Annotated in this window: 105 protein-coding genes, 4 tRNA genes and 1 pseudogene (1 of these 110 cut by a window edge); 40 read left to right on the top strand and 70 right to left on the bottom strand. The window is 73.4% G+C overall.

The features are described 5' to 3' along the window. A protein-coding gene (locus E4P39_RS16760) for a DinB family protein (RefSeq protein ID WP_135137703.1) crosses the window boundary here: on the top strand, nucleotides 1-385 show its 3' portion. The gene continues 200 nt to the left of window position 1, outside the view; 385 of the gene's 585 nt are visible here — the last part of the coding sequence; its start codon lies off the left edge, out of view; its stop codon occupies nucleotides 383-385. Nucleotides 386-939: 554 nt separating this feature from the next. Beyond that, the gene (locus E4P39_RS16755) at nucleotides 940-1,497 is read left to right on the top strand and encodes a dihydrofolate reductase family protein (RefSeq protein WP_135137702.1); all 558 of its coding nucleotides are present in this window, start codon (nucleotides 940-942) and stop codon (nucleotides 1,495-1,497) included. Nucleotides 1,498-1,565: 68 nt separating this feature from the next. Here the strand turns inward: E4P39_RS16755 and E4P39_RS16750 are convergent. From E4P39_RS16750 to E4P39_RS16640, 23 genes are all read right to left on the bottom strand, one after another. Next, nucleotides 1,566-1,639 (bottom strand) — tRNA-Leu (locus E4P39_RS16750). A 73-nt stretch (nucleotides 1,640-1,712) separates the two neighbouring features. Continuing rightward, nucleotides 1,713-2,480, bottom strand: a complete 768-nt coding sequence (locus E4P39_RS16745) for a uracil-DNA glycosylase (RefSeq protein ID WP_135137701.1) — start codon at nucleotides 2,478-2,480, stop codon at nucleotides 1,713-1,715. Between the two features lie 4 nt (nucleotides 2,481-2,484). Continuing rightward, nucleotides 2,485-3,435 carry a Ppx/GppA phosphatase family protein gene (locus E4P39_RS16740; protein WP_135137700.1) on the bottom strand — a complete coding sequence of 317 codons (951 nt, stop codon included), beginning with the start codon at nucleotides 3,433-3,435 and terminating at the stop codon, nucleotides 2,485-2,487. After that, complete coding sequence (locus tag E4P39_RS16735) at nucleotides 3,432-3,929, bottom strand: DUF501 domain-containing protein (RefSeq protein WP_135137699.1); 498 nt, start codon at nucleotides 3,927-3,929, stop codon at nucleotides 3,432-3,434. Before E4P39_RS16735 ends, E4P39_RS16740 begins: the two co-directional genes overlap by 4 nt. Beyond that, complete coding sequence (locus E4P39_RS16730; RefSeq protein ID WP_135137698.1) at nucleotides 3,926-4,507, bottom strand: septum formation initiator family protein; 582 nt, start codon at nucleotides 4,505-4,507, stop codon at nucleotides 3,926-3,928. Before E4P39_RS16730 ends, E4P39_RS16735 begins: the two co-directional genes overlap by 4 nt. 10 nt (nucleotides 4,508-4,517) lie before the next feature. Next, nucleotides 4,518-5,795: a phosphopyruvate hydratase gene (gene eno / locus E4P39_RS16725; protein WP_135137697.1), complete on the bottom strand. Its 1,278-nt coding sequence runs from the start codon at nucleotides 5,793-5,795 to the stop codon at nucleotides 4,518-4,520. A gap of 144 nt (nucleotides 5,796-5,939) precedes the next feature. Further along, complete coding sequence (locus E4P39_RS16720; RefSeq protein WP_245159901.1) at nucleotides 5,940-6,893, bottom strand: MazG family protein; 954 nt, start codon at nucleotides 6,891-6,893, stop codon at nucleotides 5,940-5,942. Beyond that, a complete protein-coding gene (locus E4P39_RS16715; RefSeq protein ID WP_135137695.1) occupies nucleotides 6,877-7,884 on the bottom strand; it encodes a peptidylprolyl isomerase in 1,008 nt (335 codons plus the stop codon). The genes E4P39_RS16720 and E4P39_RS16715 overlap by 17 nt, the downstream gene beginning before the upstream one ends. 81 nt (nucleotides 7,885-7,965) lie before the next feature. Next, nucleotides 7,966-11,508 (bottom strand): transcription-repair coupling factor, encoded by a 3,543-nt coding sequence (mfd, locus tag E4P39_RS16710; RefSeq protein WP_209306575.1) that lies wholly within the window; start codon nucleotides 11,506-11,508, stop codon nucleotides 7,966-7,968. A 67-nt stretch (nucleotides 11,509-11,575) separates the two neighbouring features. Further along, a complete protein-coding gene (locus E4P39_RS16705) occupies nucleotides 11,576-12,802 on the bottom strand; it encodes a hypothetical protein (RefSeq protein WP_135137694.1) in 1,227 nt (408 codons plus the stop codon). A gap of 302 nt (nucleotides 12,803-13,104) precedes the next feature. After that, entirely contained in the window at nucleotides 13,105-14,661 is a 1,557-nt protein-coding gene (locus E4P39_RS16700; protein ID WP_135137693.1) for a right-handed parallel beta-helix repeat-containing protein, read from the bottom strand. Continuing rightward, the gene (locus E4P39_RS16695) at nucleotides 14,661-15,305 is read right to left on the bottom strand and encodes a hypothetical protein (protein WP_135137692.1); all 645 of its coding nucleotides are present in this window, start codon (nucleotides 15,303-15,305) and stop codon (nucleotides 14,661-14,663) included. Before E4P39_RS16695 ends, E4P39_RS16700 begins: the two co-directional genes overlap by 1 nt. Before the next feature lie 2 nt (nucleotides 15,306-15,307). After that, nucleotides 15,308-16,696 (bottom strand): polysaccharide biosynthesis tyrosine autokinase, encoded by a 1,389-nt coding sequence (locus tag E4P39_RS16690; protein ID WP_167761907.1) that lies wholly within the window; start codon nucleotides 16,694-16,696, stop codon nucleotides 15,308-15,310. Between the two features lie 265 nt (nucleotides 16,697-16,961). Continuing rightward, complete coding sequence (locus tag E4P39_RS16685) at nucleotides 16,962-18,197, bottom strand: hypothetical protein (RefSeq protein WP_135137690.1); 1,236 nt, start codon at nucleotides 18,195-18,197, stop codon at nucleotides 16,962-16,964. Nucleotides 18,198-18,258: 61 nt separating this feature from the next. Beyond that, nucleotides 18,259-19,374, bottom strand: coding sequence for a glycosyltransferase (locus E4P39_RS16680; RefSeq protein ID WP_135137689.1), 1,116 nt, complete (start codon nucleotides 19,372-19,374; stop codon nucleotides 18,259-18,261). Between the two features lie 12 nt (nucleotides 19,375-19,386). After that, nucleotides 19,387-20,211, bottom strand: coding sequence for a WecB/TagA/CpsF family glycosyltransferase (locus E4P39_RS16675; protein ID WP_135137688.1), 825 nt, complete (start codon nucleotides 20,209-20,211; stop codon nucleotides 19,387-19,389). A gap of 553 nt (nucleotides 20,212-20,764) precedes the next feature. Next, a complete protein-coding gene (locus tag E4P39_RS22995; protein WP_135137687.1) occupies nucleotides 20,765-22,267 on the bottom strand; it encodes a sugar transferase in 1,503 nt (500 codons plus the stop codon). 194 nt (nucleotides 22,268-22,461) lie between these two features. After that, nucleotides 22,462-24,225, bottom strand: coding sequence for a sugar transferase (locus tag E4P39_RS16665; protein WP_245159900.1), 1,764 nt, complete (start codon nucleotides 24,223-24,225; stop codon nucleotides 22,462-22,464). Nucleotides 24,226-24,389: 164 nt separating this feature from the next. Then, nucleotides 24,390-24,977, bottom strand: a complete 588-nt coding sequence (gene pth / locus E4P39_RS16660) for an aminoacyl-tRNA hydrolase (protein WP_135137686.1) — start codon at nucleotides 24,975-24,977, stop codon at nucleotides 24,390-24,392. A 73-nt stretch (nucleotides 24,978-25,050) separates the two neighbouring features. Continuing rightward, a complete protein-coding gene (locus E4P39_RS16655; RefSeq protein ID WP_135137685.1) occupies nucleotides 25,051-25,743 on the bottom strand; it encodes a 50S ribosomal protein L25/general stress protein Ctc in 693 nt (230 codons plus the stop codon). A 360-nt stretch (nucleotides 25,744-26,103) separates the two neighbouring features. Next, nucleotides 26,104-27,084, bottom strand: a complete 981-nt coding sequence (locus E4P39_RS16650; RefSeq protein ID WP_135137684.1) for a ribose-phosphate diphosphokinase — start codon at nucleotides 27,082-27,084, stop codon at nucleotides 26,104-26,106. Between the two features lie 12 nt (nucleotides 27,085-27,096). After that, nucleotides 27,097-28,605: a bifunctional UDP-N-acetylglucosamine diphosphorylase/glucosamine-1-phosphate N-acetyltransferase GlmU gene (gene glmU, locus E4P39_RS16645; protein WP_245159899.1), complete on the bottom strand. Its 1,509-nt coding sequence runs from the start codon at nucleotides 28,603-28,605 to the stop codon at nucleotides 27,097-27,099. A gap of 32 nt (nucleotides 28,606-28,637) precedes the next feature. Next, nucleotides 28,638-28,710 (bottom strand) — tRNA-Gln (locus tag E4P39_RS16640). Between the two features lie 232 nt (nucleotides 28,711-28,942). Here E4P39_RS16640 and E4P39_RS16635 point away from each other — a divergent pair. Both E4P39_RS16635 and E4P39_RS16630 read left to right on the top strand, forming a co-directional pair. Continuing rightward, complete coding sequence (locus tag E4P39_RS16635; RefSeq protein WP_135137683.1) at nucleotides 28,943-29,929, top strand: acyl-CoA desaturase; 987 nt, start codon at nucleotides 28,943-28,945, stop codon at nucleotides 29,927-29,929. 75 nt (nucleotides 29,930-30,004) lie between these two features. Beyond that, nucleotides 30,005-30,652, top strand: coding sequence for a TetR/AcrR family transcriptional regulator (locus E4P39_RS16630; RefSeq protein WP_245159898.1), 648 nt, complete (start codon nucleotides 30,005-30,007; stop codon nucleotides 30,650-30,652). Nucleotides 30,653-30,656: 4 nt separating this feature from the next. Here the strand turns inward: E4P39_RS16630 and E4P39_RS16625 are convergent, their stop codons facing one another. From E4P39_RS16625 to E4P39_RS16590, 8 genes are all read right to left on the bottom strand, one after another. Further along, nucleotides 30,657-31,592 carry a 4-(cytidine 5'-diphospho)-2-C-methyl-D-erythritol kinase gene (locus tag E4P39_RS16625; RefSeq protein ID WP_135137682.1) on the bottom strand — a complete coding sequence of 312 codons (936 nt, stop codon included), beginning with the start codon at nucleotides 31,590-31,592 and terminating at the stop codon, nucleotides 30,657-30,659. Beyond that, a complete protein-coding gene (rsmA, locus tag E4P39_RS16620; protein ID WP_245159897.1) occupies nucleotides 31,589-32,317 on the bottom strand; it encodes a 16S rRNA (adenine(1518)-N(6)/adenine(1519)-N(6))-dimethyltransferase RsmA in 729 nt (242 codons plus the stop codon). The genes E4P39_RS16625 and rsmA overlap by 4 nt, the downstream gene beginning before the upstream one ends. 148 nt (nucleotides 32,318-32,465) lie before the next feature. Next, the gene (locus E4P39_RS16615; protein ID WP_135137680.1) at nucleotides 32,466-33,557 is read right to left on the bottom strand and encodes a resuscitation-promoting factor; all 1,092 of its coding nucleotides are present in this window, start codon (nucleotides 33,555-33,557) and stop codon (nucleotides 32,466-32,468) included. Nucleotides 33,558-34,007: 450 nt separating this feature from the next. Further along, nucleotides 34,008-34,844: a hypothetical protein gene (locus E4P39_RS16610; RefSeq protein ID WP_245159896.1), complete on the bottom strand. Its 837-nt coding sequence runs from the start codon at nucleotides 34,842-34,844 to the stop codon at nucleotides 34,008-34,010. Between the two features lie 325 nt (nucleotides 34,845-35,169). Then, nucleotides 35,170-36,066, bottom strand: a complete 897-nt coding sequence (locus E4P39_RS16605; RefSeq protein ID WP_135137679.1) for a TatD family hydrolase — start codon at nucleotides 36,064-36,066, stop codon at nucleotides 35,170-35,172. After that, on the bottom strand, nucleotides 36,063-37,862 hold the full coding sequence (metG, locus tag E4P39_RS16600) for a methionine--tRNA ligase (protein ID WP_135137678.1): 1,800 nt from the start codon (nucleotides 37,860-37,862) through the stop codon (nucleotides 36,063-36,065). The genes E4P39_RS16605 and metG overlap by 4 nt, the downstream gene beginning before the upstream one ends. Nucleotides 37,863-37,920: 58 nt before the next feature. Next, complete coding sequence (locus tag E4P39_RS16595) at nucleotides 37,921-38,598, bottom strand: hypothetical protein (RefSeq protein ID WP_135137677.1); 678 nt, start codon at nucleotides 38,596-38,598, stop codon at nucleotides 37,921-37,923. Between the two features lie 71 nt (nucleotides 38,599-38,669). Then, nucleotides 38,670-40,202: an amino acid permease gene (locus tag E4P39_RS16590; RefSeq protein WP_135137676.1), complete on the bottom strand. Its 1,533-nt coding sequence runs from the start codon at nucleotides 40,200-40,202 to the stop codon at nucleotides 38,670-38,672. A 95-nt stretch (nucleotides 40,203-40,297) separates the two neighbouring features. Here E4P39_RS16590 and corA point away from each other — a divergent pair, with 95 nt between their 5' ends. Beyond that, the gene (corA, locus tag E4P39_RS16585) at nucleotides 40,298-41,431 is read left to right on the top strand and encodes a magnesium/cobalt transporter CorA (RefSeq protein ID WP_135137675.1); all 1,134 of its coding nucleotides are present in this window, start codon (nucleotides 40,298-40,300) and stop codon (nucleotides 41,429-41,431) included. Between the two features lie 83 nt (nucleotides 41,432-41,514). On the opposite strand, the gene rsmI is transcribed toward corA, so the two are convergent. Continuing rightward, nucleotides 41,515-42,354 carry a 16S rRNA (cytidine(1402)-2'-O)-methyltransferase gene (gene rsmI, locus E4P39_RS16580; protein ID WP_135137674.1) on the bottom strand — a complete coding sequence of 280 codons (840 nt, stop codon included), beginning with the start codon at nucleotides 42,352-42,354 and terminating at the stop codon, nucleotides 41,515-41,517. A 53-nt stretch (nucleotides 42,355-42,407) separates the two neighbouring features. Between rsmI and E4P39_RS16575 the strand changes: the two genes are divergently transcribed. After that, nucleotides 42,408-43,931: a phospholipid carrier-dependent glycosyltransferase gene (locus E4P39_RS16575; RefSeq protein WP_135137673.1), complete on the top strand. Its 1,524-nt coding sequence runs from the start codon at nucleotides 42,408-42,410 to the stop codon at nucleotides 43,929-43,931. Nucleotides 43,932-43,953: 22 nt separating this feature from the next. Next, nucleotides 43,954-44,736 (top strand): enoyl-CoA hydratase-related protein, encoded by a 783-nt coding sequence (locus tag E4P39_RS16570; RefSeq protein WP_135137672.1) that lies wholly within the window; start codon nucleotides 43,954-43,956, stop codon nucleotides 44,734-44,736. 2 nt (nucleotides 44,737-44,738) lie between these two features. Here the strand turns inward: E4P39_RS16570 and E4P39_RS16565 are convergent, their stop codons facing one another. The 5 genes from E4P39_RS16565 to glp form a co-directional block, all read right to left on the bottom strand. Continuing rightward, nucleotides 44,739-44,972 (bottom strand): hypothetical protein, encoded by a 234-nt coding sequence (locus E4P39_RS16565; RefSeq protein WP_135137671.1) that lies wholly within the window; start codon nucleotides 44,970-44,972, stop codon nucleotides 44,739-44,741. Nucleotides 44,973-45,310: 338 nt separating this feature from the next. Further along, nucleotides 45,311-45,384: transfer RNA gene (locus E4P39_RS16560), tRNA-Ala, on the bottom strand. Between the two features lie 80 nt (nucleotides 45,385-45,464). Next, nucleotides 45,465-46,151, bottom strand: coding sequence for a hypothetical protein (locus tag E4P39_RS16555; RefSeq protein ID WP_245159895.1), 687 nt, complete (start codon nucleotides 46,149-46,151; stop codon nucleotides 45,465-45,467). Nucleotides 46,152-46,317: 166 nt separating this feature from the next. Next, nucleotides 46,318-46,884: a GNAT family protein gene (locus E4P39_RS16550; RefSeq protein ID WP_245159894.1), complete on the bottom strand. Its 567-nt coding sequence runs from the start codon at nucleotides 46,882-46,884 to the stop codon at nucleotides 46,318-46,320. Between the two features lie 52 nt (nucleotides 46,885-46,936). Beyond that, nucleotides 46,937-48,382: a gephyrin-like molybdotransferase Glp gene (gene glp, locus E4P39_RS16545; RefSeq protein ID WP_209306574.1), complete on the bottom strand. Its 1,446-nt coding sequence runs from the start codon at nucleotides 48,380-48,382 to the stop codon at nucleotides 46,937-46,939. Nucleotides 48,383-48,581: 199 nt separating this feature from the next. Here glp and E4P39_RS16540 point away from each other — a divergent pair, with 199 nt between their 5' ends. From E4P39_RS16540 to E4P39_RS16530, 3 genes are all read left to right on the top strand, one after another. Then, a complete protein-coding gene (locus E4P39_RS16540; RefSeq protein ID WP_135137668.1) occupies nucleotides 48,582-49,175 on the top strand; it encodes a 5-formyltetrahydrofolate cyclo-ligase in 594 nt (197 codons plus the stop codon). Between the two features lie 74 nt (nucleotides 49,176-49,249). Further along, nucleotides 49,250-50,512, top strand: coding sequence for a CaiB/BaiF CoA-transferase family protein (locus E4P39_RS16535; RefSeq protein WP_135137667.1), 1,263 nt, complete (start codon nucleotides 49,250-49,252; stop codon nucleotides 50,510-50,512). Beyond that, entirely contained in the window at nucleotides 50,509-52,050 is a 1,542-nt protein-coding gene (locus E4P39_RS16530; protein WP_135137666.1) for a carboxyl transferase domain-containing protein, read from the top strand. Before E4P39_RS16535 ends, E4P39_RS16530 begins: the two co-directional genes overlap by 4 nt. Nucleotides 52,051-52,167: 117 nt before the next feature. Here E4P39_RS16530 and E4P39_RS16525 read toward each other — a convergent pair whose 3' ends face one another. The 7 genes from E4P39_RS16525 to E4P39_RS16500 all read right to left on the bottom strand — a co-directional run bounded on the left by E4P39_RS16525 (nucleotide 52,168) and on the right by E4P39_RS16500 (nucleotide 56,683). Then, a complete protein-coding gene (locus E4P39_RS16525) occupies nucleotides 52,168-53,199 on the bottom strand; it encodes an LLM class flavin-dependent oxidoreductase (protein ID WP_135137665.1) in 1,032 nt (343 codons plus the stop codon). A gap of 38 nt (nucleotides 53,200-53,237) precedes the next feature. After that, nucleotides 53,238-53,738, bottom strand: coding sequence for a MarR family transcriptional regulator (locus E4P39_RS16520; RefSeq protein WP_135137664.1), 501 nt, complete (start codon nucleotides 53,736-53,738; stop codon nucleotides 53,238-53,240). A gap of 71 nt (nucleotides 53,739-53,809) precedes the next feature. Further along, nucleotides 53,810-54,640 (bottom strand): DUF2182 domain-containing protein, encoded by an 831-nt coding sequence (locus E4P39_RS16515; RefSeq protein WP_135137663.1) that lies wholly within the window; start codon nucleotides 54,638-54,640, stop codon nucleotides 53,810-53,812. 4 nt (nucleotides 54,641-54,644) lie between these two features. Further along, the gene (locus E4P39_RS16510; RefSeq protein WP_135137662.1) at nucleotides 54,645-55,247 is read right to left on the bottom strand and encodes a DUF1326 domain-containing protein; all 603 of its coding nucleotides are present in this window, start codon (nucleotides 55,245-55,247) and stop codon (nucleotides 54,645-54,647) included. A 147-nt stretch (nucleotides 55,248-55,394) separates the two neighbouring features. Continuing rightward, nucleotides 55,395-55,691 carry a hypothetical protein gene (locus E4P39_RS16505; RefSeq protein WP_135137661.1) on the bottom strand — a complete coding sequence of 99 codons (297 nt, stop codon included), beginning with the start codon at nucleotides 55,689-55,691 and terminating at the stop codon, nucleotides 55,395-55,397. 109 nt (nucleotides 55,692-55,800) lie between these two features. Then, on the bottom strand, nucleotides 55,801-56,046 hold the full coding sequence (locus E4P39_RS23320; RefSeq protein ID WP_348633822.1) for a hypothetical protein: 246 nt from the start codon (nucleotides 56,044-56,046) through the stop codon (nucleotides 55,801-55,803). Beyond that, a complete protein-coding gene (locus E4P39_RS16500) occupies nucleotides 55,970-56,683 on the bottom strand; it encodes a helix-turn-helix transcriptional regulator (protein ID WP_348633821.1) in 714 nt (237 codons plus the stop codon). The genes E4P39_RS23320 and E4P39_RS16500 overlap by 77 nt, the downstream gene beginning before the upstream one ends. Nucleotides 56,684-56,865: 182 nt before the next feature. On the opposite strand from E4P39_RS16500, the gene E4P39_RS16495 reads away from it, so the two are divergent. From E4P39_RS16495 to E4P39_RS16475, 5 genes are all read left to right on the top strand, one after another. Further along, on the top strand, nucleotides 56,866-57,732 hold the full coding sequence (locus E4P39_RS16495) for an SDR family oxidoreductase (protein ID WP_135137660.1): 867 nt from the start codon (nucleotides 56,866-56,868) through the stop codon (nucleotides 57,730-57,732). 246 nt (nucleotides 57,733-57,978) lie between these two features. Beyond that, the gene (locus E4P39_RS16490) at nucleotides 57,979-58,332 is read left to right on the top strand and encodes an FmdB family zinc ribbon protein (RefSeq protein ID WP_135137659.1); all 354 of its coding nucleotides are present in this window, start codon (nucleotides 57,979-57,981) and stop codon (nucleotides 58,330-58,332) included. 97 nt (nucleotides 58,333-58,429) lie between these two features. Beyond that, on the top strand, nucleotides 58,430-59,059 hold the full coding sequence (gene cpaB / locus E4P39_RS16485; RefSeq protein WP_135137658.1) for a Flp pilus assembly protein CpaB: 630 nt from the start codon (nucleotides 58,430-58,432) through the stop codon (nucleotides 59,057-59,059). A gap of 48 nt (nucleotides 59,060-59,107) precedes the next feature. Then, on the top strand, nucleotides 59,108-59,593 hold the full coding sequence (mscL, locus tag E4P39_RS16480) for a large conductance mechanosensitive channel protein MscL (RefSeq protein WP_245159893.1): 486 nt from the start codon (nucleotides 59,108-59,110) through the stop codon (nucleotides 59,591-59,593). Between the two features lie 131 nt (nucleotides 59,594-59,724). Further along, nucleotides 59,725-60,150, top strand: coding sequence for an ester cyclase (locus tag E4P39_RS16475; protein WP_135137657.1), 426 nt, complete (start codon nucleotides 59,725-59,727; stop codon nucleotides 60,148-60,150). Between the two features lie 48 nt (nucleotides 60,151-60,198). Here the strand turns inward: E4P39_RS16475 and E4P39_RS16470 are convergent, their stop codons facing one another. Then, on the bottom strand, nucleotides 60,199-60,888 hold the full coding sequence (locus tag E4P39_RS16470; protein WP_135137656.1) for a YbaK/EbsC family protein: 690 nt from the start codon (nucleotides 60,886-60,888) through the stop codon (nucleotides 60,199-60,201). Between the two features lie 166 nt (nucleotides 60,889-61,054). Between E4P39_RS16470 and E4P39_RS16465 the strand changes: the two genes are divergently transcribed. Both E4P39_RS16465 and E4P39_RS16460 read left to right on the top strand, forming a co-directional pair. Continuing rightward, nucleotides 61,055-61,411 (top strand): VOC family protein, encoded by a 357-nt coding sequence (locus E4P39_RS16465; protein WP_135137655.1) that lies wholly within the window; start codon nucleotides 61,055-61,057, stop codon nucleotides 61,409-61,411. Continuing rightward, nucleotides 61,408-61,830: a PaaI family thioesterase gene (locus E4P39_RS16460; RefSeq protein ID WP_135137654.1), complete on the top strand. Its 423-nt coding sequence runs from the start codon at nucleotides 61,408-61,410 to the stop codon at nucleotides 61,828-61,830. The genes E4P39_RS16465 and E4P39_RS16460 overlap by 4 nt, the downstream gene beginning before the upstream one ends. Here the strand turns inward: E4P39_RS16460 and E4P39_RS16455 are convergent. Genes E4P39_RS16455 through E4P39_RS16445 form a run of 3 tightly spaced genes read right to left on the bottom strand, consistent with a single transcriptional unit; the run spans nucleotide 61,788 to nucleotide 63,991 of the window. Further along, the gene (locus tag E4P39_RS16455) at nucleotides 61,788-62,747 is read right to left on the bottom strand and encodes an MSMEG_6728 family protein (protein ID WP_135137653.1); all 960 of its coding nucleotides are present in this window, start codon (nucleotides 62,745-62,747) and stop codon (nucleotides 61,788-61,790) included. The two genes, E4P39_RS16460 and E4P39_RS16455, sit on opposite strands and share 43 nt — an antisense overlap. A 39-nt stretch (nucleotides 62,748-62,786) precedes the next feature. Next, nucleotides 62,787-63,092, bottom strand: a complete 306-nt coding sequence (locus tag E4P39_RS16450) for a biopolymer transporter Tol (RefSeq protein ID WP_135137652.1) — start codon at nucleotides 63,090-63,092, stop codon at nucleotides 62,787-62,789. Then, nucleotides 63,089-63,991 carry an NAD-dependent protein deacetylase gene (locus tag E4P39_RS16445; RefSeq protein WP_245159892.1) on the bottom strand — a complete coding sequence of 301 codons (903 nt, stop codon included), beginning with the start codon at nucleotides 63,989-63,991 and terminating at the stop codon, nucleotides 63,089-63,091. The genes E4P39_RS16450 and E4P39_RS16445 overlap by 4 nt, the downstream gene beginning before the upstream one ends. A 140-nt stretch (nucleotides 63,992-64,131) precedes the next feature. Between E4P39_RS16445 and E4P39_RS16440 the strand changes: the two genes are divergently transcribed. Beyond that, on the top strand, nucleotides 64,132-65,034 hold the full coding sequence (locus E4P39_RS16440) for an alpha/beta hydrolase (protein ID WP_209306573.1): 903 nt from the start codon (nucleotides 64,132-64,134) through the stop codon (nucleotides 65,032-65,034). Here the strand turns inward: E4P39_RS16440 and E4P39_RS16435 are convergent. From E4P39_RS16435 to E4P39_RS16420, 4 genes are all read right to left on the bottom strand, one after another. Further along, on the bottom strand, nucleotides 64,970-65,341 hold the full coding sequence (locus tag E4P39_RS16435; protein WP_135137651.1) for a hypothetical protein: 372 nt from the start codon (nucleotides 65,339-65,341) through the stop codon (nucleotides 64,970-64,972). The genes E4P39_RS16440 and E4P39_RS16435 overlap by 65 nt on opposite strands. Before the next feature lie 41 nt (nucleotides 65,342-65,382). Then, nucleotides 65,383-65,793, bottom strand: coding sequence for a hypothetical protein (locus E4P39_RS16430; protein WP_135137650.1), 411 nt, complete (start codon nucleotides 65,791-65,793; stop codon nucleotides 65,383-65,385). Nucleotides 65,794-65,852: 59 nt separating this feature from the next. Next, on the bottom strand, nucleotides 65,853-66,422 hold the full coding sequence (locus E4P39_RS16425; RefSeq protein ID WP_135137649.1) for a DinB family protein: 570 nt from the start codon (nucleotides 66,420-66,422) through the stop codon (nucleotides 65,853-65,855). Between the two features lie 75 nt (nucleotides 66,423-66,497). Continuing rightward, nucleotides 66,498-66,573 (bottom strand) — tRNA-Arg (locus tag E4P39_RS16420). 148 nt (nucleotides 66,574-66,721) lie between these two features. Here E4P39_RS16420 and E4P39_RS16415 point away from each other — a divergent pair. The 4 genes from E4P39_RS16415 (at nucleotide 66,722) to E4P39_RS16400 (ending at nucleotide 70,261) form a co-directional block, all read left to right on the top strand. After that, nucleotides 66,722-67,042, top strand: coding sequence for a GNAT family N-acetyltransferase (locus tag E4P39_RS16415; RefSeq protein WP_135137648.1), 321 nt, complete (start codon nucleotides 66,722-66,724; stop codon nucleotides 67,040-67,042). Between the two features lie 71 nt (nucleotides 67,043-67,113). Continuing rightward, nucleotides 67,114-67,923: a DNA-formamidopyrimidine glycosylase family protein gene (locus E4P39_RS16410; protein ID WP_135137647.1), complete on the top strand. Its 810-nt coding sequence runs from the start codon at nucleotides 67,114-67,116 to the stop codon at nucleotides 67,921-67,923. A gap of 63 nt (nucleotides 67,924-67,986) precedes the next feature. Continuing rightward, on the top strand, nucleotides 67,987-68,799 hold the full coding sequence (locus tag E4P39_RS16405; protein ID WP_135137646.1) for a hypothetical protein: 813 nt from the start codon (nucleotides 67,987-67,989) through the stop codon (nucleotides 68,797-68,799). Nucleotides 68,800-68,851: 52 nt separating this feature from the next. Further along, nucleotides 68,852-70,261 (top strand): FAD-dependent oxidoreductase, encoded by a 1,410-nt coding sequence (locus E4P39_RS16400; protein ID WP_135137729.1) that lies wholly within the window; start codon nucleotides 68,852-68,854, stop codon nucleotides 70,259-70,261. 39 nt (nucleotides 70,262-70,300) lie between these two features. Here E4P39_RS16400 and ppc read toward each other — a convergent pair whose 3' ends face one another. From ppc to E4P39_RS16375, 5 genes are all read right to left on the bottom strand, one after another. Beyond that, nucleotides 70,301-73,120, bottom strand: a complete 2,820-nt coding sequence (gene ppc, locus E4P39_RS16395; protein WP_135137645.1) for a phosphoenolpyruvate carboxylase — start codon at nucleotides 73,118-73,120, stop codon at nucleotides 70,301-70,303. Nucleotides 73,121-73,177: 57 nt separating this feature from the next. Next, nucleotides 73,178-74,095, bottom strand: a complete 918-nt coding sequence (locus E4P39_RS16390; protein WP_245159891.1) for a UDP-N-acetylglucosamine-peptide N-acetylglucosaminyltransferase — start codon at nucleotides 74,093-74,095, stop codon at nucleotides 73,178-73,180. A 26-nt stretch (nucleotides 74,096-74,121) separates the two neighbouring features. After that, nucleotides 74,122-75,102, bottom strand: a complete 981-nt coding sequence (locus tag E4P39_RS16385) for a TIGR03557 family F420-dependent LLM class oxidoreductase (protein ID WP_135137644.1) — start codon at nucleotides 75,100-75,102, stop codon at nucleotides 74,122-74,124. Nucleotides 75,103-75,230: 128 nt separating this feature from the next. Next, nucleotides 75,231-76,415, bottom strand: coding sequence for an ABC transporter permease (locus E4P39_RS16380; RefSeq protein WP_245159890.1), 1,185 nt, complete (start codon nucleotides 76,413-76,415; stop codon nucleotides 75,231-75,233). A 73-nt stretch (nucleotides 76,416-76,488) separates the two neighbouring features. Further along, the gene (locus E4P39_RS16375; RefSeq protein WP_135137643.1) at nucleotides 76,489-77,397 is read right to left on the bottom strand and encodes an ATP-binding cassette domain-containing protein; all 909 of its coding nucleotides are present in this window, start codon (nucleotides 77,395-77,397) and stop codon (nucleotides 76,489-76,491) included. An 89-nt stretch (nucleotides 77,398-77,486) separates the two neighbouring features. Between E4P39_RS16375 and E4P39_RS16370 the strand changes: the two genes are divergently transcribed. The 7 genes from E4P39_RS16370 (at nucleotide 77,487) to E4P39_RS16340 (ending at nucleotide 89,341) form a co-directional block, all read left to right on the top strand. Continuing rightward, nucleotides 77,487-77,855, top strand: a complete 369-nt coding sequence (locus tag E4P39_RS16370; protein ID WP_280790869.1) for a uracil-DNA glycosylase family protein — start codon at nucleotides 77,487-77,489, stop codon at nucleotides 77,853-77,855. A gap of 195 nt (nucleotides 77,856-78,050) precedes the next feature. Further along, nucleotides 78,051-79,544: an ATP-binding protein gene (locus E4P39_RS16365; RefSeq protein ID WP_167761905.1), complete on the top strand. Its 1,494-nt coding sequence runs from the start codon at nucleotides 78,051-78,053 to the stop codon at nucleotides 79,542-79,544. Then, nucleotides 79,541-83,053 carry a tetratricopeptide repeat protein gene (locus tag E4P39_RS16360; protein ID WP_135137641.1) on the top strand — a complete coding sequence of 1,171 codons (3,513 nt, stop codon included), beginning with the start codon at nucleotides 79,541-79,543 and terminating at the stop codon, nucleotides 83,051-83,053. The genes E4P39_RS16365 and E4P39_RS16360 overlap by 4 nt, the downstream gene beginning before the upstream one ends. Next, entirely contained in the window at nucleotides 83,050-86,550 is a 3,501-nt protein-coding gene (locus tag E4P39_RS16355) for a tetratricopeptide repeat protein (protein ID WP_135137640.1), read from the top strand. Before E4P39_RS16360 ends, E4P39_RS16355 begins: the two co-directional genes overlap by 4 nt. A 7-nt stretch (nucleotides 86,551-86,557) precedes the next feature. Next, nucleotides 86,558-88,024 (top strand): hypothetical protein, encoded by a 1,467-nt coding sequence (locus tag E4P39_RS16350; protein WP_135137639.1) that lies wholly within the window; start codon nucleotides 86,558-86,560, stop codon nucleotides 88,022-88,024. A gap of 160 nt (nucleotides 88,025-88,184) precedes the next feature. After that, the gene (locus E4P39_RS16345) at nucleotides 88,185-88,856 is read left to right on the top strand and encodes a UdgX family uracil-DNA binding protein (protein WP_135137638.1); all 672 of its coding nucleotides are present in this window, start codon (nucleotides 88,185-88,187) and stop codon (nucleotides 88,854-88,856) included. A gap of 41 nt (nucleotides 88,857-88,897) precedes the next feature. After that, nucleotides 88,898-89,341, top strand: a complete 444-nt coding sequence (locus E4P39_RS16340) for an organic hydroperoxide resistance protein (RefSeq protein WP_135137637.1) — start codon at nucleotides 88,898-88,900, stop codon at nucleotides 89,339-89,341. A 39-nt stretch (nucleotides 89,342-89,380) separates the two neighbouring features. On the opposite strand, the gene E4P39_RS16335 is transcribed toward E4P39_RS16340, so the two are convergent. After that, nucleotides 89,381-90,763: an MFS transporter gene (locus tag E4P39_RS16335; protein ID WP_135137636.1), complete on the bottom strand. Its 1,383-nt coding sequence runs from the start codon at nucleotides 90,761-90,763 to the stop codon at nucleotides 89,381-89,383. A gap of 49 nt (nucleotides 90,764-90,812) precedes the next feature. Then, nucleotides 90,813-91,460 (bottom strand): pyridoxamine 5'-phosphate oxidase, encoded by a 648-nt coding sequence (pdxH, locus tag E4P39_RS16330; RefSeq protein ID WP_245159889.1) that lies wholly within the window; start codon nucleotides 91,458-91,460, stop codon nucleotides 90,813-90,815. 169 nt (nucleotides 91,461-91,629) lie between these two features. Between pdxH and E4P39_RS16325 the strand changes: the two genes are divergently transcribed. From E4P39_RS16325 to E4P39_RS16315, 3 genes are all read left to right on the top strand, one after another. Continuing rightward, on the top strand, nucleotides 91,630-92,760 hold the full coding sequence (locus E4P39_RS16325) for a citrate synthase 2 (RefSeq protein WP_135137635.1): 1,131 nt from the start codon (nucleotides 91,630-91,632) through the stop codon (nucleotides 92,758-92,760). A gap of 111 nt (nucleotides 92,761-92,871) precedes the next feature. Next, nucleotides 92,872-93,987, top strand: a complete 1,116-nt coding sequence (gene serC, locus E4P39_RS16320; RefSeq protein ID WP_135137634.1) for a phosphoserine transaminase — start codon at nucleotides 92,872-92,874, stop codon at nucleotides 93,985-93,987. A 133-nt stretch (nucleotides 93,988-94,120) separates the two neighbouring features. Continuing rightward, complete coding sequence (locus E4P39_RS16315; protein WP_245159888.1) at nucleotides 94,121-96,835, top strand: ATP-binding protein; 2,715 nt, start codon at nucleotides 94,121-94,123, stop codon at nucleotides 96,833-96,835. A 201-nt stretch (nucleotides 96,836-97,036) separates the two neighbouring features. Here E4P39_RS16315 and E4P39_RS16310 read toward each other — a convergent pair whose 3' ends face one another. From E4P39_RS16310 to E4P39_RS16295, 4 genes are all read right to left on the bottom strand, one after another. Further along, complete coding sequence (locus tag E4P39_RS16310; protein WP_135137633.1) at nucleotides 97,037-97,438, bottom strand: hypothetical protein; 402 nt, start codon at nucleotides 97,436-97,438, stop codon at nucleotides 97,037-97,039. Then, the gene (locus E4P39_RS16305; RefSeq protein WP_135137632.1) at nucleotides 97,438-98,142 is read right to left on the bottom strand and encodes a hypothetical protein; all 705 of its coding nucleotides are present in this window, start codon (nucleotides 98,140-98,142) and stop codon (nucleotides 97,438-97,440) included. The genes E4P39_RS16310 and E4P39_RS16305 overlap by 1 nt, the downstream gene beginning before the upstream one ends. 224 nt (nucleotides 98,143-98,366) lie before the next feature. After that, nucleotides 98,367-99,830 carry a circularly permuted type 2 ATP-grasp protein gene (locus E4P39_RS16300; RefSeq protein ID WP_135137631.1) on the bottom strand — a complete coding sequence of 488 codons (1,464 nt, stop codon included), beginning with the start codon at nucleotides 99,828-99,830 and terminating at the stop codon, nucleotides 98,367-98,369. Further along, the gene (locus tag E4P39_RS16295; RefSeq protein WP_135137630.1) at nucleotides 99,827-101,674 is read right to left on the bottom strand and encodes an alpha/beta fold hydrolase; all 1,848 of its coding nucleotides are present in this window, start codon (nucleotides 101,672-101,674) and stop codon (nucleotides 99,827-99,829) included. Before E4P39_RS16295 ends, E4P39_RS16300 begins: the two co-directional genes overlap by 4 nt. Before the next feature lie 230 nt (nucleotides 101,675-101,904). Between E4P39_RS16295 and sepH the strand changes: the two genes are divergently transcribed. Further along, entirely contained in the window at nucleotides 101,905-102,885 is a 981-nt protein-coding gene (sepH, locus tag E4P39_RS16290; protein WP_135137629.1) for a septation protein SepH, read from the top strand. 41 nt (nucleotides 102,886-102,926) lie between these two features. After that, the gene (locus E4P39_RS16285; RefSeq protein WP_135137628.1) at nucleotides 102,927-103,400 is read left to right on the top strand and encodes a general stress protein; all 474 of its coding nucleotides are present in this window, start codon (nucleotides 102,927-102,929) and stop codon (nucleotides 103,398-103,400) included. A 33-nt stretch (nucleotides 103,401-103,433) separates the two neighbouring features. Here E4P39_RS16285 and E4P39_RS16280 read toward each other — a convergent pair whose 3' ends face one another. Continuing rightward, on the bottom strand, nucleotides 103,434-104,240 hold the full coding sequence (locus E4P39_RS16280) for an RNA methyltransferase (protein ID WP_245159887.1): 807 nt from the start codon (nucleotides 104,238-104,240) through the stop codon (nucleotides 103,434-103,436). Between the two features lie 206 nt (nucleotides 104,241-104,446). On the opposite strand from E4P39_RS16280, the gene E4P39_RS16275 reads away from it, so the two are divergent. From E4P39_RS16275 to E4P39_RS16265, 3 genes are read left to right on the top strand one after another with little or no spacing between them, the layout of a single operon-like run. Beyond that, a complete protein-coding gene (locus E4P39_RS16275; RefSeq protein WP_135137626.1) occupies nucleotides 104,447-105,169 on the top strand; it encodes an ABC transporter ATP-binding protein in 723 nt (240 codons plus the stop codon). Then, nucleotides 105,166-105,966, top strand: a complete 801-nt coding sequence (locus tag E4P39_RS16270; protein WP_209306572.1) for an ABC transporter permease — start codon at nucleotides 105,166-105,168, stop codon at nucleotides 105,964-105,966. The genes E4P39_RS16275 and E4P39_RS16270 overlap by 4 nt, the downstream gene beginning before the upstream one ends. Before the next feature lie 59 nt (nucleotides 105,967-106,025). Continuing rightward, nucleotides 106,026-106,577: a TetR family transcriptional regulator gene (locus E4P39_RS16265; RefSeq protein ID WP_135137625.1), complete on the top strand. Its 552-nt coding sequence runs from the start codon at nucleotides 106,026-106,028 to the stop codon at nucleotides 106,575-106,577. On the opposite strand, the gene E4P39_RS16260 is transcribed toward E4P39_RS16265, so the two are convergent. Further along, nucleotides 106,574-107,425, bottom strand: coding sequence for a thioesterase family protein (locus E4P39_RS16260; RefSeq protein ID WP_245159886.1), 852 nt, complete (start codon nucleotides 107,423-107,425; stop codon nucleotides 106,574-106,576). The genes E4P39_RS16265 and E4P39_RS16260 overlap by 4 nt on opposite strands. Between E4P39_RS16260 and E4P39_RS16255 the strand changes: the two genes are divergently transcribed. Then, nucleotides 107,424-108,392, top strand: coding sequence for an aldo/keto reductase (locus E4P39_RS16255; RefSeq protein WP_135137624.1), 969 nt, complete (start codon nucleotides 107,424-107,426; stop codon nucleotides 108,390-108,392). The two genes, E4P39_RS16260 and E4P39_RS16255, sit on opposite strands and share 2 nt — an antisense overlap. 71 nt (nucleotides 108,393-108,463) lie before the next feature. Here E4P39_RS16255 and thpR read toward each other — a convergent pair whose 3' ends face one another. From thpR to E4P39_RS16230, 5 genes are all read right to left on the bottom strand, one after another. Continuing rightward, nucleotides 108,464-109,033, bottom strand: a complete 570-nt coding sequence (thpR, locus tag E4P39_RS16250) for an RNA 2',3'-cyclic phosphodiesterase (protein ID WP_135137722.1) — start codon at nucleotides 109,031-109,033, stop codon at nucleotides 108,464-108,466. Further along, nucleotides 109,030-109,425, bottom strand: coding sequence for a hypothetical protein (locus E4P39_RS16245; protein WP_135137623.1), 396 nt, complete (start codon nucleotides 109,423-109,425; stop codon nucleotides 109,030-109,032). Before E4P39_RS16245 ends, thpR begins: the two co-directional genes overlap by 4 nt. Nucleotides 109,426-109,535: 110 nt before the next feature. Continuing rightward, complete coding sequence (locus tag E4P39_RS16240; protein ID WP_135137622.1) at nucleotides 109,536-110,876, bottom strand: MFS transporter; 1,341 nt, start codon at nucleotides 110,874-110,876, stop codon at nucleotides 109,536-109,538. Between the two features lie 101 nt (nucleotides 110,877-110,977). Next, nucleotides 110,978-111,412 carry a MarR family transcriptional regulator gene (locus tag E4P39_RS16235; protein ID WP_209306571.1) on the bottom strand — a complete coding sequence of 145 codons (435 nt, stop codon included), beginning with the start codon at nucleotides 111,410-111,412 and terminating at the stop codon, nucleotides 110,978-110,980. Nucleotides 111,413-111,452: 40 nt separating this feature from the next. Then, nucleotides 111,453-113,021 carry an NCS2 family permease gene (locus E4P39_RS16230; RefSeq protein WP_135137621.1) on the bottom strand — a complete coding sequence of 523 codons (1,569 nt, stop codon included), beginning with the start codon at nucleotides 113,019-113,021 and terminating at the stop codon, nucleotides 111,453-111,455. A gap of 160 nt (nucleotides 113,022-113,181) precedes the next feature. Between E4P39_RS16230 and E4P39_RS16225 the strand changes: the two genes are divergently transcribed. Beyond that, entirely contained in the window at nucleotides 113,182-113,427 is a 246-nt protein-coding gene (locus E4P39_RS16225; RefSeq protein ID WP_135137620.1) for a DUF2530 domain-containing protein, read from the top strand. A gap of 222 nt (nucleotides 113,428-113,649) precedes the next feature. Further along, nucleotides 113,650-113,953 (top strand): annotated as a pseudogene (locus tag E4P39_RS16220) (DUF222 domain-containing protein); the annotation flags it as partial.

Raw genomic sequence — 113,953 nt, 5'->3', positions numbered from 1 at the left:
CCTGATGGGCCGGCTGCCGGCGCCGGTGGGCCGCGGCTGGGCCGCGCTGCTGAACTCCGCCACCCGGCCCTTCCACGCCGTCAACTACTGGGGGTCGGTGGCCGGCGCACGGGTGTTCAACCACACCCGGATGGGCCCGCTCGCCGACCGCACCATCGCCGTCCTGCAGCGGCGCCTCACAGAAGAGTCCGAGGCGGCGCTGCACCGCGGCATGCCGTTCCCGTCCGGCTGGGACCCGTACTTCGGGTTCCTGACGCTGGCCGAGGTGTACCGGTACCCGACCCGGCACTTCGAGCACCACTACCGTCAGCTCACCCTCCCCGACCCAGGTCCGCGGCCGGGCGCTGACGAGCCGCCCGACCTCCCGGGCCGGAGCGACCGGTGAGAGCACCGGCCGCCCAGGTGCTGATCGCGCTGCTCGCTGGGGTGAGGCGCCCCGACCACCACGCCCGCGCTGCTCGACCGGAGTGCAGAGCTGCCTCTTGGCAGCGACCGCAGGCCCGCAGCTGGACCCGGGACGGTGGCCCCGCCGCTCCGGCAACAGCGCGGCGGGTGGCTACGGGACCCGTTCACCCCGGTGGCACCGCTTGCCCGAGGCCGGACGTCACCGTGGTGCCACCGGACCGGCCGCGTGAGCTGGCGGATCTTCCTTAGGTGGGTCAGCCGCAGCGACAACGGCGCGATCAGCAGCGGGGTCGATGTCGACTGCCAGCTCGAGGAGTGGCTCGTCGGCTGCCCGAGGCGTCCGGCGCCCTGGTGCCAGACGCGAGGACGCGCACGTGGCCCGCGCCGGAGGGCGCTTCGGTGGTGGGCGGTTCGACCCACCTCTCAAGAGATCCCGGCGGCTCGACCGGCTGGTCGATGAGTTCCGGGCCTGCATGCGGTCCCAGGCTCCAGGACCTGCCGGGAGACTGACGCGCCCGTTCGCGAAGGAGACGCATGGCCAAGCTGATCTACTCGATGATCACCTCGCTGGACGGCTACGCCGAGGCGGCGGAGGGCGACCTCGGTTACGGAGCCGAGGACGAGGAGGTGCACACCTTCATCGGCGACGTCTTCCGCCCGGTCGGCACGTTCCTCTACGGCCGACGGATGTACGAGACGATGGTCTTCTGGGAGACCGCGCACACCGAGCCCGACGCGCCTCCGTACATCGTGCAGTACGCCCGGGACTGGCAGGCCGCGGAGAAGATCGTGTACTCCACGACGCTGGAGTCGATGTCCAGCGCGAGGACCAGGATCGAGCGGACCTTCGACCCGGACGCGGTGCGCAAGCTCAAGGCCGAGGCTGATCACGACCTCAGCGTCGACGGCCCGAACCTCGCCGCCCAGGCGATCGCCGCGGGCCTGGTGGACGAGTACCACCTCTTCATGACGACCAGCGTGGTCGGTGGCGGCAAGCGATTCTTCCCCGACGGCGTCCGCCTCGATCTGGAGCTGGTCGAGGAGCGCGCCTTCGACAGCGGTCTGATCTACGCGCGCTACCGGACCCGCTGAGCCGGCACCTGTCGTCGGCCGGTCGGCAGCGATCGCGCGGGCAAGTGGAGACGGTGAGCTGCTGAACGTGCCCCCGGTCGGGTTCGAACCGACGCTGGGACCCTTTTAAGGGGTCTGCCTCTGCCGATTGGGCTACGGGGGCGCGCTGGGCACGGTATCCGGGCAGCCGGGTGGACGGCGGCCGCCCTGCCGCGACCGGGCTCCGTCCCCCCGGCTCAGCCGTCGGCCGCGGCGACCTCGGTGGCGCGGGCGAGGACGGCGTCGAGCATCGGCTCGGTCAACTTCCCCGTGAAGGTGTTCTGCTGGCTCACGTGGTAACTGCCGAGCACGGTCAGCGGGCCGAGCGTTCCGGTCAGCTCCACCTCCACCCCGTGCCCGAAGACCGGCCGGGGCCTCGGGACGGCGTAGCCCGCGGCGGCCAGCACCGGCCACAGCGCCGTCCAGCCGAAGCCGCCGAGCACGACGATCACCCGCAGCCTCGGCAGCAGCGCCAGCTCGCGGGCCAGCCAGGGCGAGCAGGTGTCCCGCTCGGCCGGGGTGGGTGCATTGGCGGGGGGCGCGCACCGCACCGCGGCGGCGATCCGGACGTCGGTGAGCTCGAGCCCGTCCCCGAGATGGGTCGACACGGGCTGGTTGGCCAGGCCGGCCCGCCAGAGCGCGGCGAAGATCCAGTCCCCGCTGCGGTCGCCGGTGAAGACCCGGCCGGTGCGGTTCCCGCCGTGGGCGGCCGGGGCGAGGCCGACGACGGCGATGCGGGCATCGGCGGGCCCCAGGCCGGGAACGGGCCGCCCCCAGTAGTCCCACTCGCGGAACGACGCGCGCTTGACGCGCGCGACCTCCTCGCGCCAGGCGACCAGGCGCGGGCAGGCGCGGCAGCCGGACACGCAGGCGTCCAGCACCGCCAGGTCCGGAACGCCCCGGGCGGTGCGGGCGACACCCGCTGCCGTGCGGGTGACCGGGAAGCCGTCGGGATCGAGCGCCAACGGATCAGCCGCGAGCCAGCCGGAGGGCGATGCCGTCCAGGATGTCGTGCTCGCTGACGACCACCTCGGGCAGCGCGAACTCGTCCATCAGCACCCGGAGGATCAGCGCCCCGGCGCCGATGACGTCGACCCGCCCCGGATGCATGACCGCCATCGCGGCGCGGGTGGCGCGGGTCGCGGCCAGCAGGTCGGCGGTCACCGCGCGGACGTCGGCCACCGGGATCCGGGAGCCGTGGATGGCGTCGGCGTCGTAGGCGGGCAGCCGCAGGGCCAGCGCGGCGACCGTGGTGACCGACCCGGCCAGGCCGACCAGGCTGGCCGCTGCCTCCACCGGCACCTCCGCGCGCACCTCGGCGAGGGCGGCGCGGATGTCGTCCTCGGCCCGCCGGACCTCGCCGGCGGTCGGCGGATCGCCGTGCAGATGCCGCTCGGTCAGTCGCACGCAGCCGACGTCGACCGAGCGGGCGGCCCGGACCCCGGCGGCGTCCCCCAGTACGAACTCCGTCGACCCGCCGCCGATGTCGACGACCAGGAACGGCGGGGACGGCGGCGGATTGCCGTGCGCCGCGGCGGCCGCGGCGAGCGAGGCCGTGGCGCCGAGGAAGGACAGCTCGGCCTCTTCCCGGCCGGTGATGACGTCCGGGGTCTGCCCCAGCGTGCCGACCACCATGTCCTCGAAGTCCTGGCGGTTGGCGGCGTCGCGGGTGGCGCTCGTGGCGGCCATCCGGATCCCGGTGGCGCCGAGGTCCCGCGCCTGGTCGGCGTACTCGGCGAGCACCTTCCGCGTGCGCTCGATCGCCTGCGGCGCGAGCCGGCCGGTGGCGTCGACGCGCTCGCCCAGCCGCACGACCTCCATGCGGCGCAGCAGGTCGGTGTGCGCGCCGGAAGGGGGGACGTCGGCGATCAGCAGCCGGATGGAGTTGGTCCCGCAGTCGATCGCGGCGACCCGTGTCATGCCCGCTCCGGCTGCGCGCAGGGCCCGGCCGCCCACCACTCCCCCATCCCGGCGACCGCCCGGTCGCCGATCGGGTTGACGCCGGGGCCGGCGGCGAGCGCGTGCCCGGCCAGCGCGTGCAGGCACTTGACCCGGTCGGGCATGCCGCCGGCGGTGCTGCGGGTGGGCAGCACGTCGCGGGCGTCGCGGGCGGCCAGGTAGGCCTCGTGCGCCGCGCGGTAACCGGCGGCCAGCTCCGGATCGGTGGCCAGCTCGTCCTGCCACTCGCGCATCAGCCCGGCGGATTCCAGACGGCTGGCGGCGGCCGACGCCCGGGGGCAGGTCAGGTAGTACAGCGTGGGGAACGGCGTCCCGTCCTCGAGCCGGGGCGAGGTCTCCACCACGTCGGGCTGACCGCACGGGCAGCGGTGCGCGACCCCGACCAGCGCCCGCGGGGGCCGGCCGAGCTGGCGGCCGACGACCTCGCGCTCGGCCGCACTGACCGGTTCGCTCATTCCGCCGGCTCGGCGGCGGGTCCGCCGTCCGCCACCGCGAGCGACTCCATCAGCCCCTCGTACCAGGGCAGCGGCTCGTCGGCGGTGGCCGCCTCGGCCAGCGTGCCCGCGTCGCCTTCCACGGCCTCGCCGTCGACGACCACGATCAGCCGGTCGCCCGGCAGGACGTAGGTCAGCCGATCGCGGGCCTGCCGCTCCGCGTACATGGGGTCGGCCTGCCGCCCGAGCTGCGTCTGCAGCTCCTCGGCGCGCTCGTCCAGCGCACGGCCCTCGGCGGCCAGGCGCACCAGCTCGGCCCGGCCGGCCAGGTACTGCCGCACGGGACCGGCCAGGGTCAGCGCCAGGAGCAGGACCAGCGCGCCCAGGAGCACCGCCCGGCCCGTGAAGAGCGGACGACGGCGCGCGGCCGCCGCGGGACGCCCGGCGCGCCGTCCCGAGGTCCGCGAGCCGGGACGCCGCGGAGCCCCGCTGCCCGTCCCCGTCCGCACCGGCCGGGTGGAGTGGACCCGCGGCGCGCGACCGGTGTGGCGGCGGGCGTCGGCCGAGGTGCCGCTCCGCCGGCCCCGAACGCTGCTCATCCGCGGGCGCTCATCCGGCCAGCCGGGGGAAGGCCGCCGCGCCCGCGTACCGGGCGGCGTCGTCCAGCTCCTCCTCGATGCGCAGCAGCTGGTTGTACTTGGCCACGCGCTCGCTCCGCGCCGGGGCGCCGGTCTTGATCTGGCCGCAGTCGGTGGCGACGGCGAGGTCGGCGATCGTCGTGTCCTCGGTCTCGCCGGAACGGTGGCTCATCATGCAGCGGTAACCGCTGCGGTGCGCCAGGTTCACCGCGTCCAGCGTCTCGGTGAGCGTGCCGATCTGGTTGACCTTGACCAGCAGCGCGTTGGCCGCGCCCCGGGCGATGCCGTCGGCGAGGCGGGTCGGGTTGGTGACGAACAGGTCGTCGCCGACGATCTGCACGCGGTCGCCGAGGGCGTCGGTGAGGGCGATCCAGCCGTCCCAGTCCTCCTCGGACAGCGGGTCCTCGATCGAGACGATCGGGAAGGAGTCGACCAGCTCGGTGTAGTACGCGGTCATCTCCTCGGCCGACAGCTTCTTGCCCTCGAAGGCGTAGGCGCCGTCGCTGTGGAACTCGGTCGCCGCGACGTCGAGCGCGAACGCGATGTCGCTGCCCACGGAGTAGCCGGTCTTCTCGACCGCGCGGACGATCAGGTCCAGCGCGGCGCGGTTGCTCGACAGGCTCGGCGCGAAGCCACCCTCGTCGCCGAGCCCGGTGGCCAGGCCGTCCTTCTTCAGGACCGCCTTGAGCGCGTGGTAGGTCTCGGTGCCCATGGCCAGCGCCTCGGCGAAGGTCGCGGCGCCGATCGGGGCGATCATGAACTCCTGGACGTCGACGTTGCTGTCGGCGTGGGCGCCACCGTTGAGGATGTTCATCATCGGCACCGGCAGCAGGTGCGCCGAGGGCCCGCCGACGTAGCGGAAGAGCGGCAGACCGGAGGAGTCGGCGGCCGCGCGGGCCACGGCCAGCGAGACGCCGAGGATCGCGTTGGCGCCGAGACGCGACTTGTCCGGCGTCCCGTCGAGGTCGATCAGCCGCTGGTCGATCATCCGCTGCTCGCTGGCGTCGTAGCCGACCAGCTCCGGGCCGATGACGTCGAGGACGCCGTCGACCGCCTTGGTCACGCCCTTGCCGCCGTACCGGTCCCCGCCGTCGCGGAGTTCCACCGCCTCGAAGGCACCCGTGGAGGCGCCGCTGGGCACCGCCGCGCGGGCGATCGTCCCGTCGTCGAGGGCGACCTCGACCTCCACGGTGGGGTTTCCGCGCGAGTCGAGGATCTCCCGCGCGCCTACGGCGTCGATGCTGGCCACGGGGGCAGCCTAACCAGCCCAACGGGCGGGCCGCGCCTGCCTCGCCCGCCCCGTCCGCGCTTTCGGTACCGAGAGCCCGGGACCCCTTCCCCGCTTCCGGTACCGAAGGCGGGGAGCCCGGGCTCCGCTTTCGGTACCGAAAGCTCAGGGGGGCGGGGTGCCGGTGCCCGCGTGGGCGGCGGCGTCCAGTTCTCCGGCGTAGCGGCGGACCGCCTCGCGGAGGGCGTCCTCCAGGTCCCAGCCGCGCTGCTCGGCGGCGGTGACGACCGACAGCATCCGCTCCCCCAGCTCCTCCGGGCTGGTCGCGGTCAGCTCCGCGGCCACCGGCGTCGGCAGCCCGGCCCGGCCCGCGCGCCGCACCAGCGCCGCACCCCAGGCGGCTGCGGGCTGGGATCGGGAGACGCCCTCGGTCGGCGAGCGGCGCTGCTTCTCCGCCTGCTTGATCTCCTCCCAGCCCGCTTCGACCTGCGCGACGTCCATGGCTCTCCCACCCACCCCGACCGCGTTCCCGAACACGTGCGGATGCCGGCGGACCAGCTTGTCGACCAGGTCCCGGGCGACGTCGTCGACGTCGAACCGCCGCTCGGGCGCTGCCTCGGCGGCCACGCGGGAGTGGAAGACCACCTGCAGGAGGACGTCGCCGAGTTCCTCGCGCATGGCGACGGCGTCGTCGTCGACGATCGCGTCGTAGGCCTCGTGCGCCTCCTCGAGCAGATAGCCGCGCAACGAGGCGTGCGTCTGCTCCGCGTCCCACGGGCAGCCGCCCGGGGAGCGCAGCCGGTCCATCACGGCGACGACGTCGAGCAGCCGGCTGCCGGGTGGCTCGGCCGCTCCGTCGACGACCTCCGCGCCCGCGGGCACCTCGTCGTGCGCGGCGAGCACGACCACGTCCCCGGTCAGGGCGCCGGCGTCGTGGACCGAGGCGACGTCCCATCCGTCGGCGCGTAGCGCCTCCGCGGTCTCGGCGGCCCCGGGCAGTGCGGCCAGCGGCCGTCCGCCGGACAGCGCCCGCCAGCCCGCCGGGCTCAGCAGGCCCGGCAGGCGCGAGCTGACGGTGACGACGAGGGCGACGGGCACCGGGTCAGTTCCCGGGAGCACCCGCGCCGGCGGGCTCCTCCCCGCCGCCCTCCCCGAGGATCTCCACGACACCACCGGTCCCCGGTACGAGCTGCCCCTTCTCGAGGACGCCGTAGCGCGGGTTCACCGTGACCCCGAGGTCCTCCCGGACGGCCTGGACCAGTTTCCCGCCGGCCGCGGCGGCCGCGCTGAACGCCTCCTCCTCGAGGTCGGTCCGCACGTCCTCGAAGGGCGGGTAGACGGGCCCCTCCACGAAGACGACGGCCACGCCGGCCTCGGTGGGGATGGAGAAACCGGTGTTCGGCTGGGTGGCGGCGATCTGCTGGGCCAGCTCGGGCGGGAGCTCGGAGGGGGAGCTGGCCTCCAGCGCCGGCAGCGTCATCTGACCCTGGTACTGCGCGGCCACGGCGGGATAGGCGGCGGGATCCGCGGCGAGCTGGGCGAGGACGGCGGTGGCGGTCGGCTCGTCGGGGACCGTGATGTAGCCGAACGAGACCTCGGCGAGCTCCTCGCGCACCTCCGCGTACCGGTCCTGCAGGTCCGCCTCGGTCGGTGCCTCCCACTCGCCCTCGGACTCGGCGATCTCCTTGCTCACCAGCTGCTGGCGCACGTTCTCGAAGACGTCGGCCCGGCCGAGGCCCCGCTGGGTGGCGAGCTGGCTGTACTCGCGGTCCTCGTCCCGCCCGGCGAGCAGGACCTCGAGGCGGCGCCGCACGTCGTCGTCGTCGACCTGCACCCCGTAGCGCTCCGCGGCGGCGTCGTGCACCTCCCCCTGCACCAGCAGGGAGAGCACCTGCCGTCTGAACTCGTCCCCCTGCGCCGCGGCGAAGTCCGCGAGCTCGGGGTTCTCCAGCCGGCGGGCGACGGCGTTCTCCAGCTCGGTCACCGACACCTGCTCGTCGCCGACGTACGCGGCGACGTTGGGCGAGGTCCGGCAGGCGGTCAGCCCGGAGACCGCGACGGTCAGGACGAACCCGGACAGGAGCACCCGGGCGGCGCGACGCTTCAACACGCCCGCGAGACTCCCACACGCGCGGTGACCCACGACGCAGGGGCGCGGCCGACCCAGGGGCCGAAAGCGCGACGATGGCCCCTACGAGGCGGCGGCAACCGGCTGCTCGATCACCGCGCGCAGGACCGAGTGCAGGTTCTCGAGCAGGGCGACGTCCCGGAGCGGCGTGCGCCGGTCCGCGCCGACCGGCACCTTGAGCACGATCGTCTCCACGGCGGCCTTGTACGAGGCGCCGTCGGCGAGCCGCGCCAGCCGCATCTGCTGCGACTCCCGCAGCGCCACCGGGCCGACGCGGATCGCGCGGCCCTGCAGCGACACGTCGGTGACGCCGAGCGCGCGCATCGCGGCCCGGAACCGGGCCACCGCCAGCAGGTTGAGCACCGGGGCCGGCGGGGCGCCGTAGCGGTCGGTGAGCTCGTCGAGCACCGCCTGCGCCTGGTCGTCGTCGTGGACCGAGGCGACCTTGCGGTAGGCCTCCATCCGCAGGCGCTCCCCCGGGATGTAGTCGTGCGGCAGGTGCGCGTCCACGGGCAGGTCGACGCGGACGTCGGCCGGCTCGACCGCCGGCGCCTCCCCGGTGGCCTGCGAGCGGTAGTCGGCGACCGCCTCGCCGACCAGCCGGACGTAGAGGTCGAAGCCGACCCCGGCGATGTGCCCGGACTGCTCGCCCCCGAGCAGGTTGCCCGAGCCGCGGATCTCGAGGTCCTTCATCGCCACGGCCATGCCGGCACCGAGGTCGGTGTTGTGCGCGATCGTGGTCAGCCGGTCGACCGACGTCTCGGTCAGCGGCCGCGTGGGGTCGTAGGTGAAGTACGCGTAGGCCCGCTCCCGGCCCCGGCCGACCCGGCCCCGGATCTGGTGCAGCTGGGAGAGCCCGAAGGTGTCCGCGCGGTCGACGATCAGGGTGTTGGCGTTCGGGATGTCCAGGCCCGACTCCACGATCGTCGTCGCGACCAGGACGTCGTACTCCTTCTCCCAGAAGCCGACCATGATCCGCTCGAGCTCGTGCTCCTTCATCTGCCCGTGGCCGACGGCGACGCGCGCCTCCGGCACGAGGTTCCGGATCTTCGCGGCCGCCTTGTCGATGGACTGCACCCGGTTGTGGATGACGAAGACCTGCCCGTCGCGCAGCAGCTCGCGCCGGATCGCCGCGGCCATCTGCTTGTCCTCCCACGCGCCGACGTAGGTCAGCACCGGGTGCCGCTCCTCGGGCGGGGTGAGGATCGTCGACATCTCGCGGATGCCGGTCAGGCTCATCTCCAGCGTGCGCGGGATCGGGGTGGCCGACATCGACAGCACGTCGACCGCCGTCCGCATCGACTTCAGGTACTCTTTGTGCTCGACGCCGAACCGCTGCTCCTCGTCGACGATCACCAGCCCGAGGTCCTTGAACCGGGTGGTCGGCTGCAGCAGCCGGTGGGTGCCGACGAGCACGTCGATCTCCCCCGCGGCGAGCTTGCGGACGACCTCGTCGCTCTCGGTCTTCGACTGGAACCGCGACAGGACGCCGACGGTCACCGGGAACTGGGCGAAGCGCTCGGAGAAGGTCTTGAAGTGCTGGTTGGCCAGCAGCGTCGTCGGCACCAGGACGGCGACCTGCTTGCCGTCCTGCACGGCCTTGAACGCCGCCCGGATCGCGATCTCGGTCTTCCCGTAGCCGACGTCCCCGCAGATGATCCGGTCCATCGGGACCGGCAGCATCATGTCGGCCTTGACCTCGTCGATCGCGCCGAGCTGGTCGGGCGTCTCCTGGAACGGGAACGCGTCCTCGAGCTCGCGCTGCCAGACCGTGTCGGGCCCATACGCGTGCCCCTTGCTCGCCATCCGCGCCGAGTAGAGCCGGATCAGCTCGGCGGCGATCTGCTTGACCGCCTTGCGCGCCTTGCTCTTCGTGTTCTTCCAGTCGGCGCCGCCGAGCTTCGACAGCGCCGGGGCCTCGCCGCCGACGTAGCGGGTCAGCTGGTCGAGGGCGTCGGTGGGGACGAAGAGCCGGTCCGGCGGCTGATTCCTTCGCGACGGGGCGTACTCGACGATCAGGTAGTCGCGCTGTCCGCCGTTGACCGTCCGGCTGATCATCTCCAGATAGCGGCCGATGCCGTGCTGCTCGTGCACGACGAGGTCCCCCGGCTGCAGCTGCACCAGGTCGACGGCGTTGCGCCGGCGCGCGGGCATCTTGGCCGCGTCGCGCATGTTCGTGCCGCGCTGCCCGGTGAGGTCGTGCTCGGTCAGCAGGGCGAGCCCGACGCCGGGGAACGCGAACCCGGATTCCAGGCCGCCCTGGGTGACGTGCGCCAGACCGGCGTCCGGCGTGCCGGCGATGTCGGGCACGAGGCGCACGCCGAGGTCGGCCTCGGCGAACTGATCGGCGGCGCGCTGCGCGGGGCCGGGCCCGGCGAAGGTCACGACCACCCGCCAGCCGTCGCGGGACCAGGTGCGTACCTGGTCGATGGCGCGGGGGACGTCGCCGGAGAAGCGGTCGACCGTCGTCGCGTCGAGGGTGACGTGGTCGTCGTCGTCCTCGGCCCGGACGGTGAAGCTGCCCGTCGTCCACCAGGGCAGCCCCCGCATCCGCGCGGCGGTCTCGACCTCGGCCAGGTCCCGGAAGGACGACGCCCCGAGATCGATCGGCGCCTGCCCGGCCTCCGCCGCCGTGGACCAGGACGCGGCGAGGAACTCCTCGGCGGTGCGCACCAGGTCGGCGGCCCGGCTGCGCACCCGCTCGGGGTCGCAGACCAGCACGTGCGTGCCGCGGGCGACGAGGTCGGTGAGCAGCTGCATGTCGCCGTCGGCGAGCACCGGGATCAGCGACTCCATGCCCTCAACCGCGATGCCCTCGGCCAGCTTGCCCAGGATCTCCAGCAGTTCGGGGTGCCGATGAGCGAGCTCGGCCGCCCGCTCGCGCACCTCCGGGGTCAGCAGGAGCTCGCGGCACGGCGGGGCCCAGAGCCGCTCCGGGCGCTCGTCCAGCGACCGCTGGTCGGCGGCGGAGAAGTAGCGCAGCTCGTCGACCTCGTCGCCCCAGAACTCGACGCGGACGGGGTGCGGCTCGGTGGGCGGGAAGACGTCGAGCAGCCCACCGCGAACGGCGAACTCGCCGCGCTTCTCCACCAGCTCGACACGGGTGTAGGCGGCGTCGACGAGGGCCCGGGCGACGTCCTCGAGATCGGCCTCCGTCCCCGGCCGCAGCTCGACCGGGACCAGGTCACCCAGGCCCGGTGCCAGCGGCTGCAGCACGCTGCGGACCGGGGCGACGAGGACGTCGATCGTGCCGTTCTCGCCGGGATGGGTCAGGTCGCGCAGCACGGCCAGCCGGCGCCCGACCGTGTCGGCCCGGGGGCTGAGCCGCTCGTGGGGCAGCGTCTCCCAGGCCGGGAAGGTCTCGACCCGCCGGTCGGGAAGGAAGCAGCGGAGCAGGTCGGCGACCTGATCGGCGTCCCGCTCGCCGGCGGTGACGACGAGGACCGGGACCCCGGCGCCCGGCTCGGCCGCCGCCAGCGCGGCGGCCACCAGCGGCTGGACGGGCGGCGGGGCGGTGACGGCGAGCGCCGCGTTGCCGGCCGACCCCACCACGCGCGCCATGCCGGGATCGGTGAGGACGACGTCGAGCACGCCGCGCAGCGTCACGGTTGAGCACTCCTGGTTCTACGGCCACGCACGGCGCGCCGGATGCGCGCGTGGGCCGTCGTCCAGGCTAGACGGGGGTACCGACGGGGCGCCGTCCCCGACCGGGGCGGACCCGTCCGACGGGACCCGTCCGGAGGTCCCGGTTCCTGCGGGAGCGCGTAACGGACGTCGCGTCGACCCCGGGGCCGTCGTCCGCGTCAGGTGCCGAACGCCGGTCCAGACCCATGGCGAGCGCCAGCACGATCGTGGCGAAGACGCTGTTGAACGCCGAGACGGAGAGGGCGCTGAGGGTGATCACGCCCAGCAGCGCCAGCGCGTCCCGCGCCGGGGTTCCCGAGCGGCGCAGGCCCCACCAGAGCAGCCCGTAGAGGAGCCCCAGACCGATCAGTCCGTGATCGAAGACCGCGCGCATGAGGAAGGAGTGGAAGATGACCGAGTAGCAGACCCCCGGATCGGTCTTGCTGAACAGCTCGACGTAGAACGACAGGCTGCCGCACGCCCCCGGCGAGAGGGGGGTGAGCGGGAAGGCTCCGGTGAGGAACTGCCACAGCGGCCAGTCCCGGACCTCGGCGAGGAACGTCTGGAAGAAGACCAGCCGGTCGAGTTGGGTGCCGTCCTGCTCGGCCCGGGCGCTGAACAGCGCGAGGACCGCATGACTGACGACGGCGACGCCGGCGACGTGCAGCGGCCACGTCCGGTTGCTGGTCTTCACGTAGCGGAACAGGTACACGCACACCAGGCCCAGCGCGGCGCTCCGGGAACCGGAGATGAGCACCGTGATCGCGAGAGCGGCGAAGACCCAGTCCCGTCGGGCGCCCAGGTAGGGATAGGCCAGGTAGACCAGGCCCATGAGCAGGATCAGTTCGAAGTTGTTCTCGAGGTAGATGCCGGGGCGGTCCGCGAGGCCCAGCGCGATCGAATAGCCGTACTTGGCCAGGAACACCGCGACGAGAAAAGTGGTGAACTGCGCCAGTCGCCGACCGTAGAATACCGATCTGCCCACGAAGAAGGCGAGCGCGGCGAGATAGATGAAAGCCTTGTGCGCCAGCAGGAAGTCGGGGAGGCTGGCCGAGCCGTAGAGCACCAGCAGCAGGGTCTTCAGGAAGACGTAGAGGCCGGCCGGCACCAGCACGAACCAGGAGCCCACCCTGCGGGCCAGCAGCACGGTCGCGGCCAGGAAGGCGACCTCCACGAGCCGGTCCGCCGGGGCCAGGTTGAACCGGTCCGGGGCGACGAGACCCGTCACCGCCAGGATGCCCAGTGTTCCGTACAGGATGCGCTCAGTGCCGCTCACCTGCGGCTTCGGCGCGCTTCCGGTCGGGACGTCGGCTGCTCGGACCTCGATTTCCGGACGTGCGGCCCTCACGCGTCGGCTCCGCAGTGGCGCCACGACGGCCCGGTGTCCCCACCGGCGTGCCCGGAACGTCGCCGGCCCGGCGAGCCGGGAGCACGACGGACGGGGCGGGGCGTGGTGCGCACAGTGGGGTCCCTCGATCGGATTGGTCGTACTCGTCAATAGAATAGGCGATCGAAATGGTCCACGGCGGCATTCTCACTCATTGGGGAGTTCTTCCGCCTATTCGCCCGGGGCCTCGATCACATCAGTTCCAGTCCGATCTGCACGGCGCGGTCGCTCGCATTGGCGACGGCGACCGTGAGCTGCGCGCCGTCGGCACTGACGGCCGCACCCACGCGGTAAGGCCTGTCCGCGGTCCCGAACCCGTCGCCGATCCGGTTGTCCACGGCGCCGATCGCGACCTCGGCGTCCCCGCGGTCCCGGAAGACGAGGAGCACGGCCTCCCCGACCCCCCGTGCCCGGGTGCCGATGTCCCTCGACACCAGATGCAGCCGGTACGACGTCCCCGGCACCTCCCGCCCGGCCGCACCCAGCTCGAACACCGCTGATCCGGACTCCCCGGCGCTCAGCCGGAGATCGACCGCCCCGATCCGCACCCGCGTGCCCGAGGCGCTCTGGACGCCGGCGACGCCGAGGTTCAGCAGGGAACTCCGGCCGGTGCCGCCCGCCCCGCTCGCGATCGCCACCGCCGACGTCCGGCCCGTGAGGTCGTTCCCGGTGAGGCTGACGCCGGCGCCGCCCTCGTCCCGGATGGCGACGGCGGGCGACGCGTAGCCGCTGACGTCGTCGTCGTCCGGTCCGGAGTTCGTGGCGATCCCGGTGACCACCAGGCCCGCGCAGTCCCGCTGGTAGAGGTGGCAGTCGTCGTCGGGCACGCCCTTCGAGAGCCGCCCGTTGCGCCGGAAGACGCTGCCCACGACCGTGGTGTGCGAGCACTCGACCAGCCGGGCCCCGGTCCTCCCGTTGCGGTCGAGGATCCCGCCGATGACCACGTTGTGCAGCGCCCGGTCGGCCTGGATGCCGTGCCCGTCGTTCCACTCCACCTTGTTGCCCACGAGCATGTTGTCGTTGGCGCCGGGTCCCAGCCTGATCCCGTCCCCGCTGTTGGCGTTGATGACGCACGTGCGGACCATCGAGTCGACGAGGTCGGCGATGCCGACGCCGTTCTCGTGCACCATGCAGTCGGCCAGCAGGCTGCCGCTCGCGTAGTTCGCGGCGTAACCGACGGAACCCTCGAGCATGGTGACGCGCTGCAGGACGGCGCCGTAGCCGGCCGGCTGCACCGCCGGCTGACGCCGGCCGTTCCCCTCGACCGAGATGTCGGCCAGCTGACCCAGTTCGCCGACGACCAGCACCGGCACCGTCTGGCCGGCCAGCCGCGCCTGCAGCCGCGCCCCGCTGCGCGGGCTGCGGGTGTAGCTGCGCGCCGGTGGGCCGGCGAGCGACTGCCGCAGACGGAGCACCAGGCCGTCGACCCGGTAGAGGCCGGCGGGCAGCCACAGCGAGGCACCCTCGGGCGCCTCGTCGATGAGCGACTGGAGGGCGGCCGTGCTGTCGCCGGCACCGGAGGGGTCGATGCCCTTCCCGGCGAGGACCGTTTGCCCGGCCGGTGGCGCCGACTGCGCCGCCTGGGCGTCCCGGCCCGGCAGCGCATGTCCGGCCGCAGCCGCGCTCAGCGCCGTCCCGGCGAGCATCGTGGCGACGAATCCGCGGCGGCCGAGCCGGCTGCGGGTCCCCGGCGGGGGCGGCTCCGCCTCGGGAGCCGGCGTCCGGGGATCCCCGTCGGACCCCGGCATCACGGACCGGGCGCGTCGACCGAGAGCCGTGCGGCGTCCCGGCCGGCGAGCGCGGCGGCGAGGTGCTCCAGCACGGGCACGAGCGCGTCGACCACGAGCTGTCCCACGTGGGAGTGCACGACGTCGTCCTGGCCGATCGGGTCGAGGACGTCGTCCGCACCGCTCCCCGCACGGCAGGACCGGGCGGCCGCCATCGTCGTCACGAGTGCCCGGGCCCTCTCCACCGGGCACGGACCCGAGAGGCGCACGTCCGAGCCGGGCAGGTCGAGCAGGCCGGCCGCCTCACGGAGGGTGAAGGTGCGCGACATGGCCCGCGGAGCGCGACCCAGCACGTGGTGGCGGTGCTCGCGGGTCATCGTGAGGGTGAGGTCGGCTCCGGCCGCCATCCCGTCGGTGAGCTGGCGCGCGCGGAAGCCACAGGGGTCCCCACCGAGCTCGGCCAGCACCCGCGCACTGGCGGGGTGCATCTGGGCGCCGACGACGGCGCGCGTTCCCGCGCTGACGATCTGCACCAGGCCGGCGTCCTTCCCGAGCATCCGGGCGAGGAGGTCGCGGCCCACCCGTTCGGCCAGCGGGGAGCGGCAGATGTTCCCGGTGCACACCAGCAGGACGGTGAAGGGAGCGTCCGGGGCCGGGCCGAGCACGGTCAGTCGCCCCGGCCGGTCAGCCCGGGCGCCCGCGCGTACTCCGGCCGACGCAGGTTCTCCGGCACGCGCAGGTAGTCGGGCTCGCGCGGGTACTCAAGACTCCCCGCGTGCCCCGGCACGGACGCCGGTTCCGCCTCCGGTGCGGGGTCCGCCTCACGACCGGCGCCGTAACCGTAGTCCAGTCCGTAGGCGTGGGCGGCGGCGAGGTCGCCGCGCGGCGGGACCATGTTGAGGACGACGCCGAGCGTGGTGGCTCCCACCCCTTCGAGGGCACGGGCCGCCTCGCCGAGCTGGTCCTTGGTCGTGTTCCCGTGCCGAACCGACAGCAGGACGCCGTCGACGTGCGCGGCCAGCCCCCGTGAATCGGCCACGGGCAGCAGGGGCGCGGCGTCGACCAGGACGTAGTCGTTGTCGCCGCGGAGCTTGTCCAGCAGGACGGCCATCTGGCTGGAGCCGAGCAGCCGGCTGGGACTGGGCGGCGTCGGACCGGCGGCGATGACCCGCAGGCCGCCCCCGCCGACGACCTGGGCGACGTCCTCGACCTCGGCGCTGCCGGCCAGCAGATTGGTGACGCCCGCGCCGCTCACCAGGTCGAGGTACTCGACGACCTTCGGGCGACGCAGGTCGGCCTCGACGATCGTCACCCGATGACCGGCGTCCGCCAGCGCGATCGCCAGGTTGACCACCATGGTGGTCTTCCCCTCGGCCGGGACGGCGCTCGAGACCATGATGACCTTGGGCGGCTCGTCGACGTCGAGGTACTGGAGGCTGGTGGCCAGCTGGCGGTACTGCTCCGCGGTGCGGCTCTCGGCCCGCTCGATCGTGTGCCCGTCCCGGAGCATCTCGTCGTGGAACACGATGCCGATGACCGGCGCGCCGGCGATCTCCTCGGCGTCGTCCGGCTCGGTGACCGAACGGTCCAGCAGGGTCCGGCCGATGGACACGGCGGCACCGAGCAGCAACCCGAGCAGCGCGCCGAGGACGATGTTCCGGACGGCGAGCGGGGGGGACGGCGCGATCGCCGCGCCCGGCCGGTCGGCGAACTCGACGTTCACCGGCGTGCCCGCGGTGTCGCTCGTCGTCTCGAGGTCGGCCACGAGCGCGGGGAACTCCTCGCCCAGCGCCGCGGCGATCCGCTCGGCCCGTTCCTGCGACGAATCGGTGACGGAGACGTAGATCAGCACCGTGCCGGTGACCGTCGTCGCCTCGATCTTCGCGGCCACCTCGTCCGGCGAGAGCTCCAGGTCGAGCGAGTCGACGATCCGGGTGGCCAGCGTGTCACCGGTGACCAGACCGGCGTAGGAAGCCACCCGCTGGTGGGCGAACTGATTTCCCTGAAATGCATCGGACATCGACCCAGAATCGGCGGTCGACACGAAGAACTGCATGGTCGAGGTGTAACTGGGACCCAGGAGAATGGAGATAGCCCCCGCGATCACGGCCCCGACGAGCAGCCCCGCAACCGACGTCCGCCAGCGCATTCGCAGCGCGGACCACACAGCCCTCGGTTCCATGACCACTCCGATTTCCACAATTGGTCGGGCGGGCCATTTCGTCAGAACTGCCCGGTCCAAGATTGACACGATCGGCTGATGAGAAACGCCTCATCGGGCCTTTCCACCACCACGGGGGGAGGGATCCGATGACGGCCGGTCACGCGACGGCGGACACCACCGGCGGGCTGTCGTCGGCGCTGCGCGCAGCCGGCCGGCCGCCCCCGCGCAGCACCCGCCGGCACGCCGGGATCTGGGCGACCAGGGCGGCCGCCTGCGCCACCGCCACCGACACCGCGCCACCCACCGCTCCGAACAGCGGCGAGAGGATCGCGATCCCCACGACGACGACCAGCGCCCCCACCGCCGTGCTGCGGAAGATGGCGCCGGTGAGGCCGGCCGGCGCCAGCACGGTGAAGGTGATCGAGGACGTCAGCGCGTACAGCGCCAGCGACAGGCCGAGGAAGACGCTGACGCCGTGGCCGACGCTGACCTCGCCGGCGAACAGTGCGTCGTCGACCACGGGCAGGCCGACGGCGAACACGAGGCCACCGAGGGCGCCACACGCGGACGTGGCTCCGACGGCCAGCCGCATCCGGGCGGCCGCTTCGGCCGGCGCCTCCGAGACCCAGCCCTGGAAGGCGTTGAACACCGGCTGGATGCCCGACTTGGCCAGGATCTGCACCCGCTCCCCGGCGGCGAAGGTCGCCACCGCCCCGGGCGCGACCGCGGCCAGGAGTGACGTCGGCACGGCCAGGATCACCGCGAAGACCACGTCGGTGCCGGCTGCGGCACGCTGCTCGCGGAGCACGCGCACCGCGGCCGCCCACGTCGTGCGGCCCAGCGAGACGACGCCGAGACGGCAGGTGAGCCAGCCGGTCGCCAGCACCTGACCGCCCAGGAACAGGACCGGGTACCAGATCGCGTCCTGCGTCAGCAGCACCACCGCGGCGGCCGCGAGCAGCACGACCACCCGGGGGACCGTCTCGTACCGGGCCGCCGAACCCGGCTGCCCCTTGCCGACGAAGAACCACAGCGCCGACAGGCCCGTCGTCCCGAGCGCGAGCGCGGTGAGTGCCGCCAGGAGGCGGTACCCGTCCGGCGCCAGCACGGCGGCCGCCGCGGCGGCCGCCGGGAGCAGGAGTGCGCCGACGAGCAGCCGGGACAGCATGCTGACCCACAGCAGCCGGCCCCGGTCGAGGGGGGACAGCGTCAGGAGGCGGGTCGGCCCGACGAATCCCCACCCGTACTGCAGGACCGTCGCCGCCCCTCCCCCGAGCGCCTGCCCCAGTGCCACCGCCGCCCAGCCCCGGGCACCGCCGGCGGAGGCGACCGCCGGGAGGATCGCCAGCGACCCCAGCAGGGAGATCAGCGGCAGGCCGACGAACGAGGACACCCGCCGCCACGGGACGGCGGGAGATCCGTCCGCGACCTGCCGTGTGAGGGTGCCGGCCTCGCTACAGGGAGCAGCCATGCTCACCGGCGAGTTCGGTCCAGGCGTCCGCGGCGGCGTCGATCGAGTAGCGCTCGATGTGCCGCTGCATGACCGCGAGGTCGGGCGTCCGGTCCAGCTCCGTCGCCCGTTCCTTCAGCGTCAGGGCCAGGCCGGCGGAGTCCCCCACGGGGAAGAGGCTGAGGATCTCGGGGCGCTCGCCCAGCACGGAATGGATCTCGCTGGGGCCCATGGATGCGGCGCTGACGACCGGCACGCCCGTCCCGATCGCCTCGAGGAGGACCAGACCCAGCGCCTCGGAGTGCGATCCGTGGACGAGCAGGTCGGCGTCCCGCACCACCTCGTACGGCCGCGGGTTCCCGCCGTGGGCCCGCACCACCACGGGCCCGTCGGAGGGCAGGCTGTCGAGCCAGCCCCGCAGCGGGCCCTCCCCGACGACGTGCCACTCGCACTCGAGTCCCGACGCGAGCAGCCCCTCGTAGATGACGTCCAGGCCCTTCAGCGGGACCAGCGAACCCACCGTGGCGACCTTCAGCGGCCGGACCCGCGGCTCGGCCGGGACCCGCTCCTCCGCCGCCGCCTTCAGTGCGTGCAGGTCGACCCCGGGGCTGATGACCCGCGGGCGGGTGTCCAGGCCGTACACGCGCACCATCGCATCGGCGACCCGGTCGGTGTTGGCGACGACGACGTCCTTGCGGCGGAAGACGCGCTGGACGAGCCGCTGCTTGAGGCGGCCGAGCGGGATGAAGCGGGCATGCTCGGAGGGGTCGAGGTCCTCGTAGTAGACGAACGTGAACGCGTCGTCGTCCGGCCGTTCCGCCAGGCCGCCGGCCAGGATGCTCGACCACAGGTGGAGCGCGACCAGCGACTTCTCGCCGGTCCGGAACTTCTCGTCGAGGGTCTTCCGCAGCCGGCGCGCGACGAGCGGGGTGAGCAGGTGGTCGTCCAGCCCCAGGGACTCGACCGGGATGTCGGGGTGCAGCTCCTCCAGGAGCCCTCCCGTCGCCTCGTGCAGCACGACAGCAGGAGTGGCCCGGCGTCGTTGCAGCACGTTGGACAGCAGAACGGTCTGCCGCTCCGCGCCTCCGAAGCGAAGGTGGGGCTGGACGCTGATCAGCATGGCTGCTCCTGTTCAGGCAGCCGGGGCATCGGCCGTGGCCGTGCCGGGCTGGAAGATGACCGCGGTCATCGGGCGACGGCCCACGCCGGTGACGTACTGGCGCAGGGCCGTCCGCGACCGGAGTGCCCGGACCGCGTCGACCGTGTAGCGACGCCACAGCCGCCTCGGTTCCCGAGCCAGTCGGACGAGCCAGTTCAGCCGCAGCGGATAGGCCCACGCCGGGTAGTAGGTGTCCCCCGCGAACTGGTCCAGCCAGCCGCCGCAGGTGGCGACCACGACACCGGGGCTCCGGAGCGCCAGCGCGTAGTGGTCCTGCAGCGGCGCCCCCAGTCCGACGACGGCCACCTGGACCCGGGCCGCGCGCAGCTCGTCGCGGAGCTCCGCCGGCGTGGACAGACCGGCGTAGCCGTCCCGCAGGAGGACGACGTGGTGTCCGTACTGGGCCTCGATCTTGGCCGCGACGGCGTGCAGCGTCTCCTGCGTCGAACCGATGAGGGCGACGCGGAGCCGCACGGGGTGCTCGAGCAGCAACGGGAGGACGAGGTCGGCGCTCGTTCGCGGGGCTTCCGACTTCAGCAGGTGGCACAGCAGGATGCCGTCCAGGCCCAGGTAGTCGAAGCGGTCCAGCTGGACGCCGCCGTGCAGGGACTGCATCGCGCTGTAGTGGTTCAGCCAGGTGACCGTCGCACCGGAACCACGCCGCAGGTCGGCGAGCAGCATCGCCGCGAACTGACGCTCCGGGGTCTCGGCCGGGTCGGCGAGCACGAGCGCCGGCTGTCCACGGAGGTCGAGCACGTCATCCGACAGAGGCGCGCTCTGCCGCGGGGCCGCGGTCATCGGGACGCCGCGACAATGGCGGAGGTGCGGACCACCGACACATTCCGGATTCCGCCACCGTGGCGGCTCCCCGTGATGTCCTGTCCCATTCCCACGACGAGTTCGCCGGGTGGGACCGGATGAGTCGCGGCCATTTCGTGTCCTCAATGCTCGTCGTGTCGACCGACCAATGCGAGGAGTGGAATTCCACCGGAGTCGGGACTCCTCGAAGAGGAGTCCCGTCGAGGCTAAAGTGAGAAAAGGCCAATAGCACGCTCCGCATGCGCCCGCTCACCCCTTGGAGTCAGCGGGCGCCGTGCGTCGGCCCGCGGGGTGTCCTGCGGGGCCGGTCCGGCCGTTCGAGGACCGGCGCCGCCGGCGGCGTTGCCGGTCAACGGCGCGGCGAGCCACCCGATCCGTCGCGCCGCTCACGCGGCCGGAGGGGCGTTCCTCCGGGGTGCCCGGGGGTGTCTCGCGGGCGGCTGAGCCGTTGCCGCGCTCATGCTCGTCGCGGCCGGCTCAGCCGCCGGCCCGAGGAGAGGTCCTGCCCGGCGGCCCGGTGCGGGCCGGAAGGTCAGTAGGCGCCGGACGAGCTCAGGACGGCGCGGAAGGTCTTCCACAGGATCAGCGCGTCGAGGGCCAGGGACCAGTTCTCGACGTACCGCAGGTCGAGGCGCACGGCCTCCTCCCAGGGCAGGTCGCTGCGTCCCGAGATCTGCCAGAGGCCGGTGAGTCCCGGCTTCACCAAGAGCCGGCGGCGGACCTGCGAGTCGTACTGCGCGACCTCGGTGGGCAGCGGAGGCCGCGGACCGACCAGCGACATGGAGCCACCGAGCACGTTGAGGAGCTGGGGCAGCTCGTCCAGCGAGAGCCGCCGCAGCCACCGCCCGATGGGGGTCACCCGCGGGTCGTCGCGCATCTTGAACAGCAGGCCGTCGGAGATGTTGGCGGCCTGGATCTGCTCCAGGCGCTCCTCGGCGTCGACGACCATGCTCCGGAACTTCAGCATGGTGAAGGTCCGGCCGTTCACGCCCACGCGCTCCTGCCGGTACAGCACCGGGCCGGGGCTGGACAGCCGGACGGCCGCCGCGATCCCCAGGAGGACCGGGGCGAGGACGAGCAACGCCACGACGGCCCCGCAGCGATCGACGCCGCCCTTGACCATGCGTCCCCAGCCCTCGAAGCGAGGCTGCTCGACCGACAGGAGGGGCAGCCCCTCGAAGGGGCGGATGTGCAGGCGCGGCCCCGCGACCTCGATCAGACCGGGTGCGACGAGCAGCTCGATCCCGCTGCCTTCCAGCTGCCAGGAGAGCTGCCGCAGGTACTGCGCGGCGGTCTCGCTGGCGGAGGTCACCGCGATCGTGTCCGCTCCCAGCCCGGTCGCCAGGGAGACCACGTCGTCCATACCGCCGACCGGCACGTCGGCGACACCGGCGACGCGCGCCCGGTCCGCGGGGGTCACGCAGAGCGCCACGACGTGCATCCCGGCGAAGTTCTCCCGCCGCATCTGCGCGGCCAGGTCGAGGGCGGCGCCTCCGCGGCCCACCACGACGACGCGCTTCGTGCAGCGTCCCTGTGCGCGCAGGCGGCGCAGTCGTGACCGGGCGGCGTACCGGCCCACCAGCGTCACGGCCACGAGTGCCGGCATGGCGACGACGACGAGCGCACGGCTGAGGTCCAGGGCGGCGGCGTAGGAGATGAACCCGGCGAAGGCGAGCAGCAGCAGGCCCGCCCGGCCGACGCGGCGGTACTCGTCGCTGCCGGTGCCGAAGACGCGCTCGGCGTGGGCACCGGACGCGCGGAGCAGCATCGGCCAGGCAGGGACCAGGAGCAGAGCGGCCCAGAACAGCGAGCTCGACATCGGGGCGTCGGCCGGGTGCGTGAGGACGACGCTGCCACCGGCGACGGCGGCGGCGGCGGTCTCGAACGCGACCAGCGCGCGGGCGTAGCTGCGCGCCCAGCGGACGGTCGGACGATGGGTGGCCGAGGCCGGAACGAGCTCCTCGACGCCGGCGCCCTTCCGCGGCGACGGGACGTACCCGACACCGCCGGCCAGCTTGCCGTGCTCCAACAACATGGTTCCCCCCGTGTCACGCACTGTAATCGAACGCTTACCGGTGTCGTGACGAAACAGCCCGTCTGCCAGGCCGTTCACCATCCGGTGGTGCAATCGATCTGCAGCCATCCTCACGGTGAGTCACCGATGAGTCAACCGTGGCACCCGTCAGTTCACCCTTGCGGGCGGGCGGGCACCGCCCCCTCGACCACGGGTCAGTACGCGCCGGAGGAGCGCAGCACCGCGCGGCCGGTACGCCACATGATCCGGAGGTCCAGCGACAGCGACCAGTTCTCGACGTATCGCAGATCGAGGCGCACCGCTTCCTCCCAGGGCAGGTCGCTGCGGCCGGAGATCTGCCAGAGGCCGGTCAGTCCTGGCTTCACGAGCAGCCGGCGCTGGACCTGCGAGTCGTAGCGGGCCACCTCGCTCGGCAGGGGCGGTCGAGGACCGACCAGCGACATCGTTCCGCCGAGGACGTTGAAGAGCTGGGGCAGCTCGTCCAGCGAGAGACGCCGCATCCACCGGCCCACAGGGGTCACCCGGGGGTCGTCGCGCATCTTGAACAGCAGCCCGTCGGAGATGCTGGCGTCCCGGATGTCCTCGAGACGCTTCTCGGCGTCGACGACCATGCTGCGGAACTTCAGGATCGTGAACATCCGTCCGTTGACGCCCACGCGCTCCTGGCGGTACAGCACCGGCCCCGGGCCGGACAGGCGGACAGCGACGGCGAGGGCGAGCAGGACGGGACCCAGGAACAGCAGCGCGAGCGCCGCCATGGACCGGTCGAAGACGGACTTCACCAGCCGGCGGACACCGCGGAACTCGGGTTCCCGGACGTGGAGGAGCGGGAAGGACGTCGTCGGCCGGACCTGCAGGCGGTCGGGCGACACCTCGACCAGCCCCGGGGCGACGAGGATCTCGATGTTCGTGCCCTCGAGCCGCCAGGAGAGGTCGCGCAGGTACTGGCCGGCCGTCTCGCTCGCGGAGGCCACCACGACGGCGTCCGCCCGGGTCCGCTCGAGCGCTTCGACGGCGTCGGCCATGCCGGCGAGGACAGGCACGTCCTCCCCTGCCAGCAGCCCTGCCGAACGCGGGTTGGGCACGCAGGCACCGACCACCCTCAGGCCGGCGTCCGGGTCGCGCCGCAGCCGGCGGACCAGGTCGAGCACGGCGATCTCCCGGCCGACCACGACGACCTGCTTGGTCATCGCCCCACGCCTCCGGGCAGCGTGGAGGCGGTGGCGCAGGACCAGCCGGGCCATCAGCGCCAGGAAGGTGGCGTTCGGCGCACCCAGCAGCACGAAGCTCCGCAGGTCCGGCTGCGCGAAGGCGACCGCCGACGTGCTGAGGACGGCGACCGCGAGGAGGCCGGCCAGGAGCACCCGGCGGAACTCGTCCGTGCCGGCGCCCAGGCGGCGCTCGGCATAGCCACCCGACATCGCCACCAGCGCCGGCCACCCCGCCACGAGCGACAGCGCCGCCGCCACGGCAGCGGTCGTGGCGCCGGCGACTGCCAGGGCTGCGCCGCCGGCCGCGGCGGCCGCGGCGACATCCGCCACGACCAGGCTGCCGGTGTAGCGGACGAGCCAGCCGGGTGCGCGGCGACGTCGTGCCGAGAGCGGGTCGTACACGGGACGCAGGGCCGGGACCGGCTTCACGAGGTCACGAGCAGCCGCGCGGGCCAGCGGAGGCACCGGACGGAGCTGCCGCAGCGGGCGGACGGAGGTCGAGTCGAACATCGCGTCCTCGTCCACACCGGACGCAGCCGCTTCGGCCGCCAGCTCCGCGGCCCGGGCCAGCTCGGCGTCCTTGTTCCTGCGGGCGGCCTCGGCGAGCGGGGACGAGCCGGAACCGGAGCCGGCGGATCGCCGCACCGTGCGCGGCAGCTCCACGGTCGGGTCGCCGTGAGGGAAGAGGTCGTCGCCACCCACCGGGGTCTTGCCACCGGTCGGGCGCGCCTTCTTCCCTTCAGCCACGAATAACCCCCGACCCCCGTGTGGTGGACGCATGATCCGTCCTCAGAAACAACGACCCTCCGGTGTTCGTGACGGAGGGTCAACCTGGATTGCGGCGACCAGCCACGATCAGGTGACTCAGGTGACGCTGCGTGCTCACGGAGGGCGCAGGACCACACCGCGTATCAGTCCCGGACGTGGACGAGGTTCTGCGCCGCCTCCAGGCCACGCTCGAGGAGCAGCTCGGTGGCGTCGACCGCCTCGGCCAGCAGCAGGTCGAGTTCCTTCCGCTCCGTCGCCGAGAAGTCCTTCAGCACGAAGTCGGCCGGGTCCTGCCGACCGGGCGGCCGGCCGATCCCGACGCGCACCCGCAGGTAGTCCTTCGTGCCGGCGGTCCGGCTGATCGACCGCAGACCGTTGTGGCCGCCCTCGCCCCCGCCGCGCTTGAGCCGCACCGCTCCGAAGGCGATGTCCAGCTCGTCGTGCACGACGACGAGGCTCTCCGGCGGAAGGGAGTGGTAGTCCAGCAGGCCGCGTACCGGACTCCCGGACTCGTTCATGTACGTGAGGGGACGCGCGAGGACGACGCGGCGCCCGGCGAGCCTGCCCTCCCCGGAGACGGCACGGGCGCGGGCGCCCTTGCCCGGCGACAGCCGGATCCCGGCCCGCGCGGCGAGCTCGTCGAGGACCATCGCCCCGACGTTGTGCCGGTTCCCGGCATATCCCGGGCCCGGGTTGCCGAGCCCGACCACCAGGAAGGGGCCCTCGGGCACGGGGGGTGCGGCCGCGGGGGCGCCGGCAGTGCCGGCGCCCCCGGGGATCGTGCGCTCGGTCAGCGGATCCCGCTCAGGACTTGTCGTCCGGACCGGTGCCGGCCTCGGACGGGACGGAGTCCTCGGCCGCCTCGGTGGCCTCGGCAGCGGCCTCGTCGGACTCCTCGCGCTCGATGCCGGCCTCGGCCTCGGCCTCCTCCAGCTCGGCCTCGAGCTGCTCGGCCGTCGGGGCGCCGAGGAAGCCGATCACGAGCGCCTCGGCGTCGGTGATCAGCGTGGCGCCACGCGGCAGGACCAGGTCGCCGGCGGTGATGTTCTGGCCCGCGGACCGGCCGGTCACGTCGACCTCGATGCTGTCGGGCAGCTTCGTGGCGTCGGCCTCGATCTGCACCGTGCTCAGCTGGTGGTTCGGGATCGTGTCGGGAGCCACCTCACCGACGATGACGATGGGGACGTCGACGGTCGTCTTCTCGCCGCGGCGGACCAGCAGCAGGTCGGCGTGCTTGTGCACCCGGGTCAGCGGGTCGCGCTGCACGGCCTTGGTGAGCGCCAGCTGCTCCTTGCCGTCGAGCACGATGGTCAGGAGGGCGTTGGTGCCGCCGTTGCGCAGGGCGGCCGCGAACTCACGGGCCGGCAGGGACAGGTGGACGACGTCCTGGCCGTGGCCGTAGAGGACGGCGGGGACGCGCCCGGCACGGCGGTCGCGGCGGGCGCTGCCCTTGCCGAACTCGGTGCGGGTCTCTGCTTCGAGGCGGAAATCTGCCACGGGGGGTGTGCTCCTCAAGAGGTGGATCGGGTCTGCGGGCCGGCGCACGAGCGCGGCACACCCCTGAGGGCAGACGCACGTCGATCACGGAGCAGGGCTCCCTCGCCGGGCAACAGGAGCAAGAGTACCCGAGCCGCGAGGACCAGGTGCCCGAGCCCGGTCGAGGTCCCGCGAAGCGGTCGTCCTGAGCGGGGGCCCGGAGGGTTCCCCGAAGGACGACGGGACGTGAGCCGAGGAGGGAACCCCGCGCAGCGGGTCACGCCGAGTGGGGCCCGGAGGGTTCCGCGCAGGCGTGAAGCAGCGGCTCAGCTCGACGGGGGAACGGCCCCTGGCTGCGGTGCGATCCGGAGGATCGCGATGTCACGAATTACCGTCGAACAGGGAGGTCACCGAGCCGTCCTCGAAGACCTCCTTGATCGCGCGGGCCAGCAGCGGCGCGATCGACAGGACGGTCAGCTTGTCGAAGTGCCGCTCGGGCTCGATCGGCAGCGTGTTGGTCACGATGACCTCGCTGACCCGGCTGTTCTTGAGGCGGTCCACGGCGGGACCGGACAGCACGCCGTGGGTGGCGGTGACGATGACGTCGGCGGCGCCGGCCTCGAAGAGCGTCTCGGCGGCCTTCACGATCGTGCTGCCCGTGTCGATCATGTCGTCGACCAGGATGCAGACCCGGCCCTCGACCTCACCGACGACGCGGTTGGCCTTGACCTCGTTCGGCCGCATCGGGTCCCGGGTCTTGTGGATGAAGGCCAGCGGCACCCCACCGAGCTTGTCGGTCCACCGCTCGGCCACCCGGACGCGACCGGCGTCCGGCGAGACGACGGTGATGTCACGGTCGCCCCAGCGCGAGCACACCTGGTCGACGAGGAGGTCCAGCGCGAAGAGGTGGTCGACCGGGCCGTCGAAGAAGCCCTGGATCTGCGCGGTGTGCAGGTCGACGGTCATGAGCCGGTCGGCACCGGCGGTCTTGAACATGTCGGCGACCAGGCGCGCGGAGATGGGCTCCCGGCCGCGGTGCTTCTTGTCCTGGCGCGCGTAGGGGAAGAACGGGGCGACGACGGTGATCCGCTTGGCCGAGGCACGCTTGAGCGCGTCGACCATGATCAGCTGCTCCATGAGCCAGGTGTTGATCGGCGCCGTGTGGCTCTGCACCACGAAGGCGTCGCAGCCACGCACGGACTCCTCGAACCGCACGAACAGCTCGCCGTTGGCGAACTCGTAGGCGGCGGTCGGGGTCGGCTCGACGCCGAGGTGGCCGGCGATCTCTGTGGCCAGCTCCGGGTAGGCCCGCCCGGAGAAGAGCATGAGGCTCTTGCTGTTGGCCTGCCGGATCGCGCTCATCGGCTGCTGTCCCTACTGGTCGTGGTCGGTCCCGGTGGGCTCGGACCGGTCGTTCCCGGATGCCTGGGCCTGGCTCTCGGCCGCATCCGCGGCCTTCGCTGCGGCACTTCCGGGCCGTCTGCGGCGCACCCAGCCTGCCACATTCCGCTGGGGCGCCCGCGAGACGGCCATGGCGCCCGGGGGGACGTCGGACGTGATCACGGACCCCGCCGCGGTGTAGGCGCCGTCCCCGACGGAGACCGGCGCGACGAGCATCGTGTCCGAGCCGATGCGCACGTGGTCGCCGACGGTCGTGTGGTGCTTGGCCACGCCGTCGTAGTTGACGAAGACGGTCGCCGCGCCGATGTTGGCCCCGCGGCCGATGGTGGCGTCGCCGACGTAGGACAGGTGCGGCACCTTCGAGTCCTCGCCCACCTCGACGTTCTTGGTCTCGACGAACGCGCCGACCTTGGCGCCGCGCGCGAGCCGGGTGCCCGGCCGCAGGTAGCTGAACGGACCCACGGTGGCCTCGGGTCCGATCACCGCGCCGAGGCAGTGCGACCGGACGACGGAGGCGCTCTCGCCGACCTCGGCGTCGACCAGCGTGGTGTCGGGGCCGATCACGGCTCCCGACGCCACGGACGTCGTGCCGCGCAGCTGGGTGCCCGGCTCCAGGACGGCGTCCGGCCCGACGGAGCAGGTGACGTCCACCCAGGTGGTCAGCGGATCGATGACGGTGACCCCGCTGCGCATCAGGTCGCCGAGCACGCGGTCGTTGAGCGTGCGCCGCCGCGCGGCCAGTTCGGCCCGGTCGTTGCAGCCCAGCACGTCGTCGGGGTCCTCGGCGACATGGCCGCCGACCGGTGCCCCCTCGTCGACCAGCAGGCCCAGCACGTCGGTGAAGTACTGCTCACCCTGGTCGTTGTCCGCGTCGATCCGTCCCAGGGCGCGGCGGATGGCCGCCGCGTCACCGAGGTAGACCCCGGCGTTGATCTCCCTGATCGCCCGCTGCTCGTCGGTGGCGTCCCGCTCCTCGACGATCGCGCGGACGGCGCCGTCGGCGTCCCGGACGATCCGGCCCAGACCCGTGGGGTCGTCGACCTCGGCGGTGAGGACGGTGAGGACGCTGCCCGCGGCACGGTGGGCCGCCACGAGGCCGGCCACCGTGTCGGCGCGCAGCAGCGGGGCGTCGCCGTTCACCAGCAGGACCGGCCCCTCCAGGTCCGGCAGGGCGTCGAGCGCGACGGCAGCCGCGTGCCCGGAGCCGCGCTGCTCCTCCTGGACGACGGGAACCGCTGCGGGCAGCACCTGCGCCAGGTGCTCCTCCACCATCGCGCGACCGGCACCGACGACCACGACCGTGGCGCCGGCGTCCAGCGGCTCGACCGCAGCCAGCACGTGACCGAGCAGGCTGCGGCCGCCGAGGGTGTGCAGCACCTTGGGCGTGGCCGAGCGCATGCGGGTGCCCTGGCCTGCGGCGAGGACGACGACGGCGGCGACGCGTGCCTCCGGGGAGGTGGGCGCCGAACGTTCCTGGGTCACGGATCTCCTCGGACGGGGACGGACGTGCTGAGCTGGGGGACTCGGACTCGAACCGAGACTGCACGGCTCCAAAGGCCGGCGGGCTGCCGATTACCCCATCCCCCACCCGCGGCGCGGGCGACCGCCGCGGAGGCGCCGCGTGCCGGCACCCTCGGCGAGCCTAGGGCCGGGCGCTGGCGAGGGCACGCGCCGGCACCTGGCGCCGAGGTCCCGGCGACCGTCGGGTGCTCGGGTCGCCGGGTTCCCTACGGTGACGTAGGTTACGGAGACGTAGCTTTGCCGGAGGGCGTTGAGCCGCAAGCGCGCCGGCGTTCCATTTTCCTGCCCCGGAGGCACCTTGTCCGCTCCTGCCCTCACCCGGCCCACGGCTCCGCCCCGCACCGCGGACCCGAACGCCGGGTTGCCCGCCACCGCGCTCGGAGCCGAGAAGGGCACCGTCGAGCAGGTCACGCTCTACGTCTTCGTGATCGTGCCGTTCCTGGCGCTGGCCGCAGTGGTGCCCGCCGTCTGGGGATGGGGGCTCTCCTGGACCGACGTGAGCCTCTTCGTGGGCTTCTACTTCCTGACGCTGCTGGGCGTGACCGTGGGCTACCACCGGCACTTCACCCACGGCTCGTTCAAGGCCACCAAGCCGCTCCGCGTCGCGCTGGCCGCCGTGGGCGGCATGGCGGTGCAGGGCCCGGTCGTGCAGTGGGTCGCCGACCATCGCCGTCACCACGCCTTCGCCGACCGCGAGGGCGACCCGCACTCCCCGTGGCGCTACGGGTCCGGAACCCGGAACCTGCTCAAGGGCATGTGGCACGCACACCTGGGCTGGCTGTTCGACCGCCGGCAGACCAACGCCGATCGCTACGCGCCGGACCTGGTGAAGGACACCGCCGTCCGCCGCACGAGCCGGCTCTTCATCCTCTGGGCCTTCCTCACCTTCGCCCTGCCCACCGTCATCGGCGGGCTGGTCACGATGAGCTGGGCCGGCGCCTGGTCGGCGTTCTTCTGGGCCGGTCTGGTGCGCGTCGCGCTGCTCCACCACGTGACGTGGTCGATCAACTCCGTGTGCCACGTCGTCGGCAACCGGCCGTTCACCTCACGGGACCGCGCGACGAACTTCTGGCCGCTGGCGATCCTCAGCGGCGGCGAGTCATGGCACAACCTGCACCACGCCGACCCGACGTCCGCCCGTCACGGCGTGCTCCGGGGGCAGATCGACATCAGTGCCCGGGTCATCTGGATCTTCGAGAAGCTCGGCTGGGCCCGCGACGTCAAGTGGCCCGACCCGGTCCGGCTGGCCGCCAAGCGTCGCGACGCCGTTCCGGCCACGAGCTGACCGGGCCCGGACCCGGCGTTCCCTCCGCCCGGGGCAGGATTCCGCCGATGAGCAGCAAGCCATGAGGCCGGCGACATGACCAGCAGCGCACCCCGCCCCCGCATCCGGATGACCGGCGCCCAGCGGCGTGAGCAGCTGCTGGACATCGGCCGCGAGCTGTTCGGGCAGAAGGGCTTCGAGGCCACCTCCATCGAGGAGATCGCGGCCCACGCCGACGTCAGCAAGCCGGTCGTCTACGAGCACTTCGGCGGCAAGGACGGGCTGTACGCGGTCGTCGTGGACCGTGAGCTCCAGCTGGTCCTCGACCGCTTCACCTCGGCACTGGCGGCCCCCGGCCATCCGCGCCAGCTGCTGGAACGGGCCGCCCTGGTGCTCCTGGACTACATCGAGGAGGACACCGCCGGCTTCCGGGTGCTCACCCGGGACGCGCCGGTCACCACCGGGGGCGGCACGTTCTCCTCGCTCATCGGCGAGGTGGCCCGCAAGGTCGAGCACATCCTCGCCGACCAGTTCGACGCCCGCGGGTACGACCCCCTGCTCGCCGAGCTCTACAGCCAGGCGCTGGTCGGCATGGTCGCCCTGGTCGGGCAGTGGTGGCTGGACAACCGCTCGCTCGACAAGCACGCCGTGGCCGCGCACCTGGTCAACCTGTCCTACAACGGCCTCGCGCACCTGGATCCGCACCCGAACCTGATCGATCGGGCCGTGCGCCCGACCGGCTGACGGGTCAGCCGACGAGCCGCGCGCCCGGCACCGGCCCGCTGACGGCACGCACGGTGCGGAAGACGCCCGCACCGGCCAGCGTGGCCGCCAGCCGGACCGCGCCCGCCTCGTCCTCGGCGAGTGCCGCCACCGTCGGGCCGGAGCCGCTCACGAGAACGGCGGCGGCGCCGGCATCGGCCGCCGCGCTGAGGGCGCGCCGGAGCGCCGGCCGCAGGGCGAGCGCCGGCGCCTGGAGGTCGTTGCAGAGCCCGGCGGCCAGCGCGGCCGGCGGACCACTGCGGAGCGCGGCGATCACCCGCTCGGCCGGCGTGAGCTCGGTGCCGTCCGGTATCCGGCCCGCCGCCCGGAGCCGGTCCAGCTCCGCGTAGACGGCGGGCGTCGACAACCCCTCCCCCGCGATGCCCAGGACCCAGTGCCAGGGCGTGCGGGCGAGGACCGGCGAGAGCTGCTCCCCCCTCCCCGAGCCGAGTGCGATCCCGCCGAGCAGGCTGAACGGGACGTCGCTGCCCAACTGGGCCGCCAGCCCGGTGAGGTCGGCGCGGCTGGCCCGCGTACCCCACAGCGCATCCAGGGCGACCAGCGCGGCGGCGGCGTCCGCGCTGCCCCCCGCCAGGCCGGCCGCCGCCGGGATGGACTTGGCGATCCCGATGGTGGCGTCGGCGGGGACGCCTGCGGAGCGGGCCAGCAGCTCGGCGGCCCGCCAGACGAGGTTGCGGGAATCGGTCGGGACGGCGGCCGCACCCGTCGCCGCACCGGTCCCCTCCCCCGTCACGGTCAGGGACAGCCCGCTGCCCGGCGCCACGGTGACGGTGTCGAACAGGGAGACCGCGAGATAGACGGTGCGCAGCTCGTGGAAGCCGTCCGGCCGCAACGGACCGACCGCCAGGTGCACGTTGATCTTCGCCGGGGCGCGCGCCGCGACGGAGTCCCCCGCGGTCACGGCTCCACCGGGGCGGTGGCGGCCAGCCGGGCGAAGTCGGTCACCGACAGCTGCTCGCCCCGGACGGTGGGGTCGATCCCGGCGGCCCTCAGCCGGGTCTCGGCAGCCGCCGGGCTGCCGGCCCACCGCGCGAGGGCCGCGCGCAGCCCCTTGCGCCGGGTGGCGAAGGCGGCGTCGATCACCGCGAAGGTGGCCTGCCGGTCGCCGGGCGGGGGTGGCCGGCGCACGAGGGCCACGAGTCCGGAGTCGACGTTGGGCTCGGGCCAGAAGACCCGGCGGCCGACGGCGCCGGCGCGACGGACCTCGCCGTACCAGGCGGCCTTGACCGACGGCACGCCGTACGCGGGGGTGCCCGGCCCCGCGGCCAGCCGCTCGGCGACCTCGGCCTGGACGAGGATCAGCGCGCGGTCGAGGGTCGGGAAGCGCTCCAGCAGGGTCAGCAGCACCGGCACCGCCACGTTGTACGGCAGATTGGCGACCAGCGCCGTCGGGGGCGGGCCGGGCAGGGCGGGCAGCCGCAGGGCGTCGGCCTCGACGACGGTGAGCCGCTCGGCGAGCTGCGGGGTGCGGGCGGCCACCGTGACGGGCAGCTGGGCGGCCAGGCGCGGATCGATCTCGACGGCGACAACCCGGGCCGCGGCCGGCAGCAGGCCGAGGGTCAGGGAGCCCAGACCCGGACCCACCTCGAGGACGACGTCGGCCGGCCGCAGCCCTGCGGTGCGCACGATCCGGCGGATCGTGTTGGCGTCGTGGAGGAAGTTCTGACCGAGGCTCTTGGTAGGCCGCAGCTCGAGCTGCTGGGCCAGCTCGCGGATCGCGGCCGGGCCCAGCAGCCCGTCGGTCTGCTCGGGGAGGGTGCTCAGGAGGGCTCGATCAGCCGAACAGGCGGGGACCGCAGTGCGGCCACTGACCCGCGCCGGAGCGGGCGTAGAGCTGCTGCGCCCGGAACGTCTGCTCGTCGGCGGAGGCCGCCGCCGGGTCGCCCGTCCCGCCCACGCTGTTCCAGGTGCCCTGCGAGAACTGGTACATGCCGCGGTACTTGCCGGAGGCGCTGACCGCGTTCGGCCGGCCGCCCGACTCGCACTTCGCGAGCGCCGCCCAGTTCAGGCCGTCGGCGCTCGGGCTGTTCGCCGGGCGCGCCTTGGTGCCGACCGTCACCTGCTCGGCGACGGGCTCACGGGTGACCTCGGTGCTCAGCGCCTCCCGAGCGGTCTCGACGCCGTCGACGACGGTCACGCGGTAGACCGTGACCTTCTCCCCGTCCACGCCCGGCGCGGTGACCTTCTCGTCACCCTGCAGGGCGTTGGGGTCGGCGGTCTCGACGCGCTCGTGCTCCACCGCGACGGTCTCGGCGACCTCGCTGACCTGCACCCGGTAAACCTGCAGGCGCATGCGGTTGAGCAGGCCCTGTTCCAGGTAGAGGCTCGTGCGGTCCGTCTCGCTGAGGGCGACGCCCTGCTCGGCGAGCAGGTCGCCCGCGGTCGCGGCGGTCGTGGTGACCACCCGCTCCTGGCCGTCGGAGACCAGCACGATCTCCTTCGGGGTGGTGATCGTCAGCTCCATGCCCTGGAGCGGGAGACGCTCGCTGCGGCTCGCCGAGAGGACCAGCCCGTCGGCGCGGAAACCCAGCTGCGCCAGCGCCTCGTCGACCGAGAGCGCGGTGACGTAGACCTCGCGCGAGACGCCGTCCACCGTGAGCTCCAGCGGGCGGGCCCGGCTGAGGACGACGGCGTCACCGTCGGCGAGCGCCTTGTCGGCGGCCGGCAGGAGGACGTCGTGGTCGCCGGGCTCGAGCCCTTCCTCGTCCAGCATCTCGGAGACCGTCGACGCGTACGTGCCGACGGTCTGCACCCGGCCGTCGACGGTCAGCGTCACGGACTTCTGGGCGAGGAAGAAGGCCAGCGAACCGCCGACGAGCCCCAGGAGGACGACGGCGAAGAGGCTGAGCTGGAGGGAGCGGCGCACAACACTTCCACAAGGTCACAGAACCCGGGCAGGAGAACAGGCACCACCCGGAGGCGGCCGCCTGTCATGGTCCCCACCCTGGACAGCGACCAGCCGGAGCGCCTGCTCCGGTCGGATACGCCGCCCGGATAGGTCTCCACCCCGGCTGTCGGTCACGACACGATAACGAACTCGGTACTAGTGGCAACGGTGCGCAACGAGTGAACCAGAGGCGCTCAATAGCGCTGAGTGGGCACGCCGATACCCTGTGTGACGGACGTGCCGGGTGAGGCTGCTGGGACGGAAATCTTCCTGGGCCGGCGCCTGTGAGCAAGGGCACAGCGTGCCATCGGCGACAGCAGGGCATGCCCACGGGTCGAGCGGCGTCCCGCCGGTCGACCGGACGACCGGCGGATCAGCCCGTGAAGGCGCGGGCGCTCGACTCAGCCCGTGAGGGCGCGGGCGCTCGACTCAGCCCGTGAGGGCGCGGGCGCTCGACCGGATGGGGCGCAGCCAGGTCAGCAGGAAGCCGGCCACCGCGATGCCGGCGGCGAGGGCGGAGAAGCCACCGGCGACGAGGGCCACCGGCAGGAAGTCGTAGCCCTCGCTCACGCCGTCCGGATCGATCCCCGCGACCAGCAGCAGGGCGCCCAGCGGCAGGAGCGCGAGGACGGTGGCCGCCGCGGTGACCAGGTGTGCGGTCCACGTCCGCAGCGCCTCGTCGACCGGCACGTCGGCGCCCTCGGACGGCAGTGGCCGGAGGACGGCGCGCAGCAGGGCGGTCTCGGCCAGCAGCCAGGAGACGACGGGAACGATCAGGGCCGCCCAGGCGACCGGCATCCCCAGCTCGCCCGAGCTCCATAGCCCGACCGTGGCAGCCACCTCGGCGGCGACGACCGCACGCATGATCCAGACCAGCCAGGGCGAGATCAGCTCGCCGCGGCGCGGCCGCCGGGGCGGGGTGGCCAGCTTCCAGCGCGGCCGGGGCCGGGTCGCCTCGGCGAGCACGACGCCGACCAGGAGCGCGGCGGCCAGGACCGGCACCCACAGGAACACCGAGGCCTCGGCGAGCAGGACGACGCTGCCGATCACGCCGGCGACCCCGAGCAGCAGACCGAGTTGCCGGATGCGCCGTCCGTGCTGCGCCTGGCGTTGCAGGGTCGCGGCACCTGCGGGGCTCGGCTCCGCGAACTCCACGGCCCCGGCTGCGACGGCGCGACGCCCTGCGGCGAGCCACCACGCCCGGGCCAGCAGCACGCCGGGAACGAGCACTGCGATGAACAGCACGAAAGCGATGAGGCGACCCACGGTGCGCATTGTCCTCCTCCGGAGGACACCGCTGCCATGACACCGTCCATGACACCGTCGTCCTCCGGACGACACCGCGGCCAGTTTCCGTCCCGGCCGGCGTTGAGCCGCTGCGTCGCGCCTGCGCGGAGACCCTCCGGGCCCCCACTCGGCTCGACCGGTCCGCGACACGGTCGTCCTCCGGACGACACCGCGACCACGACACCGTCGTCCTCCGGACGACACCGCTGCCAATTGCCGTCCCCGCCGGCGTTGAGCCCCTGCGTCGCGCCTGCGCGGAGACCCTCCGGGCCCCCACTCGGCTCGACAGCTCGTCCCCCGCTGCCTAGCTCCGGTCGTCCCAGCTGCCGAAGACGCGTTCGGCGGTGGCGGTCAGGCTCTGGCACAGCTCGTCGAGGTCGACGCCCGTCACCTCGGCGAGGGCGCGCACCGTGTGCGGCACCAGGCGGGAGGCGTTGGGCCGGCCGCGGTACGGCATTGGGGTGAGGAAGGGCGCGTCGGTCTCGACCAGCAGCTGGTCGACCGGCGTGAGCGCGGCCGCCGCGCGCAGGTTGGCCGCATTGCCGAAGGTCAGGGTGCCCGCGAAGGACAGCACGAACCCCCGGGAGACGCAGGCCCGGGCGAAGGCGGCGTCCCCGGAGAAGCAGTGGAAGACGGTGTGCTGAGGAGCGCCCTCGTCGTCCAGCACGCGGAGGATCTCGTCGTGGGCGTCCCGGTCGTGGATGACGAGGGCGACGTCCCGGTCCTTGGCGATCCGGATGTGCGCGCGGAAGGACGCCTCCTGCGCCGCCCAGCCCTCGGGACCGGTGCGGTAGCGGTCCAGCCCCGTCTCCCCCACCGCCCGCACCCGCGGGAGCGCCGCCAGGCGGTCGATCTCGGCGAGGGCGTCGTCCGTCGCCTTCCCGGCCCCGGCCTCGTTCGGATGGAGCGCGACGGCGGCCAGCACGTTCGGGTGCCGGGCGGCCAGGGCGGCCGACCAGCGCGACGAGGGCACGTCGACACCGACCTGCACCAGCCGCGGCACGTTCACCGCGACGGCAGCGGCGATCTCCGCGTCGACGTCGTCGTCCGATGCCCATTCACCGTGCTCGTCGCCGGCCGGCCGCTCGCCCAGGACGATGTCGAGGTGGGTGTGGCTGTCCAGCGCCGGCGACGGCAACGGCTCCGGGGACGGCGGCGGCTCGCCCCGCCGGTTCGCGCGGGCGGATGCCGACCGACTCACGACGCTCCGCCCTCCAGGCGGGCCAGCTCCTCGTCCACGATCGACGGATCGAGCTTGGTGAAGATCGGCGTCGGCGGCGCGAGCGGCGTGCCCGACGGCGGCAGCGGCGTCGAGCCCCAGCCGGCCTGCCCCTCGTCGTACCGCCCGGTGATGATCGGGTAGGGCGAGCCGTCGTCGAGGTCGGTGACCTCCTCGATCTGCGGCCGGCCCGACCAGACGCCGGTGCCGCCGAGCAGCTCGTGCACCGTCTGCGCGGAGTGCGGGAGGAACGGCGTCAGCAGGGTGTTGCAGTCCTTGATCGCCTGCAACGCGGTGTGCAGCACCGTGTCCCGCCGGGCCGGGTCCTCCTTGAGCTTCCAGGGCGCCTGGTCCGACAGGTACTTGTTCGCCTCGGCGACCACGCGCATCGCCTCGCCGATCGCCGCCTTCTGCCGGTTGCGGGACAGCAGGTCGCCCACCGGCTCGAAGGCGCCGGACGTCGTCGCCAGCAGTGCCTTGTCGTCGCCGGTCAGCTCACCGGGCGTGGGGATCCCACCGCCGTTCTTGGCGGCCATCGAGACCGTGCGGTTCACCAGGTTGCCCCAACCGGCGACCAGCTCGTCGTTGTTGCGGCGCAGGAACTCCGCCCAGGTGAAGTCGGTGTCCTGGTTCTCCGGACCCGCGACGGCGATGAAGTACCGCAGCGCGTCGGCGTCGTACCGGGCGAGGAAGTCGCGCACGTAGATGACCACCTGGCGCGACGAGGAGAACTTCCGTCCCTCCATCGTCAGGAACTCGCTGGACACCACCTCGGTCGGCAGGTTGAGCCGGCCGAGCGAGCCGGCGGTGCCACCCTTGTCGCCCTCGCCGTTGTACCCGAGCAGCTGGGCGGGCCAGATCTCGGAGTGGAAGACGATGTTGTCCTTGCCCATGAAGTAGTAGGCGTCGGAGTCCGGCGTCTGCCACCACTGCCGCCAGGCGTCGGCGTCGCCGGACCGGCGGGCCCACTCGATCGACGCCGACAGGTAGCCGACGACGGCGTCGAACCAGACGTAGATCCGCTTGTCGTTCCGGTCGCGCCAGCCGTCCAGCGGCACCGGGACGCCCCAGTCGATGTCGCGGGTGTAGCTGCGGGGCTTGAGGTCGTCGAGCAGGTTGACGCTGAAGTTGAGGACGTTCGGGCGCCAGCTCTTGCGGGTGGCCAGCCAGTCGCCGAGTGCCCGCGTGAAGGCCGGGAGGTCGAGGAAGTAGTGCTCCTCCTCCACGAACTTCGGCGTCTCCCCGTTGATCTTGCTGACCGGGTTGATCAGGTCGATCGGGTCGAGCTGGTTGCCGCAGTTGTCGCACTGGTCGCCGCGCGCGCCGTCGTACTGGCAGATCGGGCAGGTGCCCTCGATGTACCGGTCGGGCAGGGTGCGCCCGGTCGACGGGCTGATCGCGCCGAGCGTCGTCTGCGGGAACACGTAGCCGTTCTTCAGCAGGCCCAGGAAGATCTCCTGGCTCACTCCGGCGTGGTTCACCGTCGTCGTCCGCGTGAACAGGTCGTAGCTCAACCCGAGCGACTGCAGGTCGTTGACGATGATCCGGTTGTTCCGGTCCGCGATCTCCCGGGGCGTCACGCCCTCGGCGTCGGCGGCCACCGTGATCGGCGTCCCGTGCTCGTCGGTGCCGCTGACCATGAGGACCTTGTCCCCGGCCATGCGGTGGTAGCGGCTGAAGACGTCGGAGGGCACGCCGAACCCGGAGACGTGGCCGATGTGCCGCGGGCCGTTGGCGTAGGGCCAGGCGACGGCGGTGAGGATGTGCCGATCAGTCACGGGCTGAGCCTAGGCGGAGGCGTCCACCCGGCTCGGCGCGCGGCGGCCGCCCCGGGGGTCAGTCGTTGGTGTAGACGACGCTCGACGCTGCGGCGCCCGGCCCGCCGTCCGGCGCCTGGGCCGGAGCGAGCAGCGCGAGAGCGCCCAGCGAGATCCCGATGACCCCGAGGGTCACCGTGGCCAGCAGGCGGTGCGCGGCGACCGGGTCGGGCCGCTGCACGCGGGTGCGGGGACCGTCGGCGACCCACTGCCGCGCGGACGGAGCGCCGGCGAGCAGGAGCTTGCCGACGGGGACGGCGAGGACGAGCAGCGCCAGCGCGGGGAGGGGCAGGCCCGCGGGGGGCGCGAACACCGGAGCGACCGTGGCCGCCACCAGCAGCACCGCGACCAGCACCGTCTCGCCGTAGGCGAGGCCCATGAACAACCGGCGGCCGACGCCCTCGATCAGGCCGGCGCCACTGCCGGCGCACGCCACCACCCAGGCGGCCAGGGCGCTCAGGCCGAGCGCCAGGGCCATGCCGGTGGGCCGCACGGAGGTGAGCACGCCGTCGATGCCGGCGACGGCCACGGCCAGCAGGCCGACGGCCTCGATGATGCCGATTCCGCCGGCCGCGATCACGGTCAGCGGCAGGCGACGGGCGGACGACGTCGACGCGGTCGCGACCAGACGCAGGGCGGGCACGCGGACGCGCGGCGCTGCGAAGGTGTCGCGTGCATCGAGGACGTTGATCGCCATGAGATCCCGTCGTCCCGTCCGGCGCCCGGCTGTAGGCCCCGACCGCTGGATTCACCCCTCCGGATGACCGTTCAGGCGCGTCGGGCGGCGTTCGCGGCGGCGGCGTCCTCGCGGTCCCCCGGCGTGTTGAACCGACTGCGCCGGCGTCCGTAGGCGAAGTAGATGACGAAGCCCAGCGCCATCCAGGCGAGGAAGCGGATCCAGGTGTTCCCCGTCAGGTTGAGCATCAGCCACAGGCAAGCCAATGCCGCGAGGATGGGCAGCACCGGCATCAACGGCACGCGGAAGGCCCGCGGCAGGTCCGGCCGGGTCCGGCGCAGGACGATCACGCCGATGGAGACGAGCAGGAACGCAGCGAGCGTGCCGATGTTGACGAGTTCCGTCAGCTCGCCCAGCGGGACGACCCCCGCCATGACCGCCACGAGCACGCCGGTCGCGATCGTGATGCGGTACGGGGTGCCGTAGCGCGGGTGCACCGTGGAGAACCACCGAGGGAGCAGCCGGTCCCGGCTCATCGCGAAGAGCACGCGGGACTGCCCGAGCAGCAGGATCATGACCACCGACGTCAGGCCGATGAGCGCGCCGAGCCCGATGATCGTGGCGAACACCGGCAACCCGGCGGCGGAGAACGCCCCGGCCAGCGGCGCGTCGGCGTTGAGCTCGGTGTAGCGCTGCATCCCGACGACCACCAGCGACACGGCCACGTACAGGGCCGTGCAGATCGCCAGCGAGCCGAGGATGCCGCGGGGCATGTCCCGCCCGGGGTCGCGGGTCTCCTCGGCCGCGGTCGCCACGATGTCGAAACCGATGAACGCGAAGAACACGATCGAGGCGCCGGCGACGACCCCGCCCCACCCGAACGTCGTGGGCGCGAAGCCGAACAGGCTCTGGACCAGCGGCGCATCCCAGCCCGAGGCGGCCTCGCTCGGCTGTGCCGGCGGCACGAACGGGCTGTAGTTGCCGGCGTTCAGGTAGAAGACGCCCACCGCGACGACGAGCAGCACGACGGCCACCTTGATGGCGACCACGACCGCGTTGTACCGGGACGACAGCTTGATGCCGAGCACGAGCACCGCGGTCATCGCCAGGGCGAGCACCATCGCGGGGATGTTGAACCGCGCTTCCTCGCCGGCGACCGTCGAGGGGAGCTCGAGGCCGATGTCGCCGAGCATCTGCTGCAGGTAGCCCGACCAGCTGACCGAGACGGCCGCGGCCCCGATGGCGAACTCGAGGATCAGGTCCCAGCCGATGATCCAGGCGACGAACTCACCGAACGTGGCGTAGGAGAACGTGTAGGCGGAGCCGGCGACCGGCACCGTCGAGGCGAACTCGGCGTAGCAGAGCGCGGCCAGACCGCAGGTGATCCCGGCGATGACGAACGAGAGCCCCACCGCCGGCCCCGACTGGGTCTGCGCGACCACACCCGTGACCACGAAGATCCCCGCCCCGATGATCACGCCGACGCCGAACACCGTCAGGTCCAGCCCGGACAGACTCTTCTTGAGCCGGTGCTCCGGCTCGTCGGTGTCGCGGATCGAGTCCTCGACGGACTTCACCCTGCGGGTGCCTGCGGCCACGGCGTCCCCCTGTCGGGCATCGATCATCCCTCCGGGCAGCGTGGCACGGGGGCGGGGACGGCGCATGCCTACGCTGCACACGCCCACGGGACGGCTCGCGGGCGAGCGGAGGAGGTTGCGCGATGAGCGCCAGCGATCGCCCGGCGGGCCCGCCCGAGGTCTCCCCGCTGCCCATCCCGCCGTCCACGCTCGTGGATCCGACGCCCGGCCTCCGTCCCCGCCCGGCCGGCCGGCAGCGCCAAGCGCCCACCCGCAGGCGGGGCGAGGACCCCGTCGTCGACTGCGCGGTCTACGTCGACGGTCACCGGCAGGCGCCGGTGACGCCCGACGAGGCGCTGCGGGTGGCCGCCGAGACCGGCGGCTTCGTGTGGCTGGGGCTCTACGAGCCCACCCAGGCCGAACTCGACGCCCTCTCCGCCACCTACGGACTGCACCCCCTCGCCGTCGAGGACGCGGTGTACGCCCACCAGCGGCCCAAGCTCGAGCGCTACGACGACGCGCTGTTCATGGTGCTCAAGACGGCGACCTACGTGGCGCACGAGGAGCTGACCGCGACCAGCGAGGTGGTCGACACGGGCGAGGTCATGGTCTTCCTCGGCGCGAACTACGTCATCACCGTGCGGCACGGCGGGCACAGCGGGCTGGCCGAGCTGCGGGCCCGCATGGAGGAGCAGCACGACCTGCTGTGCCTGGGGCCCTCCGCGGTGCTCTACGCGGTCGCGGACCTCGTCGTCGACACGTTCGTCGAGGTGGCCGGCCTGGTGGAGGAGGACGTCGACGAGCTCGAGGCCTCGGTCTTCAGCCCCGACCGGACCGACGACATCGGCCGGCTGTACCAGCTCAAGCGGGAGCTGATGGGCCTGCGACGGGCGGTCACCCCGCTGGAGGTGCCGCTGCAGAAGCTGGCCGACCGGCCGATCGACGTCGTCCCCGACGCCATCCGGTCCTACTTCCGGGACGTGCTCGACCACGCGATCCGCGTCCGTGACCAGGTTGCCGCGCTCGACGAACTGCTCTCGTCCATCCTGCAGGCCTCGCTGGCTCGGACCTCGCTGGCCGACAACGAGGACGTCCGCAAGATCTCGGCGTACGCCGGCATCATCGCCGTCCCGACCGCGATCGCCGGGATCTACGGCATGAACTTCGAGCACATGCCGGAGCTGGGCTGGCGCTTCGGCTATCCCCTGGTGCTGGTGGTCATCGCCCTCTCCTGCGTGCTGCTCTACCGCGCCTTCAAGCGCAACAACTGGCTCTAGGCACCCCGGCCCGCCGCGACTGAGCAGTTCCGGGGCCCATCCGGCGGGCGGATATGGGCCCGAAAGGCGCACAGACGCGCGGGTCAGCCCCGCTTCGCGGCGAGGACGGCGTCGTAGACGGTCCGCCGCGGCAGCCCGGTGCGGACGACGACGGCGCGGATCGCATCCTTGCGGGTGGCACCGGCGGCCTCCTCCGCGGCGACCTCGGCGGCCAGTTCTGCGGCGTCCAGCGGGGCGGGCACGCCCGATGCCCCGGCGACCACCAGCGTGATCTCGCCCTTCACGCCCTCGGCGGCCCACTCCGCGAGCTCGGCCAGCGGGCCCCGGCGGATCTCCTCGTAGGTCTTGGTCAGCTCGCGGCACACGGCCGCCTGACGGGTGTCCCCGAACGCGGCGGCGGCATCGGCCAACGCGTCGGCCAGCCGGTGCGGCGACTCGAAGAAGACCATCGTGCGGCGCTCGTCCGCCAGGGCGGCCAGCGACGACCGCCGCTCCCCGCCCTTGCGGGGCAGGAACCCCTCGAAGCAGAACCGGTCCACCGGGAGACCGGAGACGGCGAGCGCCGTCGTCACCGCCGACGGGCCGGGCACCGACGTCACGGGGACGCGGGCCTCGATCGCCGCCCGCACCAGCGTGTAGCCCGGATCGGACACCGACGGCATGCCCGCGTCGGTCAGCAGCAGCACGGTCGCCCCGTCGGCCAGGGCGGCCAGAAGCCCGGGCAGCCGCGCCTTCTCCACCGTCTCGTGGAAAGTCACCACCCGGCCGGTGAACGTGACGCCGAGGTCGGCGGCCAGGCGGTGCAGGCGGCGGGTGTCCTCGACGGCCAGGACGTCGGCGGTCGCCATCACCTCGCGCAGCCGGGGGCCCACGTCACCCGGCTGCCCGAGGGGCGCGCCGCCGAGCACCAGCCGTCCGGTCACGGCACGGAGCCTGTCACGGGAGGACGACGGGTCGCGCCACCTACCCTGGCGGCATGGCGGTGCTGGCACCCGAGCGGGCGGAGGAGGAACCACCGCCGTCCGAGGTGCCGCACGCCCCGAGCCGGCAGCCGCGGGCCAGGCGGGACCACTTCCGTCCGCTCCCGGACGACCGCCGGCTGGCGTGGCTGCTCACCGGGGCGCTCGGTGTGCTGACTCTGGCGATGCGGCTGTGGGGCATCAGCTACCCGCGGGACCTGCTCTTCGACGAGGCCTACTACCCGCGCCACGCGCACCAACTGCTGACGTGGGGCTTCGAGTACAACCGCGGCTACTCCTTCATCGTCCATCCGCCCCTGGGCAAGTGGTTCATCGCGGCGGGCGAGCAGCTGTTCGGCTACAACTCCTTCGGCTGGCGGTTCCCCTCGGCCGTCGCCGGGGCGCTCGCCGTCGTGATCCTGGTCCGGCTCGCGCGCCGGCTCACGGGCTCCACGGTCCTCGGCCTGGTCGCGGGCCTGCTCCTCGCGCTGGACACCTTCTCCTTCACCCTCTCCCGGGTCGGCCTGCTGGACGTGTTCGTCCAGGTGCTCGTGCTGGGCGCCGTCGCCTGCCTGGTCGTCGACCGGGACCGGGTCCGCGCACGGATCCACTCGGCGACCGACATCGGGGCCACCGGCGTCCGGCTCGGGCCGCGGGGCTGGCGGATCGCCGCCGGAGTGCTGTTCGGCGCCGCGTGCGCGGTCAAGTGGAGCGGCGTGTGGTTCCTGGCCTTCTTCGCGGTCGCCTCCCTGTTGTGGGAACGGGCCGCCTGGCGGGAGGCCGGCGTCGTCCGCCCCACGCGCGCCGCCGCCCGGCGGGGGCTGCCCGGGGCGGTCTGGGCCCTCGCCGTGCTCCCGGTGCTCACCTATCTGGCGTCGTTCACCGGCTGGTTCCTCGGCGAGACGTCGCAGGGCAAGGCCTGGGCCCAGCAGAACCCCGACACCGACTATCCGTTCGTCCCGGACGCGCTGCGCTCGCTGTGGCACGAGCACGCCCAGTGGCTGACGTTCCACAACGGGCTGTCGACGCCGCACTCGTGGGAGTCGGGGCCGTGGTCGTGGCTGGTCACCGGGCGGCCCATCCTGCTGTGGAACCCGCAGGGCCTCACCGACCCCGCAGGCGACCAGGTCGTCCGCTACATCCTCATGTTCGGGGCGCCGATCCTGTGGTTCACCTTCGTCCCGGCCGCCCTGTGGCTGGTCTGGCGGATCGCCGCCCGTCGGGACCCGGCGGCGGCCGTCGTCGCCGTGGCGCTCGCAGCGGGCTGGGGAACCTGGTTCGTCAACCTCGACCGGACGATGTTCATCTTCTACATGGCGCCGGTCGTGCCGTTCTTCATCCTCGCCCTGACGCTGGTGCTGCAGGACGTCCTCGGCCCGGCGCGGTCGGACGTCCTGCGCCGGCAGATCGGGCTGGGCGTGGTGTGCCTCTATCTGGCCGTGGTCGCGGCGACCTTCGCCTACTTCTATCCGGTGCTCACGGGGGAGCCGCTGTCGGTGGTCGAGTGGCGCACGCGCATGTGGTTCCCCTCCTGGTTCTGACGCCCCGATCGAGAGGACGGCGATGACGCGGCCCCGTGTGCTGACCGAGTCCGACGGCGACGTCTGGCGGATCACCCTCGATCGCCCGGAGGCCGGCAACGCGCTGGACCCCGCACTCGCCGAAGCCCTGGCCGACGCGCTCACCGGACGCCCCGCCGAGACCAGGGCGGTCCTGCTGCTCGGCAACGGGCCCCGCTTCTGCGTGGGCGGCGACGTCGCGTCCTTCGCCGGCGCCGACGACCTGGGGACGTTCGTCGGGCAGCTCGCCGCGGACTGGCACGCGGTCGTGCGGCGGATCCTCGACTGCCCGGTCCCCGTCGTAGCCGGTGTGCACGGCGCCGTCGCCGGGGCGGCGGTCGGCCTCCTCGCCGCCTGCGACGTCGTCGTCTGCGCCGCGTCGACGACGATCCGCCCCGCCTACGGGGCCCTCGGCTTCTCCCCCGACGGCGGGTCCTCCTGGGCGCTGACCCGTGCGCTGGGCGCCCCGCGGGCGCTCGAGCTGATGCTGACCAACGGCGCGCTCACCGGCACCCAGGCGCACGAGCTCGGCCTGGTCGGCCGGGTGGTCGCGGACGACGACCTCCAGGACGCGGCGACCGCCCTGGCCCACCAGCTCGCCGCCGGACCGGTCCGCGCCATGGTGCGCACCCGTCGGCTCGTGCGCGGAGCGGCAGCGCACACCCTGGACGAGCACCTGGACGACGAGGCGCGGTCGATCCGGGAGTCCGCGGACGACCCGGAGGGACGCGAGGGCGTGCGGGCGTTCGTCGAGAAGCGGACGCCGAACTTCCGCAGCGCCGGCTGACATCAGCCCTCGCGGCCGCGCCGGGCCAGGTAGCGGAGCCCGACGACGGCGAAGGCCACCCCGAGGACCACCGCCACCACGATCATCACCCGGGCCACGGTCCCGGCCCCAGGCCACATGCCGCTCAGCCCGTCCGCGATGAACCACAGCGCGATGGCGACGACGACGCCCCGCCCCAGCCAGCGGAGCCGGTCGGACTGCGGACCGCCCGGCTGGGGCTTCCCCTGCGCGGTCACGCGTCCTCCTCGCCGGCGCTCGTCAGCCGCGTTCGCAGGGCTGCACCATCCATCGGTGAGCTCGCACGCTCGCTCACACGTCCTCCTCGCCGGCGCTCGTCAGCCGCATTCGCAGGGCTGCACCATCCATCGGTGAGCTCGCACGCTCGCTCACGAGTCCTCCTCGCCGGCGCTCGTCAGCCGCGTTCGCAGGGCTGCTCCATCCATCGGTGAGCTCGCACGCTCGCTCACACGTCCTCCTCGAACGGCGAACGCCGCCGGGGCGGTGAGCCCCGACGGCGTCGGCTGGATCCTGCGGTGTCTCGGTGGAACGGTGGAACGGTGGAACTGTGAAGGTGTGGAGCTGAGGGGAGTTGAACCCCTGACCCCCTCGATGCGAACGAGGTGCGCTACCGGACTGCGCCACAGCCCCTTCGACGGACACTTTACCGTCCCGGCGCTCCGGCGCCGCCACCGGGGCGACGCCGGAGAGCCGGGCTGCGAACAGGCCGATCAGGCGTTGGCGACGCGGCGCGGCTCGTAGACGTCGATGTCGGCGAAACCGATGTCGTCGTCGTCCAGACCGACCACGGCGCTCTGCTGCCAGCCCAGCGGCGCCGGCGTGCGGGCCGCCACCACCCGGCCGGGGTGCAGCGGGTGCACCGGAGCCAACGGCACGCTCGGGTGCGGCAGGGCCGGCAGGTGCTCCTGCGCCACGGTCTCGTGGACGGCGTCGGAGACCATCGGCGCCTCGACGGGAGCCGGACGGTTCCGGAGCGCCTCGCGCATCGCGGCACGCGCCGCCCGGCGGGCCGCCAGCCGCTCGCGGCGGGCGACCTTGCGCAGGACGAGCACGTAGCCCACGACCGCGAGGTCGAGCACCACGTTCGCCACCCACAGCCACGGGCTGTAGATCAGCGCGCCGACCAGGGAGAGGGCAGCGAGCGCCGTCAGGCCGGCGAGCGTGCGACGCCGCAGGGCATGCACGTCGACCTGGAGCTCACCGCTGGTGCGCAACGCGTCGCGGTCGATCGACACCCGCTCCGTCGGCGCGTGGACGACGGGGTCCACCGTCCGGCGACGTTGCAGCGTTCGGCCCGAAGAGGCCAGTTCGGCCCGGCCTCCCTGAGAGTCGCCGCGGGTGACCACCATCGGTACCAGCACGACGAACCAGAGCACGACCAGAGCGGCCAAGAGCACGCCCGATCCCATCCGAACACCACCTGTCACATCAGTCACTTGCGGTGGCCACGGTAAGCAGGAACGGGTTCCGGAACAGGGAGGCGCGCGGTGTGTCGCTGAGGTGTTGTGTGGTCGGTGTGACGACTGGGGCGTGTCGCCCGGCGCGTGCCGGTTCCCGCACCGGTCAGCGTGGTACGCGCTCCCGCCACCGGGCGAGCACGCCGGCGGGCAGATCCTCGGCCAGGAGCGCGTAGGCGAGGTGGTCCCGCCAGTCGCCGTCGATCTCGAGGTAGCGCCGCAGCAGTCCCTCCTGGCGGAACCCGAGGCGCTCGACCAGGCGCTGGCTGGGCAGGTTCTCCGGCCGGATGTCGGCCTGCACCCGGTGCAGTCCGACCTCCCCGAACGCGTGGTCGCAGACGAGCGCGACGGCCAGCGAGGCCATCCCGCGGCCGGCGACCGACCGGTCGATCCAGTAGCCGAGGTAGCCCGACCGGAGGGCCCCGCGGACGACGTTGTCGATCGTCACCTGGCCGGCCAGCCGGCCCTCCACGCGGATCGCGAAGGGCAGCGAGGTGCCGAGGCGGGCGCGCTGGGCCAGCACGCGGCGCATCGCCCGGAAGGCCGCCGGCGTGTGCCGCACGTCCCACGGCTGCGAGGCCGACGGCTCCCAGGGCCGCAGCCAGTCCTCGTTGTCCAGGCGCAGCCGGCTCCACTCGGCGGCGTCCCGGCGGCGGATCGGCTCCAGTTCCACCGGCCCCCAGCTCAGCCGGGCGGGCCAGCCGGGATGCAGGGTGGCGTCCAGCTCAGCCGCCGAGGAGCAGGGGCATCACGGTGACCAGACCGCCGGCGGCCACCTCCGTGACGTCCTCGTCGATGACGATGAGGCAGTTGGCGCGGGCCATGCGGGCGAGCAGCGCCTCGGTGCCGTCACCGACGGGCTCGACGACGTAGCCGCCGTCCGGATGGCGCATCACAGTGCCGTGCAGGTACTGGCGGTAGCCCAGCGGCGACATCAGCGGCTGCCCGGCGATCGCCTGCACGGTGCGGCGGAAGAGCTGGCGCTTGCCGAGCATCAGCCGGATCGCAGGGCGGACGAACACCTCGAAGGCGACCAGCGCGGCCACCGGCTCGCCGGGGATGCAGATGACCGGGACGTCGTCGCGTCCCATGCGCCCGAAACCCTGCGCGGGCCCCGGGTGCATCGAGACCTGGCGGAAACGCATCTGGCCGAGCTCGTTGAGCGTCTCCTGCACCAGGTCGAACCCCCCGCTGGCGAAGGTGCCGGCGATGAGCACCAGGTCGCTGCGCAGCAGCTGGCTCTCCAGGACCTCGGCGAGGCGGCGCTTGTCCGACGGAAGGATCCCGGAACGGTAGGCCTCGGCGCCGGCGTCCCGCGCCGCCGCGGCGAGCGCGTAGCTGTTGACGTCCACCACCTGGCCCGGCGCCGGCGACGTCCCGACGTCGACGAGCTCGGTGCCGGCGCAGAGGACGGCGATCCGCGGCCTCGGCCGCACGAGCACCCGCTCCCGGCCGACCGCCGCCAGCAGGCTGATCTGCGCGGGGCCGATCGGCGTCCCGATCTGGACGGCGGGATCACCCGGTGCGACGTCGTCGCCGGTGCGGCGCACGTAACTGCCGGCCGGCGGTCCCGCGTGGACGCCGACCCGTACCGCGCCCTGGTCGGTCCACACCGCGGGGACGACGACGTCCGCGCCCGCCGGCAGCATCGCCCCGGCGGCCACCTTGAGGGCGAGGCCGGGTCCGATGGAGGACGGCGCACTCGCCCCGGCGACGCTCTCCCCCACCACGGCCAGCCCGACCGGCTCGTCGGGGGTGGCCGCCGCGATGTCCTCGGAGCGGGCGGCGTACCCGTCGAGCGCGGCCTGGTCGAAGGCGGGCAGCGCCCGCGCGCTGACCACCTCCTCCGCGCAGAGCAGGCCCTGGGCGTCCAGGACCGCGAGCTCGATGGGGTCGGGCTGCGGAACGGCGGCGAGGATCTCGTCGAGGTGCCGCGTCACGGTGCGGACCTGCGCGAGCCCCTCCGACAGCTGCACCGGGTAGGCCGGCGCCGGTTGCTCGACCGGCGGCTCCGGCTCCTCCACGAACTCGGCCCGTGAGCGGACGGCGGCGCGGACGGGGGCCGGACGGACGGCCTGGGTGTCCCACGAGGCGGCCGCCGGGTGCGTCGGCCCGCGGCGCAGGTCCACCTCCGCGGTGTCCCGTCGACCGCCCGTGCTGTCCTCGCTCATCCTCACCACCGTCGCTCTGCCGTGCCGTTCGCCGCCTGCCGACACCGGCCTGTGCGGCGTCCCCTGCCCGGGTCCATCCGGTCCGGAGCCGCCGTGCAGCCCCGATGGTGCCCCGGTTCGGCGCCGGTCAGGCCCGCGACGCGCTGTCGGCGGACCGCTCGGGGGACGAAGTCTCGCAGGAACGCCCTAGCCTTCCCCGGTGACCTCCCCGCGCGAGACCGGTGCCGAAAAGTCCGCCCTGCGGTCACTGGTCCTCGCCCGGCGCGCCGCGCAGCCGGAGGCCGGGCGGACCGCGGCGTCCGCGGCGATCGTCGCGGCGCTCCTGCCGGGCCTGGCGAAGGTCCGGGCCTTCGCCGCGTACGTGCCCGAGGAGACCGAGCCCGGTCACGGCCGCCTGCCGGCCGCCTACACCCAGCTCGGCGCCCGCGTGCTGCTCCCGGTGGTCCCTCCGGGCGGCGAGGAACTGGCGTGGGCGGTGGACACCGGCCGGCTGGCCCCCGGCCGCTTCGGTCTCCTCGAGCCGCTGGGTCCGCGGCTCGGCCCGACCGCGATCGGGACCGCCGACGTGGTCGTCGTGCCGGCGTTGTCGGTGGCGCGCGACGGCGGCCGGCTCGGCCGCGGCGGTGGCTACTACGACCGGGCCCTGCTGCACGCCCGCCCGGACGCCGTCGTGGTGGCGCTCGTGTTCGACGACGAGCTCGTCGACGCCCTCCCGTCCGAGCCGCACGACCACCGCGTCGACGCCGTCGTCACACCGTCGGGGGGCTGGCAGGCGCTACCGGTGAGTCACTGAGACAGTGGTCTGACCTGCAATTCGCCGATCTCGGGGCCGCGCTCCCCGGATCGGCCGTGAAGGAGAGGCACCACGTGAGCGGACCACTGGACGGCGTCCTCGTCGTCGACCTCACCCGGGCCCTCGCCGGGCCGCACGCCGGGATGATGCTCGGCGACCTCGGCGCGCGCGTGATCAAGGTGGAGACCCCGGGCGGCGGTGACGACAGCCGCGGGTGGGGCCCGCCGTTCGTCGACACCCCCGACGGCGGGCGGGAGTCGACCTACTTCTTCTCCGCCAACCGGAACAAGGAGTCGATCGCCCTCGACCTCAAGGACGACGGCGACAAGGCGGTGCTCACCGAGCTGCTGCGCCGGGCCGACGTGCTGATGGAGAACTTCCGTCCGGGCACCCTGGACCGGCTCGGCTTCGGCACCGACGTGCTGGCCGGGCTCAACCCCCGGCTGGTCACCCTCGCGATCTCCGGGTTCGGGCACGACGGCCCGGAGGGCGGCCGGGCCGGCTACGACCAGATCGCCCAGGGCGAGGCCGGCCTCATGTCGATGACCGGGTCCGGCCCCGACGACCCGCAGAAGGTCGGCGTCCCGATCAGCGACCTGCTGGCCGGCATGTACGGCGCCTACGGCGTGCTGGCCGCGCTGCTCGAGCGCGAGCGCACCGGCCGCGGGCAGGTGGTGCGCACGTCGCTGCTCTCCGCCGTCGTCGGCGTGCACGCCTACCAGGGGACGGCGCACACCGTGGGCGGGAAGGTCCCCCGCGGGCAGGGCAACCACCACCCCTCCATCTCCCCCTACGGCCTCTTCCACTGCGCCGGCGGCGGCAGCGTGCAGCTGTCCTGCGGCAGCGAGGGGCTGTGGCGGCGGCTGTGCACCGAGTTCGGGCTGGACGCCGAGGCCCCCGGCTTCGCCACGAACGGCGAGCGGGTCGCGCGGCGCGGGGAGGTCATCGAGCTGCTGGAGCGGACCTTCGCCGACATCGATGCCTCCGAGCTGCTGGCCCGGCTGTCCAAGGCCGGCGTGCCCGCGGGCAAGGTCCGCACGCTGGACGAGGTCTACTCCTGGGACCAGGTCGAGTCGCAGGGCCTGAAGATCTCCGTCGAGCACGCGACCGCGGGCACCCTGACCCTGCCCGGCCCGCCGTTGCGCTTCTTCGACGCCGGCCCGGACGGCGAGACCGAGACCACCCGGCGCGACCACACCCCTCCCCCCGTCCTCGGGGCCGACGGCGCCGCGATCCGGGCGTGGCTGTCCGGATCGGCGGGGTCCGGATCAGCGGGGTCCGGTCCGGCCGAGGGCGTGCCGCAGGCCGGTGAGGTCCCGGACGGGCACGCGACATGAGCGCGCCGGCGGCCGGGAAGCCCAAGCGGCTGGACGCCCGGTCTCTGCGCGATCTCGTCCTGGACGCGGGGTCGTGGAAGACCTGGGACTCCCCCGTGCCGCCGCGGGAGGTCGACGACGACTACGCCGCCGAGCTGGCGGCCGCCGCGGCGAAGACCCGCCAGGACGAATCGATCATCACCGGCGAGGGGACGCTGCGCGGGCGTCGCGTCGCCGTCGTCGCCGGCGAGTTCGGCTTCCTCGCCGGGTCGATCGGCGTCGCGGCCGCGGAACGGCTCATCGCGGCGGTCGAGCGCGCCACCGAGGAGGGCCTGCCGCTGCTGGCGGCGCCCGTCTCCGGTGGCACCCGGATGCAGGAGGGCACGGTCGCCTTCCTGCAGATGATCGGCATCACCGCCGCCGTCGCCCGGCACAAGGAGGCGGGTCTCCCCTACCTCGTGTACCTGCGGCACCCGACGTTCGGCGGGGTGCTGGCCTCATGGGGTTCCACCGGCCACGTCACGATCGCCGAGCCCGGGGCCTCGATCGGCTTCCTGGGGCCGCGCGTCTACGAGTCGCTCTACGGCGAGCCGTTCCCGCCGGGCGTGCAGACCGCGGAGAACCTCGCCGACCACGGGCTGATCGACGCCGTCGTACCGCACGAGGAGGTCGCCGAGGTCGCCGACCGGGCCCTCCGGGTGCTCGCCGCCCGGGCGACCTGGCACCGCGACGTCGCCGGCGCGGAGCGGCCGACGGCCGAGGACGGCACCGACACCGACGACCCGGAGGACGGCCGCAGCGCGTGGGACGTCGTCACGGCGTCCCGCCGGGAGGACCGGCCGGGGGTGCGCCGGCTGCTGCGCACCGCGGCGACCGACGTCGTCGGCCTCTCCGGCACCGGAGCCGGGGAGAAGGATCCCGGGCTCCTGCTGGCCCTGGCCCGCTTCGGCGGCGCGCCCTGCGTGGTGCTCGGCCAGGACCGCCGCGGGCAGAGCCTGACCGCCCCCCTCGGGCCGGCGGCGCTGCGCGAGGCCCGGCGCGGCATGCACCTCGCCGCGGAGCTCCGGCTGCCGCTGGTCACCCTGATCGACACACCCGGCGCGGCGCTGTCGCGGGAGGCCGAGGAGGGCGGGATGGCCGGTGAGATCGCCCGCTGCCTCCAGGACCTGGTCATGCTCAAGGCCCCCACCCTCGCCGTCCTCCTGGGGCAGGGCACGGGGGGCGGGGCCCTGGCCCTGGCGCCCGCGGACCGGGTGCTGGCCGCGGCCAACGGCTGGCTCGGACCGCTGCCGCCCGAGGGTGCCTCGGCCATCGTGCACCGGACCACCGACCGGGCCGGCGACATGGCTGCCGCGCAGGGCGTCCGGGCCACGGACCTCTGGCGGGCCGGCATCGTCGACCGGGTGGTGCCGGAGCGGCCGGACGCCGCCGACGAGCCGATCGAATTCTGCCGGCGGCTCGGCCGGGTGCTCGGCGAGGAGCTGGCCGGGCTCCTGGGCCGGGACGACGGCGAGCGCTTCCGCCGCCGGCTGCACCGCTACCGCCACCTGGGCCGCTGACGCCGCTCTCCCCCGATCCGGCGATCGCCGGAACCGCGGTACTACCGCCGGAGCCGCTCTGCACGGTGGCTCCGGCGGTAGTGCGGCGGCGGTACGTCCACCGGCGGTAGCGCGGCCTCAGGCGGCGGTCCGTCCTCGGGACGGCGCCAGGCCCCACGCGTCCGCGAGGAGCTCCAGGCTGCGCACCCGCTCGGCCCCGCCGTGCGTGCTGGACGTGACCATGACCTCGTCGGCACCGGTGTCGGCGGCGAGCCGGCGCAGCTGGTCGACGGCGCGGTCGGGCGCGCCCACGATCCAGTTGGTCGGCATGGCCTCGGCCGTCGGCCGTTCCGGGTCCACCTCGGCCTCGGCCAGGCTCGGCACCGGCCGAAGGCGGTTCGTGCGGATGGCCAGCATCATCAGCCGCCCGGGGAGGGCCAGCCGCTGCGCCTCCTCGTCGGTGCCGGCCGTCAGCACGTTCGCGGTGATCATCGTGTGCGGGCGGTCGAGCACGCGGGAGGGACGGAAGGAGTCCCGGTAGAGCTCGACGGCGGCCTGCGCGTGCGTGCCGAAGTGGTGGGCGTAGTTGAACGGCAGGCCGAGCGCGCCGGCCAACTGCGCCGAGAAACCGCTCGACCCGAGCAGCACGACCTCCGGGGCCGAGCGGGCGGCCGGGGTCGCGACGAACCGCTCCGCAAGCCCGCCCGCGACGCGCTCGTCGCCGAGCAGACCGAGCAGGTCCAGCAGGTGCTGCGGGAAGTCCTCGGCCGACAGGGCGGCGGGGTCGCGGCGCAGCGCCAGCGCGGTCCGCTGGTCGGTGCCGGGGGCGCGCCCGATGCCGAGGTCGATCCGGCCGGGGTGCAGGGCCTCGAGCATGGCGAACTGCTCGGCGACGACGAGCGGGGCGTGGTTGGGCAGCATCACGCCGCCCGACCCGACCCTGATCCGCTCGGTCACCGCGGCCAGGTGGGCGATCAGCACCGGCGGGCTCGTGCTCGCCACGGCCGGCATGTTGTGGTGCTCGGCGACCCAGAGGCGCGTGTAGCCGAGCCGGTCGGCGGCCCGGGCGACCCGGGCGGTGGCGGCCAGGGCATCGGCGGAGGACTGGCCCGTGCCGACCGTGGCCAGCTCGAGGACGGACAGGGGCAGGGGAGGCGCGGACTCGGACATCACCCGTCGCAACGTCGCCGGAGTGCCCGCGGCTTCCCCTACCGGTCGGAGCGCACGTCCGCCCCGTGCTCGACCCGCAGGCTGCGGTCGGGATCGAGCCCCTCGACGACCGCCTGCAGCGCCTCACCGAGCACGCGGGCCTGCTCGTCGGTCAGGGGCCCGAACATCGCCTCGCGGACGGCGTCCACGTGGCCCGGCGCCACCGCCCGGACGACGTCCCACCCTGCGTCGGTGAGGACGGCGAGTGCGCCCCGCCCGTCCTCGGTGGCCCGCTCCCGGCGGACCCAGCCGCGCTCCTCCAGCCGGGCCACGGTGTGCGAGAGCCGGCTCTGCGACTGGTTCGCCCGGCGGGCGAGGTCGCTCATCCGGCGGCTGCGGTGGGGCGCCTCGGACAGCATCGCCAGCACGATGTAGGCGGCATGGCTCAGGCCCGCGTCGCGCTGCAGCTGGGCGTCGAGCGTCCGCGGCAGGAGCTCGGCGAGCGTCAGCCAGGCCCGCCAGGTCCGCTGCTGCTGCTCGTCGAGCCACTGCTGTCCCACGATGCGACCGTACTGTTCCACGGGCACTGCGCCGTATGCAGTGGCCCTGAGCCCGTCGACGCCGGGAGGCGCTAGGAGCCCATCGGCTCCATCTCGGTCATCCGGTCGGTGCCCGGAACGGTGAGGGCCGGGACCGCGTGGGGTGCGGCGAGCAGCAGCACGCCCAGGGCGAGCATGACGACCGCCGTTCCGTACGTCGCCACCCGGCGCCACGGCAGGGTCTTCTCGATGGCGATCAGTGCGGCGACGAAGGCCATCCAGGCGACGCTCATGACGCCCAGCGCGAAGAGGGACGCCATCAGCGCCCAGCAGCAGCCGACGCACCAGGCGCCGTGCCTCATGCCCATCCCCAGGGCACCCCGGTGGCCTTCCCGCCAGGCGCCGAGCAGGAAGCCCAGCGGACTGCGGCACTTGCCGAGGCAGACGGCCTTCAGCGGGCTCAGCTCGTACGCCGCCGCGACGACGAGCGTGGCGCCCGCGACCCACCGGCCCGCGCGGTCCCACTCGAGCAGGTCGCCCGAGGCCCGGCCCACGATCGACGCCAGCGTGAAGGCGACCAGCCCGGCGCCGGCCCAGGTCACCAGGTAGCCCGCCGCGAACAGCAGCGGCGAGAGCGGGGACCGCTGCCTGGTCATGCGCGCGTACAGGGCGACCGTCGGCGCGACCGACGGGAACATCATCGCGGCCATCATCACGACCCAGGTCCCGACGAACCAGGCCAGGGATCCCAGACCGGTCCACGGCCCCTGGTCCATGCCCTGCATCTGCTGGACCGTCCACCACCAGCCGGCGCCGGCGAGGGCGAACAGCAGCGCGACCAGCCCGAGCCGGACGCGAACCGCCGCGAAGGCCGGTGCGAGACCGCCGCCCTCGGTGTGGCGATCCTGCGCCGGAGCGCTCATCGCCTCAGGCGGCCCAGGAGAACTCGGCGGTCGAGAGCCCGGTCCTGCCCTCGTACTGGATCCCGAAGGCGTCGATCCGCGAACTGCGCGCCTCGGCCATCGTCAGGTTCGACCCGACGGGGTGGAACATGCCGTCGAACCGGACCGGCTGACCGTCCTCCTTGCCGAACGGCACGATGTCCTGGACCTCGAACTCGATGACGTCGCCGACGCGGACACTGTGCAGCAGCCCGTCGTCGCTCATCGTGATGGCCGCCCGCTCGACGCCGACGACTTCCCCCACCAGGGGTGCGAGCGCGCCCATCGGGCCGCCGAGCTGCCCGCCGAAGACCTTGACCAGCTTGTCGAACTGGTCGTCGGTGGCCTGGTCGTCGACGAACATCCCGAGCCGCCAGTTGCCGTCGGTCATGACCTTCGGGGTGTCGATGATCGTCACCACCCGGCGGCCGCTGACGTCGGTGCCGTCGACCTCGCCCGACCGTATGTCGAAGGCGAGCGTCGCCCGGCAGTAGTCGTAGGTGGCCCCGTGGTCGAACGAGAGATTGCACGGACACATCAGCTCGCACGAACAGGTCTCGGCGTAGCTGCCCGTGAGGTTCCACGTCATCGCAGGCTCCCTCCGGAGGCCGCAAGTCTCCATCCGGCGGACGAAACGGGTCAACCACCTCGCGAGCGTCGAGCCCGGTCGGGCCCGGTCGGGCAGTCGCCGCGACGGCGGGTAGCCACGGCGGGGAGGCCGATCGGGGCACCTCGATCAGGGCCGGGGGTTGGACCGCGTCCAGCCGCGCTCGTCCCGGCGGGCGCCGAGCGCGGCGTGGCAGCAGCGGCACACGGCCTGCACGCCCTCGGCGTGCCGGCCCGATTCCGGCTGGACGTCGGCCCAGCTGACGTTCGGGAAGCGGGTCAGCCGGGATCTGCTCAGCGACAGCCCGCAGACCGTCTCGTTGCGTCCAGGCGCCCAGGCGTGGACCTCGCCGGCGGGATAGCGGATGCCGTCGTCGGGGTCGATCCACTGATCGGCGGCCGCGGCCGCCGCACTGCGCACTCCCATGCGGGCACCCGTACCCGCCGTTCCCCGGCTGATGACCGTTCCCGCGGACCGGTTCGAGGGCGAGGAAGCTCCCGGGAGAGGAGGCGGGCGACACGCCCAGCCGCCTGGGTCACGCCTGCTTCGGGGACGGCGGGGCGTCGGCCGGGTCATGAGTGGCAGCCCAGCTGGCGAGGAACCTCAGCGAGTCGTCGGCGGGTGAGCCTGCTTCGGCGCTGAACGCGATCAGCGACAGGCCAGGGTCGGCAGGCAGCTCCATGACCTCGTAGGACAGGTGCAGGTCACCGACGACGGGGTGGTGGAAGGACTTTGATCCCGGTGCGGTGCAGGCGGACGTCGTGCGCGGCCCAGCGGGCACGGAAGGCGTCGCTGTGCGTGGACAGCTCCCCCACGAGGTCGGTCAGCCCCTTGTCGTAAGGGTTCCGGCCCGCTTCGAGGCGCAGCGCGGCCACGGTGTCGTCCGCGGCCCGCTCCCAGTCGATCCAGAAGTCGCGAGCGCCGGGATCGAGGAAGCAGAACCGGGCGTGGTTGACCGGCCGGGCCGGGGCGGCGAACACCGGGGCGAACAGCGCCCTGCCCAGCGCATTCGCGGCGAGCAGGTCGAGGGTCCCGCTGTTCACGATGGCGGGAACCCCGGTCATCCCGGCGAGGACGCGCGCCAGACTGGGCCGGACCTGCTGCGCACGTGGCTTGCGCCGGGCGCGCGCGGCGGGGCCGGCGGCGCGGGCGAGGTCGCCCAGATGCACCCGCTCGGCTTCGTCCAGCTGCAGCGCCCGGGCCAGCGCCTCCAGCACGCTCTCCGAGACCCCGCTGAGGTTGCCCCGCTCGAGCTGGGCGTAGTACTCCACGCTGACGCCGGCCAGGTCGGCGACCTCGCTGCGGCGCAGGCCCGGCACGCGCCGGTTGCGGCTGTAGTGGGCCAGCCCGGCCTGCTCGGGGGTCAGCTTGGCCCGCCGGGTGCTGAGGAAGGCCTTGACCTCGTCACGGTTGCCCACGAGCCCAGGCTAGGGGCGGATCCCCCAGGCAGGGGTGGGCTGTCGGTACACCTCTCAGCAGTGACTTCTTCCTCCCGGCGACCCCCGGTTGCATGGTCGTCGCGGCCGCCGGCCGGGGCGTGGGACACCACTGGACCGGCGCCCGACACGGGACGCGCATCTGCGATGGAGGACGGACGAACATGGCTGACGACACGATGAAGAAGCAGGTCTGGCTGGTCACCGGTGCCGGCCGGGGCATGGGTGTGGACATCGCGCAGGCGGCCCTGGCCGCCGGTCACGCGGTCGTGGCCACCGGCCGCAACCCCGAGCGGGTCGCCGCTGCGCTCGGAGAACCGGACGACCTGCTGGCCGTGGCCCTGGACGTCACCGACCCGGCCGGCGCCCAGGCCGCCGTCCAGGCTGCCGTCGATCGGTTCGGCCGCATCGACGTGCTGGTCAACAACGCCGGCAACTTCCACGCCGGCTTCTTCGAGGAGATCAGCGACGACGACTTCCGGGCCCAGGTCGAGACCAATCTGTTCGGCCCGCTGAACGTCACCCGGGCCGCGCTGCCGGTTCTGCGCGCCCAGCGCTCCGGGCTCGTGGTGACCATGAGCTCGACCGCCGGCCTGATCGGACAGGAGTTCACCTCCGCCTACGCCGCGTCGAAGTTCGCCCTCGAGGGGTGGATGGAGTCGCTCGCGCCGGAGGTGGCTCCCTTCGGCGTCCGCACGCTGGTCGTCGAGCCCGGGTTCTTCCGCACCGACCTGCTCACGCCGGAGTCGACGAGCTACGCCGAGCCCTCGATCGAGGACTACGCAGAACGCACCCGCCGGACCGTCGCCGCCTGGACCGGCATGAACGGCCTGCAGGGCGGCGATCCCGCCAAGCTCGCGAAGGCGCTGGTCCAGCTCGCCGGCCAGGAGGAGCCGCCGGTGCGCTGGGTCGCCGGCGCCGACGCCGTCGCCGGCGTCGAGCAGAAGGCCAAGGACCTGCTTGCCCAGGTCGACGCCCACCGGGAGCTGTCATCGTCGCTCGCCCTCGACGACGCCACGGCGAACGCCTGACGTCCTGGATGAGCCAGTGTCGGGGAGCCCGCTGGCGCCGCACCCCACCAGTCGGCCGGGCGCGACGCCGGCCCTCGTCTGCCCTCCTCCGCCGCCGCGGCGTCACCGGTCACCCGCAGGGGGCGCGCGAAGGGAAGACTCGCCGCCGGACGTGGACGGACGGAACGGAATGGCGCATGATTAGCAGTCGCCGGGTGAGAGTGCCAGCCCGGCGACCGACCTCCGCTCGATCAGGGAGACCGCCCCGTGCCCACGTACCAGTACGCCTGCACCAACTCCGAGGGCAAGCACGAGTTCGAGCTGGTGCAGTCCTTCACCGACGCGCCGGTGAGCGAGTGCCCGCAGTGCGGCGCACCCGTGCGGAAGGTCTACGGCTCGGTGGGCGTGGTCTTCAAGGGCTCGGGCTTCTACCGGACCGACAGCCGCAAGTCCGCGACGGCGTCGGAGAAGGCCTCCTCCTCCTCCTCCTCCGGCTCCTCGTCCAAGGACGGCTCGTCGTCGGCGGCGAAGGAGAGCTCGTCCTCCTCGAACGGCACATCGTCGTCCCCCGCCCCCGCGGCGTCGACGTCGTCCGGCAGCGCTGCCAAGGCCGCGAACTGACGACGCCGGGTTCGCCCCGCCGTCCACAGCTCTGCGCACCGTCCACAACCTGACCCGGCCCCGGTAGCCGGGTCCCTCGAGGGCTCACCCTCGGGGCATGCCGCGCCTGCGCCGTCCCCGCTCCCCCGTGCACACCGCGCGGCGGACGGCGGCCGTCCTGCTGGCGGCGGCTGCGCTGTTCCTCGCCGCGCGTCCGGTCCCGGCTCCGGCGACGGCGCGCGTTCCCGCCGCGGTCCCGGTCGCGGTCGCGGCGCGCGACCTGCCGGCCGGGGCCGCCCTCTCGGGTTCCGACATCGCCGTGGCCAGGTGGCCCGCCGGCGTCCTCCCGGGCGGCGTGGTCGCGGACAGCCGGCCGCTCGTCGGCCGGGTGCTGGCCGGGGCGGTGCGGGCAGGTGAGCCGCTCACCGACATCCGGCTGGTGGGGCCCGGGCTGACCGCGCTGCTACCGGCGGGCCAGGTCGCCGCCCCCGTCCGGCTGGCCGACCTGGCGGTGGCCGCCCTGGTCCGCACCGGCGACCGGGTGGACGTCCTGGCGGCGCTGGCGGATGCCGGGCAGGCGGAGGTCGTGGCCGGCGGGGCGCTCGTGCTGGCCGCTCCGCGGCCCGCGTCCGCGGACGTCGATCCGGCGGCCGGACTGCTCGTGCTGGCGGTGGACGCGGCCACGGCCGCCCGGCTCGCCGCGGTGTCCACCACGGCGACCCTGACCGTCAGCCTGCCGCCGCCGTGACGGCACCCGGGGTCACCTGGCACATCGGCGGTATGGGTGGATGTCCGGGTGTTGACCAGCTTCGGCGGATTGCCCGACCTGCGCGAGTTCCCCGGCTACCGGGGTCTGTCCGGCTTCAAGAAGTTCCTGCTCCGGGGGAACATCGTCGACCTCGCGGTCGCCGTCGTCATCGGGACGGCGTTCACCGCGGTGGTCACGTCCTTCGGGAAGTCCTTCCTCGAGCCGCTGATCGGGCTGGTCGGCGGTGGCGGCCGGCTGGGCGGCACGTTCTCCCTGGGCGGGCAGACCTTCACCTGGGGGGCGTTCCTCAGTCAGGTGATCACCTTCGTGCTGACCGCGGCGGTCATCTACTTCCTCGTGGTGCTCCCGCTGCACAAGCTGCTCGAACGCGGAGCCACCGAGCCCGCGCCCGCCCCAGGGCCCACGGAGCTGCAACTGCTGGTGGAGATCAGGGATCTGCTGCGGGCCCAGCAGGGCATCGCGCCGCCCGACCCGTCCGTGGGCCGGCACAGTCCGCCGGCACCCGACAGCTGACCGGATCCCGCACGGTGTGGGCGACCGGAACTCTCCCCGCCGACCTGCGGGACGAAGGGCTCTGGAAGGAGCCGTAGCCGGGCGGCCAGGCTCCTCGGAGAGCTGCGGGGTCGCGCCGCGCAGGAGGAGTCATGACCGCTTTCCCCGAACGGGTCGAACAGGCACGGCAGCGGTGGAACGCCGGGGACCTGCCCGGCTACCTCGAGGTGTACGCCGAAGACCTGCGGTTCCACGGCGTGGAGCCGGACCCGATGGACAAGCCGACGGTGACCGCCTTCTACCAGCAGTTCTGGTCGGCTCTGGGCGCACCGGGGCGTCCCAACCCCGAGCTGCACTTCCACGAGCACCTCGTCGACGGCGATCTGTACAGCTGCCGGTTCACCGTGTCCGGCGAGCACCGCGGGAACTTCATGGGCGTTCCCGCCACGGGCCGGCCCTACGTCTTCGAGGGCATCACGATCATGCGGTTCCGCGGCGACCAGGTGGTCGAGCGCTGGACGACCGCCGACTTCCTGGGCCTGATGGTGCAGCTGGGCGCCGTCCCGGCCCCCGCCTGAGACGCGGCTCCTGCCCGGCCGGCGGTGGCCCGGTCGGGACGGACCGTCTCAGTCGCTGCCCCAGTGCGGCGGCCGTTCCTCCAGATAGCGCCGGTCGTCGTCCGGGGTCTCGACCCGTTCGCCCCAGCCGACGTCGCTGTCGTCCGGCGCCCGCTCGCGCCGGGACGGGCCCGACGCCTGGGCGGCGTCGGCTGCCGACAGCGGCTGCCCCAGCCCCTCCAGCACCACGGCCGCCGGCAGGGCGGACAGCACCGAGCCTGGGACGGCGAGCTTGCTGCCCCGGGTGCCCGAGCCGATGACCACCCAGTCGGCGGCCGCGACCGCGGGGTCGACGAGCACCGGCCAGTCCGTGGGCAGGCCCACCGGAGTGATCCCGCCGTAGGCCATGCCCGATTCGGCGACCGCGACGTCCTGGGGCGCGAACGAGGCCTTCCGCGCAGCCAGATGGCGGCGGACCAGCCCGTTGACGTCCGCCCGCGTCGTCGCCAGGACGACGCAGGCGGCCATGGTGGTCTGTCCCGCCCGGCGGGCGGCGACGACCACGCAGTTGGCCGACGCCTCGGCCGGCACCGCGTAGGCGTCGGTGAAGGCCGCCGTGTCGGCCAGGTCGTCATCGATCTCGGCCACGAAGACGGGGCCGGAGAGCAGCGGGAGCGCGGCCGCGACGGGCGCGCCGAGGAGGTCCGGGCGCTCGGCGGCCGGGACCCAGGTCAGCGAACCGAGCCGGGGTGCGGTCATCGGGCAGGAGCGGCAGGCAGGGCGGTCACCCCCCGATCCTGCGGCATGAGCGCCGGAGACCGCCGCCGGGATGGCCCGATCACCGTGCGGCGCGTGGCCCGATCCCGACGCAGCGCGGCCGGGAACCGACTGGTCGCGGCTCGGGGCCGCCCGCCAGGATGGGCCCATGATCGGTCAGCTCCATTCCGTCGTGGTCGACGCGCCCGACGCCCACGCCCTCGCCCGCTTCTACGCCGACCTCCTCGGCATGGAGGTCAAGGGCGACCCCGGCGACGACTGGGTGGTGATCACCGGCGCCGGCTACCGGATCGCCTTCCAGCAGGCGCCGGACCTCCAGCCGCCGGACTGGCCCGATCCCGACCGTCCGCAGCAGTTCCACCTCGACATACGGGTGGCCGACGTCGAGGAAGCCGAGCCGAAGGTCCTCGCCCTGGGGGCCAGGCGGCTGCCCGGCGAGGGCGGCGACTTCCGGGTCTACGCCGACCCGGTCGGCCACCCCTTCTGCCTGGTGTGGGACATATGAGCGAGCAGCTGCCGTCGGTGGACCTCACTGCCGCGAGCCCCTTCGTGGCCGCGATGAAGTTCGAGGTCACCGAGGCGACCGGCACGCGGGTCGCCGGACACGTCGAGCTCGGCCCGGACCAGCACACGCCGTGGGGCGTCGTCCACGGCGGGCTCTACTGCTCCATCGTGGAGTCCGCCGCCAGCATCGGGGCCAGCACCGCGGTCGTCGGGCACGGCCAGTTCGCCGTCGGTGTCAACAACAACACCGACTTCCTCCGCGCGATGACCGAGGGCCGGATCGACGTCCTCGCCGAGCCGATCCAGCAGGGGCGCACCCAGCAGCTCTGGCAGGTGCTGCTCACCCGCGCGGACGACGGCAAGCTGGTCGCCCGCGGTCAGGTCCGCCTGCAGAACGTCAAGCTGCCCGGCGGGAGCTGACGCCGGCCGAGCACGTCGGGGTCGAGGACGACGGAGAACAGCGCGCGGGGGTCCTGCAGGGTCGCGGGCGGGCGGGCGGCCGACCGGGGCACGACGCGGTCCCACCGAGCCGGCCGGCGGTGCGGCAGCAGCTCGCGTCCCTGGAACAGGTAGTCCCCGACGAGCTCGCCGAGCAGCAGGCCCGCGCCGTGCTCGATCGGAAGGGCGACGGGGTCCCCGGGCTTCATCTCGTCGAGGAACGAGGACAGCTGGCGCAGATCCTTCGCCGGACGGCGCCCCGACAGCTCCTTCGCGAGGGCCCGCAGCTCCGCCGGTGCCAGGCCGGTCGCGTCGACGTCGATCCCCGACTGGGTGCCCAGCCCGATCACTCCGGCCATCAGGCAGGCGCCCAGCTCGCCGTGGGCCCGGGGCCGCACCACCCACGTCCGCACGCCCTCGGGTTGCGGCGCGGGCGGGACGTCGTCCGGCTCCGGCCAGACGTAGGGCAGGTCGTCGGGCTCGGAGCCGAACCGCTCCTCGAATCGTGGCCGGTAGAAGGCCGGGTCCTTGGCGAGCAGGTTGGACCGGTGCGAGCGGTGCAGCGCCTCGTCGCCCACCCAGGAGGGCAGCGCCCCGGCCGCCGCCAGGTCGGCCTGCGCGAGGTCCACGACCTCGGGGGCGAACTCGGCGATCTGGTGCGCGGTGGTGTCGGCGAAGCCGCGCTCGCGCCAGACCCGCACCATCGCGAGGCCGTAGGCGACCAGCGCCGGCGTGCGGCCCCGCCACATGCGGACGGCGGGGTGGGTGGCCCAGCCGTAGTCGGGCAGCTCGATCGCCCGCAGGATCTGGAGGGTCTCCACCCGCTGCTTGCCCAGCCGCGGCGAGTCGAGCAGCCGGGCGCCGTCCTCGAAGTCGGCCACCGGCAGGAAGGTCTGCATCGCCGTCCAGTCTCGGTCAGCACCGGCCGGTCCGCCGGGTCAGCCCTCCAGCGCCCGGAGCGCGGCCTCCCAGCGCGCGCGCCGCGCGTCGTCGTCCTGGTCCCACCAGGCGGTGCCCCGCTCGCCCAGCCCGGTCTTCGCGAGCTGCACCCGCACGCGGGCAGCGGCCACCGCCGCCTCGTCGCCCGCGCGGCCGGCGGTGCGGACGCCGGAACGGGCGACGCCGAGGTGGTGCAGCAGCCGCGCCCGGACGTCGTCGGGCAGCGCCGGGTCGGCCGTCCGCCAGCGCCGTCCGTCGACGACGACGAAGCGTCCGTCGTCGGTGCGCTCGACCTCGCGGGTCATCCGGCCAGGCGGCGGGCCAGCGTGGGGAGCACCTCGCCCAGCGGGGCGTCGAGGCGGACGTCGGCCTTCGCGTCCCCGCGCGTCGGCCCGGCGGTGACGATCGCGACCGGGATGCCGAGCTTCGCGGCACGCAGCACGAACCGGTAGCCGCTCATGACGGTCAGGGAGGAGCCGAGGACGAGCAGGCTCGCGGCGCCGTCCACCAGGTCGAAGCAGTGATCCACCCGGTCGCGCGGCACGGTCTCCCCGAAGAAGACGACGTCGGGCTTGAGCGCCTCCTCACCGCAGACCAGGCACCCCACCATCACGAACCTGTCGAGCACCTCCTCGGGCAGCTCGACGTCGCCGTCGGGGTTCACCTCGTCGCTGCGCGCCCCGAAGGCGGGGTTGGCCTCCTGCAGGCGCTGGTCGAGGCCCTCCCGCGACGCGACGTCCCCGCAGTTCAGGCAGACGGTGCGGTCGAGCCCGCCGTGCAGCTCGACGACGTCCCGGGCGCCGCCGGCCTGGTGCAGCCCGTCCACGTTCTGGGTGATCACCCCGCCGACGAGACCGGCGGCCTGGAGCTCGCCCACGGCCCGGTGCCCGGCGTTCGGCCGCGCCTCCCGGATCTGCCGCCAGCCGACGAAGCTGCGCGCCCAGTAGCGATGCCGGCCACGGGGGTCCCGGGTGAAGGTCTGGTAGGTCATCGGCGTGTGCCGCCGCAGGGTGCCGGTGACCCCGCGGTAGTCCGGGATGCCCGAGTCGGTGGAGAGCCCGGCCCCGGACAGGACGACGACGTCGCCGCCGGCGACCAGCTCGGTGAGGGCACTCAGGGGCCCTGTGTCAGCCGAGAGGGGCATCGCGTCGGCGTCGAGGGGCATCGCGTCGGCACGGGGGCCGACGGCCGGCGCGGCGGTCACCGGACCATCGTCCCCTCCGATCGCCCGTTCCGCCGCGATCGGCCGGCGATCGCGGCGTCCCCTCGCTCGAGCATGCCGGCGTACGGGGGCGTGGGGCACGTCACGGGGTCGCCCCCTACGGCCCGGGTACCCCCCTCAGCATGACCGCCCCGCTGTCCCTCACCCGATCCGGGAAGGGCGAACCCCTTCTCCTCCTGCACGGCTGGGGCAGTTCGCGCCGCGACTTCACCGCCGTCCTCCCCGCGCTGGCCGACCGCTTCGACGTCCTCAACGTCGACCTGCCCGGCGCGGGCCGCTCCCGGCACCTGGACGAGCGTCCGACGGTCGCCGCGATCACCGACGCCGTCGAGCGCACCCTGGACGCCGAAGGCGTCGGCCGCGTGCACGTGCTGGGCAACTCCCTCGGCGCCCGGGTCGCCCTCGAACTGGCCCGCCGGGGACGCGCCCGCTCGGTGGTGTCGATCGCCCCGTCCGGGCTGAACGTCCTGCCGGAGCGGGTGTACCAGGGCGCCGGCATGGCCGTGGCCCGGCTGGCCGGTCGAACGGCCGCCCCCGTGATCGGTCCGCTGTCGCGCTCCGCGCTGGGCCGCACGGCACTACTGCTCCCGCTGAAGACCCGGCCGTGGTCGACCAGCCGGGAGGAGGCCATCGGCGCCCGCGAGGGGTTCGCCGACTCCCGCGACTGGTGGCGGACCCTGCTCTGGGCGCTGCTGCTCGACGTGCCGCGGGGCCTGGGCCACATCGACTGCCCGGTGCTGCTCGTCCAGGGCACCGCGGACTGGATCGCGATGGGGCAGACGGTCCGGTACCTGCCGTTCGTGCCGCGGTCGCGGTTCCGTCCGTTGCTCGCGGCCGGTCACGCGCCGCAGTCGGACCGGCCCGAGACCATCGTGCGACTCGTGGAGCGGACGGCGGCCCAGGCGCGGGAGTCCGACAAGGCCGGAACCCTGCCGTCCGAGGCCGTTACCGACCTCCGCGCTACGCGGACTCCTCGGCGTTCAGGTACGCGCAACGGAAGCGCGCTCGCGACATCGCCTCGGTGAACAGCGCTTCCCAGGCCGGGTCCTGGGCCGGGAAGGTCTCCAGCACCCGCTCCTCCAGCACCGCCGGGCGGCCGTCGAGCCCGGTGTAGGTCCGGCGCAGCAGCACCCGCGTGAGCCCGTCGACCTCGTCGTGCCCGGGCACCCAGCGCGCCCGACCGATCGCCGCCGCCAGTTCCGCCCGGTCCCGCGAGGGCAGGCGACCGGGGCCCGGGCCGGCCCCGTGCCACGCCGTCAAGGCCGCCCACCCACCGAGGACGAGGAGCCCCAGGAGCAGCGCGACCAGCACGAGCTCAGCCACGACGATCATGTCCGGACGCTAGTTCCCCGCACCTCCAGGGCGAAGGCCGATCAGCGGCGCAGGGACCCCGCGTCGTCCAGCCGAGCGGTGCACGGGATGATCCGGTCGGCGTCGGGATCGGGCACCGGCAGCTCGGCGGCGCCACCGCTGAGCAGCGGCCGCGGGCGGCGCGGCTGCCGGCTGCCGGATCCCCCACCGCGGTGCGGATAGACGAGGACGCCGTTCACCGGGTCCGGGACCGCGTCGAGGGCGGCCAGGAGGACCGGCGCCTGCCGGAAGGCGTCGCGGCGACGCTCGTCGTCGAAGGTGAACTCCAGCACGACGCCCCAGCGGTGCGCGTGCTCGTCCCAGAAGACGGCACCGCCCGTCACCGCCGCCTCGATGAGCCGGTCGCGCCACGCGCCCGCCCATCCGGCGGCGGACGTCCCGCCGTCGAACACCTCGACCGTGATCCAGTGCACAGTGGCCCGAAAGCTACACCGGGAGCCGCTCCCCGAACAGGGTCGAAGGTCGGCTGGCCCTACCGGTCCGTCGGGGCGCGCCAGCCGGCCGGCGGGTCCTCACCGACCAGACCGTCCACGGCCTCGCGGAGCAGGTCGGCGTGCCCGGTGTGCCGCCCGTACTCCTCGATCAGGTCGCAGAGGAGCCGGCGCAGGCTGGGATGGCGGCCGTCGTCCGTCGAGAGGTGGACGAGCTGGTCGAGCCCACCGTCGGCGAGCGCCGCCCCGAGCCGGACGCGGGACCGTTCGACGGCGGCCTCCCAGATCGCGTACAGCTGCTCGGGGTCATCGTCGGCGGCGGAGACGAAGTCCCAGCTGGGGACGGCGTCCCAGTCCGCGCTCTCCCACGGTGGACCCGGCGACCTCCCGCGCAGCTTGACCGTGAAGGTGAAGTCCTCGACGAAGGCGAGGTGCTTGAGCAGGCCGGCGAGGGTCAGCGACGAGGCGCCGATGCGGGTGCGCAGCCCGGCCGCGTCGAGGCCGTCGGCCTTCCAGCGGAACGTCGTGCGCAGGCGGTCCAGCGCGCCCACGAGGTGGTCGGGCTCGGTGCCGGCGAGAGGCGGTTCCCACGGGACGTCGCTGTCGGTCATCGCGGCACCGTAGGTCGCCGCGGTCCCCGATCGGGGAACTCGTCCCACGATCGGGACCGGTGACCGCTCCCGTTCTGGTGCCCCCGGCAGGATTCGAACCTGCGGCACACGGTTTAGGAAACCGATGCTCTATCCCCTGAGCTACGGGGGCCCGCGAGGAAGGCTAACCGGTGCCCTCGGAACCTTCGGCACGCCCGACTCGTCGGTAGCGGATGAGCCGAGCAGACGATTCCGCGGGTTACCGTTGGGTACACGTCGAGCTCCGGCAACGGCGCCGGAGGACGGAAGGACGAGTGACCATGGACACGAAGGTGGTGGACGTCCCTGAGAAGGGACGCTTCGAAGTTCGGCTCGACGACCGGGTCGTCGGCCTGGCGAGTTACCACGTCGACGGCGGGACGATGACCCTCCCGCACACCGAGGTGGACCCCACGGTCGGCGGGCGCGGCATCGGGACGATCCTCGTGTCCGGCGTCCTGGACGCCGCCCGTGAACGGGGCCTGCACGTGCTCCCCTACTGCTCCTTCGTCCGGCACTACATCCAGCAGCATCCCGAGACGGCCGACCTCGTCGCCGCCGAGGACCGGGGCCGGTTCGGTCTGGAACCGGCGCCCCGCTGAGCCCGGGCCGGTGATGCCCGCCCTCCCACCCAGCGCCGCACGCGTCGGGCCGAGCTGCCTACGCTCCGCCGGTGCCTGAAGGACACACCCTCTACCGCCTGGCGCGGGAACAGTCGCAGCTGTTCGCCGGCCGGCCGGTCCACGTCTCCAGCCCGCAGGGCCGGTTCGAGGCCGGCGCAGCACTCCTCGACGGCCGGGTGCTCGACGAGGTGTTCTCCTACGGCAAGCACCTCTTCGCCGGTTTCGGCGGCGACACCCTGCACGTGCACCTGGGCCTGTACGGCAGCTACACCAGCGGCACCGGGCCGCCGCCGCCCGCTCGCGGCGCGCTGCGCATGCGCTGGGAGGGGCCCGGACCGGAAGGAATCGGCGTCTGGACCGACCTGCGCGGTCCGACCGCGTGCGAGGTGCTGCCCGCGCCGGAGGTCGACCGGATCCTCGCGCGGCTCGGCCCGGACCCCCTCCGGCCCCGTGCAGACGGCGTGGCGGCCCACCGTCGCATCGCCCGCAGCCGCACGGCCGTCGGCGCCCTGCTCATGGATCAGACCGTGCTCGCGGGCGTCGGCAACGTCTACCGCGCGGAGCTGCTGTTCCGGCACGGCGTCTCACCGTTCCGGCCCGGCCGCAGCGTCGATCCCGACCTCTGGTCGCGGATGTGGGCCGACCTGGTCGCGCTCATGCGGTCCGGCGTGCGGATGGGCCGCATCGTCACCACGCGATCGGAGGACCGGTCCCGCCGGCGCGGAGCGGTGCAGCGCGACGACGCCCACTACGTCTACCGCCGCACCGGCCTGCCCTGCCGGGTCTGCACCACGGAGGTCCGCACCGAGGTGATGGTCGGCCGCAACCTCTACTGGTGCCCGGTCTGCCAGGCCGCCTGAGCGCCTTGGCGTCGTCACTTCTGTCACACGCAGCCTCAGGTTCGGCGGGTACCTTCAGGCGCGATGAGGAAGCGGCTGCGCTCGGTCCTGCTCGTCGCCACCGCGGTGGCGACGGCGGTCCTTGCCGTCCCCGGGACGGCGTCCGCGGCGCCGACGACGGCGGGCTACGACGTCTCCTACCCCCAGTGCAAGGCCTCGCTCCCGAGCGACCGAGCGTTCGCCGTGGTGGGCGTCAACGGTGGCCTGTCCACCAAGGCCAACCCCTGCCTGAGCACGCAGCTGTCCTGGGCGTGGAAGTCCTCCGGAGCCGTGCGCGCCCAGCCGAAGGCCCAGCTCTACCTGAACACGGCCAACCCGGGCGAGGTGCGCGACCAGGTCGTCACCTGGCCGAAGGACGGCAGCACGCCGTACGGGACGTGCGACGGCAGCAACTCCGCGGCCTGCTCGTACGAGTACGGCTGGGAGCGAGCGAGCAACAGCGTGACCGCCTTCTTCGCACCCGCAGCGCAGGCCGCGCGGGTGGAGACCGACATCGACGACTACACGTGGTGGCTCGACGTCGAGACGATGAACACCTGGCAGTCCGGGTCGTCCGAGGCGAGGGCGCGCAACCGCGCGACGCTGGAGGGGATGACCGACTACCTCGCTTCGCGCGACGCGAGGGTCGGCCTCTACTCGACGGGCAAGCAGTGGGGCCAGATCGTCGGGACGGTCCCCGGCGACAGCTCCCTCGCGGGGCTGCCGAGCTGGCTCGCCGGGGCGACGTCGCTCAGCGGCGCCAAGGCGAACTGCTCGAAGGCCGCACTGGTGCCCGGCAGCAAGGTGACGCTGACCCAGTACGTGCAGAACGGCTGGGACCGCAACTACTCCTGCTGAGTTCCCCGTCCGACCGGGCCTGATCTGGTGCGCGGGCCCGGACCGGGTGAGGATGCTCGACGTGTCGGTCGACGGAGTGCCTGTCCCCCCGTCCGCCGACCGCCCGCTGCGGGTCGCCGTCGTCGGTGCCGGGCCGGCCGGGATCTACGCCGCCGAGGCGCTCACCCGTCAGGACGCCGTCCCGGTGGCCGTGGACCTCGTCGACCGGCTGCCGAGCCCGTTCGGGCTGGTGCGGTACGGCATCGCCCCGGACCACCCCAAGATGCGGGCCATCCGCGACACCCTGCACCGCACCCTCGACGACCCCCTCGTCCGCTTCGTGGGCAACGTGGAGATCGGGGCGGACATCACCCTCGACGAGCTGCGCCGGCACGTGGACGCCGTGATCTACACCTACGGCGCGGCCCTCGACCGGCACCTCGGCATCGAGGGCGAGGACCTGCCCGGGAGCCTGGCCGCGACCGAGTTCGTCGCCTGGTACACCGGCCATCCCGACGCCGACCGCGCCCGCGTCGAGGCGGCGCTGACCGGCGCGCGGTCGGTCGTGGTCGTCGGCGTCGGCAACGTGGCGCTCGACGTCGCGCGGGTCCTGGCCCGGACCGCCGACGAGCTCGAGACGACGGACATGCCGCAGCACGTCCTGGACGCGCTGGCCGCGACGCCGGTCGAGGAGATCACCGTGCTGGGCCGTCGAGGACCGGCGCAGGCGACGTTCACGACGCAGGAACTGAAGGAGCTCGGCGAGCTCGAGGCCGCCACGGTGCTGGTCGACCCCGCCGCCCTCGTGGTGGACGCCGAGACCGAGGCGAACGCCGACCGCAACGTCACCCGCAACCTCGCGGTGCTGCGCGGATGGGCCGACCACACCCCCGAGCCCGGCCGCACCCGGCTGACCCTGCGCTTCTGCGCGCGGCCGGTGCGCATCCTCGGCGAGGACCGGGTCAGCGGCGTGGAGATCGAGCGGACGGCGGTGGACGCCGACGGCCGGGCGGTGGGCACCGGCGAGCTCGAGGTGCTGGCGGCGGATCTCGTCGTCCGTTCGGTGGGGTACCGCGGCACCCCGCTGCCGGGCCTGCCGGTCGACGAGCGCTCGGGCACCGTTTCCCACGAGGCGGGGCGCGTGCTGCGCGACGGGTCTCACTCACGCGGCGAGTACGCGGCCGGGTGGATCAAGCGCGGCCCCAGCGGCGTCGTCGGCACGAACAAGCACGACGCCCGGGAGACCGTGGCGTCCCTGCTGGCCGACGTCGCCGAGGGCCGGCTGTGCACCGGCGGCCCGGTCGGCGACCTTGTGCAGGAGCTGCAGGACCGCGGCGCGGAGCCGGTGCTGCTCGACGACTGGCGGGCGATCGACGCCGCGGAGGTCGCCCTCGGGGCGACCCGCGGCCGGGCGCGGACGACCCTGCACGAGCGGGAGGCCCTGCTGGCCGCCGTGCGGGCGGCGGCCGCCCGCACCCGCTGAGCCGGCGTCGGGGACTCTCCGCGCGGAAAGTCCCCGAGGTCACCCGCTGTTGCGCAGGGCCGTCGCGATGCCGTTGATGGTCAGCTGGATGTTGCGGCGGGTCAGCTCGTCGTCGTCCCCGCCGCGACGGCGCCGGAGCATCTCGACCTGCAGGTGGTGCAGCGGCTCGAGGTAGGGGAAGCGGTTCCGGATCGACCGCTTCAGCGACGGGTTGTCCGCCAGCAGGTCGTCGTCGCCGGTGATGGCCAGCAGCATCCGGCAGGTGCGCTCGTGCTCCGCGGTGATCTGGTCGAACACCCGGGCGCGGAGCTCCTCGTCGGGCACCAGCTCGGCGTAGCGGGCGGCCAGGCCCAGGTCGGTCTTGGCCAGCACCATGCCCATGTTGGACAGCACGGTGCGGAAGAACGGCCAGTGGCGGTGCAGCTCCTGCAGCCGGCTCAGCTTCTCGTCGGAGCCGTCGCCTCCGTCCTCGTCGACCCAGGCCTCGAGCGCCGACCCGGTGCCGTACCAGCCGGGCAGCATGATGCGCGCCTGCGACCAGCTGAACACCCACGGGATGGCGCGCAGGTCGGCTATCGAGTTGCCGGCCTTGCGCGAAGGTGGCCGGCTGCCGATGTTCAGCTCGCCGAGCTCGCCGATCGGCGTCGCGGCGCGGAACCACTCGACGAAGCCCGGCGTCTCGTGCACCAGGGCGCGGTAGGCCTGCTGCGCCCGGGCGGCGAGCTCGTCGAGGAGTGCGTAGGCCGGTTCGGCGTCGTCCCCCAGCCCTTCGATGTCGAGCAGGCTGGACTCCAGCGTTGCCGCGACGAGCGCCTCCAGGTTGCGCCGGGCCCGGTCGGGATCGCCGTACTTGGCGGCGATCACCTCGCCCTGCTCGGTGATCCGCAGCGCCCCGGCGACGGCGCCCGGCGGCTGCGCCCGGATCGCCTCGTAGCTGGGCCCGCCGCCCCGGCCCACCGTGCCGCCGCGGCCGTGGAAGAGGCGCAGCCGGATGTTCTCGGTCCGCGCCACCTCGACCAGGTCCAGCTCGGCGCGATAGAGCGCCCAGTTGGCGGCCAGGTAGCCGCCGTCCTTGTTGCTGTCGGAGTAGCCGAGCATGACCTCCTGGACGTCGCCGCGGCCGGCGAGCATCGACCGGTACAGCGGCTGGTCCAGGACGGCGGTGAGCGTCCTCCCGGCGGCCTGCAGGTCGTCGATCGTCTCGAACAGCGGCGAGATGCCCACCGAGCAGGTCGGACCGCTCTCGGCGCCGGGGTCGAGCAGGCCGACCTCCTTGAGCAGGACGGCGACCTCCAGGACGTCGCTCACCGACTCGCACATGCTGATCACGTAGTTCGGGATGGTGCGCGGCCCGAGCAGTGCCACCTGGTCCGCCGCCGCGAGCAGGACGTCGAGCTCGCCCCGCGCGTCCTCCGACAGCTCGGCGTCCGGACGGACGAGCGGACGGCGCAACCTCAGCTCACCGGCGAGCAGCTCCACCCGGGCCGCCTCGTCCAGCCCGGTGTAGTCGTCGCACACGCCGGCCCAGGCCAGCAGCTCCCGCACCACCTGCTCGTGGACGGCGGCGTTCTGCCGCATGTCCAGCCCGCACAGGTGGAAGCCGAAGACCTCCACCGCCTCCCGCAGCCGGAGCAGACGGTCGTCGGCGAGCGCCGCCGCGCCGTGGCTGCGCAGTGAGGTGTCCACCACGTCGAGGTCGGCACGCAGCTGGTCGGGAGAGTCGTAGACCGGCAGCTCCGCGTGCGGCGCCGGCCCCGGGACGTGGCCGAGCACCCGCTTCGCGGTGGCGGCCAGCCGCGCCGAGATCCCGGTCAGGGCCCGGCGGTAGGGCTCGTCGGCGCGGAAGGCCAGGTCGTCCCGGGATGCCTCGGCCAGGGAGTACAGCTCCGGCGTCGGGGTGACCAGCCGATCGGACATCGACAGCTCGTCGCGGAGAGCCTCCAGCTCGGCCAGGTGGTGGCCGAGCGCCGTCTCGGCCTGGCGGGTGGTGGCCCGCCGCAGCGCGTCGGCGGTGACGAAGGGGTTGCCGTCCCGGTCGCCGCCGATCCAGGAGCCGGGCAGCAGCATGGGCCGGGGCAGCAGGCCGGCGTCGGGCCAGCGCTCGTTCAGCGCGCGGCGGAGCTCGGCGTTGAGGGCCGGGACGACGTCGAACAGCGACAGCTCGTAGTACCGCAGCGCCTCGTCGATCTCGTCGGTCAGCCGCAGCCGGGACAGCCGCAGCAGCGCGCTCTGCCAGAGGGTGAGCACCGAGCGCCACAGCTTGGCCGACCACTCGGCGTCGTCCCCCTCGCCCACCGCCGTCCGGTCGCGCTGACGGATGAGCTCCATGACCTGCCGCTGCACGTCGGAGATCGTCTTGCGCCGCACCTCGGTCGGGTGGGCCGTCACGACCGGGCACACGAGGGCCCCGGCGAGCTCGCGCGCGACGACGTCGGCCTTCAGATCGGCCTCGTCCAGCAGCTGGAAGGTGGCGGCCAGGCTGCCCTTCTGCGGGGGCGAGCCCTCCCGGCGGTGGAACCGGCGGCGCCGCTCGTGGTGGATGTCCTCGGCCAGGTTGGCCAGCAGCGAGAAGTGGCTGAAGGCGCGGATGACGTGGTTGGCCGACTTGATGTCGAGCCCGGCCAGCCGCTGGGCCAGCTCGACGCGGTCCACCTCCGAGCGGCGGATCTTGAAGGCCTCGACACGGGTGGACTCGACCAGGTCCAGGACGTCGGAGCCGGCCTGCTCCCCGATCACCTCACCCAGGACACGGCCCAGCAGGCGGATGTCGTCGCGCAGCGGTGCGTCGTCGGCGCGGACGGCGGCGCCAGGCGAGTCTGACGAGCGGAGGTCGGCGACGTCGACGGTGGCTTCGGACACGTGCGCAGTATCCGACTCCCGTGTGACGGGCTGATGTCGGGTCGGCGCGGGCCGGGTTCAGCCGTGCTCGAGCTCCCGCAGCGCGTCGGCGGCGAGCCGGTCGCCGGCCGCGGCGCCGAGGCGGAACTGCTCGAGCGCGCCCTCGAGGTCGCCGCGCTCGGCCAGCAGGTAGGCGAGGTTGTGGTGACAGTGCACCTCACCGGCCGCGATGCCGCCGCGGTAGGCCTCCTCAGCGGCCTCCTCGTCGCACATCTCGTCGGCGTAGAAGTTGCCCAGGGGCAGCCAGGCGACGGCCTCGCCGAGCTTGGCGCCCCGCTCCAGCACCGCCCGGGCCTCGGCCGGCCGGTCGGTCTCCCGCAGCAGGTCCGCGAGGTCGGCCCGCGCCGGCGGGTAGTGGTCCGCGGCGGCCCGCAGGTCGGCCTCGAGCGTCGTGTCCAGCGTCGCGCACCAGCGCCAGCAGGCGAGGACGGCGGCGCTCTCGACGTGGCCACCGGCGGCCATCTGCTCGGCGACCTCCATCGCCTCCAGCCGCTCCCCCTGCTCGCGCAGGAGGAACGCCAGCTGCAGCCCGCCGGCCAGGTCTCCCGATCGGGCGGCTCCGCGGTAGGCGCGCATCGCCCCGGCCAGGTCACCGAGCTCCTCGAGGAGCCCGCCCAGGCAGCGCCAAGCGTCGGTTACGCCGCCGTCGACGGCGGCCTCGTAGGCGGCCACCGCCTCGACGTCCCGCTGCTGCGCCCGCAGTGCGATCGCGAGATTGAAGGAGCCCAGGCTGTCGCCCAGGTCCGCGGCCCGGCGGAAGCACCGTTCGGCGTCCTGCTGCCGGTCGATCGCAGCCAGGTCGCAGCCGAGGTTGACGAGCGCATCGGTGTCGACGGAGGCAGAGAGCCGCCGCAGACGCGCATCGAAGTCCTCGGTCATGACGCTGATGATCACGGCCTGGAGCCCCCAGGACGACGGGTTGGCGGGTGACCTCACCCCATCGTGGCCTGCATGTCCCCCGATCAGCCGCCGAACGCGTCCCGCCAGGCCGGCATCAGGGTCTTCCGGGCCCACTCGATGTAGGGAACCTGCTGGTCGCCGCCGATCTGCACCAGGGCGAGGTGGGTGAAGCCGGCGTCGGCGTACTCCTTGGCCGCCTCGAGGACGGCGTCGACGTCGTCGCCGCAGGGGATGCTGCCGGCGACGTCCTCCTCGCGGACGAACTGACTGGCGGCGTCGAAGGCCGGCGGGCCGGGCAGCTCGGCGTTGACCTTCCAGCCCAGACCGAACCAGCGGAACAGGGTGTGCGCCCGGGTGACGGCGGCGTCCTGGTCGGTGTCGAAGCTGATGGGCATCTGCCCGATCCGCGGCTTGCCGGCGCCGCCGGCGGCGTCGAACCACTGGCCGAGCTCGGGCTTCGGCTCGACGCCGATCATCACGTCGCCCAGTTCGCCGGCGATCTCGCAGGACTGCTTGCCGGAGACGGCGACGCCGATCGGCACCCGCTTCTCGGGAAGGTCCCAGAGCCTGGCCGACTCGACGTCGAAGTGCTCGCCGCGGTAGTTGGTGTAGCCCTCCCCGTCGAAGAGCTCGCGGATGATGTGCAGCGCCTCGACCAGCATCTCCTGCCGGACGTCGGCCGGCGGCCAGCCCGCGCCCACGACGTGCTCGTTGAGGTTCTCCCCCGAGCCGAGGCCGAGGGTGAACCGGCCGTCGGAGAGCAGCTGGAGGGTCGCGGCCTTCTGGGCCACGACCGCCGGGTGGTACCGGAAGCTCGGGCAGGTCACGTAGGTGGTGAGCGGGATGCGGCTCGTGGCCTGAGCGGCGGCGCCGAGGACGGTCCAGGCGTGCGGCGAGTGGCCCATCTCGTCCAGCCAGGGGAAGAAGTGGTCGCTGCAGACGGCGAAGTCGAAGCCCGCGTCCTCCGCGCCCACCACGTGCGCGACCAGATCCTTCGGTCCGGCCTGCTCGGTCATCATCGTGTAGCCCAGCTGCATGCCCATGCGGCCCGGCTACCCGCGCCCCGTTGCGCGCAACCGGCCAACCCGGGCCGACGGGAGCCGCCGTGCAACCGCCGGAGCCGCCCTGCGGGGCGGCTCTCGCAGTGACGCGTCGGCTCCGTGCGGTGCGGTCAGACGCGCTCGGCCCGCAGCGCCTCGCGCATCTTGATCCGGCCGCCGGTCCGCAGCAGCGCCCCGGCGTAGATCCGCCCACCGACCCGCACGATCCCCGTGATGGCGACCAGCATCAGGACGACGGCGAGCGCGATCTCCCAGACCGCCACGTCGCCCGCCGCCTGCCGCACCGGCATCACGAGCGGCGACAGGCCCGGCACGTAGGACGTGATCGCCGCGAGGGCGCCGTCGGGGTCCGCCGACGCTTGGATCCCGACGAGAAAGGCGACCACGAGGACCAGCGTCGTCGGCATGACGACGGCGGCGAGGTCCTCCTGGCGGCTGACCAGGGACGCCGCCACGGCGAAGATGGCCGCGTAGAAGGCGTAACCCAGCACGAACCAGAGGACGACCGAGACGGCGGTGCCGATCAGTTCGCCCGGGATGTCGACCAGGTCGAAGGCGAGCGCACCCGCCACCCCCACGACCGCGATGACCACGATCTGGGCCAGCCCGAGCAGCCCGAGCCCGACGATCTTCCCGGCCAGGAGCTGCCACGGCCGCATCGTGGCCAGCAGCAGCTCGACGACCCGGCTCGACTTCTCCTCCACCACGCCCTGGGCGACGAACTGACCGAAGAGGATCAGCAGCCCGTAGAGGACGCCGACGCCGATGATCGCGACGACCACCCGCTGCTGGTCCTGCTCCGCGCCCGGGTCGAGCGCGCGGACCGACACCTTCGGGACGTCGAGGGCACCCACCCCGGCCGCCGAGAGCTGCTCGGCGATCGACAGCTGCGCCACCGCTCCCTGGACGACCGCCTGCAGCGCCCCGCCCGCCGACTGCTGGACCAGCAGCTCCGGATCGCCCTCGGCCACGAGGACGCCGTCGACCTCCTCCGCCTCGACCGCCGCCCGGCCCGCGGCCTCGTCGTCGAACTCCACGACCTCGACGTCGACCTCGAGCGCCTGACCCTGCGCCTCCAGGGCCGGCCCCAGTTGCCCCACGTCGCCGACGACCCCGATCCGGGTCTCCTCGCCGCCGGAGCTGAACGCCACCTGCAGGCCCAGGGTGCCGATCAGCAGCACGAGGATCACCGCAGAGCTGATGAGGAAGTTCTTGTCGCGGACGCGCGCGGAGATCTCGCGGGCGGCGACCAGCCGGATCATCGACGTGGAGCTCAGGCTGCGCGGCTCGCTCACTGCGCCTCCTCGCTGGCGCTCGTCGGCCACGCTCGCGCCGCTGCTCTGCCCATTGGTGAGCTCGCGAACTCGCTCACGCAGCCACCTCCTGCGGTGCGGCCACGGCCTCGCGGAAGAGCTCGACGAGGCTGGGCTGCTGCCAGGCGAAGTGGGTGACCCGGCCGGTGCCCACGGCCGCGGCGAGCACGGCCTGGTCGTCGGCGTCGGCCGCGAGCTCCAGCAGCGTGTCGCCGGCCCGCTCGGAGACGATGCGGACGCCGGGCAGACCGGCCGCCCAGTGCGCGGCCGCGTCGGGCACGACGACCCGCAGCAGCCGGCCGGTCTCGCGGCGCCGCAGCTCCTCCACCGTCCCGGTGGCGACGATGCGGCCGCGCGCGAGGATCCCGACGGAGTCGCAGAGCCGCTCGACCAGGTCGAGCTGGTGGCTGGAGAAGACGACGGGCACGCCCCGCCGGCACTGGTCGAGGAGCGCCTCGGCGAGCGAGTCGACGCCGACGGGATCCAGCCCGGAGAACGGCTCGTCGAGGATGAGCACCTCGGGCCGGCTGACCAGGGCCGCGGCCAGCTGCACGCGCTGCTGGTTGCCCAGCGAGAGCTTCTCCACCGGGTCGCCCCGCCGCTCACCGAGCCCGAGACGCTCGACCCAAACCGATGCGGCCCGCGTTGCCGCGGCGGCGTCCAGCCCGTGCAACCGCGCGAAGTAGGCGACCTGCTCGCCGACCTTCATCTTCGGATAGAGGCCGCGCTCCTCCGGCATGTAGCCGACCCGGCGGCGGGCGTCCAGGTCCAGCGGGGAGCCCTGCCAGCGCACCTCGCCGGCGTCGGGCCGCACCAGCCCCATCGCGATGCGCATCGTCGTCGTCTTGCCGGCCCCGTTGGAGCCGCAGAACCCGAACATCGTCCCGGGCGCGACCGCGAAGCCCACTCCCTCGAGCACCCGGTTGCTCCCGAAGCTCTTGTGCAGCCCGTCGAACTCGAGCACGCGTCCCCTCCCAGGTGGTTGCTTCCTGCATCGACCGTATCGGTCGACCCCGCTCGCGCCCCGCCCTTTCCTGCGGTGTCATCGACGGCATGAGCGAGGAGAACGGTCTGGCCCAGCCCCCCGAGGGCGTCGGGCTGGACGGACTGCGCGCCGCGGCGGCGCGCTGCCGCGCGTGCGAGCTGTGGCAGCCGGCGACGCAGACCGTCTTCGGGGAGGGACCGGTCAGCGCGCGGATCGTCTTCGTCGGTGAGCAGCCCGGCGACCAGGAGGACCGGAAGGGCGAGCCGTTCGTGGGCCCTGCCGGGAAGCTCCTCGACCGGGCGCTCGGGGACGCCGGCATCGACCGCGACGACGCCTACGTCACGAACGCGGTCAAGCACTTCCACGCTCGGGACATACGAAAGGTGAAGCACCCGGTCCTCCTGCAGATCCTGGCGCCAACGAGCTCTCTTGATTGAGGGACTGCCAATGGCGCGCCGCTCGGCTCAGAACCGGACCAGGACCCCAGCGCCTCGCCGGAGCTCATCGCGCGCCGCCATCGCGGTCTTTCCTTCGCGATTCGCCCGATGAGTTCGACACCACACCGGCGGGATCGCGGGCAGGATGGCGTGTCCGGTGACGGCCTAGGGGGAACCGTGTCGCAGGGGCTACTCGTGCTGGTCGGGGTGGATACGGCTCCCGGGGCGGAACCTCTGACGTACGCGTGTAGCGATGTCAAGCAGCTGCGGGCGCTGGCGTCCGCCGAGTTGGTCGGGGAGCCGCTGCTGGACCCGACCGAACAGCTGGTCCGCGATCACTTAGACGCCTTGTTCGACGCGCTGAAGGATTCCGGCGGGCCGCTGCTGCTGGTGTGGGCCGGTCACGGCGTGGTCTCGGCCGGGCAGCTGCTGCTCCGGGCGGCGAACACCATGCCGCGACCGAGCGCCGGGATAGCCGCAACCGAGGTCATGCGCGCGTGCGTCGACTCGGGCGCCGGTCAGTTACTACTGATCTTTGACACGTGCTACTCCGGCGCTGCCGCCGACTCGGCCGGGGTAGCAAAGCAGATGTTGGACCAGCTGCCACCGAACGCCGAGCACGTCTGGGTAGGCGTGCTGGCCTCGGCCCAGGCCTCGGAGAAGGCCCGTGACGGGTTGTTCGGGCGCGAGCTGCGCCGGCTGCTCAGCGAGGGGCCATCCGATCCTGACCTGCGGCGGCGATGGTCGGTGCACAACCGAGAGCTGCGCGGCGATGACCTGTGCGACGCGCTTGTGAAGGAGTGGGCCAGCGACCGGCAGCGGCTGGATTTCCGGTCCAGCGGCTCCGGCTGGTGGGTGTTGCCCAATCCGCTGTATCGGCCGGACGCGCCCGAGCAGGTGGTCGAGCATCTTCTGCGCGCGGCCCGCGGCGGGGCAGAGGATGACGAGCGGTCCTGGTTTACCGGCCGCACCGGTGAGGTCGACCAGGTCGTGGGCTGGGTGACCGCCGCGCGGCCGGGGCTGTTCGTGGTGACCGGCTCGCCGGGCACCGGCAAATCGGCGGTGGTCGGGAGGGTGGTCAGCGTCGCCAACCCCACCGAACGGGTCCGGCTCCTCGCTGACGACCCCGACTTGGGCCACGCCGATCCCGGGCGGAGCGCGATCACGGCAAACGTGCACGCCCGCGGATTGACCGCCGACCGGATTGCGGAGCTGCTCGACGCCCAACTGGTACGCGCTGGGCGCCTGCCACGGTATGAGCCGGGTGAGCGCAACGCCGCCGAGTTGCTCGGCGCGCTACAACGCGCCCACAACGACACGGCCGCTGCCGGAAAGGGCGACGAGCCACCCTCGCCAGTACTCGTCGTTGACGGGCTGGACGAGGCCCGCGAGCAGGCCTTCCCTATCGCCGCTGAGCTGCTGGTGAAGCTGGCCGGGCTGGCCACGGTGATCGTCGCCACCCGGCAGCTGCCTCCGCCGCCGGGATCCCAGGCCCCACTGCTGGGTGTGCTGTCGCCCGTTGAAACTCTGAATCTGGACGATGAGCAGTGGCAGGACAGTGGCCGCCAGGCGCTACGCGAGTACGTGATCCGCCGGCTGACCGGCGTGGACCAACGGATGACCCCGGATCTGGTCGCGGCTCTCCTGGCCGGCGATGACGACGTTGAACCCAGAGCTGCCGTCTCGTGACGACGCGATCGGAGCCTTTCCTGTTGGCTCGGCTGGTCACCGACCAGCTGCGCATCGCACCGGTGGACACCGGCCTGCCGAACTGGCAGCAGCAGGTCAGCCGGTCAGTGGAGACGGCGTTCGAGGTTGACCTCGCCCGGGCCGACCCACCTGACCGCTCGGGTGAGTTCAGCGCAGCCGGGTTCGCCCGCGGGCTGCTGACGGCGTTGACCTGGGCGCTGGGTGCTGGGTTTCCGGAGCCGGAGTGGCGAGCGGTCGCCCGGGCGCTGACCGGGCGGGAGGTCACAGCGGGGGACATCAGCTGGGTGCTCGACCAACTGGGTCGCTATGTGGTGCAGGACGGCGAGGCCGGGGTGGCGGTGTACCGGCTGGCGCACCAGGCGCTCGCCGACCACCTTCGCCCGCTGCCCCGGCAGCCCGGCGGCGGTGACGATGCCGAGGCCGTCGCGGTCAACGTGGCGCTGCTGGAGCACTACGCCCGCCTGCTCACCGGCGGGCTGACTCCGCGGCAGCCCGGCTACCTGTGGCTGCACGCCGCCGAGCATGCGGCGATCTCCGGCGAGGCCGGGCTGGATCGGCTGCGGCACCTGGCCGACGACCATCCCGACCTGCGGCCAGGCCTCGCCGCCGCGGCGGGGACCCTATCGGCTCGGCTCGGCGGGTGGGGGCGGCGGTTGGCCGCACTGCCGCCGGCACAGGAGGCGGCACGGCTGTATCAGGGACTGGCCGCCGACAACCCCGCGTACACCGCCGACCTCGCCATGTCGCTGACCAACCTCGGCATCCGGCTCAGCGGGGTCGGCCGCCCCGCGGACGCGCTGCCCCCCACCACCGAGGCCGTCGACCTCTACCGGGCGCTGGCCGCCGACAACCCCGCCCATACCGGCGACCTCGCCGGCGCACTGAACAACCTCGGCATTCTGCTCAGCAAGGTAGGCCGCCGCGCCGACGCACTGCCCCCCACCGAAGAGGCCGTCGATGTTTACCGGACGCTGGCCGCCGACAACCCCGCCTACACCGGCGACCTCGCCGGCGCACTGAACAACCTCGGCGTCCGGCTCAGCGAACTCGGCCGCCGCGCCGACGCGCTCGCCCCCACCACCGAGGCCGTCGACCTGCGGCGGACGCTGGCAGCCGACAACCCCGCCCTCACCGGCAACCTCGCCGGCGCACTGAACAACCTCGGCATTCTGCTGAGCATGGTAGGCCGCCGCGCCGACGCACTGCCCCCCGCCACCGAAGCCGTCGACCTCTACCGGGCGCTGGCCGCCGATAACCCCGCCCATACAGACGACCTCGCCGGCGGGCTGACCAACCTCGGCGTCCTGCTCAGCGAGCTCGGCCGCCGCGCCGACGCACTGCCCCCTACCACCGAAGCCGTCGACCTGCGCCGGGCGCTGGCCGCCGACAACCCCGCCTACACCGGCAACCTCGCCAGCTCGCTGAACAACCTCGGCGTCCGGCTCAGCGAACTCGGCCGCCCCGCCGACGCGCTGCCCCCCACCGAAGAGGCCGTCGACCTCTACCGGGAGCTCGCCGCCGACAACCCCGCCTACACCGGCGACCTGGCCATGTCGCTGACCAACCTCGGCGTCCTGCTCAGCGGGGTCGGCCGGCGCGCCGACGCGCTGCCCCCCACCGCCGAGGCCGTCGACCTCTACCGGGCGCTGGCCGCTGACAATCCCGCCTATACCGGCGACCTCGCCAGCGCCCTGAACAACCTCGGCATCCGGCTCAGCATGCTGGGCCGCCGCGCCGACGCGCTGCCCCCCACCGAAGAGGCCGTCGACCTGCGCCGAGCGCTGACCGCCGAGAACCCCGCCTACACCGGCGACCTCGCCAGCTCGCTGAACAACCTCGGCATGTGGCTCAGCGAACTCGGCCGCCTCACCGACGCCCTGCCCCCCACCGAAGAGGCCGTCGACCTCTACCGGGCACTGACCGCCGACAACCCCGCCTACACCGACGACCTGGCCATGTCGCTGAACAACCTCGGCATCCGGCTCAGCGAACTCGGCCGCCCCGCCGACGCGCTGCCCCCCACCGAAGAGGCCGTCGACCTCTACCGGGCGCTGGCCGCCGACAACCCCGCCTACACCGGCAACCTCGCCAGCGCCCTGACCAACCTCGGCATCCGGCTCAGCGGGGTCGGCCGCCCCGCCGACGCGCTGCCCCCCACCGAAGAGGCCGTCGACCTCTACCGGGCGCTGGCCGCCGACAACCCCGCGTATATCGGCGACCTCGCCGCTGCCCTGACCAATCTCGGCGTCCTGCTCGGCGAACTCGGCCGCCCCGCCGACGCGCTGCCCCCCACCGAAGAGGCCGTCGACCTCTACCGGGCGCTGGCCGCCGACAACCCCGTCTACACCGGCGACCTTGCCCGCGCGCTGATCAACCTCGGCGACCGGCTGACCGAGCTGGGGCGGCCTGCCGAGGCCGAGCCGGCTTGGCGGCAGGCACTCGGGGAGAAGCCGCCGGTGTCGCAGTCGGTGCTGTTACTGCACCGCGCCGCGCGCGCCACCCCCGGGAACCCGGACACGGCCGGCTGGCTCCACTCCGCCCTTGCCGGCGCCGACCGGGACCTGCGGTCGGCGTTGCACCAGCAGGCCCGCCGCCACCGTTCCCCCGACCCGGCTACTTTCGACGCCGCGTGGCTGACCGTGGCCGGACCGCCGCTACCCGAGTGGTTCACGGTCGATCCAGATCTGCTGCAGAACGCGCGGAACTGGATCGCCACCGACACCTACGAGGCCGAACGCGCCCACCTCACCGCCCACCCCGAGCTGCTGAACCCCGACGCCGACAGCGCGGTCGCCGAGGCCCTCCTCGCCGTGGGCGAGGACAACCGGTACGCGGCGCTGCGGGCCGCCGCCCGCACAAATGGCGTGGAGGCGGCCTACCGGCCGCTACTGCTCCGCCTGCTCGCCCACCAGTTCGCCGCCGTCGGCCCCGGCCAGCAGCGGCGGCTGCTCGCGGAGCGGCGAGACGACCTCTTCGACGACACCGTCACCACTGAGCTTGACGAACTGGCGGCCAGCGACGACGACGCCACCGGCAACGCCGCCATGGCCGCCGAGGCGCTTCTCGACCTTGCCCGCCTCCACGAGCACCAGCCGGCCCTCACCGCGCTGGAATCCGAGCAGGGACTAACGGCGCTGCTGCCCGATCTGGCCCGCGTCCCGGACCTCTCTGCTCTGGCCCCGACCGCGACCCTCGCTCTGCTGAACGCTCGCACCGAGGCTGACGCCGCCACGGCACGGCTGTACCTGGCCGTGGCCGCCGCCGCTGCCGGCGACCCCGCCTCCGCCGAGGAGCACCTCGCTCTGGCCCTGGAGTCGGACCGGACACGGCTGCCCGACTGGATCACCGAACTCGCCGCCCTCGGCGCCCAACACCCCTCGGTACTGCGCCTCATCCCTCCCCTGACGACCACGCTGACCGCCTCGCCACAACCCGCGCCCGCGCTTGCCGACCCGTCGACGCACCACATTCAGGCTGGTCCTCCATGACCGTGCGGCCGGAGCCGTTCCTGTTGGCTCGGCTGGTCACCGACCAGCTGCGCATCGCACCGGTGGACACCGGCCTGCCGAACTGGCGGCAGCAGGTCAGCCGGTCAGTGGAGACGGCGTTCGAGGTCGATCTCGCTCGGGCCAAACCACCAGTTGGCTCGGTCGAGACCAATGTGACGGCACTGGCGCGCGGGCTGTTGACCACGTTGACCTGGGCGCTGGGGGCAGGGTTCCCGGAGCCGGAATGGCGCGTCGTCGGTCAGGCGCTGACGGGGCGGGAAGTCGGCGCGGAGGACATCAGCTGGGTGCTCGACCAGCTCGGCCGCTACGTGGTGCAGGACGGTGAGGCCGGGGTGGCGGTGTACCGGCTGGCACACCAGGCCCTCGCCGACCACCTCCGCCCGCAGCCCCGGCTGCCGGGCGGAGGTGACGATCCTGAGGCTGCCGCCGTCGCCGTGGCGCTGTTGGAGCACTACGCGGAGTTGCTCACCGGCGGGCTGACTGCGCGGCAGCCGAACTACCTGTGGCTGCATGTCGCCGAGCATGCCGCGATCGGCGGCGAGGCCGGGCTCGACCGGCTGCGGCAGTTGGCCGGCGATCATCCTGACCTGCGGCCGGCTCTAGCCGCCGCAGCGGGAACCCTCGCGGCGCGCCTCGATCGGCGGGGGCAGTCGCTGGCGGCGCTGCCGCCAGCACAGGAGGCGGAGCAGCTGTACCGCAGTCTGGCCGTCGAGGAGCCAGCCTTCCAGGCCGTTCTCGCCAGCGCCGTGAATGACCTGGGCGTCCTGCTCAGCGAACTCGGCCGCCCCGCCGACGCGCTGCCCCCCACCCAAGAGGCCGTCGACCTCTACCGGGCCCTGGCCGCCGACAACCCCGCCTACACCGGCAACCTCGCCGGCGCCCTGACCAACCTCGGCGTCCTGCTCAGCGAACTCGGCCGCCGCGCCGACGCGCTGCCCCCCACCCAAGAGGCTCTCGACCTCTACCGGGCGCTGGCCGCCGACAACCCCGCCTACACCGGCAACCTCGCCAGCGCCCTGAACAACCTCGGCGTCCTGCTCAGCCAACTCGGCCGCCCCGCCGACGCGCTGCCCCCCACCGAAGAGGCCGTCGACCTACGCCGGGCACTGGCCGCCGACAACCCCGCCTACACCGGCGACCTCGCCATGTCGCTGACCAACCTCGGCGTTCGACTCAGCGAACTCGGTCGCCCCGCCGACGCACGGCCCCCCACCCAAGAGGCTCTCGACCTCTACCGGGTCCTGGCCGCCGACAACCCCACCTACACCCGCGACCTCGCCGGTGCCCTGAACAACCTCGGCGTCCTGCTCAGCGACCTCGGCCGCCCCGCCGACGCGCTGCCAGCCACGGAAGAGGCCGTCGACCTGCGCCGGGCGCTGGCCGCCGACAACCCCGCCTACACCGGCAACCTCGCCATGGCCCTGACCAACCTCGGAAGCCGGCTCAGCGACCTCGGCCGCCGCGCCGACGCGCTGCCAGCCACCGAAGAGGCCGTCGACCTCTTCCGGGCGCTGGCCGCCGACAACCCCGCCTACACCGGCGACCTCGCCATGTCGCTGAACAACCTCGGCGTTCGCCTCAGCGAACTCGGCCGCCGCGCCGACGCGCTGCCCCCCACCGAACATGCCGTCGACCTCTACCGGGCGCTGGCCGCCGACAACCCCGCCTACACCGGTGCCCTCGCCAGCACGCTGAACAACTTGGGCGTCCGGCTCAGCGGACTCGGCCGCCGCGCCGACGCGCTGCCCCCCACCACCGAAGCCGTCGACCTCTACCGGGCGCTGGCCACCGACAACCCCGCCTACACCGACAGCCTCGCCAGCACGCTGAGCAACCTCGGCGTCCGGCTCAGCGAACTCGGCCGCCGCGCCGACGCGCTGCTTCCCAGCGCTGAGGCTGTCGACCTCTACCGGGCGCTGGCCGCCGACAACCCCGCCTACACCGGCAGCCTCGCCATGTCGCTGGATAATCTCGGCGTCTGGCTCAGCGAACTCGACCGCCCCGCCGACGCACTGCCCCCCACCGCCGAGGCCGTAGACCTTAACCGGGCGCTGGCCGCCGACAACCCCGCCTTCACCGGCAGCCTCGCCATGTCGCTGAGCAATCTCGGCGTCCGGCTCAGCGAACTCGACCGCCACACCGACGCACTGCCCCCCACCGCCGAGGCCGTGGACCTATACCGGGCGCTGGCCGCCGACAACCCCGCCTTCACCGGCGACCTCGCCATGTCGCTGAACAATCTCGGCGTCCGGCTCAGCGAACTCGACCGCCACACCGACGCACTGCCCCCCACCGCCGAGGCCGTAGACCTATACCGGGCGCTGGCCGCCGACAACCCCGCCTACACCGGCAACCTCGCTAGCTCCCTGAATAACCTCGGCGACCGACTGATGAAGGTGGAGCGGCCCGTCGAGGTGGAACGGGCCTGGCGGCAGGCGCTGGCGGCGCTACCCCTGGCCGCGCGGGCGTTGCTGCTTCTGCACCGCGCCGCGCGCGGTGAGGCCGGGCACCCGGACGCCGCTAGATGGCTCCACTCAGCCCTTGCCGACGCCGGCGCCGACCGCGGCCTTCAGTCGGCGCTGCACCAACAGGCCCGCCGCCACCGTTCCCCCGACCCGGCCACCTTCGACGCCGCCTGGCTGACCGCCGCGGGCCCGCCGCTACCCGAGTGGTTCACGGTCGATCCAGATCTGCTGCAGAACGCGCGGAACTGGATCGCCACCGACACCTACGAGGCCGAACGCGACAATCTCGCCGCTAACCCGGAACTGCTGACCCCCGACGCCGACGGCGCGGTCGCCGAGGCCCTTCTGGCCATCAACGAAGAGCAGGCACACCGGTACGAGGCAGTGCGCAGAGCTGCTCGCATGGAGGGTGCGCAAGCGGCCTACCGGCCGCTGCTGCTCCGCCTTCTCGCTCATGAGTTCACCGGCGCGGATGCCGTCCGGAAACGCCAGCTGCTCGCGGAGCGGCGAGACGACCTCTTTGACGGCATTGTCACCACTGCACTAAACGAGCTGGCAGTCAGCGATGACGATGCCACCAGCAACTCAGCGATGGCCGCCGAGGCGCTGCTCGACCTTGCCCGCCTCGGCCAGCACCAGACGGCGTTGACCGCCCTGGAATCCGAGCAGGGGTTCGCAGCACTCCTGGCCGATCTGGCCCGCGTCCCGAACCCCTCCGCGCTAGCCCCGACCGCGATCCTCGCCCTGCTGAACGCACGCACCGAGGCTGACGTCGCCACGGCACGGCTGTACCTGGCCATCGCCGCCGCCACCACCGGCGACCCAATCACCACCGAGGAACACATCGCTCTGGCCCTGGAGGCGGACCGGACACGGCTGCCCGACTGGATCACCGAAGTCGCCGCGCTCGGCGCCCAGCATCCCCAAGTGCTCCGCCTTGTCCCCCTGTTGACCGCCGCGCTGACGGCCCCATCAGAGCCCCGCGCCATCACCAACACTGACGGAAAGTGAGGTCGAGATGACCGCCGCCCGGACAGCCAAGCCCTCATCAACCGATCTGGTGGTGGTGCTGCCCGGGATCATGGGCAGCACGTTGGTCGACCGTGATGGCCAACTTGTTTGGGGACTTTCGGTCGGCTCATTGATGCGCACTCTGCGCAGCCGGGGGGAGGGCCTGCGACGGCTACGCCTCCCCTCCGGGATCGGGGACGAGCATCCCGGCGACGGGATCCGGCCGACGGCGCTGATGCCCGACCACGGGCTGCCCGGCATCTGGACGCCGGTCAAGGGCTACGACAAGCTCATCGACCGGCTGCACGGGCTCGGCTACCGGCCCAGCCCCGACCCATGTAATCCGGCCGCGCCGCCGGGAAACCTGCTCGAGGTGCCCTACGACTGGCGGCTCTCCAACCGCTACAACGGCCGCTACCTGGCCCAACAGATCCAGCCGGCGTTGGAGCGATGGCGGACGCAGGGTGGCGAGTACGCCGACGCCCGAGTGGTGCTGGTCTGTCACAGCATGGGCGGTCTCGTCGCCCGCTGGTACCTGGAGCGCTGCAGCGGCGCCGACGTTACCCGGAAGCTAGTCGCCTTCGGCACCCCCTGGCGGGGGGCGGCCAAAGCCGTCGAGCAACTTGTGAACGGGGTGCACAAGGGCCTCGGCCCACTCAGCGTCGACCTGACCGAGATGGCCCGCAGTCTGCCGGCGCTGCACCAGTTGCTGCCCGAGTACGCCTTCCTGTCCTCCGGCAGCGATCTGCTCAAGACCACCGAGACCACGCTGCCCGAGCTCGACACCGGCATGGTCGCCGATGCCATGCACTTTCACACCGAGCTGCAGGGCGCCGAGACCGCCCGCCCCGCTTCCCTGGAGGCGACGCACATGATCGTCGGCGCGCGTCAGCCGACCTGGACCACCATCAGCCTTCAGAATGGCCGAGCGGTGCCGCTGGACACCATCGACGGGCGCAACGAGTACGGGGACGCCACCGTGCCACTACCCGGCGGCATCGGCCATGGCCTGACTCAGACCAGCAACCGCATCCGGCGCATCGTCGACCAGCACGGCAACCTGCACCGCAACCCCGCCGCGCTTGACGAACTCGAGGAGATCCTCACCGGCAACGACATCCGCTACAGGCCGGGGGAGGGAGAGGTGCCGATCCGAGTCGCCGCACCGGACCTATCCCTCGCTGGCCAACCAGTGACCGTCATTGTGGACCTCGACGACGACGCACGACACGCCTTGGCCGTCACCGTGACGGACGAAGACGGCCGCACGCTGGACACGCTACGGCCGCGCATTCGCAACAGCCGCGCCGAAGCCACCTTCGACGACCTGCCCCCAGGCGCCTACACCGTGACGGTCGCCGGAATCACCCCCGCCAGCCCGGTCACCCCGGTCAACACCATCGTTCTCGTCACCGACGCCATCGCCGCCGGCCAGCGGCCTCAAGCGCAAGGCACGGGTGCAGACACCTCGTGAACCGCCGCCACGCCTCCCGCTACACCCGAGGCAATCCACGGATCGGACACCCTGCCGGGACAGCGGCGGGCGCAACAAGCGGATCGTCGCCCAGGAGCGCGTCCGTTCTACCCCGCCGGCCCATTCGCGGTCAGCCGCTCGGTGCGGTGTCATCGACGGCATGAGCGAGGAGAACGGTCTGGCCCAGCCCCCGGAGGGCGTCGGGCTGGACGGACTGCGCGCCGCGGCGGCCGGCTGCCGGGCGTGCGAGCTGTGGCAGCCGGCGACGCAGACCGTCTTCGGGGAGGGACCGGTCAGCGCGCGGATCGTCTTCGTCGGTGAGCAGCCCGGCGACCAGGAGGACCGGAAGGGCGAGCCGTTCGTGGGCCCTGCCGGGAAGCTCCTCGACCGGGCGCTCGGGGACGCCGGCATCGACCGCGACGACGCCTACGTCACGAACGCGGTCAAGCACTTCCGCTTCACGGTCAAGGGCAAGCGGCGCATCCACCAGACGCCCGGGCCGGAGCACCTGCGCGCCTGCCGGCCGTGGCTGGAGTCGGAGTTCGCCGTCCTCAAGCCCGAGGTCGTGGTCTGCCTCGGGGCGACGGCGGCCAAGGCGCTGATCTCGCCGTCGTTCCGGATCACCAAGGACCGCGGGCAGCTGCTGCCCTGGACGCCGCCGGGGACCGCGGCCGTCGAGGCCGCCGACGAGGACGAGGACGCGCCGTCCCAGACCTGGATGCTCGCCACGACCCACCCCTCGGCGATCCTGCGGACCCCCGACGAGGGCCGCGCCGCTGCCTACGACGCTCTGGTCGCGGACCTGAAGGTCGTCGCGCACGCCCTCGCGTGATCCAGGCTGCGAAGCTCCGGGCGAGCGGGTAGACCAAGCGCATGGACCGGCTCTACACGGCAGAGGCCAGCGCCTACGGGCAGCGGACCGGCGCGGTGATCACCTCCGACGACCGGCTCGACCTGAAGCTGTCCCGGCCCAGCGAGATGGGCGGCGACGGCGGGCCGGGCACCAACCCCGAGCAGCTGTTCGCCGCCGGCTACGCGGCCTGCTTCCACAGCGCGATGCGCTTCGCGGTCAAGGACGTCGGGCTCACGGCCAAGGATCTCGAGGGCTCGCACGTCACCGCCCGGGTGCACTTCCTCAAGGGCGCGCCGGGCGAGTTCGGGCTGGCGGCCGAGCTCGAGTTCACCGCCCCGCTGATCGACGAGGAGAAGGCCCGGGCGCTGATGGAGCGGACCCACCAGATCTGCCCGTACTCGAAGGCGACCGCCGGCAACATCGACGTCGAGCTGCACGTCGCCCAGCACCCGCACGCCGGCTGACTCTCTCCCTCGTGCGTGCGTAGTCACGCCGCCCGGGGGTTATTGCGCGGAGGAGCCCGGCCGGCCCTCGCCACTCTCGGGGGCGGGCGAGCCCGGCCGGGCCTCCCCTGCCGGCCCGGGGACGCGGGACGCCCGGAAGAACCAGAACGAGGGGACCGCGAGCGCGATCACGGCCATCGCCACGACGATGACGACGCCGCCGGACACCATCGCGACGGTCACGCCGGCCGCGCTGGCCATCGCCCCGGCGCGGAGGTCACCCAGCCGGGGCCCGCCGGCCACCACGACCAGGAACACGCCCTGCATCCGTCCGCGCATCTCGTCGGGGGCGGCCGTCAGGAGGATGGAGTGCCGCAGGACGGCGCTCACCATGTCCCCCGCGCCGGCCACCGCGAGGCAGAGCACCGCCAGCCACAGCGTCGGGGCGAAGCCGAACCCGACGATCGCCACGCCCCAGACCGCGATGGCGACGAGCACGACGGCGCCCTGCCGCTCGACGCGGGTCACCCACCCCGAGGTCAGCCCCATGACCAGGGCGCCGATCGAGATGCCGGCGAAGAGCCACCCCAGGCTGTTGGGCGATCCCTCGAAGCGGGTCTCCGACAGCTCCGGGAACACCGCCTGCGGCCAGGCGAACAGCATCGCGACGACGTCGACCACGAACGTCATCAGCAGCACCGGCTGGGTGCGCAGGAAGGTGAAGCCCTCCCCCACGCCGCGGACCGCCATGCTGAGCCGGAGCGGTCCGACGACCCCGGCGGGCGGCAGGGACGGCAGCCCCCGCAGCAGCAGGACCGCGATCAGGAACCCCAGCGCGTCGACGGCGTAGGCGAGGAACAGGCTGCCCGCACCGATCAGCAGCCCCGCGAGCAGCGGGCCGGCGATGACGCCGACCTGGCGGACCGTCATGACCAGCGCCTGGGCCGCCGGTACGCCGGGGCGCCCGACCAGGGCGGGGATGACCGCACTGCGGGTCGGCTGGTTGACCGCCGTGAACCCCGAGACGCATGCGGTGAGCACCCACAGCAGCGCGAGGTTGCCGCCGCCGGGCAGCAGCGCCTGGAGGGCCAGCAGCGCGCTGGTCACCGAGGCTCCGGTCGAGGTGATGAGGATCAGCCGGCGCCGGTCCATCGAATCGGCGATCGCGCCGCCCAGCAGGCCGAAGACGATCAGCGGCACCAGCGCCACGATCGAGGTGACGCCGACCAGCAGCGACGACCCGGTCAGCACGTACACCTGGTACGGGACGGCGACCAGCGTCATCTGCTGGCCCATCATCGTCGCCGCGACGCCCCAGAACAGCCGCCGGAAGGCGGGATTGCGCAGCGGGGTGGTGTCGATCGCCCACCCGCGGCGCCGGGGAGCGGCCGGGGCCGGCTGGTCCCCGCGGCCGCCCTCGACCGGATCGACGGGATCGCTCACGACGTCCGGCTCGCTTCCGCCCGGCGGAGCCGGACGTTCACGGAGTCGCTCACGGGGCGAGCCGCTGGATGATCCAGCCGCCCCCCTCGGCGTCGTCACTCACGAACCGCAGCCGGTCGTGCAGCCGGTCGGCGCCGCCCTGCCAGAACTCCACCCGCTCCGGGATCACGCGGTAGCCGCCCCACACCCGCGGACGGGGCACCGACCCGGGCGGCGTCTGCTCGTCGAGCGCCCGTACCCGGTCGGCGAGCTCCTGCTCCGACTCGACGACCGTCGACTGCACCGATGCGACGGCGGCCAGCTGCGCGCCCCGGGGGCGCGGGTCCCAGAGCGCGTCCGAGGCGGCGTCCCCGATCCGCTCGACCCGGCCGGCCACCCGCACCTGCCGCTGCATCGCGTGCCAGGGGAAGACCAGCGCCGCGCGGGGGTTCACCGCGAGCTGGGCCCCCTTCGTCGAGGCGTAGCTGGTGCCGAAGACGATGCCGTACTCGTCGTAGCCCTTCATCAGGACGATCCGGGCGTCGGGGGCGCCGTCGGCATCGGCCGTGGCGACGACGACGGCGTTCGGCTCGGGCAGCTCCGCCGCGACGGCGTCGACGAACCAGCGGTCGAACTGCTCGACCCAGGTGGGGGCGAGGTCCTCCTCCCGGAGCCGGCGTGCGGTGTAGTCCGTGCGCATGTGGGCGAGATCGGGCACGCCGCCATGCTGACACCGCCGGGTCCGCGGGGCTCGGGAGGCCCGACGAGGAGCTGCCGGAGCCCGCCCCGCGTGCGACCGGCGGCCCGGCACCACCTAGGGTCGGCAGGCAATCGTGTGGGCCATTCGCCGTGGCCGCACGGGTCCCGCGCGCAGAGGAGCATGCGAGATGGCAGACGACTTCGTACCGGGCCTGGAAGGCGTCATCGCCTTCGAGAGTGAGATCGCCGAACCCGACCGGGACGGCGGCGCCCTGCGCTACCGCGGCGTCGACATCGAGGATCTCGTCGGCAAGGTGACCTTCGGCAACGTCTGGGCGCTCCTGGTGGACGGCAAGTTCGGTCCCGGCCTCCCGCCGGCCGAGCCGTTCCCCATCCCGGTGCACACCGGCGACGTCCGGGTCGACGTCCAGGCCGCGCTGGCGATGCTGACCCCGATCTGGGGCTACCGCCCGCTGCTGGACATCTCCGCCGAGGAGGCCCGCGAGGAGCTCGCCCGGGCCGCAGTCATGGCGCTGTCCTACGTCGCGCAGTCCGCGCGCGGCATCGGCATCCCCGCCGTGCCGCAGAAGCGCATCGACGAGTGCAACACGATCGTCGAGCGGTTCATGACCCGCTGGCGCGGCGAGCCCGACCCCCGGCACATCGCCGCCGTCGACGCCTACTGGACCTCGGCCGCCGAGCACGGCATGAACGCCTCGACGTTCACGGCCCGCGTCATCGCCTCCACCGGCGCCGACGTCGCCGCGTCGCTGTCCGGTGCGATCGGGGCCATGTCGGGCCCCCTGCACGGCGGCGCGCCGTCCCGCGTGCTGGACACGCTCGACGGCGTCGAGGAGAGCGGCAACGCCGAGCAGTACGTCAAGGACCTCCTGGACAGGGGCGATCGGCTGATGGGCTTCGGTCACCGCGTCTACCGCGCCGAGGACCCCCGCGCCCGCGTGCTGCGCCGCGCCGCCGAGGAGCTCGGCGCGCCGCGCTTCCAGTCCGCGCTGGCCCTGGAGCAGGCCGCGCTCAAGGAGCTGCGCGAGCGGCGTCCCGACCGGCCGATCGAGACCAACGTCGAGTTCTGGGCGGCGGTCGTCCTGGACTTCGCCGAGGTCCCCCCGCACATGTTCACGTCGATGTTCACCTGCGCCCGCACCGCCGGGTGGTCCGCGCACATCCTCGAGCAGAAGAAGACCGGCCGGCTCGTGCGACCGGCCGCGCGCTACATCGGCCCCGACCCGCGCAGGCCCGAGGACGTCGAGGGCTGGGACACCATCACGACCAAGACCACGACCCAGGCCGCGCCGGCCTGATCCACGTTCGCTGACGTATCGACGGCCCGGGTCCGCGCTGCTGCGGTCCCGGGCCGTCGTCGTCGAAGAACCCCCGCTGCACCCCGCACCGAACCGAGAGGCACTCCCCGGATGAGCATCACCCTCCCCGCCGAGCTCCTGCCCGCCGACGGCCGGTTCGGCTGCGGGCCGTCCAAGGTCCGCCCGGAGGCGCTGCAGGCGCTGGTCACCGACGGCGCCGCGATCATGGGCACCTCCCACCGCCAGTCCGGCGTCAAGGGACTGGTCGGCCAGATCCGTGCCGGGCTCCGCGACCTGTTCGACCTGCCGGACGGCTACGAGGTCGTCCTCGGCAACGGTGGGACGACGGCGTTCTGGGACGCCGCGATCTTCGGCCTGATCCGGGACCGCGCCGCCTTCGGCACCTACGGGGAGTTCTCCGCCAAGTTCGCCTCCGGGGTCGCCGAGGCGCCGTTCCTCGCCGACCCGGTGATCGCCAAGGCCGCCCCCGGTTCCCTGGCGCTGCCGAAGGCGCAGGACGGCGTCGACGTCTACGGGTGGGCGCACAACGAGACCTCCACCGGCGTGATGGCCCCGATCCAGCGGCCGCACGGCGCCGACAACGACGCCCTGGTGCTCATCGACGCGACCAGCGGCGCGGGTGGCCTGCCGGTGGACATCGACCAGACCGACGTCTACTACTTCGCGCCGCAGAAGTCCTTCGCCGCCGACGGCGGTCTCTGGGTGGCGGTCATGTCGGGCGACGCCCTGGCGCGGGTGGCCGAGGTCAAGGCGTCGGGCCGCTGGATCCCCGGCTTCCTCGACCTGTCGATCGCCGTCGACAACTCCTCGAAGGACCAGACGTACAACACCCCCGCGGTGGCGACGCTGTTCCTCCTGGCCGACCAGATCCAGTGGCTGCTGTCCCTGGGCGGGCTGTCCGGTGCGGTGGCCCGCACCACCGACTCGTCGAACCGGCTCTACCGCTGGGCGGAGAAGTCGTCGTTCGCCACCCCGTTCGTGTCCGACGCCGACCAGCGCTCCCTCGTCGTCGGCACGATCGACTTCGACGACTCCGTGGACGCCACCCGGATCGCCGCCGTGCTGCGGGAGAACGGCGTCCTGGACACCGAGCCCTACCGGAAGCTGGGCCGCAACCAGCTGCGGGTGGGCATGTTCCCGGCCGTCGACCCGGACGACGTGAGCGCGCTGACCGCCTGCATCGACCACATCGTCGAGCGGCTCTGACCCCAGGGCACCATCACGTGTCGAAGTCGCCGCGGGTACGTTGCGTAGGCGGGTTGTCGAAGCCGGGCCGGCTGCCGACCGGACGCGTCGTCCGGGCTCGCTGTCCTGCTCGGCGTCTCGGCTGGAGGTGAGCGTGGTCCCCGCTTCCCCCTCGGGACCAGGTGACGGCGACCTCGGCATCTTCACCGCCGGTGGCGAGGCCGGCCGGCTGATGGCGGCGATGGACTGGTCGAGCACCCCGGTCGGACCGGTGGAGACGTGGCCGGCCAGCCTGCGCTACGCCGTCCGCACCGTGCTGGTGTCGCGGTTTCCCATGGTGCTGACCTGGGGGCCCGAGTTCACCCAGTTCTACAACGACGGCTACGCCCCGCTGATCGGCGCGCACCACCCGGCCATCGGGAACGACATCCGGGAGACCCTCTCCGCCGCGTGGGACGCGCTCGGGCCGCCCATCGCGCACGCGATGACCACGCTGGAGTCGTCGTGGTTCCCGGCGCTGCAGCTGCTGCTCGAGCGGCACGGGTACCGCGAGGAGACCTACTTCACGGTCACCCACGCGCCGGCCTTCGGGGACGACGCCACGGTCGCCGGCATGCACGCCGTCTGTTACGAGGTCACCGGGCAGGTCATCGGCTCCCGGCGCCAGCGGCTGCTGCACGAGCTCTCCGTGGCCGGGGCCCACGTGACCGACGAGGCTGAGGCCGTCGCGGCCATGTGCCGCGCGCTGGCCGAGGACCGACTCGACGTGCCGTTCGCGGCCGTCTACCTGGCGGGCGAGGATGCGCAGCTGCACCGGGCCGCCGCCGTCGGCTGCAGCGCCGGCCTGCTCCCCGAGGTCACCGGTCCCGATGCCGCCGAGGTCGTCGCCGGGATCGACCGGCTGCTCGTCGCCGGCGGTCCCTGGGGCGACCCGGTCACCGAGGCGGCCGTCCTCCCGCTGGGCATGGGCGCCGAGCCGCTCGGCGTGCTCGTCGTCGGCAAGAGCCCCAACCTGGCGCTCGACGAGGAGCACCGCTCCTTCCACGAGCTGCTGGGCGCGCAGTTCGCCGGTGCGGTGGCCACCGCCCGCGCGTTCGAGGCGGAGCGGCAGCGGGCCGAGTCACTGGCCGAGCTGGACCGGGCGAAGACGACGTTCTTCTCCGACGTCAGCCATGAGCTGCGGACGCCGCTGACGCTCCTGCTCGGCCCCATCGGCGACGTCCTCGACGACCCGGCCGAGCCGCTGCCGGCCGGCGTGCAGGAGCAGCTCAGCCTGGCCCTGCGCAACGGCCAGCGGCTGCAGCGGCTGGTCAACGACCTGCTCGACTTCGCCAGCATCGAGGCCGGCCGGGCCGCTCCCGTGCGGGTGGAGACGGATGTCGCCACGTTCACCGCCGAGCTGGCCGGCATCTTCCGGGCCGCGGCCGAACGCGCCGGACTGCGACTGACCGTGGACTGCCCGCCGCTGGGGCAACCGTCCTACGTCGACCCGCGGATGTGGGAGAAGGTCGTCGTCAACCTGCTGGCGAACGCGGTCAAGTACACGTTCGTCGGCGGGATCGACGTCCGCCTGCGCGCCGACGGGAACCGCTTCGTGCTCACCGTGACCGACACCGGCGTCGGGATCGCGGCCGAGGAGCTGCCGCACCTGTTCCAGCGCTTCCACCGGGTGCCGGGAGCCACCTCCCGCACGCGCGAGGGCACCGGGATCGGGCTGGCGCTGGTGCACGAGCTGGCGGCCCTGCACGGGGGCGCGGTGTCGGTGGAGAGCGAGCCGGGCACGGGCAGCACGTTCACCGTCGCGCTGCCCTTCGGCGCGGCCGACGTCGTCGGCGGGAGCGGTTCGACCGCTCCGTCGGAGGCGGCCCGCGGGGAGGCCGCGAGCTGGGAGCAGGACACCTCCCGGCCCGGCGAGCCCGCCGCCGGGACGCGGGGTGCGGACATCCTGGTCGTGGACGACAACGCCGACATGCGCGCGTACCTGACCCGGCTGCTCGGGCGGCACTGGGCGGTGCGGACGACGGCGAACGGCGAGGAGGCGCTGGCGGCGGTGGCGGAGCGCTCGCCCGACATCGTGCTGACCGACGTGATGATGCCGCGGATCGACGGGTTCGAGCTGCTGCGGCGGCTGCGCGCCGAGGACGCGACCGTCGACATCCCGGTGATCATGCTGACCGCCCGCGCCGGCCAGGAGGCATCGGTCGAGGGGCTGGAGGCCGGAGCGGACGACTACCTGGCCAAGCCCTTCCGGGCCGACGAACTGGTCGCCCGCGTCCGGGTGGCCCTGGAGCGGGCGGCCGGGCGGTCGGCGGCACGGGCTGCCGAGCGCGCGACGGTGGACGCGACCACCCCGCCCGTCGAGCCCGCCGCGATCGCGGGGTTCGCCCCGGCTCCCCCGTCGCCCGAGTCGAACGGTTCGCGGCCGGGTCCGCCGTCCCCGCGGCGCCGGCATGAGAGCGCGCCGTCCGCGCCCGGCCGGAACGCGGAGTGGCGGTTCCCCGCGGAGGCGGCGTCGATCCCGGTGCTCCGCCGGCGGCTGCGGACGCTGCTGGACGACGCCGGGGTGGAGCACGACCAGACGTACGACCTGTTGCTGGCCGCGTGCGAGGCGGCGACCAACGCGTTCGAGCACGCCCAGGACCCCACCGAGCCGATCTTCGACGTCACGGTGCACGTGGACGACATCCAGGTGCGGATCGCGGTGCGCGACTACGGCCAGTGGCGCGAGCGGACGCCGAGCATGGATCGCGGCCGGGGCGGCACGCTGATGAGCGCCATCGGCGAGATCACCGCCACCCCCAGCCCGGACGGCACGACCGTGACGATCGTGAGCCCGGTGTCCGGCGACCACGCGACCGCTACCGCCTGACCCTCGCACAGGCCCAGGCACTGCATCTCCGCCCACTGGCCAAGGATCGCCAGGCGTAGCGCCCACCAGGACACGGCCCGTGACCGCGCGGCCGCGGGCAGGGGCATGAACCTGCGGAGCGGGCCCGGGAAGGTCAAGACCCAGCGGGACGGGTCCCGATTTGCGTACTTACTTCAAGTCAAGGGGGTGCTGCACCGCCCGTCAGAACGGCGGTTCGTCTGCGACCTCTCTACGGAACTGAGCCGCCTCTCCGACTTGGACGTACACGTTATCGGTGTCGAATTCATCATCAGTGACCTTCTTGAGAGGTCCCTTAGTTGTATTCGTGCCCCATGGGTCTATCTTGACAGACTTGGCCGGGGTTCGGTCGGTAACCCTCGCAACACTGTAGGCATCAGCTACCAGGTTCACCGCTAGGCGAAGCTTGGGAAGCAAGACTACCCCCAGCTTTTCGCCGGTATCCGGATCCTTGATCTCGACCGACCGACTGAGAACGACAACGTCGCCCTCCTGAATCCCAGACTTACCACCCGCATTGAACGCTAGCTGGTACTCATCGACGTGAGTTGCCACCTTGGCATCTGCGACCTTTATTTGTGCCATTATATCGTCCCCTCGACGGCGTCGAAACTCTCAACCTCAGCCGTGGCTGCATTATCTTGTACGGGCAACGCAGACGGCCGTAACGCCAGCCCCTTGGGTAGCTCGGTGTCCACGTCGGCTCGTTCGGCCAGGCGAGTCCAGAAAGCAGATGACTTCTTGCCAACGCAGACGAAGGCCACCAACTCGCGTTGCTGGTCGTAAGTGCGCGCCTCTACGACGCCGCGTACCGCTCCAGTCGTTCGGACTTCCAGATCGTATCGGGCTCCCAGGATCTCGGGATGCTCGTCCGGCCAACGCGCGAGGACTGCGACATCACCATTCACGGCCTGGACACCTACGAGCTCAGGCACGTGTTCCAGGGATTGCGCCAACAGCGCGCCACGGACCTGTCGGATTCCCTCTTCCATGCCCACTGACCAATTCTTCTCTGCCTCTAGGGTAGCCCGGCGATTGCTTTCCTTCAGTGATTCGATCTCGACCTGGAGGCGCCCGGAAAGCTCAAGCAATCGATCATAGCCGCGGACCTTTTTGGTCCATTCGAAGCCGCGGGGTGCAAGAATGGTCGCCGCGGTGATCGCAAGAGCGCCAGCGACCACCACCCAGAAGGCCCACAAGAGGTCTTCCACTTCCGCCGCAATATAAAGGCCAACGACACCAGCCAGGGACACGAGCACGGCCCAGAATCGCGCTAGGATCTTGAACATCTCCCCAAGACCCTCCGACGGCGGATAGCGCTCTGCGTTCGAGAGGTTACCGGACGCGCACGGGACTCATCTGAACACAATGTGGATCCGGGGCGCGGACAGGCCACCACAGGCGGGTGGCCACCGGATGAATCCGCTGTCTAGGCACCTCAAGCGGACTGGTGTGCCGTCGCGCAGTGGGCGGAGTCGCACCTAGCGAGGTTGCCCAGGCGGTGTGCCAACGATCAGCCGACGAGCCAGGTGTCCTTCGTGACGGCGCTCGACTCACCCGAGTTATCCGGCGTCACCCGCGTCAGCGGGGCCGGAAGGGCCTGGGTGGCCCCGGCCGCGCCCGCCACCGAGAACACCCGCAGGTCCACGTGCCGCGGCACCAGGGCGCCGTCGACCAGCGTCGGCACGGTCGAGGCCTCGATCGGCTCCCGCGCGACGAAGCGGTACGGCGCCGCCGCGACCTCCGCCTGCAGCGACGCGAGCTCGGCGGCCGAGCACGTCGGCCCGAACACCGCGCCCCGCCCGCCGTATCCGGCGACCGGCTCGATCACCAGCTCGTGCAGCCGGTCCCGCACCTCCGCCCACTGACCCTCGTCGGCCAGCACCCAGGTGGACACGGAGGGGAGCAAGGGCTCCTCGCCCAGGTAGAAGCGGATCATCGCCGGCACCCAGGCGTAGGCCGCCGCGTCGTCGGCCAGCCCGTTGCCGGGCACGTTGGCCAGCCCCAGCAGGCCGCCGCGCACCGCCTCCGTGAGCAGTGAGTCCAGCGGCGATCCGATCGGCACCCGGAACGCCCCGAGCAGCCCGTCGTCGAACCGGCGGTACAGGACGTCCACCGGCAGGCGCTCGCTGCCGACCGCCACCTCCACACCCCCGTCCAGGCGCGGCCACACGTCCGTGGCCCGCACCAACGGGACACCGAGGGCGTCGGCCAGCACCTGGTGCTCGAACCAGGCGTTGTCGCTCTGCCCGGACGTGAGGACGGCGATCCGCGGGGTGCCCGAGATCCCCGGTGGCGCCGCCGCCTCCAGCCCGGCCCGCAGCAGCGGCACCGCGTCGAAGGGATCGGACGGGCGGCAGTCGTCGAAGAGGGACGGCAGCGCGCCGCGCAGGCTCACCCGGTTGGTCAGGGCGTACCCGAGCCCGGCCGGCACCCGGAGATGGTCCTTCGCCACCACCCAGGAACCGTCGGCGGTCCGCAGCACGTCGGTGCCCGCCACGGTGGCCCGTGGCTGGCCCGGCCACGCCATGCCGACCGCATCCGGGTCGCGGCCCGGGCTGTGGGCGACGGCCCACTCGGGCAGCACGCCGGCCCGCACCACCTGCGGCGCCCGGTCGGTGTCGTTGCGCCGTCGTCCCGCCGCCCGGTAGGCCTCGGCCAGGAAGGCGTTCAGCGCCCGATGGCGTTGCTCGACTCCCTCGGCGATCCGCGCCCAGTCGGCCGCGGGCACGACACGTGGAAGCGGGTCGAGCTCCAGGGGACGGACGATCTGCCGTCCGTCGGCCCACGTCGCCACGCTGACCCCACGGTCGCGGCGCTCGGTCGACATCGCGTCCGCAGCGGCCACGAGCCCCGAGGTGCCCAGCCGCGTCAGCGCCGGTGCGACCCGGCCGTAGGCGCCGCGCAGCCGGCCGTCCGGGCCGACCGCTTCGTCAGCGGGGCACGCGGGATAGCCGGCAAAGAGATCCCCGCTCACAGCCAGCGATCGAACCACGCGGCGACGCGTGTGCTGAGTTCCACGAGATGGTCGCGCCCCACGACGGTGTGCCCCTCGCCCGGGAGCAGCAGCAGCTCGCTGACCGCGCCGAGCGCCTGCAGGGCCTGATGCGCCTGCACCGACTCGGCAACCGGCACGTTCGTGTCGCGGTCCCCGTGCGCGAGCAGCACCGGTGTGGTCAGCCGGTCCAGGGCCGTCATCGGCGAGAGGTCGGAAAGCAGGTCGCGGTCGGCCACGGGGTCCCCGTACTCGGTGACCGACGCCGCCGCCATCCACGGCTCGGTACCCGCGAAGAAGGTGCGCAGGTCGCTCATCCCGGCGAGCGTCGCGGCTCCGGCGAACAGGTCCGGCCAGCGGGTCAGCGCCACCAGCGTCAGATAGCCCCCGTAGGACCAGCCGTGCGCGCCGATCCGGCCCGGCTCGGCGATGCCCTCGGCGACGAGCTCCTCGACGGTCGCCCGCACGTCGGCGAACGAGGCCGCGCGGGCGGCGCCGTCGTCACACGTCGTGAACGCGCGCCCGAACCCGCCGGACCCCCGCACGTTGGGCGCGAAGACGGTGAAGCCCGCGGCGACCAGGCTCTGCGCCACCGGCGAGTACGCCGGCCGCTCCGAGCCCTCCGGCCCGCCGTGGAAGCTGACGACCGTGCGGTTCGGACCGACGGCGCCCGGCGGCCGGTAGAGCCACCCGGACAGCGCCAGGCCGTCGAAGGCGACGTACTCGTGGCGCACCGGCGTCACGAGCAGCGCCGGGTCGGGACGGCGCGGCGCCGAGGGCAGCGGCACCGGCGGTCCGGCGTCCTCGTCGAGGGGAACGACCCAGAGACCACGCGGCGCGAGCGGGCCGGTCAGCTCGGCGACGAGCGTCGCGCCGTCGGCGGCCAGCGACCAGCCCGGCATGACCGGCTCCGGCAGCGCCACCTGCCGCAGCGGCGATCCGTCGGACAGGTCGTGCACCCACAGCTCGGTGACCTCGCGGACCGTCCAGACCGCCAGCGCCGTCCCGTCGGCGCGGAGGGCGTAGCCGTCCAGATCGGCGTCCGGGCGGTACAGGACGACGCGGCCGGCGCCGGGAACGCCGTCCTCGGACAGCGGGACGACCACCAGCCCGGCACGGTCCGTCCCGGGCTCGCCGGGGAGCGACGCGCGCACGTGGACCGAGCGGCCGTCGGGCCCGAACCGGCCGTCCTCCGAGGCGATCCCGCCCGGTGCGTCCAGCGGCAGCACCCGGCGCTGGACGCCCGTGGCGACGTCGATGACCACGATGTGCCGGTAGCCGCGCGGACCCCGGCGGGCCAGCAGGAACCGCTCGTCGGCCGACACCGCGTTCACGGACAGGAAGCCGCCGCGGGCGAGGGTCCGCTGCTCCCCCGTGTCCGCGGTGACCAGGACGATGTCGGCGTCGGGACCGTCGCCGTGCGCGATCGAGCAGGCGTAGTGGCCGGGGCCGGTCCATCCGCCGGCGAACACAGTGGCCCGCGGGTCCTCCCCCGCGACACGGCGGCGGCCGGACCCGTCGGGACGGACGACGTGCAGCTCGGCGCAGATCGAGCCGCCAGGGCTCACCAGGTACGCCAGCCAGGCGCCGTCGGGCGACCACGCGACGGAGACGACCTCCTGCTCCGGACCGGAGAGGACGACGGGCGGGGTCTGCTGGTCGACCGTGGCCACCTCGAGACGGGGGATCCCGGACCGGTCGGTGACGTAGGCGACGCGGTCTCCCTGGGGCGCGAGCGCCGGGCACCAGGCGCCCGGGGCGCCGGCGATCTCGGCGACGGCGGAAGCCGAGGGCGCGAGGCGCACATCGGTCAGGGGGCTGGCCATCGCACCTCCTGTGCAGAAGTCCCGGGTCCGCGACGCGCGCTCGACTGTGCCGTGCGCAGATTGCGAACAGGTGAATGAAGCACTCATCGGCCGACCAGGGACCGACCGGCACCGTCGCGGCGGGAACGCGCCACGCCGCACCGCCTGCGGGCCGCGCCCCCGGCACGCCGTTAGCCTCGGACTCCGCTCTCTTTCCGGGATCGGGTCGCGCAGTCAGCAGGAGGTCGTCCATGCGCACGCTGCGCCTCGTGGCGCTCTCCGACGACGGGCAGAACCTCATCCTGGCGGTGGACGGCGCGGACGCCGACGGCGGTGAGCGGTTCGAGCTCCCCATCGACGACCGGCTGCGCGCCGCGGCCCGGGGAGACTCCCGCCGGCTCACGCAGATCGACGTCGACCTCGGCACCGAGCTGCCCCCGCGGGTGATCCAGGCCCGCATCCGCGCCGGCGAGACCCCCGAGCAGGTGGCCGCCGCCTCCGGCACCCGCGTCGAGCGGATCATGCGCTTCGCCCACCCCGTGCTGCAGGAGCGCGCCCGCGTGGCCGAGCAGGCCCGCGACGCGCGGGTCCGGCTGAGCGAGGGCCCGCCCACCGTCGCGCTGTCCTCCTTCATCTCCGAGCGGCTGCGGCTGCTCGACACCGACGTCGACGCGGTGACCTGGGACGCCCACCGCACCGACGACGGCTCGTGGCTGATCACCGGCGCCTGGCGGGCCGGCCCGAAGTCGGGGACCACCCGCTGGGCCTTCGACCTCCCGTCGCGCACCGTCGCCCCGGCGGACGCGGCCACCCTGGACTTCGCCGAGGGCACCCGCCTCGTCCGGGTCGTCCCCGACGTGCCGGCCGGCGTGCACGCCGCGCCGTCCCTGCGGTCGCGGGCCGTCACGGTCGTCCGTGACACCCCGTCGGACGACGAGCCCGCAGATGACGACGAGGGCGTGGACGCGTACGCGACCGACGCCCTGGCCATCGAGGAACTCGCCCTGGAGCGATCCACGCCCGAGCTCCGCGGCGCCGACGACGCGCACGTCCGGGACGTGCACGCCCCGGTGGGCTCCCCCGACGACGACCGCTCGGTGGACGACCTGCTCGACCAGGTGGCCGACCACGACACGGTGGTGCTGGCCCGCGGTGCCGAGGAACCCGAGGACCCGCGCGCCCGCATCCCGGCCTGGGAGGACATCGTCTTCGGGGTCCGCCGCCACCGCTGACGCCCGGGAACAGCGTTTCGCGGCCGGGAGTTGATACGGGCATGTCAGCGTCGGTATCCATGCCGCTGGGCGGCGTCCAGGTCGGGTCCTACGACAGTTACGAGCAGGCGCAGGCCGCCGTCGACTACCTCTCCGACCAGAAGTTCGCGGTCGAGAACGTCACGATCATCGGCACGGACCTCCGCATGATCGAGACCGTGACCGGCCGGCTGACCCGTGGCCGCGCGGTCGGCGCCGGGGCGGCCGGTGGTGCCTGGTGGGGTCTGTTCGTCGGCCTGCTGCTCGGCATCTTCGCCCCCGACGGCAGCCAGTGGCTGAGCTCGGTGCTCGTCGGCCTGCTGATCGGCGTCGTCTTCGGTGCGGTGTTCGGCGCCATGGGCTACGCGGCGACGCAGGGCAAGCGCGACTTCACCAGTACCAGCAAGATCACGGCCGGCCGCTACGACGTGATGTGCAACCCCGCCCACGCCGAGGAGGCCCGGGGGCACCTGGCCCGCTTCTCGCTCCGCGGCTGAAACCACCGGCCTTCATGGCCGTTTCGGCCGCCCTCAGCGGAGGGTCGCGAAGGCGATCGCGGCCGCCGCGGCGACGCCGAGGGAGTCCACGCCCTCTCGCATCGGGATCTTCGCCCGCACACGGGCCGCTGCCTGCGCCTCGGCGGTGAGTCCCGGCCCCTCGGCCCCGAGCAGCAGCGCCGTCCGGGGGTGCTCCCGCGGGTCGATCGACGTCAGGTCGACGGCGTCGGCGGCCGGGGTGAGCGCGACCGTCGTGTAGCCCGCCTCGTGCACCCGCTCGAGATCGGCCGGCCAGTCGGGCAGGACGGCGAACGGCAGCGCCAGGATGTGCCCCATCGAGACCCGCACCGAGCGCCGGTAGAACGGGTCCGCGCATCGCGGGTCCAGGAGCAGGCCGTCGATGCCCAGCGCGAGGGCCGAGCGCGCGATCGAACCCAGGTTCTCCGCGTCGTTGAGCGCCTCGAGCACCGCGAGCCGCCGCAGGGCCGCGGGATGGGGACCGGCGAGGAGGTCGTCGAGATCGGCGGGCGGGCGGCGGTCCGCCGAGGCGAGGACCCCGCGGGTGAGCCGGAAGCCGATCACCTCCGAGAGCAGCCACTTGTCCGCTTCGTAGGCGACGACGTCGCCCGGCAGGTCGAGGGCGGCGACCCGGCCCGGCACCCCGAACACCGCCCGGATCCGGTAGTCCGAGGCCAGCAGTCGCTGGACGGCCGGCACGCCCTCGACGATCACCGGCCCGCTCCACCGGGGGGCTCCCTCCGGGCGGTCCCCCGCCTTGAGGTCGCGGAAGTCGGCCACCCGCGGGTCGGCCGGATCGGTGATGACGACGGGAGCGGGCACGCCGACGATCATGCCCGGCGGATCCCACGCGCCCGCCCGGGGAGCGGAGAGCCGCCGTCCTACCGCGGGAGCCGCCGTGCACGCCGGCTCCCGCGGTTGCGGCCCGGCTCCCGTCCACAGCAGCCAGGGACCAAGGACCCGTTGACGGAGCGCAGACAACTCATCTAGCGTTGAGTTCATCAGTCGTTGAGTTTCGGAGAGCCGCCATGGACAGCGCCGTCACCGTCACCGATCTCGTCGTCGTCCGCGGGAAGCGCGAGGTGCTCCGCGGCCTCTCCTTCGCCGTCCCCACGGGTCAGGTGACCGGCCTGCTCGGCCCGAGCGGCAGCGGAAAGACCACGCTCATGCGCGCCGTCGTCGGCGTGCAGGTGGTGAGATCCGGCGAGGTCACCGTCCTCGGCGAGCCGGCCGGCTCGCCGACGCTCCGCAGCCGCGTCGGCTACGTCACCCAGGCCCCGAGCGTGTACCAGGACCTCTCCGTGCGCGAGAACGCCCGCTACTTCGCCTCGCTGTACGGAATGGGTGCCCGTGAGGCGGACGCCGCCGTCGCCGACGTCGGACTCGGCGACGCAGCCGGCCAGCTCGTGCGCGACCTCTCCGGCGGCCAGATGGGCCGCGCCTCGCTCGCCTGCGCCCTGGTCGGCCGTCCCGAGGTGCTGGTCCTCGACGAGCCGACCGTCGGGCTGGACCCGGTGCTCCGCGTCGAGCTGTGGGACCGCTTCCACGCCCTGGCCCGCGCCGGGACGACGCTGATCGTCTCCAGCCACGTGATGGACGAGGCCGGCCGGTGCGACCGGCTGCTGCTGCTCCGCGACGGCGAGCTGCTCGCCGACTCCACCCCCGCCCAGCTGCGCATCGACGGCCGCTCCGACGACCTCGAAGTCGCCTTCCTCAACGTCGTGCGCGACCGCCAGGAGGTGGCGGCATGACCGCGACGATCGCCCGCCCCGCTCCCGCCCCGGCCGGCCACCTGAGCTCGCGACTGACGACGGCGACCGCGGGCCGCGTGCTGCGCCAGCTGCGGCACGACCACCGGACCATCGCGATGATGCTGGTCCTGCCCAGCCTGCTGCTCGGCCTGCTCTACCTGCTCTGGAAGGACGTGCCCACGCTGCCCGGCCAGCCCGGCATCTTCGACCGGGTCGGGCTGACCATGCTCGGCATCTTCCCGTTCGTGGTGATGTTCCTGGTCACGAGCATCGCGATGCTGCGCGAACGCACGTCGGGCACGCTCGAACGGCTGCTCACCACGCCGCTGGCCCGGCTCGACCTGCTGCTCGGCTACGGCCTGGCCTTCGGGCTGATGGCCGCGCTGCAGGCCCTCGTCACCGTCACCGTGGCGACGACGGTGTACGACCTCGACGTCGCGGGCTCGCTCTGGCTGGTGGTGGTCATCGCCGTCGTCGACGCGGTGCTCGGGGTTGCTCTGGGACTGCTGGCCAGCGCGTTCGCCCGCAGCGAATTCCAGGCCGTGCAGTTCATGCCGGTGGTCGTGCTGCCGCAGTTCTTCCTGTGCGGGCTGCTCGTCCCCCGCGAGCAGATGGCCGGCTGGCTGCAGGCGATCAGCGACGTCCTCCCGCTCACCTACGCCGTCGAGGCCCTCCAGGAGGTCGGCAGGTCGGCGGCGGAGACAGGCATCATGTGGCGCGACATCGGCATCGTCGCCGGCGCCGCGCTGGTCGCCCTGGCGCTCGCGGCGGCGACCCTGCGGAGGAGGACGAGCTGAGCGCACCCCAGGGCCGGCCGACCGGCCGGCGCCCCGGCAACCCGGACACCCGGGAGGCGGTGCTCGCGGCAGCGCGCACCGCCTTCGCCGAGCGCGGGTTCGACGGCGCCACCATCCGGGGCATCGCGACGGCGGCCGGCGTCGACCCGGCGCTGGTGCACCACTACTTCGGCAACAAGGACAAGCTCTTCCTGGCCGCCGTCGAGGCACCGGCCGATCCGGCGGATCTGCTGCCCACCGTCCTGGCCGCGCCGCGTGACCAGCTCGGGGCGGCGGTCGTGCGGATGCTGCTGCACGTCTGGGACGGCCCGGCCCGGCCCGCCGGTCTGGCGCTCATCCGGTCGGCGGTGAGCAACGAATGGACGGCGAAGCTGCTGCGTGAGTTCCTCGTCTCCCGGGTGCTGCGGAAGGTGGTCAGCACGCTCGGCTACGACCCGGACGTACGCGCCGCGCGCGCGTCTCTCGTCGCCTCCCAGCTCATCGGTCTGGTCATGACGCGGTACGTGCTGGAGCTGGAGCCGCTCGCCTCGGCCTCGCACGACTCGATCGTCGCGGCGATCGGCCCGACCGTGCAGCGCTACCTCACCGGCACCATCGAGCTGCCGCACTAGCCCCTCGGAGCTCGGGCGAGCTGGCGGCTCTGCGCGACCAGTCGGCCGGTGGAGTCCCAGATCCGGTAGTCCTCGTCGAGCCAGCCGTCGGCCACCTCGCCGGCCCGCGCCTCGGCCAGGCACCACCCCGGCGCCGGCAGGGCGCGCAGCAGCACCTGCAACTGCACCGTGGGTGCCCAGCCCATCCGCCCCATCGACCAGAGCGTGGGGGGCAGCGCGTCGGCGAAGGTGATCAGGCCGAGCGGATCGGGGTCCCGGCCGTCCGCGAAGCGCACCCAGGCGCGCATCACCGGCTCGCCGGACGGCCGGCCGGTCACCCAGCCGGCGGTCGCCGGATCCAGCCGGGTCTCCACCCGATGGCGGATGCCCACGTCGGGCATGTCCACCTGCCCCGCGGCCTGTTCCGCGGCGGAGAGACACTCCTCGACCGGCGCGATCCCCGGCGGCGGGGTGGACCACGCCACCTCCCCGGAGCCGAGCGCAGCCGTCGTCGTCTGGACCGACAGGCACGGGCCACCCGCGTCGGACAGGACCACGTGCGCGTGCGCGAGGGTGCGACCGGCTGAGCCCGGGGTGACCAGCAGCGTGGCAGGGCCCGCGCCCGTGGCCCGCAGATAGCTGGCCGCCAGCGCGACCGGATGCGGGTGCGGGCTCTCCAGGACCGCCGCCCGGGCCGCGACCGCGAGCAGGTAGCCGCCGTTGAGGACGCCGCCGCCGACGTCCCACCCGGGATCGAGGTCGGCGATCAGCCCACCGCCCTCGGTCCTGCGGACGGCGGTCGCGGCGTCGAAGGCGGAGAGCTCACCGTTCTGCGGCACGGAGATCAGGGTGCCAGGGTGGTTTCCCATGGAGTACACGCACCTCGGCCGCAGCGGCCTGTCCGTCTCCCGCCTCTGCCTCGGCACGATGAACTTCGGCTGGAAGACCGAGGAGGCCGACTCGCACGCGATTCTGGACCGGGCGCACACCGAGGGCATCAACTTCTTCGACACCGCCAACGTCTACGGCTTCGACGTCGGCAAGGGCCGCACCGAGGAGGTGCTCGGCACCTGGTTCGCCCAGGGCGGCGAGCGCCGGGAGAAGACCGTGCTGGCGACCAAGGTCTACGGCGGCATGTCGGACTGGCCGAACGACACCTTCCTCTCCGCCCGCAACGTCGTCCGCGCGTGCGAGGCGTCGCTGCGCCGGCTGCAGACCGACTGGATCGACCTCTACCAGTTCCACCACGTCGACCTGCGCACGCCGTGGGACGAGATCTGGCAGGCCTGCGAGACGCTGGTCGCGCAGGGCAAGGTGCTCTACGTCGGTTCGTCGAACCACGCCGCCTGGCAGCTCGCGGCCGCCAACGAGGCGGCGGCCCGGCGGCACTTCCTGGGCCTGGTCAGCGAGCAGTCGCACTACAACCTGCTGACCCGGCACGTCGAGCTCGAGGTGCTCCCGGCCGCGCAGCACTACGGCATCGGCGTGATCCCGTGGAGCCCGCTGGCCGGCGGCCTGCTGGCCGGCGTGCTGGAGAAGAACGAGGGCACCCGCCGCAACGAGGAGCGCAACCAGAAACGGGTGGAGAAGCACCGCCCCGAACTGGAGGCGTACGAGGCCTTCTGCCGGGAGATGGGGCAGGCACCCGCGGACGTCGGCCTGGCGTGGCTCCTGCACCAGCCGGCCGTCACCGCGCCGATCGTCGGGCCGCGCACCATGGAGCAGTTCGAGGGATCCATGACGGCGCTGGGCGTGACGCTGGACGACGCCGCCCTCGCCCGCCTCGACGAGATCTTCCCCGGCTACAAGCCGGCCCCCATGGAGTACGCCTGGTAGCTGCTCTCGTCGCGTTGATCATCGGCGAATGGCTGGTCGGCACGCCGCCAGGCCCAGCCATGTGCCGATGATCAACTCGACCCCACGTTCCAGGTTTCGAACGGCTCGTAGCTGGGCCTCGGGCCGAGGTGGCTCTCCAGCAGCCGCACTTCGGGAACCGGCCACTCCGGCCCGCGGTAGTCCGTCAGCAGCGCGGCCAGACCGGCGTCCGCCGGCTGCCGGGGCCGCCAGCGGCCGACGGTGAGGTGCGCCCGGAACGGCCGGTCCTCGACGGGCAGGCCGAGCGCCCGGGCCGCGGCGGCCAGCCGCCGCGCGACGTCGGCCAGCGCGCGGACGTCGCCGTCCAGGCCGGCCCACAGCACCTGGGGACGGCGCGACGTCCCGAACCGGCCGCCCCCGGCCAGGCGCAGGGTGAGTGGCGGCGCGGCGGTCACTGCAGGCGCGGCCGCCCGCACCAGGAGCGGCAGCCGGTCGGCCGGCACCGTGCCGAGGAAGAGCAGGGTGAGATGCCAGCGCTCGGGCGGGATCCAGCGCGGCTCACCCGCGGCGCCGCGGAGGGGTTCCAGCGCGCGGGAGAGGTCGGCGCGCGCCTCCTCCGGCGGATCGACGGCGAAGAAGACCCGCGGTCCGGTCGACGTCAGTCGTGCACCGCCAGCCCGGCCCCCTCCAGGGCGGCCAGCAGGCGCAGGCGCTCGAAATCGCGCGCGAACCCTTCCGGCGTGCCGGTCAGGTCGTGCGGGACTCCCAGCTGCGCCGCGGCCTCGACGAGCACGTCGTCGTAGGCCGCCCAGAGCGCCTTCCACCGGACCAGCGGTGCGCCGGCCGGGACGAGCGCGAGCTGCCGGGAGAGCCGGCGCAGATCGGCGGCCACGACCTGGATGGGACGCCGCACCGGCTCGGGCGCCTTCTGCGCGCGCGGGCGGCGCCAAGGCGCGGCACGGCCGGTCGCCATGCGGTCGAGCAACGACAGGAGGGCGACCGGGGCCAGGATCAGGCACGACACCAGCAGGAACTGACCGACGATCGCGGCCATGGCGCCTCCCCGGATCCCCTACCACAGGATCGCCCGAAGGTACCGCGATCGGAGGCCCGGCGGGACCACGATCCGCCCGGGATCCGCCGTCTCCTACCGCGGGCCCACGGTCACTCCGGAAGCGTCGGCCGGCCCGGGGCGCGCTCGGCGACGGCTTCCTCGGCCGCCCGCAATCCGGGGCCGGCGACCACGGGCCGCCGGTCGCTGATCCGCAGCCGCATGCGCGGCGGCGCCAGCCCCGCCTCCAGGCGCACCCGGCGCCCGCGGCTCAGGTAGATCGCGGCGCCGATCCCGGCGAGGACGCACACCGCCCCGCCCAGGATCAGCCCCCATGGCGCACCGAAGCGCTCGGACACGAAGCCGATCAGCGGCGCCCCGACCGGGGTGCCCCCCAGGAAGCACATGAAGTAGAGCGCCATGACGCGGCCGCGCATCTGGGGGTCCACGCCGAGCTGCACGAAGCTGTTGTTGGCCACGCTGAACACCAGGGCCGCGGCTCCGGTCGGCACCAGCATCGCGGCGAACGGGACGAACCCCGTCATCAGCCCGGCGGCAATGGTGAACAGCCCGAACACCACGGCCGAGAGGACCAGGAACACCTGCCGGGGCCGGACGCTGCGCCGGGTGGACAGCAAGGCCCCGCTCAGGGAGCCGAGGGCGAAGCACGTGGAGAGCAACCCGAACGCCTCGGCACCCAGATCGAAGACCTCGCGGGCCATCAACGCGATGGTGACCTGGTAGTTGAACCCGAAGGTCCCGAGGACGAACGCGAGCACCATGGCGAGCATCAGGTCCGGATGCGCCCAGGTGTAGGCGAGTCCGGCCCGCAGCTGGCCGGCAGCCCGGGCCACCGGAGGGCTCGGCCGCAGCTCGTCGGTGCGCAGCCCCGCCAGCGCCCCGATGGTGAAGGCGAAGCTGGCCGCGTTGACGAAGAAGGCCGGGGCGGTGTTGCCCCCGGACGCGCCGATGAGCAGCCCGGCGATCGCCGGGCCCACCAGCCGGGCGCCGTTGAAGATCGTGGAGTTGAGCCCGACGGCGTTGGCCAGCAGGGCGGGACCGACCATCTCCGAGACGAACGCCTGCCGCACCGGGGCGTCGATGGCCGCGACGGCGCCCAGCCCGCCGGCGAGCAGGAAGACGTGCCACAGCTCGACGACGTCGGTCGCCACGAGGATCCCGAGCGCGAGGGCGAGCAGTCCCATCAGCGACTGGGTGACGAGCAGCATGCGGCGCTTGGCGTAGCGGTCGGCCAGGACACCGCCGTACATGCTCAGCAGCAGGGAGGGGCCGAACTGGAGGGCGGTGATCAGCCCGAGGGCGACGCCGCTGTCGTCGGAGAGCTGCAGCACCAGCCAGTCCTGGCCGATGCGCTGCATCCAGGTGCCGGTGTTGCTGACCAGGTTGGCCGAGGCGAAGCGGCGGAAGTTGCGCACCCGCAGGGCGCGGAACATCCCCTTCCCCTGGTCCGGCTCGGGGGCAGGCGGGGACTCGGGACCACGACCCGGCGCCGGGGCGCCGGCAGGCCGGCTGTCAGGCTCGGTGCTCGGCGAGCTCACTCACTGGCCAGCTTGTCCATGATCGCCGCGGCCTCGCGCAGCGTGGCCCGGTCGTCGGCCGACAGCTGCTGCAGCCGGCTGCTGAGCCAGGCCTCGCGCGCGCGGGCCTCGGCGGCGAGCAGGTCCTCGGCGGCGGCGGTCAGCCCGATGATGACCTGCCGCCCGTCGGTGGGGTGCGCCGTGCGGGTGACCATCCCCATGCCCTCGAGCGCGACCACCACCCGCGTCATCGACGGCGGCTGGACCCGCTCGTGGGCGGCCAGCTCCCCCGGGCTCATCGGGCCGTGCCGCTTGAGCGTGGACAGCGCCGCCAGGTGCGTGAGCGTGACGGAGGTGTCCACGCGCTGGTTGCGCAGGCGCCGGGAGAAGCGCATGACCGCCAGTCGGAGGTCGTGCGCCAGCGCCGCGGTGTCCAGCGTCGTCCGGCTCACGGGGCCAGCCTAGCCCCGATGGTTAGCCGTGCGCAGGATTTCAGAGCAGCTGCTGCAGCGGCTCCAGCGCGAAGTAGATGAGGAACAGCACGCTGATGACCCACATCAGCGGGTGGATGTCGCCGCGCCGGCCGACCGCCAGCCGGAGCAGCACGAAGCTGATGACGCCGGCGCCGATGCCGTTGGTGATCGAGTAGGTGAACGGCATCAGGGCGATCGCGAGGAAGGCCGGGATGACCAGCGACAGGTCGTCCCAGGCCAGGTGCCGGATCTGCGAGATCATCAGCGCGCCGACGATCACGAGCGCCGGGGCCGCGGCCTCCGACGGCACGACCAGCACCAGCGGGCTCAGGAACATGGTGACCAGGAACAGGACGCCGGTGACGACGCTGGCCAGGCCGGTCCGGGCGCCGTCCGCCACCCCGGACGCGCTCTCGATGTAGGTCGTGTTCGAAGAGACGCTGCCGGCACCACCGGCCGCGGCGGCCAGCGAGTCGACCAGCAGCACCGGCTGCGACCTGGGCAGGTTGCGGTCCTTGTCGAGCAGGTTGCCCTCCGCACCGACGGCGGTGACCGTGCCGACGGTGTCGAAGAAGTCGGCGATCATCAGCGAGAACACGATGAGCACGGCGGCGAGGACGCCGATCCGCTCGAAGCCGCCGAAGAGGGAGACGTTCCCGAGCAGCGAGAGGTCGGGGGTGCTGACGACGTCCTCGGGCAGTGCCGGGACCTGCAGCGCCCAGCCGCGCGGGTTGACCTCCTCGCCGTTCGAGATCCGCGGCCCGATGTCGGCGATCGCCTCGATGATGATGGCGAGGACCGTGGTGGCCACGATCCCGATGAGCAGGCCACCGCGGACCTTCCGGACGACCAGGACGCTCATCAGCAGCAGGCCGACGATGAAGGTCAGGATCGGCCAGCCGGCGAGCTGACCGTTGACGCCGAAGCTGATCAGCGGGATACCCGGCCGGATGATGCCGGCGTCGGCCAGCCCGATGATGGTCAGGAAGAACCCGATGCCGACCGCGATCGCCGTCTTCAGCTGGGGCGGGATGGCCTCGAAGACCGCGCGCCGGAAACCGGTGAGCACCAGGACCGTGATGAGCAGGCCCTCGAGCACGATGAGGCCCATGATCTCCGGCCAGGAGAGCTGGGTGGCCGCGAAGACCGCCACGATCGCGTTGATGCCCAGGCCGGCGGCCACCGCGAACGGGTAGCGGCCGACGACGCCCATGAGGATCGTCATGACGCCGGCGATCAGGGCGGTGACCGCCGCGATCGCCGGGAACGGCAGCACGGTGCCGCTGACGTCGGCGCCCAGAGTGCCGTCCAGGCCCGGGATGCTGGTCAGGATGATCGGGTTCAGCAGCACGATGTAGACCATCGTGAAGAAGGTCGTGAACCCGCCGCGGACCTCGCGGCCGACCGTCGAGCGGCGCGCGCTCACCTCGAAGTAGCGGTCCAGCCCGTTCTTCGGCCGCACCTGCGGGCCGTCACTGCGACGGGGCAGCGTCCCGGTCCCCGCCACCACGTCGGCGGGCGTCCCGCTCTCTGCGGCCGGGGCGGGAGCGCTGGCGCCCTTGACGGGGCGGCGGGACTTGGCAGGCATGACGGCTCCGGTGGGCTCGTGACCAGGCCGGATGCACAGAAACTGCCCCGGCTCGGCCGCGGTGACGGCTATGAGCGGCGACAGCGTGCCACACGATCATCACCAGCACGTGTCCTCGTGACCCACCCGATATGTAGCGGGCCGCCTCTAGGGTGGCCCCGTGCCCGGTCCGACCAAGCAGGCCCCGCCCCCGCTCCAGGTGGACACCGTCCGCGTGGTGCTGGCCGGGACGGCGCTCTGGACGGTCGCCCTCGTCGTCCTGCTGCTGCTCGGCGACCGCGTCGACCGCATGTGGACCTGGACCTGCGTCGCGGCCATCGCGCTGGCCGCGCTCGGCCTGTGGGTGATGCATCTGCAGGGTCAGCTGCGTCGCCGCCGTCCAGGGCCGGACGACGGATCCGACTGACGGTCGGCGACTTCTCACCCGCTGTCCGACGAGGAGCGTCACCCACCCCCCGAACGAGGAGCGTCACCCGCCCTCCGGCGATGAGCTTCACCCATCGTCCGGCGACGAGCTCAATGGCCCCACGACATCTGTGGACAAGCCGCTGACCTGGGGATTCGTCTGGCCCAGCGCTCGCGGGAGGCGGTACTATTCGAACACCTGATCGAACTGTCGGGAGGTGTTGTGAGCGAGCTGTTGTCGGCGCTGGACGCCCTGGCCGCCGAGGACCTCGACGATCTGTCGGCCGGTGAGCAGCTGGACCGGATCCGGAGCCTGGTCGCCGCGCAGAACCGGCTGGCCGCCGTGCTCACCCGCGCGGTGCGCACCGCCGACCTGACCCAGGCCGTCGAGTACGACGGAACGAAGTCGACGGCCTCCTGGCTGCGTACCCACACCCGGCTGTCCGAGGGTGCCGCCCGGCGGCTGGTCGAGGCCGGCCGCGTCCTGGACGAGCTGCCGGCCGTGCAGCAGGCGTACGCGACCGGGG

The organism is Blastococcus sp. CT_GayMR19 (genome assembly GCF_004570385.1).
Classification (GTDB): Bacteria; Actinomycetota; Actinomycetes; order Mycobacteriales; family Geodermatophilaceae; genus Blastococcus_B.
The sequence above is the reverse complement of the archived record's forward strand: the minus strand, read 5'-3'. Positions and strand labels throughout refer to the sequence as shown.

Excerpts from the sequence above, each read along its gene's own strand:
- E4P39_RS16755 (WP_135137702.1), top strand. The coding sequence starts at position 940 with ATGGCCAAGCTGATCTACTCGATGATCACCTCGCTGGACGGCTACGCC.
- E4P39_RS16740 (WP_135137700.1), bottom strand. The coding sequence starts at position 3,435 with ATGACACGGGTCGCCGCGATCGACTGCGGGACCAACTCCATCCGGCTG.
- E4P39_RS16735 (WP_135137699.1), bottom strand. The coding sequence starts at position 3,929 with ATGAGCGAACCGGTCAGTGCGGCCGAGCGCGAGGTCGTCGGCCGCCAG.
- E4P39_RS16730 (WP_135137698.1), bottom strand. The coding sequence starts at position 4,507 with ATGAGCAGCGTTCGGGGCCGGCGGAGCGGCACCTCGGCCGACGCCCGC.
- E4P39_RS16700 (WP_135137693.1), bottom strand. The coding sequence starts at position 14,661 with ATGCCGGGGTCCGACGGGGATCCCCGGACGCCGGCTCCCGAGGCGGAG.
- E4P39_RS16690 (WP_167761907.1), bottom strand. The coding sequence starts at position 16,696 with ATGCAGTTCTTCGTGTCGACCGCCGATTCTGGGTCGATGTCCGATGCA.
- E4P39_RS16680 (WP_135137689.1), bottom strand. The coding sequence starts at position 19,374 with ATGCTGATCAGCGTCCAGCCCCACCTTCGCTTCGGAGGCGCGGAGCGG.
- E4P39_RS16675 (WP_135137688.1), bottom strand. The coding sequence starts at position 20,211 with ATGACCGCGGCCCCGCGGCAGAGCGCGCCTCTGTCGGATGACGTGCTC.
- E4P39_RS22995 (WP_135137687.1), bottom strand. The coding sequence starts at position 22,267 with ATGTTGTTGGAGCACGGCAAGCTGGCCGGCGGTGTCGGGTACGTCCCG.
- E4P39_RS16650 (WP_135137684.1), bottom strand. The coding sequence starts at position 27,084 with ATGAGCGCGATCCGGCAGGCCAACAGCAAGAGCCTCATGCTCTTCTCC.
- E4P39_RS16630 (WP_245159898.1), top strand. The coding sequence starts at position 30,005 with ATGACCAGCAGCGCACCCCGCCCCCGCATCCGGATGACCGGCGCCCAG.
- E4P39_RS16595 (WP_135137677.1), bottom strand. The coding sequence starts at position 38,598 with ATGGCGATCAACGTCCTCGATGCACGCGACACCTTCGCAGCGCCGCGC.
- E4P39_RS16590 (WP_135137676.1), bottom strand. The coding sequence starts at position 40,202 with ATGATCGATGCCCGACAGGGGGACGCCGTGGCCGCAGGCACCCGCAGG.
- corA (WP_135137675.1), top strand. The coding sequence starts at position 40,298 with ATGAGCGCCAGCGATCGCCCGGCGGGCCCGCCCGAGGTCTCCCCGCTG.
- E4P39_RS16575 (WP_135137673.1), top strand. The coding sequence starts at position 42,408 with ATGGCGGTGCTGGCACCCGAGCGGGCGGAGGAGGAACCACCGCCGTCC.
- E4P39_RS16570 (WP_135137672.1), top strand. The coding sequence starts at position 43,954 with ATGACGCGGCCCCGTGTGCTGACCGAGTCCGACGGCGACGTCTGGCGG.
- glp (WP_209306574.1), bottom strand. The coding sequence starts at position 48,382 with ATGAGCGAGGACAGCACGGGCGGTCGACGGGACACCGCGGAGGTGGAC.
- E4P39_RS16530 (WP_135137666.1), top strand. The coding sequence starts at position 50,509 with ATGAGCGCGCCGGCGGCCGGGAAGCCCAAGCGGCTGGACGCCCGGTCT.
- E4P39_RS16525 (WP_135137665.1), bottom strand. The coding sequence starts at position 53,199 with ATGTCCGAGTCCGCGCCTCCCCTGCCCCTGTCCGTCCTCGAGCTGGCC.
- E4P39_RS16515 (WP_135137663.1), bottom strand. The coding sequence starts at position 54,640 with ATGAGCGCTCCGGCGCAGGATCGCCACACCGAGGGCGGCGGTCTCGCA.
- E4P39_RS16510 (WP_135137662.1), bottom strand. The coding sequence starts at position 55,247 with ATGACGTGGAACCTCACGGGCAGCTACGCCGAGACCTGTTCGTGCGAG.
- E4P39_RS16505 (WP_135137661.1), bottom strand. The coding sequence starts at position 55,691 with ATGGGAGTGCGCAGTGCGGCGGCCGCGGCCGCCGATCAGTGGATCGAC.
- E4P39_RS16495 (WP_135137660.1), top strand. The coding sequence starts at position 56,866 with ATGGCTGACGACACGATGAAGAAGCAGGTCTGGCTGGTCACCGGTGCC.
- cpaB (WP_135137658.1), top strand. The coding sequence starts at position 58,430 with ATGCCGCGCCTGCGCCGTCCCCGCTCCCCCGTGCACACCGCGCGGCGG.
- E4P39_RS16475 (WP_135137657.1), top strand. The coding sequence starts at position 59,725 with ATGACCGCTTTCCCCGAACGGGTCGAACAGGCACGGCAGCGGTGGAAC.
- E4P39_RS16470 (WP_135137656.1), bottom strand. The coding sequence starts at position 60,888 with ATGACCGCACCCCGGCTCGGTTCGCTGACCTGGGTCCCGGCCGCCGAG.
- E4P39_RS16465 (WP_135137655.1), top strand. The coding sequence starts at position 61,055 with ATGATCGGTCAGCTCCATTCCGTCGTGGTCGACGCGCCCGACGCCCAC.
- E4P39_RS16460 (WP_135137654.1), top strand. The coding sequence starts at position 61,408 with ATGAGCGAGCAGCTGCCGTCGGTGGACCTCACTGCCGCGAGCCCCTTC.
- E4P39_RS16455 (WP_135137653.1), bottom strand. The coding sequence starts at position 62,747 with ATGCAGACCTTCCTGCCGGTGGCCGACTTCGAGGACGGCGCCCGGCTG.
- E4P39_RS16450 (WP_135137652.1), bottom strand. The coding sequence starts at position 63,092 with ATGACCCGCGAGGTCGAGCGCACCGACGACGGACGCTTCGTCGTCGTC.
- E4P39_RS16440 (WP_209306573.1), top strand. The coding sequence starts at position 64,132 with ATGACCGCCCCGCTGTCCCTCACCCGATCCGGGAAGGGCGAACCCCTT.
- E4P39_RS16435 (WP_135137651.1), bottom strand. The coding sequence starts at position 65,341 with ATGATCGTCGTGGCTGAGCTCGTGCTGGTCGCGCTGCTCCTGGGGCTC.
- E4P39_RS16425 (WP_135137649.1), bottom strand. The coding sequence starts at position 66,422 with ATGACCGACAGCGACGTCCCGTGGGAACCGCCTCTCGCCGGCACCGAG.
- E4P39_RS16415 (WP_135137648.1), top strand. The coding sequence starts at position 66,722 with ATGGACACGAAGGTGGTGGACGTCCCTGAGAAGGGACGCTTCGAAGTT.
- E4P39_RS16405 (WP_135137646.1), top strand. The coding sequence starts at position 67,987 with ATGAGGAAGCGGCTGCGCTCGGTCCTGCTCGTCGCCACCGCGGTGGCG.
- E4P39_RS16400 (WP_135137729.1), top strand. The coding sequence starts at position 68,852 with ATGCTCGACGTGTCGGTCGACGGAGTGCCTGTCCCCCCGTCCGCCGAC.
- E4P39_RS16385 (WP_135137644.1), bottom strand. The coding sequence starts at position 75,102 with ATGGGCATGCAGCTGGGCTACACGATGATGACCGAGCAGGCCGGACCG.
- E4P39_RS16370 (WP_280790869.1), top strand. The coding sequence starts at position 77,487 with ATGAGCGAGGAGAACGGTCTGGCCCAGCCCCCCGAGGGCGTCGGGCTG.
- E4P39_RS16355 (WP_135137640.1), top strand. The coding sequence starts at position 83,050 with ATGACCGTGCGGCCGGAGCCGTTCCTGTTGGCTCGGCTGGTCACCGAC.
- E4P39_RS16350 (WP_135137639.1), top strand. The coding sequence starts at position 86,558 with ATGACCGCCGCCCGGACAGCCAAGCCCTCATCAACCGATCTGGTGGTG.
- E4P39_RS16345 (WP_135137638.1), top strand. The coding sequence starts at position 88,185 with ATGAGCGAGGAGAACGGTCTGGCCCAGCCCCCGGAGGGCGTCGGGCTG.
- E4P39_RS16340 (WP_135137637.1), top strand. The coding sequence starts at position 88,898 with ATGGACCGGCTCTACACGGCAGAGGCCAGCGCCTACGGGCAGCGGACC.
- E4P39_RS16325 (WP_135137635.1), top strand. The coding sequence starts at position 91,630 with ATGGCAGACGACTTCGTACCGGGCCTGGAAGGCGTCATCGCCTTCGAG.
- serC (WP_135137634.1), top strand. The coding sequence starts at position 92,872 with ATGAGCATCACCCTCCCCGCCGAGCTCCTGCCCGCCGACGGCCGGTTC.
- E4P39_RS16310 (WP_135137633.1), bottom strand. The coding sequence starts at position 97,438 with ATGGCACAAATAAAGGTCGCAGATGCCAAGGTGGCAACTCACGTCGAT.
- E4P39_RS16305 (WP_135137632.1), bottom strand. The coding sequence starts at position 98,142 with ATGTTCAAGATCCTAGCGCGATTCTGGGCCGTGCTCGTGTCCCTGGCT.
- E4P39_RS16295 (WP_135137630.1), bottom strand. The coding sequence starts at position 101,674 with ATGGCCAGCCCCCTGACCGATGTGCGCCTCGCGCCCTCGGCTTCCGCC.
- sepH (WP_135137629.1), top strand. The coding sequence starts at position 101,905 with ATGCGCACGCTGCGCCTCGTGGCGCTCTCCGACGACGGGCAGAACCTC.
- E4P39_RS16285 (WP_135137628.1), top strand. The coding sequence starts at position 102,927 with ATGTCAGCGTCGGTATCCATGCCGCTGGGCGGCGTCCAGGTCGGGTCC.
- E4P39_RS16275 (WP_135137626.1), top strand. The coding sequence starts at position 104,447 with ATGGACAGCGCCGTCACCGTCACCGATCTCGTCGTCGTCCGCGGGAAG.
- E4P39_RS16270 (WP_209306572.1), top strand. The coding sequence starts at position 105,166 with ATGACCGCGACGATCGCCCGCCCCGCTCCCGCCCCGGCCGGCCACCTG.
- E4P39_RS16255 (WP_135137624.1), top strand. The coding sequence starts at position 107,424 with ATGGAGTACACGCACCTCGGCCGCAGCGGCCTGTCCGTCTCCCGCCTC.
- E4P39_RS16260 (WP_245159886.1), bottom strand. The coding sequence starts at position 107,425 with ATGGGAAACCACCCTGGCACCCTGATCTCCGTGCCGCAGAACGGTGAG.
- E4P39_RS16245 (WP_135137623.1), bottom strand. The coding sequence starts at position 109,425 with ATGGCCGCGATCGTCGGTCAGTTCCTGCTGGTGTCGTGCCTGATCCTG.
- E4P39_RS16240 (WP_135137622.1), bottom strand. The coding sequence starts at position 110,876 with ATGTTCCGCGCCCTGCGGGTGCGCAACTTCCGCCGCTTCGCCTCGGCC.
- E4P39_RS16230 (WP_135137621.1), bottom strand. The coding sequence starts at position 113,021 with ATGCCTGCCAAGTCCCGCCGCCCCGTCAAGGGCGCCAGCGCTCCCGCC.